92 protein-coding genes, 1 pseudogene and 3 other annotated features (2 of these 96 running past the window's edge) are annotated in these 115,343 nt (G+C 28.7%); of the genes and pseudogenes, 18 read left to right on the top strand and 75 right to left on the bottom strand.

Annotation, left to right across the window (positions count from 1 at the left end; translation table 11 throughout):
• The 5 genes from AB4Y15_RS03340 to AB4Y15_RS03320 form a co-directional block, all read right to left on the bottom strand.
• Positions 1-610 carry the 5' portion of a bifunctional enoyl-CoA hydratase/phosphate acetyltransferase gene (locus AB4Y15_RS03340; protein ID WP_427338450.1) on the bottom strand. Its footprint begins 299 nt before the window's first position, so the window shows 610 of its 909 coding nt (coding positions 1-610); it begins with the start codon at positions 608-610; its stop codon lies beyond the left edge, outside the window.
• A 164-nt stretch (positions 611-774) separates the two neighbouring features.
• The gene (locus AB4Y15_RS03335; RefSeq protein WP_427338449.1) at positions 775-1,914 is read right to left on the bottom strand and encodes a tetratricopeptide repeat protein; all 1,140 of its coding nucleotides are present in this window, start codon (positions 1,912-1,914) and stop codon (positions 775-777) included.
• A 28-nt stretch (positions 1,915-1,942) separates the two neighbouring features.
• Positions 1,943-2,707, bottom strand: coding sequence for a hypothetical protein (locus tag AB4Y15_RS03330; protein WP_427338448.1), 765 nt, complete (start codon positions 2,705-2,707; stop codon positions 1,943-1,945).
• Positions 2,691-4,496 carry a B12-binding domain-containing radical SAM protein gene (locus tag AB4Y15_RS03325; RefSeq protein WP_427338446.1) on the bottom strand — a complete coding sequence of 602 codons (1,806 nt, stop codon included), beginning with the start codon at positions 4,494-4,496 and terminating at the stop codon, positions 2,691-2,693. Before AB4Y15_RS03325 ends, AB4Y15_RS03330 begins: the two co-directional genes overlap by 17 nt.
• Positions 4,497-4,572: 76 nt before the next feature.
• Positions 4,573-5,304, bottom strand: a complete 732-nt coding sequence (locus AB4Y15_RS03320; RefSeq protein WP_427338445.1) for a GNAT family N-acetyltransferase — start codon at positions 5,302-5,304, stop codon at positions 4,573-4,575.
• Between the two features lie 424 nt (positions 5,305-5,728).
• Here AB4Y15_RS03320 and AB4Y15_RS03315 point away from each other — a divergent pair, with 424 nt between their 5' ends.
• Together AB4Y15_RS03315 and AB4Y15_RS03310 are read left to right on the top strand one after the other, a co-directional pair.
• The gene (locus AB4Y15_RS03315) at positions 5,729-5,938 is read left to right on the top strand and encodes a hypothetical protein (protein WP_427338444.1); all 210 of its coding nucleotides are present in this window, start codon (positions 5,729-5,731) and stop codon (positions 5,936-5,938) included.
• A gap of 105 nt (positions 5,939-6,043) precedes the next feature.
• Positions 6,044-6,433, top strand: a pseudogene (locus tag AB4Y15_RS03310) (transposase); the annotation flags it as partial.
• 941 nt (positions 6,434-7,374) lie between these two features.
• Here the strand turns inward: AB4Y15_RS03310 and AB4Y15_RS03305 are convergent.
• Positions 7,375-7,878: a DUF2680 domain-containing protein gene (locus AB4Y15_RS03305; RefSeq protein ID WP_427338443.1), complete on the bottom strand. Its 504-nt coding sequence runs from the start codon at positions 7,876-7,878 to the stop codon at positions 7,375-7,377.
• Between the two features lie 691 nt (positions 7,879-8,569).
• Positions 8,570-9,916, bottom strand: a complete 1,347-nt coding sequence (locus tag AB4Y15_RS03300; RefSeq protein WP_427338441.1) for an MATE family efflux transporter — start codon at positions 9,914-9,916, stop codon at positions 8,570-8,572.
• Positions 9,917-10,030: 114 nt separating this feature from the next.
• Between AB4Y15_RS03300 and AB4Y15_RS03295 the strand changes: the two genes are divergently transcribed.
• Together AB4Y15_RS03295 and AB4Y15_RS03290 are read left to right on the top strand one after the other, a co-directional pair.
• Positions 10,031-10,516, top strand: a complete 486-nt coding sequence (locus AB4Y15_RS03295; RefSeq protein ID WP_427338440.1) for a hypothetical protein — start codon at positions 10,031-10,033, stop codon at positions 10,514-10,516.
• A gap of 109 nt (positions 10,517-10,625) precedes the next feature.
• A complete protein-coding gene (locus AB4Y15_RS03290; RefSeq protein ID WP_035165095.1) occupies positions 10,626-10,820 on the top strand; it encodes a hypothetical protein in 195 nt (64 codons plus the stop codon).
• Positions 10,821-10,835: 15 nt separating this feature from the next.
• Here the strand turns inward: AB4Y15_RS03290 and AB4Y15_RS03285 are convergent, their stop codons facing one another.
• From AB4Y15_RS03285 to AB4Y15_RS03275, 3 genes are all read right to left on the bottom strand, one after another.
• Complete coding sequence (locus AB4Y15_RS03285) at positions 10,836-11,888, bottom strand: hypothetical protein (protein WP_427338439.1); 1,053 nt, start codon at positions 11,886-11,888, stop codon at positions 10,836-10,838.
• A gap of 85 nt (positions 11,889-11,973) precedes the next feature.
• A complete protein-coding gene (locus AB4Y15_RS03280) occupies positions 11,974-12,618 on the bottom strand; it encodes a lytic transglycosylase domain-containing protein (RefSeq protein WP_427338438.1) in 645 nt (214 codons plus the stop codon).
• 219 nt (positions 12,619-12,837) lie between these two features.
• On the bottom strand, positions 12,838-13,215 hold the full coding sequence (locus AB4Y15_RS03275; protein WP_427338437.1) for a hypothetical protein: 378 nt from the start codon (positions 13,213-13,215) through the stop codon (positions 12,838-12,840).
• 996 nt (positions 13,216-14,211) lie between these two features.
• Here AB4Y15_RS03275 and AB4Y15_RS03270 point away from each other — a divergent pair.
• Positions 14,212-14,664 (top strand): hypothetical protein, encoded by a 453-nt coding sequence (locus tag AB4Y15_RS03270; protein WP_427338436.1) that lies wholly within the window; start codon positions 14,212-14,214, stop codon positions 14,662-14,664.
• Positions 14,665-14,754: 90 nt separating this feature from the next.
• Here AB4Y15_RS03270 and AB4Y15_RS03265 read toward each other — a convergent pair whose 3' ends face one another.
• The 24 genes from AB4Y15_RS03265 to pepV form a co-directional block, all read right to left on the bottom strand.
• Entirely contained in the window at positions 14,755-14,937 is a 183-nt protein-coding gene (locus tag AB4Y15_RS03265; protein ID WP_427338434.1) for a group II intron maturase-specific domain-containing protein, read from the bottom strand.
• A gap of 678 nt (positions 14,938-15,615) precedes the next feature.
• The gene (locus AB4Y15_RS03260) at positions 15,616-17,577 is read right to left on the bottom strand and encodes an ABC transporter transmembrane domain-containing protein (RefSeq protein WP_427338433.1); all 1,962 of its coding nucleotides are present in this window, start codon (positions 17,575-17,577) and stop codon (positions 15,616-15,618) included.
• 343 nt (positions 17,578-17,920) lie between these two features.
• Positions 17,921-18,211, bottom strand: coding sequence for a radical SAM protein (locus tag AB4Y15_RS03255; RefSeq protein WP_427338431.1), 291 nt, complete (start codon positions 18,209-18,211; stop codon positions 17,921-17,923).
• Entirely contained in the window at positions 18,190-18,312 is a 123-nt protein-coding gene (locus tag AB4Y15_RS03250) for a hypothetical protein (protein WP_427338429.1), read from the bottom strand. Before AB4Y15_RS03250 ends, AB4Y15_RS03255 begins: the two co-directional genes overlap by 22 nt.
• A 708-nt stretch (positions 18,313-19,020) precedes the next feature.
• Complete coding sequence (argS, locus tag AB4Y15_RS03245) at positions 19,021-20,721, bottom strand: arginine--tRNA ligase (protein WP_427338428.1); 1,701 nt, start codon at positions 20,719-20,721, stop codon at positions 19,021-19,023.
• 62 nt (positions 20,722-20,783) lie between these two features.
• Positions 20,784-20,994, bottom strand: a binding site (T-box leader).
• Positions 20,995-21,043: 49 nt separating this feature from the next.
• Complete coding sequence (locus tag AB4Y15_RS03240; RefSeq protein ID WP_427338427.1) at positions 21,044-22,060, bottom strand: alpha-hydroxy-acid oxidizing protein; 1,017 nt, start codon at positions 22,058-22,060, stop codon at positions 21,044-21,046.
• Between the two features lie 32 nt (positions 22,061-22,092).
• Positions 22,093-22,692 carry a GerMN domain-containing protein gene (locus tag AB4Y15_RS03235; protein ID WP_427338426.1) on the bottom strand — a complete coding sequence of 200 codons (600 nt, stop codon included), beginning with the start codon at positions 22,690-22,692 and terminating at the stop codon, positions 22,093-22,095.
• Between the two features lie 26 nt (positions 22,693-22,718).
• On the bottom strand, positions 22,719-23,162 hold the full coding sequence (locus AB4Y15_RS03230) for a 2-thiouracil desulfurase family protein (RefSeq protein WP_427338424.1): 444 nt from the start codon (positions 23,160-23,162) through the stop codon (positions 22,719-22,721).
• A 9-nt stretch (positions 23,163-23,171) separates the two neighbouring features.
• Positions 23,172-25,550 carry an endonuclease MutS2 gene (locus tag AB4Y15_RS03225; protein ID WP_427338423.1) on the bottom strand — a complete coding sequence of 793 codons (2,379 nt, stop codon included), beginning with the start codon at positions 25,548-25,550 and terminating at the stop codon, positions 23,172-23,174.
• 53 nt (positions 25,551-25,603) lie between these two features.
• Positions 25,604-28,084: a U32 family peptidase gene (locus AB4Y15_RS03220; RefSeq protein ID WP_427338422.1), complete on the bottom strand. Its 2,481-nt coding sequence runs from the start codon at positions 28,082-28,084 to the stop codon at positions 25,604-25,606.
• A 51-nt stretch (positions 28,085-28,135) separates the two neighbouring features.
• Entirely contained in the window at positions 28,136-28,762 is a 627-nt protein-coding gene (locus AB4Y15_RS03215) for a DUF421 domain-containing protein (protein WP_427338421.1), read from the bottom strand.
• A gap of 67 nt (positions 28,763-28,829) precedes the next feature.
• A complete protein-coding gene (locus tag AB4Y15_RS03210) occupies positions 28,830-29,372 on the bottom strand; it encodes a cell division protein ZapA (RefSeq protein ID WP_427338420.1) in 543 nt (180 codons plus the stop codon).
• Between the two features lie 165 nt (positions 29,373-29,537).
• Positions 29,538-31,931, bottom strand: coding sequence for a phenylalanine--tRNA ligase subunit beta (gene pheT, locus AB4Y15_RS03205; protein WP_427338419.1), 2,394 nt, complete (start codon positions 31,929-31,931; stop codon positions 29,538-29,540).
• A gap of 58 nt (positions 31,932-31,989) precedes the next feature.
• Positions 31,990-33,012, bottom strand: coding sequence for a phenylalanine--tRNA ligase subunit alpha (gene pheS / locus AB4Y15_RS03200; protein ID WP_427338418.1), 1,023 nt, complete (start codon positions 33,010-33,012; stop codon positions 31,990-31,992).
• 16 nt (positions 33,013-33,028) lie between these two features.
• Positions 33,029-33,256 (bottom strand): hypothetical protein, encoded by a 228-nt coding sequence (locus AB4Y15_RS03195; protein ID WP_427338417.1) that lies wholly within the window; start codon positions 33,254-33,256, stop codon positions 33,029-33,031.
• A gap of 2 nt (positions 33,257-33,258) precedes the next feature.
• Positions 33,259-33,473: a binding site (T-box leader), on the bottom strand.
• A gap of 124 nt (positions 33,474-33,597) precedes the next feature.
• Positions 33,598-34,404 carry a 23S rRNA (guanosine(2251)-2'-O)-methyltransferase RlmB gene (rlmB, locus tag AB4Y15_RS03190; protein ID WP_427338416.1) on the bottom strand — a complete coding sequence of 269 codons (807 nt, stop codon included), beginning with the start codon at positions 34,402-34,404 and terminating at the stop codon, positions 33,598-33,600.
• Positions 34,405-34,417: 13 nt separating this feature from the next.
• Positions 34,418-35,068: a potassium channel family protein gene (locus tag AB4Y15_RS03185; protein ID WP_427338414.1), complete on the bottom strand. Its 651-nt coding sequence runs from the start codon at positions 35,066-35,068 to the stop codon at positions 34,418-34,420.
• Between the two features lie 13 nt (positions 35,069-35,081).
• The gene (locus tag AB4Y15_RS03180) at positions 35,082-36,440 is read right to left on the bottom strand and encodes a TrkH family potassium uptake protein (RefSeq protein WP_427338413.1); all 1,359 of its coding nucleotides are present in this window, start codon (positions 36,438-36,440) and stop codon (positions 35,082-35,084) included.
• Positions 36,441-36,565: 125 nt separating this feature from the next.
• A complete protein-coding gene (gene rplT, locus AB4Y15_RS03175) occupies positions 36,566-36,922 on the bottom strand; it encodes a 50S ribosomal protein L20 (protein ID WP_427338412.1) in 357 nt (118 codons plus the stop codon).
• 32 nt (positions 36,923-36,954) lie between these two features.
• Positions 36,955-37,149, bottom strand: coding sequence for a 50S ribosomal protein L35 (rpmI, locus tag AB4Y15_RS03170; protein WP_427338411.1), 195 nt, complete (start codon positions 37,147-37,149; stop codon positions 36,955-36,957).
• Between the two features lie 22 nt (positions 37,150-37,171).
• Positions 37,172-37,678 carry a translation initiation factor IF-3 gene (infC, locus tag AB4Y15_RS03165; protein ID WP_427338456.1) on the bottom strand — a complete coding sequence of 169 codons (507 nt, stop codon included), beginning with the start codon at positions 37,676-37,678 and terminating at the stop codon, positions 37,172-37,174.
• 28 nt (positions 37,679-37,706) lie between these two features.
• Positions 37,707-37,838, bottom strand: a sequence feature (ribosomal protein L20 leader region).
• Positions 37,839-38,398: 560 nt separating this feature from the next.
• The gene (locus AB4Y15_RS03160; protein ID WP_427338410.1) at positions 38,399-38,650 is read right to left on the bottom strand and encodes an ankyrin repeat domain-containing protein; all 252 of its coding nucleotides are present in this window, start codon (positions 38,648-38,650) and stop codon (positions 38,399-38,401) included.
• A complete protein-coding gene (locus AB4Y15_RS03155; RefSeq protein WP_427338409.1) occupies positions 38,634-38,900 on the bottom strand; it encodes a hypothetical protein in 267 nt (88 codons plus the stop codon). Before AB4Y15_RS03155 ends, AB4Y15_RS03160 begins: the two co-directional genes overlap by 17 nt.
• A gap of 83 nt (positions 38,901-38,983) precedes the next feature.
• Complete coding sequence (pepV, locus tag AB4Y15_RS03150) at positions 38,984-40,384, bottom strand: dipeptidase PepV (protein ID WP_427338408.1); 1,401 nt, start codon at positions 40,382-40,384, stop codon at positions 38,984-38,986.
• Positions 40,385-40,727: 343 nt separating this feature from the next.
• Here pepV and ftsH point away from each other — a divergent pair, with 343 nt between their 5' ends.
• Positions 40,728-42,287: an ATP-dependent zinc metalloprotease FtsH gene (ftsH, locus tag AB4Y15_RS03145; protein WP_427338407.1), complete on the top strand. Its 1,560-nt coding sequence runs from the start codon at positions 40,728-40,730 to the stop codon at positions 42,285-42,287.
• A gap of 123 nt (positions 42,288-42,410) precedes the next feature.
• The gene (locus tag AB4Y15_RS03140) at positions 42,411-44,075 is read left to right on the top strand and encodes a DNRLRE domain-containing protein (RefSeq protein ID WP_427338406.1); all 1,665 of its coding nucleotides are present in this window, start codon (positions 42,411-42,413) and stop codon (positions 44,073-44,075) included.
• Between the two features lie 33 nt (positions 44,076-44,108).
• Here AB4Y15_RS03140 and AB4Y15_RS03135 read toward each other — a convergent pair whose 3' ends face one another.
• From AB4Y15_RS03135 to AB4Y15_RS03105, 7 genes are all read right to left on the bottom strand, one after another.
• The gene (locus tag AB4Y15_RS03135; protein ID WP_427338405.1) at positions 44,109-45,047 is read right to left on the bottom strand and encodes a dipeptidase; all 939 of its coding nucleotides are present in this window, start codon (positions 45,045-45,047) and stop codon (positions 44,109-44,111) included.
• Between the two features lie 147 nt (positions 45,048-45,194).
• On the bottom strand, positions 45,195-45,557 hold the full coding sequence (locus AB4Y15_RS03130) for an HsmA family protein (protein WP_427338404.1): 363 nt from the start codon (positions 45,555-45,557) through the stop codon (positions 45,195-45,197).
• A gap of 20 nt (positions 45,558-45,577) precedes the next feature.
• Positions 45,578-46,012 carry a MarR family winged helix-turn-helix transcriptional regulator gene (locus tag AB4Y15_RS03125; RefSeq protein WP_427338403.1) on the bottom strand — a complete coding sequence of 145 codons (435 nt, stop codon included), beginning with the start codon at positions 46,010-46,012 and terminating at the stop codon, positions 45,578-45,580.
• Positions 46,013-46,068: 56 nt separating this feature from the next.
• Positions 46,069-46,356: a nitrous oxide-stimulated promoter family protein gene (locus tag AB4Y15_RS03120; RefSeq protein WP_427338401.1), complete on the bottom strand. Its 288-nt coding sequence runs from the start codon at positions 46,354-46,356 to the stop codon at positions 46,069-46,071.
• 105 nt (positions 46,357-46,461) lie between these two features.
• Complete coding sequence (locus AB4Y15_RS03115) at positions 46,462-46,617, bottom strand: YjbQ family protein (RefSeq protein ID WP_427338400.1); 156 nt, start codon at positions 46,615-46,617, stop codon at positions 46,462-46,464.
• A 109-nt stretch (positions 46,618-46,726) separates the two neighbouring features.
• The gene (gene pulA / locus AB4Y15_RS03110) at positions 46,727-55,084 is read right to left on the bottom strand and encodes a type I pullulanase (protein WP_427338399.1); all 8,358 of its coding nucleotides are present in this window, start codon (positions 55,082-55,084) and stop codon (positions 46,727-46,729) included.
• Between the two features lie 409 nt (positions 55,085-55,493).
• Positions 55,494-56,663, bottom strand: coding sequence for an MFS transporter (locus tag AB4Y15_RS03105; protein WP_427338398.1), 1,170 nt, complete (start codon positions 56,661-56,663; stop codon positions 55,494-55,496).
• A gap of 349 nt (positions 56,664-57,012) precedes the next feature.
• Here AB4Y15_RS03105 and AB4Y15_RS03100 point away from each other — a divergent pair, with 349 nt between their 5' ends.
• A complete protein-coding gene (locus AB4Y15_RS03100) occupies positions 57,013-57,273 on the top strand; it encodes a hypothetical protein (RefSeq protein WP_427338397.1) in 261 nt (86 codons plus the stop codon).
• A 35-nt stretch (positions 57,274-57,308) separates the two neighbouring features.
• Here AB4Y15_RS03100 and AB4Y15_RS03095 read toward each other — a convergent pair whose 3' ends face one another.
• Positions 57,309-58,679: an aldehyde dehydrogenase gene (locus AB4Y15_RS03095; protein ID WP_427338396.1), complete on the bottom strand. Its 1,371-nt coding sequence runs from the start codon at positions 58,677-58,679 to the stop codon at positions 57,309-57,311.
• A gap of 186 nt (positions 58,680-58,865) precedes the next feature.
• On the opposite strand from AB4Y15_RS03095, the gene AB4Y15_RS03090 reads away from it, so the two are divergent.
• Positions 58,866-60,836: a methyl-accepting chemotaxis protein gene (locus AB4Y15_RS03090; RefSeq protein ID WP_427338395.1), complete on the top strand. Its 1,971-nt coding sequence runs from the start codon at positions 58,866-58,868 to the stop codon at positions 60,834-60,836.
• A 30-nt stretch (positions 60,837-60,866) separates the two neighbouring features.
• On the opposite strand, the gene AB4Y15_RS03085 is transcribed toward AB4Y15_RS03090, so the two are convergent.
• The 9 genes from AB4Y15_RS03085 to AB4Y15_RS03045 form a co-directional block, all read right to left on the bottom strand.
• Entirely contained in the window at positions 60,867-61,553 is a 687-nt protein-coding gene (locus AB4Y15_RS03085) for an anaerobic ribonucleoside-triphosphate reductase activating protein (RefSeq protein ID WP_427338393.1), read from the bottom strand.
• A 22-nt stretch (positions 61,554-61,575) separates the two neighbouring features.
• Complete coding sequence (locus AB4Y15_RS03080; RefSeq protein WP_427338392.1) at positions 61,576-63,714, bottom strand: ribonucleoside triphosphate reductase; 2,139 nt, start codon at positions 63,712-63,714, stop codon at positions 61,576-61,578.
• 249 nt (positions 63,715-63,963) lie between these two features.
• On the bottom strand, positions 63,964-64,596 hold the full coding sequence (locus AB4Y15_RS03075; protein WP_427338391.1) for a TetR/AcrR family transcriptional regulator: 633 nt from the start codon (positions 64,594-64,596) through the stop codon (positions 63,964-63,966).
• 4 nt (positions 64,597-64,600) lie between these two features.
• Entirely contained in the window at positions 64,601-65,839 is a 1,239-nt protein-coding gene (locus AB4Y15_RS03070) for an efflux RND transporter periplasmic adaptor subunit (RefSeq protein WP_427338390.1), read from the bottom strand.
• A 14-nt stretch (positions 65,840-65,853) separates the two neighbouring features.
• Entirely contained in the window at positions 65,854-68,205 is a 2,352-nt protein-coding gene (locus tag AB4Y15_RS03065; protein WP_427338388.1) for an ABC transporter permease, read from the bottom strand.
• Positions 68,205-68,915 (bottom strand): ABC transporter ATP-binding protein, encoded by a 711-nt coding sequence (locus AB4Y15_RS03060; RefSeq protein ID WP_427338386.1) that lies wholly within the window; start codon positions 68,913-68,915, stop codon positions 68,205-68,207. The genes AB4Y15_RS03065 and AB4Y15_RS03060 overlap by 1 nt, the downstream gene beginning before the upstream one ends.
• Positions 68,916-69,154: 239 nt before the next feature.
• The gene (locus tag AB4Y15_RS03055) at positions 69,155-70,174 is read right to left on the bottom strand and encodes a lysylphosphatidylglycerol synthase transmembrane domain-containing protein (protein WP_427338385.1); all 1,020 of its coding nucleotides are present in this window, start codon (positions 70,172-70,174) and stop codon (positions 69,155-69,157) included.
• Between the two features lie 145 nt (positions 70,175-70,319).
• Entirely contained in the window at positions 70,320-70,451 is a 132-nt protein-coding gene (locus AB4Y15_RS03050) for a hypothetical protein (protein ID WP_427338384.1), read from the bottom strand.
• Positions 70,452-70,496: 45 nt separating this feature from the next.
• On the bottom strand, positions 70,497-71,801 hold the full coding sequence (locus AB4Y15_RS03045) for a tetratricopeptide repeat protein (protein ID WP_427338383.1): 1,305 nt from the start codon (positions 71,799-71,801) through the stop codon (positions 70,497-70,499).
• 490 nt (positions 71,802-72,291) lie between these two features.
• On the opposite strand from AB4Y15_RS03045, the gene AB4Y15_RS03040 reads away from it, so the two are divergent.
• Positions 72,292-74,598: a glycoside hydrolase family 65 protein gene (locus tag AB4Y15_RS03040; protein WP_427338382.1), complete on the top strand. Its 2,307-nt coding sequence runs from the start codon at positions 72,292-72,294 to the stop codon at positions 74,596-74,598.
• Positions 74,599-74,628: 30 nt separating this feature from the next.
• Here the strand turns inward: AB4Y15_RS03040 and AB4Y15_RS03035 are convergent, their stop codons facing one another.
• Positions 74,629-76,398 (bottom strand): methyl-accepting chemotaxis protein, encoded by a 1,770-nt coding sequence (locus AB4Y15_RS03035; RefSeq protein ID WP_427338381.1) that lies wholly within the window; start codon positions 76,396-76,398, stop codon positions 74,629-74,631.
• A 218-nt stretch (positions 76,399-76,616) separates the two neighbouring features.
• On the opposite strand from AB4Y15_RS03035, the gene glgP reads away from it, so the two are divergent.
• The 5 genes from glgP (at position 76,617) to AB4Y15_RS03010 (ending at position 82,416) form a co-directional block, all read left to right on the top strand.
• Positions 76,617-78,236: an alpha-glucan family phosphorylase gene (gene glgP / locus AB4Y15_RS03030; RefSeq protein WP_427338380.1), complete on the top strand. Its 1,620-nt coding sequence runs from the start codon at positions 76,617-76,619 to the stop codon at positions 78,234-78,236.
• 232 nt (positions 78,237-78,468) lie between these two features.
• Positions 78,469-79,854, top strand: coding sequence for a S41 family peptidase (locus AB4Y15_RS03025; protein WP_427338379.1), 1,386 nt, complete (start codon positions 78,469-78,471; stop codon positions 79,852-79,854).
• Between the two features lie 189 nt (positions 79,855-80,043).
• Positions 80,044-80,892 (top strand): diguanylate cyclase domain-containing protein, encoded by an 849-nt coding sequence (locus AB4Y15_RS03020; protein ID WP_427338378.1) that lies wholly within the window; start codon positions 80,044-80,046, stop codon positions 80,890-80,892.
• Between the two features lie 33 nt (positions 80,893-80,925).
• Entirely contained in the window at positions 80,926-81,552 is a 627-nt protein-coding gene (locus AB4Y15_RS03015) for a histidine phosphatase family protein (protein WP_427338377.1), read from the top strand.
• Between the two features lie 444 nt (positions 81,553-81,996).
• Positions 81,997-82,416, top strand: a complete 420-nt coding sequence (locus AB4Y15_RS03010) for a hypothetical protein (protein ID WP_427338375.1) — start codon at positions 81,997-81,999, stop codon at positions 82,414-82,416.
• 80 nt (positions 82,417-82,496) lie between these two features.
• Here the strand turns inward: AB4Y15_RS03010 and AB4Y15_RS03005 are convergent, their stop codons facing one another.
• The gene (locus AB4Y15_RS03005; protein ID WP_427338374.1) at positions 82,497-84,065 is read right to left on the bottom strand and encodes an ATP-binding cassette domain-containing protein; all 1,569 of its coding nucleotides are present in this window, start codon (positions 84,063-84,065) and stop codon (positions 82,497-82,499) included.
• Between the two features lie 443 nt (positions 84,066-84,508).
• On the opposite strand from AB4Y15_RS03005, the gene AB4Y15_RS03000 reads away from it, so the two are divergent.
• Positions 84,509-85,129, top strand: a complete 621-nt coding sequence (locus AB4Y15_RS03000; protein ID WP_427338372.1) for a site-2 protease family protein — start codon at positions 84,509-84,511, stop codon at positions 85,127-85,129.
• An 89-nt stretch (positions 85,130-85,218) separates the two neighbouring features.
• On the opposite strand, the gene AB4Y15_RS02995 is transcribed toward AB4Y15_RS03000, so the two are convergent.
• The 3 genes from AB4Y15_RS02995 to AB4Y15_RS02985 all read right to left on the bottom strand — a co-directional run bounded on the left by AB4Y15_RS02995 (position 85,219) and on the right by AB4Y15_RS02985 (position 89,938).
• Positions 85,219-85,593: a hypothetical protein gene (locus tag AB4Y15_RS02995; protein WP_427338371.1), complete on the bottom strand. Its 375-nt coding sequence runs from the start codon at positions 85,591-85,593 to the stop codon at positions 85,219-85,221.
• 70 nt (positions 85,594-85,663) lie between these two features.
• Positions 85,664-87,937, bottom strand: a complete 2,274-nt coding sequence (locus AB4Y15_RS02990) for a glycoside hydrolase family 31 protein (RefSeq protein WP_427338369.1) — start codon at positions 87,935-87,937, stop codon at positions 85,664-85,666.
• A gap of 48 nt (positions 87,938-87,985) precedes the next feature.
• Complete coding sequence (locus AB4Y15_RS02985; protein ID WP_427338368.1) at positions 87,986-89,938, bottom strand: amylo-alpha-1,6-glucosidase; 1,953 nt, start codon at positions 89,936-89,938, stop codon at positions 87,986-87,988.
• Positions 89,939-90,032: 94 nt separating this feature from the next.
• Between AB4Y15_RS02985 and AB4Y15_RS02980 the strand changes: the two genes are divergently transcribed.
• Positions 90,033-91,538, top strand: a complete 1,506-nt coding sequence (locus AB4Y15_RS02980; RefSeq protein WP_427338367.1) for an alpha-amylase family glycosyl hydrolase — start codon at positions 90,033-90,035, stop codon at positions 91,536-91,538.
• A 61-nt stretch (positions 91,539-91,599) separates the two neighbouring features.
• On the opposite strand, the gene pulA (AB4Y15_RS02975) is transcribed toward AB4Y15_RS02980, so the two are convergent.
• The 19 genes from pulA (AB4Y15_RS02975) to AB4Y15_RS02885 form a co-directional block, all read right to left on the bottom strand.
• Positions 91,600-94,488 (bottom strand): type I pullulanase, encoded by a 2,889-nt coding sequence (gene pulA, locus AB4Y15_RS02975; protein ID WP_427338365.1) that lies wholly within the window; start codon positions 94,486-94,488, stop codon positions 91,600-91,602.
• 158 nt (positions 94,489-94,646) lie between these two features.
• Positions 94,647-95,651 (bottom strand): LacI family DNA-binding transcriptional regulator, encoded by a 1,005-nt coding sequence (locus tag AB4Y15_RS02970; protein WP_427338364.1) that lies wholly within the window; start codon positions 95,649-95,651, stop codon positions 94,647-94,649.
• 122 nt (positions 95,652-95,773) lie between these two features.
• Positions 95,774-96,649 carry a sugar ABC transporter permease gene (locus tag AB4Y15_RS02965; RefSeq protein WP_427338363.1) on the bottom strand — a complete coding sequence of 292 codons (876 nt, stop codon included), beginning with the start codon at positions 96,647-96,649 and terminating at the stop codon, positions 95,774-95,776.
• The gene (locus AB4Y15_RS02960) at positions 96,649-97,938 is read right to left on the bottom strand and encodes a carbohydrate ABC transporter permease (protein WP_427338362.1); all 1,290 of its coding nucleotides are present in this window, start codon (positions 97,936-97,938) and stop codon (positions 96,649-96,651) included. Before AB4Y15_RS02960 ends, AB4Y15_RS02965 begins: the two co-directional genes overlap by 1 nt.
• Positions 97,939-98,032: 94 nt before the next feature.
• Complete coding sequence (locus AB4Y15_RS02955) at positions 98,033-99,325, bottom strand: maltose ABC transporter substrate-binding protein (protein ID WP_427338361.1); 1,293 nt, start codon at positions 99,323-99,325, stop codon at positions 98,033-98,035.
• 106 nt (positions 99,326-99,431) lie between these two features.
• Positions 99,432-101,165, bottom strand: a complete 1,734-nt coding sequence (locus AB4Y15_RS02950; protein ID WP_427338360.1) for a glycoside hydrolase family 13 protein — start codon at positions 101,163-101,165, stop codon at positions 99,432-99,434.
• A gap of 180 nt (positions 101,166-101,345) precedes the next feature.
• Positions 101,346-102,197, bottom strand: a complete 852-nt coding sequence (locus tag AB4Y15_RS02945) for a carbohydrate ABC transporter permease (RefSeq protein ID WP_427338359.1) — start codon at positions 102,195-102,197, stop codon at positions 101,346-101,348.
• Positions 102,197-103,063: a carbohydrate ABC transporter permease gene (locus AB4Y15_RS02940; protein ID WP_427338358.1), complete on the bottom strand. Its 867-nt coding sequence runs from the start codon at positions 103,061-103,063 to the stop codon at positions 102,197-102,199. Before AB4Y15_RS02940 ends, AB4Y15_RS02945 begins: the two co-directional genes overlap by 1 nt.
• 61 nt (positions 103,064-103,124) lie before the next feature.
• Positions 103,125-104,486: an ABC transporter substrate-binding protein gene (locus AB4Y15_RS02935; RefSeq protein WP_427338357.1), complete on the bottom strand. Its 1,362-nt coding sequence runs from the start codon at positions 104,484-104,486 to the stop codon at positions 103,125-103,127.
• Between the two features lie 450 nt (positions 104,487-104,936).
• Positions 104,937-106,106 (bottom strand): ABC transporter permease, encoded by a 1,170-nt coding sequence (locus tag AB4Y15_RS02930; RefSeq protein WP_427338355.1) that lies wholly within the window; start codon positions 106,104-106,106, stop codon positions 104,937-104,939.
• The gene (locus AB4Y15_RS02925) at positions 106,099-107,457 is read right to left on the bottom strand and encodes an ABC transporter permease (protein WP_427338354.1); all 1,359 of its coding nucleotides are present in this window, start codon (positions 107,455-107,457) and stop codon (positions 106,099-106,101) included. The genes AB4Y15_RS02930 and AB4Y15_RS02925 overlap by 8 nt, the downstream gene beginning before the upstream one ends.
• A 10-nt stretch (positions 107,458-107,467) precedes the next feature.
• The gene (locus AB4Y15_RS02920) at positions 107,468-108,403 is read right to left on the bottom strand and encodes an ABC transporter ATP-binding protein (protein ID WP_427338353.1); all 936 of its coding nucleotides are present in this window, start codon (positions 108,401-108,403) and stop codon (positions 107,468-107,470) included.
• Between the two features lie 10 nt (positions 108,404-108,413).
• The gene (locus AB4Y15_RS02915) at positions 108,414-109,412 is read right to left on the bottom strand and encodes a hypothetical protein (protein ID WP_427338351.1); all 999 of its coding nucleotides are present in this window, start codon (positions 109,410-109,412) and stop codon (positions 108,414-108,416) included.
• Positions 109,413-109,528: 116 nt separating this feature from the next.
• Positions 109,529-110,188 carry a response regulator transcription factor gene (locus tag AB4Y15_RS02910; protein WP_427338350.1) on the bottom strand — a complete coding sequence of 220 codons (660 nt, stop codon included), beginning with the start codon at positions 110,186-110,188 and terminating at the stop codon, positions 109,529-109,531.
• Positions 110,189-110,204: 16 nt separating this feature from the next.
• Entirely contained in the window at positions 110,205-111,365 is a 1,161-nt protein-coding gene (locus tag AB4Y15_RS02905) for a sensor histidine kinase (protein ID WP_427338348.1), read from the bottom strand.
• A gap of 203 nt (positions 111,366-111,568) precedes the next feature.
• A complete protein-coding gene (locus AB4Y15_RS02900; RefSeq protein WP_427338346.1) occupies positions 111,569-111,985 on the bottom strand; it encodes a bacteriohemerythrin in 417 nt (138 codons plus the stop codon).
• 86 nt (positions 111,986-112,071) lie between these two features.
• A complete protein-coding gene (locus tag AB4Y15_RS02895) occupies positions 112,072-112,182 on the bottom strand; it encodes an RCKP-type rubredoxin-like domain-containing protein (protein ID WP_427338345.1) in 111 nt (36 codons plus the stop codon).
• Between the two features lie 144 nt (positions 112,183-112,326).
• Positions 112,327-114,066: an ABC transporter ATP-binding protein gene (locus AB4Y15_RS02890; protein WP_427338343.1), complete on the bottom strand. Its 1,740-nt coding sequence runs from the start codon at positions 114,064-114,066 to the stop codon at positions 112,327-112,329.
• A 169-nt stretch (positions 114,067-114,235) separates the two neighbouring features.
• Positions 114,236-114,406 carry a hypothetical protein gene (locus AB4Y15_RS02885; RefSeq protein WP_427338342.1) on the bottom strand — a complete coding sequence of 57 codons (171 nt, stop codon included), beginning with the start codon at positions 114,404-114,406 and terminating at the stop codon, positions 114,236-114,238.
• A 234-nt stretch (positions 114,407-114,640) separates the two neighbouring features.
• On the opposite strand from AB4Y15_RS02885, the gene AB4Y15_RS02880 reads away from it, so the two are divergent.
• A protein-coding gene (locus tag AB4Y15_RS02880; protein ID WP_427338341.1) for an MFS transporter crosses the window boundary here: on the top strand, positions 114,641-115,343 show its 5' portion. Its footprint extends 461 nt past the window's final position; 703 of the gene's 1,164 nt are visible here — the first part of the coding sequence; the start codon lies at positions 114,641-114,643; its stop codon lies off the right edge, out of view.

Genomic DNA, 115,343 nt, shown 5'->3' with positions numbered 1-115,343 from the left:
CGTTGTTTTCTCCTAATTCTTTTAAACTATTAGCATCAACAGTAGCTGGCATTTTAGGTGAAACTTTCTCTTTTGCTGCTAATGCAGCTATTTTTATAGTTTCATATCCTAAAGCTCTACAAGCTTTAATTGCATTTTTTACAATTTTAATCTTTTCTTCTAATCCAGGCGCAATATTCATACCACCATCAGTTAAGAAAAGTAACTTATGATAAGTTGGCACTTCATATACCATTACATGACTTAATAAACTATCTGTTCTTAAACCATATTCCTTATTTAATACTTCTTTTAGAAGGATAGACGTATCAATTAACCCTTTCATTACAAAATCCGCTTTTCCTTGATTCACATATAAAACTGCAGTCTTAGCCGTCTCAGCTAAGTCTTTTATATCAACTTTCTCAAACTTCTCAATATCTAAACCATATTTACTAGCTATATTTGTTGTCTCTTCAATATCTCCAATAAGAATTGGTTCTACAATCCCATCATTAGCCGCATCACATACAGCTTTTAAAACTTCATAATCTTGAGAAGCCGCTACAGCAAGTTTCATCTTCTTTTGCCCTTTAGCAATACTCAATAATTCTTTTAAACTCTTTATCACGGTCTTCACCCCTCATGATATCGTTTTCCTACAATCAAAAACAAAACTCATTTATATTTTATCACAATTTTACTATATTTTTATTTTATTCTTATTATATTAACTATTAAATTATTTTAATATTTAGATTATTTTAAACAATAATCGTACAAAAGAGGGAATGACTATCGAGTCATTCCCTCTATCCTCTCAATTTCCTTCATACATGCTATAGTTATTTCATCTAAAGGATTTTCATCATATGCTTTTTGTATGTCTTCTTTAGCTTTATCTAAAATACCCATTTGAAGATATGTCATACCCCTATTACATAATATTTCATAATCTTTAGGCCTCTTTTTGTAGGCTTCTGTAAACTTTTCAATAGCTTCTTCATATTGTCCTAAATTTGCTAAACAAAGGCCTAATTCATTTAATGCATCCACTTGACCTGGTATTATACTTAGTACATTTTCGAATTCTTCCTTTGCTTTAACAAAATCACCTATCTGTCTATATCCTAAACCTATTATAAATAATAAATTCCACCAATCTGTATATTTTTCTTTCAGAGGTAATAACTTTTCAAGTCCTTTTACAGGGTTTCCAGTAAATATTTCGTTATATCCTTCTTCATAAGTTATATCATCCTGTATTTCTAAAAGATTTAGTTTTATTTCTTCTTTTAGCTCTTCGTTTTCACTTAACGTCAAAAACTTTTCCCAAATAATCTTACATTTAATAAATTGCTTGTTTAATCTATAATGATAACCAAGTTTATAATATGCCAGAGAATAATCAGTATCTATTTCAAGTATATCTTCAAATTGTCTTGTTGACTCATTTATAAATATCTTAGCTCTTTTTTCATCTCTTAATTCTAAATATTTTTTAGCTCTTTCTTCTAAAGCTACTCCATAATTATATAATCCGTCCACATTTTTTTTATTTAATGTTATCAATGCTCTCAGATATATTAAACCATCATCAAGCAAACCTTCTTTAATAAATTTCACACCATTATATAATATAAAATCTTCAATTTTTTCATCAAAACCGTATAAAATATCTTTATATTTATCAATATATGGAAAATTAGGATCAACGCCAATTGTATATATCATACCTCTGATTATTGAAGAAACTTTTATTTCATCTTGAGCTCTTCTTTCCTTTATCTCCGTAATCAACTCATCTACTAAAATAGGCAAAGGTATATTTGAATCTAATTTAAATTTGTTAAATTTAGTTTTTGCACCTGGTTTTAATTCAATAAAAGTTAAATTCTCAGTTTTTTCTTTGAAAAACTTCTCAATTTCCCTCATTATTCATCACCTTTTCACAAGTTATTTATTAATACAAATCTCTCATGAATTTTCTCTTTCTTATTGTACTTGTACTCAATATATCGAATAATACTCCTCTATAAATCATCATATAAGTAAATACCACTTGTCCAATTAAATACATTAAAATACTTCCTAAAGTCAAACTTACTTTTAATTTTATATGTATCATAAATACATTACCTAAAATTTTTCCTGTTAAAAAATAAATCATCAAAATAAATACAGAATTCGATACAAACCATTGGATAAAATTTTCTTTAATAAAATGATAAGAATACTGTATAGAATCCCAAGATGATAAATCTTTTAAATAGATAGTTTCTGGCAGTGGATTTAAAAATATGAAAATCAATAAATTAATGATAAAACTAATAATCATATTAGGAATAAAACTTGATGAAATAGATCTAATAAATAAACTTAAAATATAACTTGCCATCCATCCTATAAAGAATATTCCATATATCTTCCAAACAAAAGCTTTAAATCCATATTTAAAATCGTTTAAAGTAAATTTCCCATATACAACTACATTGTATAAAAGATATAAATAATCAGATATAAAAGAACTTATAGCTAATACCAAAACAAATCCAGCAATTATTGACAAAACCCCTCTAAATAATATTCCTACTAATATAAATAACATAAGATTTAAAACTGAATAAACTATTCCTGTAAAAATTAATGTCCAATTTTTCAATATAAGATTATATGATTTCTTTAATGCAGTTTTATTAATATAAATTAAATCATTTATTATTTCCAATACTTTCACTCCTTATTTTTTTTATTTCTTCAGTTACATTATATACAGCAACTTTATTAAATACTTTTTTGTCTTCATTATATTTAAAAAGCACAATACTTTCTTTATATAATACTTTATCTATTTCAAAATTATTTTTTATGAAATCCAATATATCCAATATAAATACTTCAAAATGAACCTTATTAATTATTTTTTTAGCTGGAATATTTGCAAATTCTTTCAAGTATTTATTAACATACAATTCATTTTGCAAAAATTTATGAGCAGTATTTCTATCATTAATTTTCTTATCTGACTTCATAAACTCAGGTAAATTAGAGGTTTTATTATTAAGTAAAAAATCATATTTTAACAATTCTCTAAATATCTCTATATTTATATTTATCCTATCAAAATAATAATTATAGAATATCTTATATAAACTAGCCTTACTATGAGAAATCGAATCAAGTTTATGCTGTTCCCAATAACTACTAAAATCTTCAAAAAAATCAAAGGGTGTCTCATAATAATTTTTAATAACATATTTTAAACTATTTTCAAAGCTTCTGCTGTTTGAATATTTTTCTAACAAATCCTCAATAGATTTTAATTTTAACATTTCTTCATAACTTATATAGTTATTTTCAAGTACCTCATAAGGGGGCTTATCTAAAAACTTAAATCCGTATTTTTCTCTATCTCTTCTCAATCCTGAACCTTTAAGAAGTTTTAAAAAACCTAATTGAAGCATGTCTGGTTGCAAATTATATACATCATTGAATGATTTTTTGAAACTATTATAATCTTCATATGGCAAACCGGCTATTAAATCCAAATGTTGATGAATATTTTTATAACTTTTTATTTTTTTTACAACCTTACTCAATTTATCAAAATTAGTTTTTCTACTAATAGCTTCTAACGTTTTATCATTAGTTGACTGGACTCCTATTTCAAACTGAAATAGACCTTCTGGCACACATTTAAGAAAATCTAACATCTCATCATCTAAAAGGTGTGCTGTAACTTCAAAATGAAAATTTATATTCTTTACATTTTGTGCCATTATAAATTTCATAATTTCAAGAGCATAGTCCTTTTTTGCATTAAAAGTCCTATCTACAAATTTTACCTGCTTTACTCCTGCCTTAATAAGTTTTAGCAAATCTTCTTTTACTCTATCGAGAGTAAAATATCTTACTCCTTTTATAGTTGATGATAAGCAAAATTGACAATTAAAAGGGCATCCTCTAGAGCTTTCAAAATATACAATTTTATCTTTAAATTCATTTAGATCACCTTCATATGGAGATGGAATCATATCAAGATTAGAAATCAAAGGTCTAGGACTATTTACAATTATTCTTTCATCTTCTCTAAATATTAATCCTTTTATATTATCATAATTCTCTATACCTTCATCTAGGTACTGTAATAATTCCTTAAATGTTTCTTCCCCTTCTCCATATATTACAAAGTCGATAAAATCATATTTTCTTAATAATTCATCTCCATCAAAAGAAACCTCTGGTCCACCTAATATAATCTTAGTTTGTGGTCTTACAATTTTCAATCTTTCACAAATTTCTAGAGTCTTTTCAATATTCCAAATGTAACACGAAAAAGCTAAAACATCAGGTGCATGTTTGAAAATCTCCCCTGTAATATACTCACTATTCTGATTAATTGTAAACTCCATAAGTTTAATATTGTTAAATAAATCCATACAGTAACTCTTTAAATACCTGATTGATAAAGAAGAGTGAATATATTTTGAATTTAGCGTAGATATTACTATATTCATTTATCGTACCTTCCTTCTCATACTCATATAGAAAAGCAGCACAAAGCTGCTTAATAAAAGTTTATCCTTTATCTATTTATTTTACTCCAAACCAGACAATTTCACCATACCTTTTAAAACCAATCGACTCTGCTAATTTTATTGAAGGTGTATTGTTAACTACAATATGAACATAAGGAGTCCAACCAATGTCAAATACTTTCTTTGCAAGGTCAATGCTAACAGATACAGCTAACCCCTTGCCTCTATATTCTTCCTTTGTATACATTATACCCATTGAACCATCTTCTCTAACTACAGCCCAAGAAATAGGAACACCATTTTTATCAAAAATAGCTGATGAAGGTCTATTTTTAATACAATTAGTTATATATTCTAGAGAATTTTCACTTTTATATGTATAATATTCATTTACAACTACTGCATCTTTTAGCTTTAACTCTTTCACTTCATGTCTAATTCTAGTCAAATCCAAATTATTTTTGTCCATATAATACAAATAACATGGTTCTTCCCACTCAATTTCCTCACTATTTTTTACTAAATCATAATATTTCTTTAACACACCTGCAAATCTTTGTCCTTTTAAGTTTATATTCTCTAGCATCTTTCTAGCTACTTCATCTTCTGGAGAATATATTATATTCCATTTGTCCGATTTTAATATAAATCCTCTTGGCTTATTTATATTATCTACAATAATCTCCCAATTCTTTGTAAATCTCATTTTACCTAAAGCATTTATCGTTGCTATTTTATCATAATTTAACAAATGCTTTATTGTTTCTATATTAGATATAGAATACATTATACCCTCTCTCCCTTCATCTGCTGACTATATTATATCACAGGGTGTAAAGGTTTCAATCTTTTTGATACTGTCTACATATATATATTTTTTTGATATAATTAATTAAGGAGTGATTTCATGAAAATATTTAAAAAAGTTTTTTAGGACTAATACTTACTTTATTTATTCTTATTACTATATCTCTTGTTTTAATTCGTCCAAATAGTATAAAGACTTTTAACGAAACTAATCCAAATTTATTTATCATTGATTTGATAAATAATTCTAAAATCAACATATTTGGCGAAAATGAAATTTTATTAGAAGAAGCTGAATTAAATTCGGTCCTAGTGCCTTAAATTACTAAACAAATTAACACACAAGAATTACCTTTTTTGTAGAGTTTAATGGATTTTATTTTGATTTGCAGCCAAATAGCATAATGTTAAAATCATCTTTAAAAATAGGTTTTCTACCAATTGGTGTAAATGTAAATATATCGCCTATCATTAATGATGATGTAATAGGTGCAAAATTAAATGGTTTATACTTAGGAAAATTACCTCTACCACTGTCATTAATCGAAAAAATTTTTAATTCAGAAATTCAAATTTATTATATTATAATAGTAAAGAGTTCCTTAATTATGTAAAAAGAACAAAATCTTCGATTAAAATAATTAAGTAAGATTTTGCCCTAATCCATTACGGAAATTATATTTGAATTTATCCACAATTTAAAGTAGTTTATAATTTCTATGGATTATAAAAAATTTGATTATTATTGTGAAAATAACATATTTTTTATAACAAGACTTAAACGACATTCAGTAATTAATGAAGTTGTAGGTAACCATATTATAGAATTTGAAGAAAGATTATTAGATGAAAGTATAGAGTTTATTTATGATAAAGTGGCATATCTAGGTGATAAAAATACTTATAAAACAAAATTTCCCTATAGAATCATAAAAATACTTGATGAAAATGGTAAAGAAATAATTTTCCTTACTAACCTATTGAATTTATCTACTGAAGAAATTGCTTGGCTTTACAAGAAACGATGGGAAATAGAACTGTTTTTTAAATGGATAAAACAAAACCTTAAAATTAAAAGATTTATAAGATATAGTCTTAATGCAGTAATGATGTAAATCATTTCGGCTATAATATCATTTATACTTATTAAAGTTGATACAAAACGAAGTTCCGTCATATAGATTAATAACTATACAACGAATAATAAAGCATTGTTTGATTAATCGAATTGATGATAAAAAATTTACATGGAAAAAATTTTTAAGTGGTTGATATATAATTTCAATTCCATATTAATCCAAATTTTAGCTTGGTATGGGTTATTTATAATTTCTTTGTTGGTATATTAAGGTATAATTTGATGATTATGGGATGATGTGTTGTTTTAATATAAATTTAATTTGATAATATGAAAATTTTGTTAAACATTGAACACTAGTGAATAGCTGAAGATTTTAAATCTATTGATAAAGCTACAAAAGATGAATTGATTTACATTCTTCTAAAAAATAATATCGATAATAATTTTAACTTTCTATTTGATAGTACGAAATAAGATATAAAAACCATCTCATAAAACTAAGGTGTTTATTAAAGCTTATTATATAAATCACCTCGCTCACAAGTGGTAAGATTTTAATATTTATATATTTCCATGGGCATCTATAGACAACAATATGTCTTTGATATAGCAGTTATACAATCTACCCTACTAATACATCACTCAGGAAATAGTGCTATTACTTTCTAAGTTCTTTAACTATCAACATTGTATTCATATTTTAACTTTAGTTACATCATTTGCAACCTATATTTATTGATTATCATCGTTATACGTATACTGTCAGTCATCAGCTACAGTTATCACGCCAGTTATAAAATTATAAAGTCTTGAACCTTTTTACTACTTCTATCACATACATAATAAGAGACTATGATAAAAACAAATTTGAAGACAAAAAAGCTTTAATAGAAAAAATAGTTAAATTATTGAACAATAAATACGGTAAAAATACTACAGTAAAAAGCGATCAAAACTGATCGCTTTTTACTAGTTATTTGATTGACTAAATCTTCCTGCTTCAAATCCTCTACCAGCACTAAATCCTTGACCTGCATGAGAACCATCTCTAAGCTGCATACCATTTCCTCTACCCATTCCTATGCCGTTTCCATTAAAACCTTTACCAAATCCAACACCATAGTTTTGACCTATTCTGTTTTCTCCTGGAACTGTACAATTGCTGTTTTCTATAGCTGCTAAAATCTCATCCGCTTGTTCTTGTGTGATTATCCCATTCTTAACTCTGTCTTCAAGAATTGCCTTTTTTACTTCTAAGTTTGCATCTCTAAACTCATCAAGTAGCCCAGCATCTTCTGCTAATTGTCCATATGTTTTGCTAGTGCTATTACGAAGTGCATAAGCTTCGTCTGTAGTTTTTCCTGTTAAGTTAGCATAAATTTCTGCTGGACTAGAAAATGTATCAGCAAATGCAAACGCCCCTATTGATAATACAAAAACACCTACTAATACTAATGATAATACTTTTTTCATATTTAATTCCTCCTTAGAATTTTTTATTTTTTTCTTTAATTATATTCTAAGGTTAAAAAGTGACAACTGTATGACAAACAAATTAAACTTCTGTGAAAAATAAATAAAAAAGTCAGCATTTTATACTTTGTAACTTTTTGAATTCTTTTAAAAAACACCTTCAGCTTTTCATAATTATTCTAGCCACTTATAATATTGGGCACCATTGGTTTTGAATGATTTCTTCTAAAAATATTTTTCTTTTTTATGATTTTCTTCTATTTCAATAATTTTAACGCTTTCTCTAAAGTTTGAATCTTTCATTACTTTGATTTTAATTTCTTTTTCTTCAATAAAGCTTTTTATCTTTCTATTGCTTGTTTTTATTATTTTAAGAAAATTATTAATATCGGCTCTACATCTACTCTCTTATTTTATATATATTCTATAGTTGCTCCATTTATAGTAAATTCCTCTTTCTATTCCTGCCATAACAGGATTTTTTAATATATACTTTTTAGTTATGTTTATCATGAATTGTAAAATTATAAAAGCCTGACCCCTTAATACTATATTTAAAACAGTTGGATTTCAATTCCAACTGTTTTAGACTTCTTTATAACACAATAGGAATTTATAAACATTTTAAAATTGTAAATAAAATATAGTTTCCGTTATGTGCTTCAAAAAAGTCACCCTTGAAAATTTTCTATTAAAAAACTTTTCTTGACTTCCATTTTCCCAATTTGAAATAGTATATTATTACTGCCGCTTCAAGTAAAACAGACAGACTAATCGCTACCCAAACACCATTTGCACCCATATTAAATACCTTACTCAATATGTATGCCATTGGTAGTTTAAAACACAAATTCGCTAATAATGATGCGACCATAGGTGGTGCTGTATCTCCAGCTCCAATAAAAGCTCCACCATATACAACTGGATAAATAACAAAAATTACGCCAACATAAACTATTCTTAGATAATTTACACCTATATTAATCACTTCAACATCTTTAGTAAAGATAAACATTAAATATTTAGCCAATACAAAATAAGGAAGTGAAAATATCATCATATTGATTAGTGCTAATTTTATTCCATCTTTTACTATCGATTCAGCTGATTTTATATCTTTTTTCCCAAGATTTTGGCCTACAAGGACAGAAATAGATAGATTTAATCCTGCTAAAAAAATAAATACCAGATTAAACATCCTGCCTCCTATAGTAAAAGCCGCAACTGCTTTTGTGCCAGAATAATTTGCAATCTTATACATCACAAGTCCAGTTATAGGTCTAGAAATAGCTTGCACCGCAGAGTATGAGCCTATTTTCAATATCTTCCCCATCAAACTTATTTTAATATTTAAAACTTGTAGATATTTTTTCAATTCATTATTAAATATTTTTCTTAAAATCGTTTTAAACATCAAAACTGAAGCAAACACATTCGATATAGCTGTTGCTAATGGTGCTCCTATAAACATAAGCTTTGGAAAATAAAATAATCCGTATATTAATATAGGATCAAGAATAATATTTACTAAATTCATAAGTCCGAATATTAACATTGGAGTCTTAGTATCACCTTTTGCCTGTAATATAGCTCTTCCTGTTAAATTGAAGAATATAAAAGGTATACTTAACGAAACAATCTTTAAATAATTAATCGAATTTTTTGCAACTTCTACCTCTACTTCAAATAATTTTATTATAGAAGTAGATAAACAAAAACTTAGTACAGATATTAATATTCCTACTGCAACTGAAAGTATTAAAGCTTGTCCTGTTACTTCTAAAACTCCTTTATCATCATTCTCGCCAGTTTTTCTAGAAATTAAAGCTATCGTTCCTGTAGCAATCAACTGAGTTACAACAATAATAACACCAATAACTGAAGTACCAATACCAGCTGCAGCAGCCTCATTAACTCCTATGTTAGACACAAAATACATATCTATTATCTCTAATAATGTCTGTAAAATCTGACTTATCATAACGGGCCATGCTAAACTCCATATTATCTTTAATCTACTATCATTCTCCAAAATCATATAATCACCTTTTCCAAGTATTAATATCTTTATTTTAACATATTTAAAAAAATTTCTAAATTCTGCCTTTATAATATGATATAATATTATAAATAAATTATGGAGGTTATGTGTATGTCTTATATGACAATTCGGCAAATAAGACATGAAATGTGTCTAAATAAACTGCGAGAATTAGGCTGCCAAGTTGTATCAATTCAAGGTGTTATGTTCTACGTTAAATATACCTTAGATGAATTAAAAATCGAATATATGTATCATATTAACCCCGACAATACATATTATCTAGAAAGAATAAAACCTTATGTAGTTTCAGCAGGTGTAATGGAATCAGAGGATAAAGTTGTTAACGCTATAATAATAGATATTGAACAATTCAAAAATGCAAAACACAGCAAAAATTTCAAAGCCTTCATTGAAGTAGATACCGAACTTTCAAAAGCTGTTAGAGCATTTGAAGATTTATATCTATACTACAATATTTCAAAAGAAGACACAGAACTTATAAAAAAAGAAATTAATAATGTCATGGAATTATTAAAAGAAGTTAAAAATAGAAGTGATAGAGTATTTTTCAAAAAAGACCCAGAAAGTTTCTAAAATACAACTATTTATTGGATTTAAGCTTTTCTAACAATTTTTGAAGGTATCTGTAGATTTTTGTAGAAATATATTAGATAATATACGTTCTAAAGGAAGGAGAGTTAAAATGCAGGAATTTGATAAAATATCAATCGCCGAAATATCAAAAAAAGATATGCTTATGATTATTGAAGCTCTTGAATATACTGGGAAGAATACAAATATCGACTCTTTCTTAAAACTTAGAAACAATATTATAAAAGAACTTAGTGAACTTGCTGACAGTACTGAAGATGAATTTATACAATATTTAAAAAAATAACTTTTTACCCCGTAATCAAACGGGGTTTTTGAATTTAAAGAATCTGTAAATTCCTGCTTTTGTCTTAATATATGTAATAAATAATTTTTCTGTTTCTTCTTTATTAACTACTTTACATTTATTTAAAAGCGAATGATTAAATTCTTCTTGGACATTATATTTAAAAACATCAGGCATATAATAATTTTTTATATAAAGACTTTCTGGGTTTATTCTACTTTTTCTAAGTCTTAGCAAATAACCTGCTAAACTTTGTATAAAATTCTTATCCTTGTATTCTATAAGCTCACTGTTATTTTGAACAATTAAACCTAGAATTCCATATAAAAAGAAATTATAGTGTATTTGACTAAATTCTTTTATATCACCTCTTAAAATATCTAATACTTTCCCTAATATATAGAAATTATTATTTATTGATTTTCCATTAAATAAATTTAGCAATTCAATCCTAGTTTTCTCAAAATCTATTACAAAATTCCCAGGAAAAGTTGCAATATCTGCTCTATAATATTTATTATACTTACTAATTAACTCTTTTTGGGATAATCGTATTATTTCCTCTTTTAAACTGCTTATAATTTTATCATAATCTTTTTGACCATTTAATATCAAATATAGTATCTTAGATAATATTATACATTTCTGTAAAATAAATATATTGCCAGTCGTAAACAAAATATTTTTTATAACCTCTGATAATATAACATCCCATTGAGTGTTTGCAGCTACAATCGGAAATATTCTTGCATAAACACTATCATCAATTTCAATCCAATAAGTTTTGTCATCAAATTTATTTACAGAATTTATTAGTGGTTTATTACTTCCATGTCTATAACTTATCCATAATTTTATTTCTTCTTTAAATCTTGTATATTCTACAATTGTACCTTCAACATTCATCGAAGGTATTAAAGATTTTACTGTAATTATAAATAATTCAACTATATACGACCACTGCCCTTTTATTTTTTTCTGATTTATTGCATTAGACTTACTAACAAAATATCTTAAGCTATCGCCGTATACAGCATTATTTATAAAATATCTAATCTTATCTTCCAATTTGCCAACACTCCTTTGCTCGATATGTATAGTATAACAAAGTTTATGTATAAAAGAAATAGGAACTAGCATTTAGCTAGCTCCTCTATTTCCAATTCTGATATTCTTTTTGAAACATAGCCGCATATTTAAGTACTTTTTCAGAATAAGTACTCTTTGCAGGGTTACTTGTCCAACTTCTAGATGCCATATACCTTTTTAGCCCATATTCTCCTCTATTATACGCTGTAAGTACTTTGTGTATATCACCGTTAAAAATCACTTTTAAATATTTAAGTTGTGTTGTGAATAATTCAATATTATATTTAGGGTCAAACAGTAATTCAGGTTTAAATTCTTTCTTCATATTAAATGCAATCTGACGAGCTGTACTTTCCATAAGCTGTCCTAATCCTCTTTCTCCTAAAGTGCCAACACAGTTAGGATCAAAATTACTTTCTAATTTCATCAACCCCAACACAATAAAAATATTTAACCCTTTTTCATTACATTGTTTTAAAAGAAATGCACTTTCCACTTCTGTTAAATTTGTCTTATTTTTTATATATTCTATAAGAGCATAATCTTTAATATATTTTTTTATTTCTGTATTTTCAATTACCTTATCATTATTTACAACGCTCAAATCTAAAACATTATAATCATCACTATTTAACATTATCGCATATACCGTACTTCCAAATATTAAAGTAACTACAAGTATAGTCGATAACACCAATTTTTCTCTCATTTTTAACCCTCCTTTCTTAATGGCACAAGGGTTATTATATAAATTAAGCTTAAGCCAGTCAAAAATGTTACATTATCTTAAATAATCCTATTATGGTAATTTATACCCCAAATCGAACCTTTTTTAAGTTTTATAATCAAAAATGAAAAAAACCTCCTTTGATTTAATAGTGGTAGGAGGTTTGTTTTAAAAATAAGGAGGCAGATATTATCTGCCTCCTTACCATTTAATTCCTATAAATCTAGGATACGACATTCCTTTAACTTTACCATCTTTTTCGAAAATTATCAATCGGCCTAGTCTTTTTTCAGGATTGTATTTCCAACCTTTTCTATTTTGTTCTTCTATGAATTTATTAAAAAAATATTTGTGATTTACTTCTTCAGGTCCTTCCCATTGTGAAGGTTTTATTTTTGCTATGTAGTGATGGGTAAATGGTATTCTAACAACCTCTTTACTTGAACATAAGGATACAACAAAGAAAGATAAATGAAAACCTAAATACAGCAATAAAGCAGCAATAAATATTGATGTTAAAGTGATTATATATTTCATACTTCCCCCAAATATTGATGTTAGAGTATTTATATATTTCATACTTTCCTCTCCATCTCTGATAATAGATGAAAAATTAAAAGATGTAAACAGTTACAGATATAATAGTGCAAGATCATCATCAACCACGTCTAACATTGTTTCGATTCCTTATAGGTAAGCTATAAACTATGGTTAAAAAAGTTCGTATAATGTGTATTATACGAAGTTTCAATTCCTTATATAGATAAGCTATAAACAAAGAAAGAAAAGTCATATTTGCAACTGCACAACGTTTGTTTCAATTCCTTACAGGTAAGCTATAAACCTTATATGTGGCGTGACGTTAGAAGGGGCCGTTCGCGTTTCAATTCCTTATAGGTAAGCTATAAACCTAATCCGTTGAGGCGATTAAGTTTTATACAAACAGAGTTTCAATTCCTTATAGGTAAGCTATAAACCGGAATTTACTTGCTAGAACAGAAACATTATCCTAGGTTTCAATTCCTTATAGGTAAGCTATAAACCAATCGCTTATATTGATATTACTATATTTAAAAAATTTTGTCAATTATTGATTTTTTTATGTTAATTCCTACTAATATACTAGGGTTTCACCCTTCTATACATTGAAATTTACACGTTTTGTGCAAAAAACAAAAAGTCGTCGATCCCCAGGGGTTTTTGCACTACTGGGGGTCGACGACTTTTTGAAGAAGTGATTGAACTTCTTTATAGCTCATTTTTATTAGCTGTATTTACTGCTCTTTTATGCTCTTTGTGGAATGCTTCTGCCATTTTCCTTCTTAATAATAGCCTCTTTTATATCTCTTTCTGTATCCAATATGTTCCATCCTATTTCTAATAATAATCATGCATTTATTATTTCATATGGTAAATCTGTTAAATTTGTTCTTATCCTTAAGATATCGACATTTTTTATTTTTTAATTACAAATAAAGTTTTTGTATCTAAAATATTGATATAAGTCTAAAATCTGCATAATATATAAATATAAATAAATTTTTTGTAAATCTGCCTTACAAGGAGATGTATTTTATGGGAAAAATCGCAAGTATGATTTTATCGGTTCTATTAATCCTTGGGTTAATCGTATCAATGTTTTCAACAAAAGTAGAAACCATTGATGAGTTGCTCGCACCTTATAAAATGGCTATCGATAGAATAAACGCAGAGCTAATGTCTAGTACTTATATCCTAGATAAAAATAAAGAAAAGGTTTTTAATAATATTAAAGATATGTCTCCAAATGAAATTAAGAAACTACTCCATGAAGAGTACAGAACTCCTACCTTTTTAGGTTCATCACACAAAACTCCATCTGATTCTAATAATCATACAAAAGATAATGCTAATAATACTATAGATACTTCAATTAATGCTAAATACAGATATGGTGATTATATCAGAGAGAATGCTATGGGAAAAGAATCTGAACCAAAATTATTACCTAATTTTAGTGGACCAATCCATGTAATGCTTCTTCAGTAGTTATTCTTTAAATAAGGATTGAGAAGTGCCATATTAAATAAGATGAGAGTTAGAATTTATCAATCTATACATGGAAATCTTCTTATATTCTCATCTATATCCCATTTTTCTGAGTTGCTTGTATGATCCCTTCCACATTTTCCATTTTCTCATTTTCTTTATTCTTAACCTTCTTTTTATCCAAGTCATTAATTCCCAGAACATCCTTTTGCAGTTGGCAATCCTAAAATAGTTTATCCATCTTTTAAAAATAGGATTGAGTTGGTTTACCATTATTTCTATATTCCTGCTGCTGTTTCTTGGGGCTATTCCCTTTATTTATATTTCCCTGCTCTCCATTTAGGTTTAGCAAAGATTAGTATATCATCTGCATATCTTAATGTACACATATTATTTACTCACTAGTGTTCAACAAATGTAAAAATAAACCTTTGACAAAATAGAATATGATAAATATTCAAGAAATTCCATAAAGTTAGGTATAAAAATAGTCAGCAACCTTTGGTTTAATATAATTACACCTAAAAAATATTAACCAAAGAGGTTACTGACTATGGGGAATTATATCAAATTTTTGAAAAATTTATAGATATTATTAAATTCGTTAGCTTAGGTTCTTTATCTAATTATAATAACAAAATTGATTATAAGTTTTTTATTCCAATAATGGATGAACTTGTTAACAAATCTTTAGATTCATTAACTCCAAGTGAGAAAATCAAAAAATAAATAAAGGTATTCCTGAAAAAATTAAAGAAACTAAAATCATTTACGATAAAATTGTCTACTTAGGCAATGAGTATGTTAATAAAACATCGAAAAAATATCGTTAGAACATCTTATAGTTTAAAAGTCAATGGAAATATTTCTTAATTATTGAACACTAGTATTCAGGTTTATATAAATATAATTTTTTAAAATTAGGTTATTCATTCCATCAACTTAATACTATTATGCATTCAGAGCAAATTTCTTTTCTAAAAACTTTTCATATAATTCAGCATATAGCATTGAAGAATTTAATAATTCATCATGAAGCCCCCTAGATTCTATTTCACTATTATTAATTACTATTATTTCATCAGACAATAATTTAATTACATCTAATTTATGCGATACAATTATTCCTTTTGAACCTGATATATACTTATTAAGAACTTGTAAATTTTCTTGTTCAGAAATGAGATCTAGATTTGTAAATGGTTCATCAATAATAATTGGAACATCAATTTCCGGTAATAAAAAGCGGGCTAGAGCAACTTTATTTTTTTCTCCACCAGATAAATACTTTCCTCTTTGTCCAAAGTTTCGCCCACTCAAATAGTCTAATTTTAAATCTGATAATATTAGCCTATATTTTTCTTCTATATAATATTTTCTTGATACATATATTTGTGAAATAAAATCTGCAGTTTCAGCTAAATTATTGAAGTTTAAACTATTTCTTATTTTATTCAATATATTTTTGTTTTTACATTCTTCATCTGTTAAATTATAAATTTCTTTTATTATTTTTTTAACATTTTCATTTTTATCTAAATTTGGATTTTCTTCTGATATAAGCCAAGTTAAGCTTTCTTTTATTAAATTTTTATAAATATCAATTTCTTTATAGTATTCATTTTTTGAAATCCCTTTCTTGCCTAATGTTATATTAAACAACAGATCATCATCGAAAATTTCTACATCCTGACTGTAATATCTAAAACATGAATAAATCATATTCATAGGTATGTTAGAAATATTAGTTTTTCCATAAATTATTTCTCCTTTTGTCGGAGTTAATTCACCAGTTAATAATTTTAATAATGTAGTCTTCCCTTCTCCAGATATGCCAACGATTCCATACACTTTGTCCAGTTTTATATCTATGTTCTTGAGAATTATTGTATTATCATATGAAAAACTTATATCTTTAATTATCAATTCATTTTTATTTGGTAAATGAACCTTAATAGGCACATCAAATATATCGGAACTTCTTGAATAGAGCATTTGAAATTTATTTAAAGCTCCATAAATTTGCTTTATACTTAATATAGGCAAAAAGACTATATTAAAATACGAAGTCATAGTTATAAAAGAGGATACATCTAATTTAGAGTTTAATATTTCTATCATCGATACAATGAAAAAAACTGTTATTGCAATATTTTTTACATTTTCTATAATAGTGTTACCCAAAGTATCATAAACAGACGCTTTTTTAATATAACCATCTCTTTCATCAATAATATCCTCTAATCTTTTTAAATATTGAGATATGCTGCCATAACTCATAATAGATCTTCTATTTTCTATAAATTCTAAAACCTTTGGATTTAATTTAAAAACTAGTTCTCTAGCTAATGCAAAATTTTGTGTAAAAAACTGAGTACATACTTTTATACCAAAAGCCATTACAATATAAGAGACTAGTATGATTAAAAAAAAGCTCCAAGTCCAAGAAAGAGTTATTATTATGGTAACAATAGCTGCAATAAACACACCTATACTAAAAAAATAATTTGTTTCTAAAAGCATACTAAACTGTTCAGAATCACTGAAAACTCTACTCATAAATGCCCCTGAACCTCTCGTCTTAATTATTTTATTTTCCTTTTTTGATATAGATGTTAACATATTCATAGTAATATTTTTTTGAAGTGATATTCTTATGCTGTTTAACAAAAATACTTCTATAAATTTTATGCCTGATAATAAAATACTTAATACTAAAAAGATAAATATAGAACTTTTATACATTTGCTTTTGTAGTATATCATCAATAATATGTTTTTGTATTAAAGGGATTAATACAATTAATATATTTGTTAAAAGTGCAATAAAGATTAAAATAGCTATATTTCTTTTATCTTTACCATCTAATCTTTTTTTCATAAATAAAATTAACTTCTTTAAGTTGCCTAACACATTATACCTCCTTTATACCTTTTTCCTATGACACTGCCAATATTCTTTTCAAATGTTTTTCGCTTAATTCCGGTATCAAAGCTAAACACAACTCTGTCATTTTTTGGAATAAGTACACCAGTATGGATTCTTTTTATTTAGGGAATCAGTTAATATATAATCATTATAAAAACAACCATGTGAACAGGTGTATTGATTCCAGCATTTATTACACTCTTCTGTCGTAAAAGAAAAATCTTTAATCTTTTCTTGATTCATGACATTACCGAGCTTATAGTTATTTTCTGATGAAAAGCAATGACGCGGACGTTGTTCATTTTGAACTTTTTCATTTCCATCAATACTAAAGCCCTATACTAAAATTATTCATAGCGATATAATCTATAATTTTTTCATTTAGCAACGTACCATTTGTAACTAGATGAAATTGGATATTTTTACTATCAATATATCTTTCTTTTATATATTCACAAGTTGAAACTAATTGATTATATGCCATCAAGGGTTCCTTGGTGAGGAAAATAATGTTATCTTGTCTGTTTATTGGTGCTTTATTCATAAAGAAGTCTACTGCTTTTCTAGCAATATCTATACTCATTATTCCTTCATCTTTTAGTTTAAGTATAATGGCCAACTATCTGCAGCGCCACATCCTGCATAATGACAAGATAATGAAATATTACTATGTGCAACTTTCTTCTTCAAGATAGCTGGTATTAATACTTTAATTTCCATTTTAATAAACCTCCTTTCTGTTTAAATGTAATTAATAAATTTTGCATGCATTATAATCTAATAATTTTTGTTCACTAGTATTGAACAAACATAAAAATAAACCCTCAACAGAATAGAATATGATTAATATCCAAAAAATTCCATAAGGTTAGGTATAAAAATAGTCAGCAACCTTTGATTTAATATAAATTACCCCTCAAAAATATTAACCAAGAAGGTTACTGACTATGGGGAATTATATCAAACTTTTTGAAATACAATCACTTCCTTTTGTTTATTTTTCTAATCAACTTCCAAATAAAACCAAGTTTTGTGTTAAAAATTTACAATGTTTTTCTATATCCACTGCCTTTTCTAATCTTTCTAAAAATTTATGTAAAACATCTTAATAGTTAGGCCGATGATAATTGCCAATCTAATGATATATTTCTTAATCCAATTATATATACATACATATGTAATGTCAATCATTTTTTGTTTTTTATGTAATCATTTGTATATTTAGGTTGAATATATCTTAAATAGAATGATATCTCTATTTTTAACAGCAATACCTACCAAAGCTAATACTAACCAATATCGCAGTCAATATTACTGATTATAATAAAAAGAACCTCTTTTGTTTAATTTACTGGTTTACTACTAAATCAAAAGAGGTTCTTTTTTTATACAATTTTCCTAATCACTAACTTGTATTTATCTCTCACTCTACATCTTATCTGGTGCATCAATGCCTAATAATCCTAAACCAGTTTTTAATACAGTTTTTACAGCGAATACAAGTAATAATCTTGCTTTTTGTATATTTTCATCTTCTACAATTATAGGACATTCGTGATAGAACTTATTAAACGCCTGAGCTATATCTACTATATGTCTTGTAATTATAGAAGGTTCATTCTTTTCCATAGCATTTACTATAGCTTCAGGGAATGATTGAAGCAATCTTATAACATCAACTGCTTCCTGATTAGTTAATATTGAATAATCAACATCATTAGTAATATCATATTGTTTTTTGTTTAGTACACTATTTGCTCTTGCATGAGTATATTGAACGTAAGGACCTGTTTCTCCATCAAAGCTCAACATTCTATCCCAATTAAATACAATATCTTTTATCTTATTGTTACTTAAATCGTTAAAAATTACTGCTCCTATACCAACTTGTCTAGCCACTTCATCTTTATTTTCTAAATTTGGATTCTTTTCTTCTATTATTTCTCTTACTTTGTCAATCGCTTTATTTAATAATTCTTCTAATAAAATTACATTACCTTTTCTAGTTTGCATTCTACCTTCTTCTGTGCTTACACGTCCAAAAGGTACATGTTCTAATTTATCCGCCCATTCAAATCCCATTAGTTCAATAACTTTGAACCATTGAGCAAAATGTAAATTCTGTGAATAATCTGTTACATAAAGTGCCTTCTCAAAATCGAATGTTTCTTTTCTATAAATAGCTGCTGCTATATCTCTTGTTGGATATAAAGTAGCACCATCACTCTTTAACACTAAGCAAGGAGGCATATCAAACTCTTCTAAATCAACTACATATGCTCCCTTACTTTCTTTAAGCAGATTTTTTTCCTTTAATAGCTCTATTACTCTATCCATTTTGTCATTGTAAAAACTTTCACCTGTAAAATAATCAAATTTAACTTTTAGTAATTCGTAAATTTTATTAAATTCCTTTAAACTTAAATCTACAAACCAACTCCATAACCTTCTAGCCTCTTCATCTCCGTCTTCAAGTTTTTTGAACCATCTTCTTCCTTCTTCTTCTAATTCAGGATTTAATTCAGCTTCATCATGGAATTTTACATAAAGCTTTAATAAAGTCTTAATAGGCTCTTTTTCTATTTCCTCTTTATTTCCCCACTTTTTATATGCAGTAATTAATTTTCCGAATTGCGTACCCCAATCACCTAAATGATTTATACCAATACAATTATATCCAAGAAACTCATATATTTTATACAGAGAATTCCCTATTACAGTAGAACGCAAATGTCCTACGTGGAACGGTTTTGCAATATTGGGTGATGAAAAATCTATAACAATATTTTTGCCACTACCCATATCTGATGAACCATAGTTTTCTTTTTTTGAAAAAATTTCTTCTAATACAGTTTTAGCCAAAACTTTTTTATCAATAAAGAAGTTTACATATGGTCCAACATTCTCAATCTTCTCAAAATACTCTTTGCCATCTAAAGTTTCTGCTATCTCTTGAGCTATTAGATTTGGAGCTTTTCTAAACGTTTTTGCCAACTTAAAACATGGCATAGCATAATCTCCCATGTCATAATCTGGTGGAATTTCTATTAATGCTTCAACATCTTCTTGGCTTAAAGATTCTACCTGCTCACTAACAATTCGTGCAATCTCTTTTTTGAAATCTATCATTTTAAAACCTCCTTTATATGATTTATGTATTATTTTCCATCAAACAAAAAACTCTCATCTCTTGAAGAGACGAGAGTTAATCCCGTGTTACCACTCTTATTGGCAAGTCTAACTTGCCCACTCTAACCCTTTAACGCAGGGATACGTCTTATCCTACTAAATTTCAGACAGCTTCTCCAGGGTGCGCTTCAGATAAACCTCCATGCCAGGCTTCCACCGTCCCCGGCTCGCTATTACTTCAGTTTATCCTACTCTCCCCTTCAACGAATTTGACTGTTTTTTATCATAATATACCACATTATTTTTTGTAAATCAAGGGGCTTTAAAAAATTATCTTAGTCCTATCTATTGACTTTATATCTTTACATCCTGTTAATATCATTGCCTGCAATAATTCTTTCTTCATCTTGTTTAAAACTGCAGTGACGCCTTCTTCATATCCTCCATATGCTCCAATAATAATAGGCCTACCCAATAATACTGCATCTGCTCCCAGAGCCAACATTTTAAATACATCTACTCCTGAACGTATTCCTCCATCAGCTAAAATAATAATTTTGCCTTTAACAGCATCTACTATCTCTGGAAGTACTTTAGCTACTCCTGGAGTATGGTCTAAAACTCTTCCTCCATGATTAGAAACAACAATAGCTTTTGCACCGACTTGGACAGCTATTTCTGCTTCATCCGGTGTCATAATACCTTTTAATATAAAAGGTAAATCGGTAGATTCAATTAATTCCTTCAATTCAGATTTAGTTTTTGGTCCAACAGGCTGGCCTTTAAGAGCCATAGTTATAAGCCCTGCACCATCTATATCAACACCAATAGCTAGAGGTTTAACTTCTTCTGCTTTTCTTATATTTTCTATAATTTTTTCATTTTCTCTAGGTTTAATTATTGGTATGCCCATTCCATTTACATTTTTTATTCCTTCTAATCCAGTTATATACATAGATAAATCGGCTGTATCCCCTGTCATACCAATCGTTCCAGCTGAAATACTGCCTTTGAGAACTGCTTCAACATACTCTTCTTCTGTTAGTGCTCCACCCATATTAAAACTGTTTCCTGTTACAGGAGCAGATATTATAGGAATATTTAATTTTATCCCAAACAATTCTATAGAAGTATCAGGAGTTTTAGCATCATGAATTGTCCTCATCTTAAGCTGTATCTTTTTTAATTCTTCTACATTATTTTTAAACGATGTACCAGTACCAACTCCACCCATTCCTGGGACTTCACCTGCACAAGCAATGCCATTGCATTCGTTACAAACTCTACAATATCCTTTCATCCTTTTTCTAGCAGTTTCATAAATTTGCTTTATATCCATACTAAACCCCCTAAAATATTTATATAATTATATTACTTATCTGGAAGGAAATCACTACTAAAATAGAACTGCTTACTTAAATCTACTCCATTTATATTTTTAACAACTTGTCCTTCTATTTTAAACATAACGCTCTCATTTCCATCGAAAAATGTTAACGTATTTACTATTGAATCAATAGCAATTTTTGTAGATTGTTCATCCTTTGGCATGTTATCTATAAATTCTTTTGATAAATCAACATATACAACACCATTTTCCTTAGTTAAGCCTAAAAGTTTTGTACCTTCTGGAATTGGTGATATAAAATCTTTAAAACCGTTAAAATTTATTAGATGCTCTAATGCTATCCATTCAATACTTTTATCTTTTAATCTTGGATCATCTGCTTTGATTGTATATTTTTCAGCAAAAATGAACGGAATAGATTTTTGTTTTAAATATAAAACATAGTCTACTTCTTCAACTTTATTCTCCTCAACATTTTCAGATTTAGATTCATTTTTAACTTCCGTAACTGCATTGTCTTTCAAATTTTCTTGATCTTCTTTAATTTTGTCTTTTTTTGAACACCCAACAAATAAAGTTGTTATAAGAGTTACTGTTAATAAAATAGTTATCAGCTTTTTCATATTATCTCCTCCTAATTCAAATTAATTTATTTAGAAATATAATCTAAAAAATCATTTTCTGTGCATACTTTTATACCATTTTTCATAAGCAACTGTGCTGTGATTCCATTGCCTTCCGTTATTTTTCCTGAAAATGTGCCGTCATATATATAACCTACCCCGCATGAAGGACTTTTTGATTTTAATATTGCCAGCCTTGCCCCTACTGCTTTAGCAATTTTTAATGTTTCATATCCTCCTTTTAAAAAATTTTCTGTAACATCAATTCCTTCTTTATTTAATACCCTAATTTCACCATCTTTAATAACTATTTCTGAAGGGACTCTAGGTGTAGGAAGTCCCCCTAACTGTTCAGGGCAGACTAATATTGCTTTTTTACTTTTAAATAATTCATATACTTTTTCATTAAAATTATTTCCTCCATCATATTTACAATTAATTCCAACTAAACATGCACTTATTATAATCATACTCTAACCTCACTTTAGTTCAACTATAGTTACTCCTGTGCCACCTTCACCAAAATTACCTAACCTAAAATTTTTAACATGACGATGCGATTTTAATAGCTGTTTTATTCCCGCTCTTAATACGCCAGTACCCTTTCCATGTATAATAGTAACTTGTTTTAACCCTGCTATATATGCATCATCAAGGTACTTGTCTGTATCAAGTAAAGCTTCTTCTAATGTTTTCCCCCTCAAGTCAAGTTCAGTTTTTATATACTTAGCTTTAGAAGTAATTATCTTTCTTGTTCCAAAATTCTCATCCGTTAGTTCATTATCTTTAGCTCTAGCTAAATTACTAACATGAACATTTATCTTCATAATACCAACTTGCACAACTAAATTTCCATCTTCATCTGGCTCAGACATTACAGTTCCTGTCTGGTTTAAATTAAGTAAAGTTACAGTATCTCCTGGTTTTAAATCTTTCGGTGGTTTTCTGTTCTTTTTGTTCAATAAGTTTTCTGTTAGTTCAGCTTGTAAATTATCAAGCTTATTTTTTAATCTATCATTTGCTTCTTGAATTTTTTTATTCTTCTCTTTATCTATTTCTATAGAAATCTCTCTAAGTTGTTTTATAATATTATCTGCTTCTTCCTTTGCTTCTTTAATAATCTTTTTTGCTTCCTGTTTAGCTTCAAATAATAGTTTTTCTCTCTGTTTATTTAATTTTATTCTCTTTTCATCTAATTCCTTTTTCAATCTGTCTATATCTCTTTTCAGTTTTTCAGATTCCTCTCTATTTTGCTCTATTATTCTTCTGTCTCTCTCAATCTTTGCCAAAACATCTTCAAATTCAATGTTTTCCCTGGAAATAAAATCTTTAGCTCTTTCAATAATAAAATCTTGAAGCCCTAATCTCTTTGATATTTCAAAAGCATTTGATTTTCCAGGTACACCGATTAACAACCTATATGTTGGGCTTAATGTTTCTATATCAAATTCAACTGAAGCATTTTCTACACCTTCAGTTGTCAATGCATAAATTTTCAACTCACTATAGTGAGTAGTCGCAATTGTCTTTGCTCCTATACTATGAAGGTAACTCAATATAGCCATTGCCAAAGCAGCACCTTCTGTAGGATCAGTACCAGCACCTAATTCATCAAACAAAATAAGATTATTAGGTTGTACATTTTTTAAAATTTCTACTATATTTGTCATATGAGAAGAAAACGTACTTAAACTCTGCTCTATACTTTGCTCATCACCAATATCTGCAAAAATCTTATCGAACACAGCAATCTGACTACCAAAATCTGCTGGTACAAAAAGTCCAGACTGCCCCATTAATGAAAGTAATCCAACTGTTTTTAATGTAACAGTTTTACCACCTGTATTAGGTCCTGTAATCACTAAAGTATCAAATTCTTTTCCTATGTGAATATCTATAGGTACAACTTTATCTTTATCTATTAATGGATGTCTACCTTTTTTAATGTTAATATAACCTTCTTTGTTAAGTTCAGGCTTAACCGCTTCCATTTCTAGTGCTAGTTTTGCTTTAGCAAATATAAAATCTAATTTTGCCAATATATCTATATTTGTTTTTATATTGTCTGCTTTTTCAGCTACTAAACTTGTCAATTCGGCTAAAATTCTTTCAATTTCAGCCTTTTCTTTTAGCTTAAGTTCTTTTAACTGATTGTTTAATTCAACTACTGCCATAGGCTCAATAAATAATGTTGCCCCACTAGAAGATTGGTCATGTACTAAACCTGGAAAATTACCTCTGTACTCTTGTTTTACAGGTACCACATATCTATCTTGTCTTATTGTGATAATAGATTCTTGTAAATACTTTCTATAAGTTGATGAATTAATAATTGAATTTAATTTGTTTCTAATTGCTTCATTTTTAGATTCTATTTGCCTTCTTATATTTCTTAACGTTTGACTAGCATTGTCAGATATTTCTTCTTCACTAATAATTGACTCAAAAATTCTTTCTTCTAATTCTCTAAATGTTGACAGTAAATCTACCATATTTTCTATTATTGGATAACTAGAATTTTTATCTTCCTTACTTTTCTTAACAAATGTACTCATTCTCCTAGCTGCTCTTAGAGTATCCGCAATTTTTAACAAACTTCCTGGACTAAGCGAAGCTCCTATCTGTGCTCTTTTTAGTTCAGCATATACATTATGAATGCCAGCTAGAGGAGGTCTTCCTCTTTTGATTATTAGTTTAACAGCTTCATCTGTTTCTTCCAACATCTTCTTTACCTCATAAAAATCATTACTTGGCTTAAGTTTATTTATTAATTCTTTACCTAAAGAGGATTCAGCTTTCTCTAATAACTTGTCTATTATCTTATCATATTCAAGAACCCTTAATGTCTTTTCATTCAATTTATTCACCTACTTTCTCTACATTGTCTAGTATATTTCTATTTTGATTTATTCTAAAGAACTCCTCTATAGTAGTGTCCTTTAGTTAAACCTCTACTCTTTTTAATTTTATTAATAAACTCTATAACATTCTTTTCATTTATATTATTGTTAGCAAACTCATAATACATTGTCTGTATTTCTTTTATATCATCTTCAAATGTAAAATCTAATCTAACCATATCTACTTTACTATCATAAATTTCTTTTAAATTCTCAATAACTACCAGTGGTTGACTGTTATATATTGTAGTAGCTCCACTTTTTCTAATAATCCTAAAAACTTTACCTAACCTGTCTTTTAATCCATAACCATATCTAAACTTACATCTATCACATTCTTTATCTGATAAACACCCTTTAATAATAGAAAATGGACAATATTTGCTTATCATCACGGGCAAATAACCATACCCTATAGTTTCGCAGATTAAATTAGTATTTAGACAAATATTTTTTATCTGATTTAATTTTAGCTCCGGTGATAAAGTAACACTTTTTACACCATATTCTTCAAGAAACTTGAGAGTAAAGCTATTAAATGCATTAATACCTATATCACAATGTATATTAGTATCAAAATTCTCTTTAATATATTTCAGAGTTCCTAAGTTAGAAACACTTATTCCATCAATATTTTCGATACCAATACTTTCAATTTGGCAATTTAAAGTTTCAAAATCTGAACTTGCCAAAATTCTTTCAGTCTGCAAATAAACCTCTTTACCATGTTTTTTTATTTCTTCAATACTTTCATTAATTCCTTCCCAATAACTAATATATACTCTGTCTAACTTATTTAAATCAATTTTTTCAAACTGCTTAAATGACTGTATACTAACACTTATTAACTTATTATTTGTTTTAACGTAAGGTTTACTTTTTCCTATAATATCTTGCATTTTATTTAAAATATCTTTTTCATTTATCTCAATCCTTTCGTTTATTATAGCTCTTTTTTCATTTAATTCTTCTATAGCTTCTCTTCTTAACTTATTCAATACACTAACGGGAATCATAGAATTATTTTCTAATTTTATGTTTATATCTTTAAGAACATAATGAGTTCCACCTAATTTACTTAATTGTTTTATTACTTTTTCTTCTGTAAGATGTATATTTGTTCCTTCTTGCACCTTTTCTTCACTTTCAATTGTAACATAATTACCTCTATCATCCCATAAAAGCATCTTAATAGGATGCCCTATTTTTATCTCAACTTCCATATAAATGTCTATCTTCTTTAATTTATCTCTTTCAGTAAATGATTTTCTTGCCTTTTCTAATAAAAGTACATCAGAAGTCTTATATACCTTACTATTTTTCTTTATATTACCAATTTTCTTTATCTTGGCTACTTCTCCTTTTCTACAAGATTCTACTCGTTTTCCTTTTAAAAAGATAGAATTTACTATAATCCCATTCTTATTACCCTTATTATCAGTTATTTCTATTCCATCTCCTACATTCAAACTATCTTCTAATAAAATGTATATATACTTTTTATCTACATCAATAACTTTCCCAATATATACTCCTCTATTGTCAGGTCTATCTATCGCTACTAAATCTTTACCAAAATCGCCCAGAATATATCCTTTTGTAAACTTTCTATTGAAAATTTGCAATAATTCTTTCTTATCTTCTTTAGAGATTACTTTATCAATTCCGTTATATAAATTATCTAATGCCTTCCTATATTTGCTTACTATAACTGCAACATATTCTGGCCTTTTCATCCTTCCTTCTATTTTCAATGATATAATACCTGCTTTTACTATCTTATTTAAATCTTCTATAGTATTTAAATCTCTAGTACTTAATAAAAATCTTTTATCTAATTCTGAAGATACTATTTGCCCTGTTTCTGAATTAACTAATGTATAAGGCATTCTACACGGTTGTGCACATCTACCTCTGTTACCACTACGACCACCTATTATACTGCTCATTAAGCACTGTCCAGAATAAGAAATACACAATGCTCCATGAATAAATCCTTCTAATTCTATATTAGTTTTATCTTTAATGTACCTAATTTCCTCTAAAGATAACTCCCTACCTAAAACTACTCTAGTAAAACCAAACTCCTCCAAAAATTTTGCTCCGTATTGATTAATAATAGTCATCTGAGTACTTCCATGAATCTCAAAATCAGGTAGTAATTTTCTTACTAAACTAGCTAATCCTAAATCTTGTATTATTATAGCGTCTACATCTATGTTATATAAAAAGGATATATACTCCAATGCCTCTTTAAACTCAGAATCACTTAATAAGATATTGACAGTAACATATACTTTAACATCTTTTATATGTGCATATTCAACAGCTTTTTTTAATTCTTCTCTGTCAAAATTCGATGCATACTGCCTAGCATTAAACATCTTCCCACCTAAATAAACTGCATCTGCTCCATTTTCAACTGCTGCATAAAGTGACTCAATACTTCCAACTGGAGCTAATAGTTCTACTTTTTCTTTCACATGTACCATCTCCTGATAATGTCTTTTAAAGTTAAGTACAAATAAATAAAGAGTAGCTTACTACTCTTTGTTTTTAAGCTTATTAATCTCTATTATAATGTTATCTAAAGACATGTTCAATCTATTTAATTCACTCTTTAATTCCGCAAACTTTTGTTCAAGATATTGAGGGCTGTCTCCATCTTTAAATATCCCTAAATCTTTTCTCCTTAATGGCTCTTCTGCATACTTCTTTATAACACTAAATTTCCCGCAAGCCTCTATTATAGCTTTTTCTACATCACTTTCATCAGCAATTCCTTTTTTTCTTAACTCCTGTCTTAAGTCGTAAATATTAAATTTTTCTTTTTTCATATTTTCCTTTAATAATTTCCCATCTTTAATAAGATAAGTAGGCTTACCATTTATAATATTTGAGATTTTCCTGTTTTTGATTGATATAAAAGATAAAACTATCTCTAATACTGCAATTGTAAATAAAATAAGTACTCCTTCCATAAGTGGCAACTCTTTATCTAATGCTACAGAACTCATTATATGACCAACACCTGTTATAAGTACTATATCAAAAGCACTCAATTCTCCAATAGAACGCTTCCCCATAAAACGAACCATTATAAGTGCTAAAAAATATCCTAAAATAGTCCTCAGTATATATATAAAGTACCCAGAAATACTATTATGCATGAAAATACCTCCACAAATCCTAATTCAAATTATATTTTGTGGAGATAAATACTTTTTATGCAAAAATTTATTTTGTATCAAACGTTCTAATAAATTCTTCTAATTCTTTTTTAGTTTGAACTAGCTCTATTTGTTTTTCATAAAGCTTATTTTGAAGCTCAGTAATAATTCTTTGTGTATTTTGTAATTCTTTTTCCTTCAAATCCAAAGCATGTTCATATTTTTTTATTTTTTTCTGATAGTCACTTAAGTTGTTATTTGCATCATTTAATTTATTACTTAATTCTTCATAACGAGTCTTCATATCTTCAATCTCTGTTTCTTTCATCTTTATAATATTAAGCTTTTCTTCTATCTCATTATCTTTTTCATTTATAATTTTATTTAAATTGTCTACTAAATTCCTGGTTTTATACAACTCATCAGCAATAGTGAACGCTGCAAGAGTTGCAGCCATAGTTTGACTGAGTTTACTGTTTTTTTCTAATATATCTTTAATTTTATTGTCTACATAATTTCCCAATTCCTTAATATATTCTTCAGACTCTTCTCCTATTACTGTATATTCTTGGCCTCTAATTCTAATCGTAACTTTCTTTTTTTCACCCATCAATATCCTCTCCTCTAAGCCATAACTAATATTATATTTCTTTATTAAATATAATATTTCCTGCTATAACTTTATCAAGTTCTATTATATTATCACATAAAATATTAACTTTTTCTATAAAATTAAGCCAGCAATAAAGTATAAAACTTTATTGCTGGCTTTAAATTATCTTAAAGAAGCATCCAATTGCACTTCTAATGCTTTTACTATTCTTTCATGAACCTTTGTTACCTCTTCGTCAGTTAAAGTTTTTTCATAAGACCTGTATGTTATAGAATATGCTACACTCTTTTTACCCTGTGGTATCTGTTTACCCATATATACATCAAACAATTTTACATTTTCAACTATATCGCCACCATTTTCCCAAATTACTTTCTCTATCTCTCTAACCATAATATCTTTATCAACTACTAACGCTATATCACGATTTATAGCAGGATATTTAGGAAGTGGCTTATATTTTTTCTCCAGATTAGTTAAAAACGCTATTATTTCGAAATCTAATTCCGCTATATACAATCTTTCTTTAATGCCATAGTTTTCTAATACTTCTGGATGAATCTCTCCTATCACACCAAGAACATTATTTCCTTTAATTATATTTGCAGTTCTACCTGGATGGAATGTAGCATAGTTTTCTTCTCTAATATATTCACAACCAGTTATACCTAATTTTTTAAGCATTGTATCAACTACACCTTTAATATCAAAGAAATCGACTGAACCATACATTCCTATACAAAGAGTTCTTATTTCATATGGCAGTTCTTCAACAGGTAATTTTTTAGGTATAAAAATGTTTCCTATTTCATAGGCCCAAGCTCTATCTACGCCATAATTATAGTTTCTAGTTAATACTTCTATCATATTAGGAATTAAAGTAGTTCTCATAACACTATAGTCTTCACCTAATGGATTCATAATACGAACGCAATTTCTCTTCATGCTATATTCAGGTAAATTTATCTTATCATAGGCCTTTGGACTTATAAACGAATATGTCGTTATTTCATTTAAACCAAGTCCTTTTAATATATCCTTTGTTATATCTTCAATTTTCCTAATCTTAGATTTATCTCCTCTAGTCAATGTACCAATTAAAGGTTTTGACTGTATCTTGTCAAATCCATAAATTCTGCCTATTTCTTCGATTAAATCTGCTTCAAGTTCAATATCCCTTCTGAATGTTGGGATAGTTACATGAATTTTTTCATTTTCAAATTTAGCTTTAAGCTCTAAACTGTTCAATATTTTTAGCATATCATCTACTTTTATCTCTATCCCAAGTAGATTATTTACCTTTTCTGGCCTTAATGTAATTTCTCTTTCATGAACCTTATCTTCATATATATCAATACTACCTTTTACAACTGTACCAGCACCTATCTCCTCAATTAATTGGCAAACTCTATCGCAAGCCTTACAAGCCAAGTTAGGATCTAAATCCTTCTCAAATCTAGCTGAAGCTTCTGTTCTGAGTCCAACGCCTTTTGAAGTCAATCTTACACTTCGTCCGTCAAAGTTAGCTGATTCTATAAGAATTGTTGTTGTTTCTTCTGAAACTTCACTATTTTCTCCACCCATCACACCTGCAATTGCAATAGGTTTATCCTCATCAGCTATTATGAGCATTGAGTCTTTTAATTCTCTTTCTACTCCATCCAGAGTTACTATCTTCTCTCCTTCTTTCGCCCTTCTTACTATAACTTTTCTTCCATTTATTTTATCAAGGTCAAATGCATGAATAGGCTGACCTAATTCAAGCATAACATAGTTTGTTATATCCACAATATTATTTATCGGTCTAACACCTGCTTCTATAAGTCTTCTTTGAATCCAGGCAGGTGAACTTTCTAGCTTTATATCTTTTACAACTCTAGCATAATATCTTTTACATAAATCCTTATCATGCACTTCAATACCATTTACATAGTCAGCTATATCATCTACTTCTTTGTTTATTTTTATTTCTGGATATTTTAATTCTTTTCCCAAAGTAGCTGCAGTTTCTCTAGCCATTCCCACAATACTTAAACAATCTGGACGGTTAGGTGTTATTTCAAACTCAATTATTTCACCATATAATTCTAATACTTCTTTTATATCTGAACCTAAAGGATATTGTTCAGGTAAAATGTATATACCATCTTTTAATTCTTTTGGTATTAAGTCTTCATCAATTCCAAGCTCTTCAGCAGAACATAACATACCATAAGACTCAATTCCTCTAAGCTTTGATTTTTTTATCTTTAATCCATTGGGAAGTTTAGCTCCTATCAATGCAACCGGTACATAGTCGCCTACTTTGATATTAGTTGCACCAGTTACTATCTGTAACTTCTCTTCTCCCACGTCTATTGTAGTAATAACTAATTTATCTGCATTTGGATGTTTTTCTATATTTAAAATCTTTCCAACTACAACTTTTTCAACGCCTTTATCAACACTTTCAATAGAATCTACGTGTGAACCAGACATAGTCAACTTATCAGCTAATTCTTTTGAGTCAATATCAATATCAACATATTCTTTCAGCCATTTAACTGGTACTAACATAATCTTTCCTCCCTTAAACTATCTTATATTTAAGTAGCACAGTTTCATTAAATACATACTAGAACTGTTCCAAAAATCTCATATCATTTTCAAACAATAATCTAATATTGTTTATTCCATACTTAACCATAGCAATCCTATCGACACCTAAACCAAATGCAAAACCACTATATACTTCAGGGTCAATACCACAATTTTTTAGTACTTTTGGATGAACCATACCGCAACCTAATATCTCCATACTCCATCCAGTGCCATTACAAGCTGGACATCCTTTACCTTTACATTTAAAACATGAAACATCTACTTCTGCACTTGGTTCTGTAAATGGGAAGTAATGAGGTCTAAACCTTACTTTCATATCTTCACCAAATATTTCCCTTACAAACTTATATATTGTATCTTTTAAATTTGCCATAGTTATATTCTTATCTATTACAAGACCTTCAAATTGGTGAAACATTGGTGAATGTGTGTCATCAACATCATCAAATCTAAAAGTTCTACCTGCTGATACTATCCTTAGCGGTGGTTTTACTTGTTTCATAACTCTAATTTGCACAGGGGAAGTATGAGTCCTTAAAAGTATATCATCTGTAATGTAAAATGTATCTGAAGGGTCTCTTGATGGATGATTTTCTGGTGAATTTAGTGCATCAAAGTTGTTATATACTGTTTCAACTTCAGGTCCTTCAACAACGCTAAACCCCATATTCATAAAAACATTTTCCAATTCTTCCATAACACTTATTAGAGGATGTCTGTGGCCTATTATTTTTTCTCTACCTGGCATTGATATATCAATTTTTTCAGCAACTAGTTTTTCTTTTTGCATTTTTTCTTTTAAATCTAGCTTTAGTTTTTCAATTTCTTCTTCTATCATTTCCCTAACTTCATTAGCTATCTTTCCAATAATAGGTCTTTCTTCTTTACTTAAATCTTTCATTCCTCTAAGAACTTGTGTTATTTCTCCTTTTTTCCCTAAAAATTTTATTCTCAATTCTTCTAGTTTTTCTAAATCTGTAACCTTTTTTATTTCATTTAAAGCATTCTCTTTGATTGCATTAAGTCTTTCCTTCATATTTTCTCTCCTTTCATTATTTACTTGAAATAATCTTAATTAATGCTATAGCTAAGAAATATAATCCACTAATTACTAATGAATTTATTAATATTTCTCTTTTAGTTCTTCTATTTTTTCTAAACCTATTTGTTAAATAAGTTATAGTAAAATATGCTATAAAAAACATAAAAGTACTTACTAAATGTACTAACATAACTAATTCCAACTCCCCTTTATACTTTGTAAAAAAATAAACCCCCATCCCAAAGGGACGAAGGTTCTCCGCGGTACCACCCTTATTGCTTGTTAATAACAAGCCTCTCATTTATATAACGGCATAGCCGGCATAAGTCTACTACTATTTCAACTTAGCAGTTCAGGAGTGAACTTCAGTATCCTCTCACCTAGAAATGCTCTCAACCAAAGGCATTTCCTCTCTTAAGGCATCAGATACCTACTCTCTCCATCATTACCATTGACTATATTATATTTTAATACTGAGTTTATCGACAAATTTAATCCAGTACCCAATACCTAATACCTAAACTTTTATCTTATTATAACATGCCATTAATGTATATAACAAGATGACAAATTTCAAGTCTATAGAGCTTTTCTTTGTCTATAAGTTTCATACATTATAACTCCAGATGCTATGGCAGCATTTAAAGATTCTGTTCTTTTCTCTATCGGTATTTTAATTTTATAATCTGACAATTCGATAGCTTCCTTCGAAACCCCCGAACCTTCGTTCCCTATAATCAAAGCAAAATCTTGTCTTAAATCTATATCATAACAAAAATGCTTTGCATCTAATGAAGTAGCTATTATTTTTATGCCAATTTCTTTTAATTTTGTTATGGCTTTTTTTATGCTATCTTCATATGATATAGGCAAATGAAATAATGAGCCCATTGTAGACCTAATAGTTTTAGGATTGAATACATCAACACACCCACTTGTCAACACAATGCCATTTGCCCCAAAAGCATCTGCTGTTCTGATTATTGTACCTAAATTGCCTGGATCTTGTATTTTATCTAAAATTATAATAAAGTTTCCTTCTTTAATAAAAATATCATCTAAATTCACTAAATTAAATTCTATTACAGCTATAATGCCTTGAGGATTCTCTGTATCAGAAATAGTTTTTAATATCTTCTCTGTTATTTTAAACAATCTATATCCTCTTTTATTTATTAAGTTAAACAGTTGTTGCCCTCCAAAAGTATCAAATAGCGATTCTGTATATAAAATTGAATCAATTTTAACATCAGATTTGACAGCCTCTTCTACTGATCTTACACCTTCAACGAAAAATTTTCTCTGTTTCCATCTATCTTTTTTCTTATGAAGTGCCTTAATACTTTTAATCAACGGATTTGACAAACTTGTTATATTAACTTCCATGAAAACACCTCAACTAGCTCTTCTTCTCTAGTTTTCTTAAATCTTCATTATTTCCAATTACTATCAACACATCATCTGCATTTATCACATCATCTGCATAAGGAGAAATATTAATATCTTTACCACGCTTAATTGCCATAACATTTATTCCATATCTTGTTGGTAATTTTAACTCTCTTAAAGTCTTTCCTGCCCATTCCTCCATAGTAGCAATTTCTACTATACTGTAATCTGGAGCTAACTCTATATAATCAAGTATATTAGATGAAACTAGATTATGAGCAACTCTCACACCCATATCCCTTTCTGGGAAAATAACTCTATCAGCACCTATTTTATAAAGTACTTTACCATGTAGTTCACCTTGAGCTTTTGCAATTACTGTTTTAATACCCAGTTCTTTTGCAATAAGCGTTGCCATAATTGATGCTTGTATATCTGAACCAATACTTACAATTGCAACATCAAAGTTTCTTAAACCTAATGTTCTTAGTGCATTTTCATCTATTGCATCGGCTTGGACTGCATGAGTTACAGAATCAGATATTTCTTGAATTCTCTCTTCATTTTTATCGATTGCAAGTACATCATATCCTAGGCTGTAAAGAGTTTTAGCCACACTAGCTCCAAATCTACCACAACCTATAACAACAAACTGTCTCATAATTTTCACCTTCCTAACCTACTAAAATCCTCTCTTCTGGATATCTATAAGTTCCCTTATATTCTCTCTGTTTCTTTGCAAACGCAAATGCCATTGTAAGTGGCCCTACTCTACCTGCAAACATTGTAAGAGTAATAATTAGTCTGCCTAATACAGATAAATTCGGTGTAAGTCCTCTACTTAAACCTACTGTTCCAAAAGCAGATGTCGTTTCAAAGAGTATATCTAAAAATGATGCTTCTTTCTCTGTTAATGATAATATCATAGTTACAAAAATAATTAAAGCTAAACCTATACCCACAACAGCTAATGCTCTATAAACTAAATTATGTGGTATTCTCTTTCTATAAACCTCAACATCATTAGTACCTCTTATTACAGAAATTATCGCTAATACTATAGCACCAACTGTAGTTGTCTTAATTCCTCCAGCAGTAGAACCTGGAGAACCTCCTATAAACATAAGTATTAATGTTAGAAAAGCTGTAGTATTTGTAACTGCTCCTGTATCAATACTATTAAATCCAGCAGTTCTAGGTGTCATAGCCTGAAAAGCTGAAGCCAATATCTTACCTTTAAAACTTAACTTACCTAATGTAGCAGGATTATTATATTCAACTATAAAAATAACTAGAAAACTAAATAATAACAATAAAGCCGAAATAATTAAAACTAACTTAGTATGTAATGAAAACTTCTTAAACTTCTTATTATGTGAAATATCTATATATACTGTATAGCCCAAACCACCAACTATTACTAAAAAGATAATAGTTAGATTTACAATGACATCATCTACAAAAGGTACCATACTTTCTCCAGTTAAATCAAAACCCGCATTACAAAATGCTGATATCGAATGGAATATAGAAAAACTTACCCCTTTAACAAAACCATATATTGGAATAAATCTTATTGATAACAGTAGTGCCCCTAAACCTTCAATCATTATTGTCGATATTATTACATATCTAGTCAATTTTACAAGACCTGAAAGCGTAAACTGATTTAACTCTTCTTGTATTATAAGTCTTTCCTTAAGAGTTATCCTTCTACCTAATAGCAAAGCTACTAAAGTAGCTAAAGTCATAAAACCTAAACCACCAATTTGCAATAATATTAATATAACTACTTTACCAAATATTGTCCAATGAGTAGCAGTATTCACAACTACCAACCCTGTAACACAAACAGCTGAAGCTGATGTGAATAGAGCATTTACAAATCCGATACTCTTACCATCTTGAGATGCAATTGGCAGATTAAGTAACGTTGCACCGATTAATATCAATCCTGCAAATCCTAAAACTAAAACTTGAGCAGGATTGAGTTTAAGTTGATTTAATCGACGTCTTAGCTCTATTGTAATCATCCCCTAGTAAATATTATTGTATACTGTTACAACTTAAATTATTTTTATTATACCATTTTATACCTATTATTAAAAGTTATGTTTGAAAAAATAAAAGTCCCGTAACCGGAACTTTTATTTTTATATTAATTTAAACTACTTTTTGCAACTTCAACAAGTTTTTTAAATCCTTCTGGATCATGTATAGCCATTTCTGATAACATTTTTCTATTTATTTCTATATTAGCTTTTTTAAGTCCATTTATAAATCTGCTGTATGACATTCCATTTAGTCTAGCAGCAGCATTTATTCTGCTTATCCAAAGCTTTCTAAAATCTCTCTTTCTTAATTTTCTACCTATATAAGCAAATCTAAGTGCTCTCATTACGGCTTCATTTGCTGGTCTGAACTGCTTACTTTTTGCTCCATAATAACCTTTTGCAAGTTTTAATATCTTTTTATGCTTTTTTCTAGCATTTAACGCTTTTTTTACCCTTGCCATTCTATGCTACCTCCTTTACGTATATCATTATTTTAATATGGTAGTAACTTACTAACCCTCTTATAGTCAGCTGCACTAACTAATGAAGATTTTCTAAGATTTCTCTTTCTCTTTGCAGTCTTTTTAGTTAATATATGACTCTTATAAGCCTTATATCTTTTAAGTTGTCCTTTGCCTGTTTTCTTAAATCTTTTAGCAGCTCCTCTATGAGTTTTCATTTTTGGCATCTGAATTCCTCCCCTCAGTTAATTAATTTATAGGACTTAAAATCATAATCATATTTCTTCCTTCAAGTTTAGGTTTTTTATCTATATTACCAACTTCTTTTGTTAATTCTGCAAACTTCATCAATACTTCTTCACCTTTATCAGTATAGCCTAATTCTCTACCTCTGAATCTTACTGTTACTTTAACTCTATCACCATTTTCTAAGAATTTAATAGCCTTTCTAGCTTTTACGTTCAAATCATGTTCTTCGATATTAGGTGTTAATCTAATTTCCTTAACATTAATCACCTTTTGATTTTTCTTCGCTTCTTTAGCTTTTTTAGCCTGCTCGTACTTGTATTTGCCATAATCCATTATACGGCATACTGGTGGATTTGCATTAGGAGCAACTTTAACCAAGTCAAGTTTTCTTTCTCTTGCTATTTGTTGTGCTTTTTTTACTGGCATTACTCCAAGCTGGCTACCATCCACGTCTATTAATCTTACTTCCTTATCCCTAATTTGTTCATTAATTTGAAGTTCTTTAATATTAGGACACCTCCTGGTATTTTTTCCTTATAATATATAAAAGCGGATAGTAAAAGAGTATACTATCCGCCTAAAATACATAGGTAAAGTACAACTTTGCCATAATTAACCCTATAAGCCGAGCCATAGGGTGAGAAGCGGATAGCTTCTACTTTATTTTACTCCAGTACATTATATTCTAAAATATCCATTTTGTCAATAACTTATTACTATTTTCATAAATAATTTGCTTTGTCAACAAACTCATAGAGAACATTTAAACTCTCTATTCCACTTTCCTAAGTAACTGTATGTAGTAATCTTTCGATACGACTATACTCTTATCTTTTATAGTAGTTTCAATAACTTCAAGTTTTCTTTCAATTCTATCATTTTGTTCTGACAATTGAGAAAAAACATCAAATTCTCTAACAATTGAAAAGTTTTCTCATCCATTCTAATTCCCTTCACTTTGTATCATTTTATCATAACTCATTTGAAATAACAATCATAACTCATTAGTGTTCAACGAATTTATCTTTTTAAATATCTATAAAAGAACAAAATCTTCGATTTAAATAAATTAAGGTATATTTTGCCTATATCCATTACGGAAATTATATTTAAAATTATCCACAAATTAATGCTGTTTATAACGACTCTAGCATGTAAACATGCCAGACGAAGTTTCAAATAAAATCAACATTAAATCTTTAAAATATAGGATTTTATTATAATTTCCTATGGATTATAAAAGCAAATGCTTGAAAGATTGGATTTTAGACTAAAACAAAAGAGGTGTCTGAGACTATTAGTTTTAGGATCAATATTTACATTCTTACTAATTAAATAATCCACTATATCTACATATCCCCAACTTACTGCTATATATAAAGGTGTAAAGCCATCTTCATTTAATATAAATTTTCCCCGACATTTTTCTACAATTTTTACCTTTAAACAAATTAGTTTAATATTAACTATTTTTTTCATTCATGTAGCTTTCATTAGCTCTAATAATAAGACTCCTAAGCTCTTCTATATCCCGTTTTGCTACAGCTTTTAAATAAGCTTTCAAAATATTTATATCTTTTTCTTTTTTAATAGCTGTTATTATCTTCTCATCATTTACATTTATTTCATCTAATATTTCAACTAATACTTCTGCAACTATTTCACAAGCCTTTCGATTCACTTTTTCTCTATACTTCTTCTTTATAGCAATAATAGCTGCTGATGACATGTTAATACAACACCTCCCATATATTACCTAAATAAAAAGGCTAACAGCCAAAATAATAACTGTTAGCCAATAAATTAGCAAAGTTATCTGGCAAGTTCATATAAAGCTTTTGCATATAATTTTGTTATCTTAATCAAATCATCTATAGCTATATATTCATCTTTCTGATGAGCTAATTCTTCTTGACCAGGGAATAATGGGCCAAATGCCACAGCATTTTTCATAGCTCTTGCATAAGTTCCTCCACCTATTGTAATAGGTTTACTATCGTAATCACCAGTAACTTCCCTATACACACTCATTAATTTTTGAACAAGTGTATCTTCACTTGGAACATATATAGGTGGTAAATGTTCTATATGTACTATTTTTACTCCTGTACCTTTCAATTCTTCCTCCATTCCTTTATAAACATCTTCACTCTTATATTCTATCGGATATCTTATATTTACTGAAACTTTAACCTCATCCTCATTCATATTAATAACACCAACATTAAATACTAATTTACCAGATACACTATCTTCAAATCCACAGCCTATAGATTGCCCATTATACTCCATACCTATCTTTCTATTGTATAATTTAACAAATTCACTTGCATCACAATCACATTCAACTACTTCTCCTAAAAACGCAATCAATTGAGAAATAGCGTTTTTACCTGCCTGTGGAGTACTACCATGTGCAGATATACCATAAGACTTAATTATTACCTGCTTTCCTCTATCATCTAATGAAAGTTTGTATCCTGTTCTTTTGATAAATTTATCAAATTTTTCTTTAACAAACCCTCTCTTTTCATCAGCCACTTCAAGCATTGCCTCACAATAGTCTGGAACCATGTTAGGTCTATTACCGCCTTTAATATAATTTATCTTAACTGCACAATTACATTTCTTTTCAAACTTTTTCTCAATATTAAAAATTAATATACCCATTTCACCATGTATAACTGGAAAATCTGCATCTGGCGTAAAAGCTAAATCTGGAGCTTTTACTTTTTTAAGATAATAATTTATACCGCCCCATCCAGATTCTTCATTAGTTCCAAATATTATTCTTATTTTTTTATTAAGTTTAACTCCAGACTCTTTTATAGCCTTCATGGCATATAAAGAAGCTATTGTAGGACCCTTATCATCAATAGCACCTCTACCGTATATTTTCCCGTCATGTATTTCAGCAGCATATGGTGGATAAGTCCAACCATCACCTTCTGGAACGACATCCAAATGCACCAATACTCCTACAACTTCTTCTCCTTCTCCTAAATCAGCGTGCCCTGCATATCCATCAACATTTAAAGTTTCAAAGCCCATACTTTCAGCTAATTTCAATGCATATTCAAGAGCTTCATTTGGTCCTTCACCAAATGGCATACCTGGTTTTGGCTCACCTTCAACGCTCTTAATTCTTATCAACTCTTGAGTCGATTTAATAATATCATCTTTGTAGCTGTCTATTATTTTTTCAAAATCCATAACAAAACCTCCTCTTTCTATTTTTAATAGAATTTCCAACTATACATGAATTTAAGTATTTAAATTGGTAATAAAATTTTGATAAACCATAAGATGTTGACAATATTTTCCGTTTGTTAAAAATAAAAACTTTGGTTTTAAAAAAACTTTCAGAAAATTAAATAGGAGATATTTATAACTATTCTATATACTGTTTATTTTTCCTTTATAACTTATATATCTATTAAATATTACATATCTATTTGGTTAAACTAATAGTAAAAAACTAATACAGTATTTAAATTTGCACTTTATCATAATATTCAGTTTGACTAAAAAATATCACATAAAGGGTGGTTCTATATTGAAAAAGAAAATAGTATTCATATTAACTATAATCAGTCTAACAGTATCTTCATTTTTACTTCATGCTAAGTATTTAACTTTCCTATCACTTAATAAATTTACATTAGGTGATAGTTTCCTTGTTTGGATCATATCATTATGTTTATTAATATATTATCTAAAACTTGACAGTAAACCTCAGCTAGTTCCTGCAGCTATTACTAATGAAAAGAAAAAAAAAGAAGATGGCTCAAAAGATAATAATAAACCAAGAGTTTCATTTAATGATGTTGCAGGATTAGATGAAATAAAAGAAGAACTTCAAGAAGTTATAGATTTTATCAATAACTCTGAAAAATATAACAAAATGGGAGCTAAAATTCCAAATGGTATACTTTTTTATGGACCTCCTGGTACTGGCAAAACTCTTCTAGCTAAAGCCGTAGCAGGTGAAACTAATTCATCTTTTTTCTATGCCAGTGGTTCAGAATTCGTAGAAAAATATGTAGGTGTCGGAGCCAAAAGAATAAGAACTTTATTTGAAAAAGCAAAAAAAGAAGCTCCTAGTATAATATTTATTGATGAAATAGATGCAATAGGTTCAAAAAGAAATCCAGATAGTAATAACGAAAAAGATCAAACATTAAATCAGTTACTAATTGAAATGGACGGTTTTAATAAAACTCAAACTATCATTGTGATTGGTGCAACAAATAGACTTGATTTATTAGACGAAGCCCTACTTAGACCAGGGAGATTCGACAGGCATATATATGTCGGCAACCCTAATGTAAGAGCTAGAGAAGAAATATTAAAAGTTCACACTAAAAATAAACCTTTAGACTCTAGTGTTAAAATTAAAGAAATAGCGAAAAAAACTCATGGATTTTCAGGAGCTCAATTAGCTAATATAGCTAATGAAGCTGCTATAATAGCTGTAAGGAAAAATAAAACTGTAATAGATATTGAAGATTTTAATTCTGCTATAGAAAGAGTAATTGCCGGGTTAGAATTAAAACATCCGTCCGTTTTATTCAAAGAAAAAAAAATAGTTGCTCACCATGAGGCAGGGCATGCGCTCATAGGTAAACTATTAAAAGTCGATATGATTCAAAAAATTTCTATAGTACCTAGAGGGCAGGCTTTAGGATACGTATTAAAATTTCCTGATGAAGATAGATATCTTCATACAAAAAAAGAGCTCATTTCTAAAATTATGGTTCTTTTAGGAGGAAGAGCTGCTGAAGAAGTAATATTTAGTGAAATAACAACAGGTGCAAAAGATGACTTATCTAAAGCTACTGAAATTGCTCAAGAAATGGTATGCAGCTACGGTATGAGTTCTTTAGGGCATATAGCTATTAAAGAACAATATATAAAATATAATATAGATAAAATAGAAAAAGAAATAAAAATGATAATAGACGATTGCTATAAAAAAACTATGAAATTAATTAAAGAAAACAAAATAATCCTTATAGATATTGCAAATTATCTTCTTGAATACGAAACAATCGAAAATAATGAATTAGAACACATATTTTCTAAATATGAAACTCCTCTAAAATCTGCCACTTAATTCGTGGCACTTTTTTATTTTTTATAATATTTTTTTTAAGCACATTTTTCCTATTCAATAATATTCTATAGTAGAATTATATTTTTATCATTATCCTATTATTTTTTAAAGCAGGTGATAACTGTGCAAAAAACAATATATATTTCTCCAGTTATGGATACTTTTATAGATAGTTATTTAAAAAGTAAAAATTTTTCAAATCAAACTCACTACTTTTTAGGATACTTTAAATCATATATAAAATACCGAATATTACTAAAATTTGATTTAAGTAATCTTCCTAAAAATTGTAATATAATTAATGCAAAATTAACACTTTTTTGCATACGAAATGACTATATGGAACAAGAGAATATTTTTAGTATACATCCTATAACAGAAAATTGGAATGATAAAAATGTAAGCTATTTAAATCAACCTTCATATGATGAGAACAGAAAAGTACAAACCAAAATTAATTACCATCTATGGGAATCTATAAGTTGGGATATAACTGAATATACTAGAGAGTGGTTAAAAAATCCAGAAAAGAACTTCGGTATAATCATAAAAGCTGAGAATGAAAAAGATAATGCATCTTTATTAGGTCTTTGCAGTCAGAAACATAGCAATAAAGATTGGCAACCTAAATTAGAAATTACATTTTCTACAGAAGAAAAAAGAAAAATATATTTAAAACCTATGCCTAAAGTAGCCATCATTACACCTCAATTTTTTGAATGGAATGGTAATAGATGTTTATTCGGTGGTGGGGAGCGATATTTGATTGATTTAGCAAAACTTCTACAAAAACTTGGATATCAAGTAGATGTTTTTCAGCCATCAGGTCATGAAGAATGGGAGAGAACTTATGAAGGTATTAAAATAAAAGGAATTGGAGATCCAGGTTTTGATCAAGATTTCTTTATAGAACTTAATAAAAAATTCTATCAAGTAGCTAAAGATTATGATTATCATATATATTTCAACATGGATGTAATATATCCACATGTTTTCCCTAACTCTATTTGTATAAGCCATGGTATTTGGTGGGATTCATGTGAGCGTCAATGGTGGCGTTCTAAACTCTGGTATAACAGGTTCTTTCAAGGCCTTAGTGCAGTAGACTTACTTGTATCTGTAGATACAAATACAATAAATTGGCTGAATGCAGTTAATCCAAATCTCAAATGTAAAAAGGTATATATACCTAATTATGTAGATTTAAAGATATTTAAACCAAGCAATTCTATTTTAACTAATAAAAGATATATTAAAATACTATATCCTCGTAGATTACATCCAGGTAGAGGATGGACTGTTTGTAAAAAAGTAGCTGTTGAGCTAGTTAATGAATATGACAATGTTATATTTTCATTCGTCGGAAGAGGTACTAAAGAATCTGAAAAACACATGAAAATTTTTGCCTCTAAACATCCTCGTATAGAATATACTTGGTATGAAATGAATGAAATGTATAAGGCTTATAAAGATGCAAATATAGTTCTTATTCCATCTCTATATTCAGAAGGAACTTCACTTTCACTACTTGAAGCTATGGCTTGTGGAAAACCAATAATTGCTGGATTAGTAGGAGGACTTACAGATTTAATAATCCATGGTTACAACGGATATTTAATAGAAATAAACAAAGAAAATTTAAAAAATGCAATCATTACGCTTATAAATAACCCTAAATTAAGAAAAAATATGGGAAAAAATGCTCGTAAAATATCTGAACATTTTTCTAAAAAAATCTGGGAAAAACATTGGAAAGAAATAATACTTCAGCAATTTCCTATTAACTAATAAATGTAAATGAGTCAAGGGAGATCCCTTGACTCACAGAACTTCCTTAATAACTCTTTTAGCATTTTTAAAAAATATCTTTTCTATTTCTTCAGATGAAAAGCCATTTTTTTCTAATGCATGTAACAACTTATTCATTTCACCAATATTGCAAATCTCTAATTCACAATTAATTCCATCATAATCAGAACCAATAGCTATAACATCAATTCCCCCAACTTTTCTAATATGCTTAATATGCATAACTATATCTTCTATTCGACTTATAGAACTATTACCTAAAAAAGATGAACAGAAATTTATTCCCATTACTCCACCTTTTTCAGCAAGTATTTTTATCATTTCATCCGTCAAATTTCTTGGATGATTTCTTATAGATCGGGCATTTGAATGAGATGCTATAAATGGTTTTGTAGATATTGATGCTACATCAAAAAACCCTTGATCAGATAGATGAGAAACGTCTATAATCATTCCAAGCCTATTCATTTCTCTTACGACTTCTCTACCAAAAGGTGTAAGCCCTTTAGTCATATATTCTCTTTTATAATTTGGATAACCTATTTGATTAGGATAATTCCACGTAAGAGTTATTAATCTTACACCTAATCTATAAAAATTTCTTAAATTATATAACTTACCTTTTAATATTCCACCTTCTTCTATTGTAAGAAAAGCTGATATTTTACCATTTTCTTCGTTTTGAATCATTTCTTCATAACTTCTAGCTATTGCAATCTTTTCATTATTTTTTTCAAGTTCTTGATAAAATCTATCTAACATTTCCAAGCAATATTCAAAATAATTGTCTTTCTCTTCAATATCTATATAGAGAGCAAAAAATTGAGCTAAAGAGTCTGCTTTAATTAACTTTTCAAGATCAACATGAAAATTATTTTCTTTTAGTTCTGTTTCATTTTCAGTTACAATAATTTTACTCATTGTATCACAATGTAAATCAATTAATTTCATTTAAAACTCCCCCTATCAACTAAATATTTAGAAATCATTTTATATAACTATAATATCAAATATATTGACTAACAAAAATATGTAAACAAAAATTTATGGAAAAAAAATACACAAAAAGAGTCATGATTTTTCATGACTCTCTCAACATTAAACCATATTTAATATCATTCCAGTAAAATAAGGAATCAACCAAATAAACCAAACTAATAAACTAAACTTGTGAAAATTTTTCATTGATTTTTGATCTTTCTTTAATAAAACTATTGTAGCCCAGACTGCATGAAATAACATAAGCAAAATAGCAATTAGCCCAGTAATCCCATGTACATTAAGTTCAAACCCTCCACTTATTTTTCCCATAAGTGTCGTTCCTAAAGTATCAAAAACAAACCCTATCCAGAAAAATACTAAATGCCACCCTTTAAGTATACCAGCTATTTTTTCACTCCACACTCCAATAGTATAACAAATCAATGCACATGTTATAAAAATAATAGCAAAACTTAACATAAAAATTACCCCCTTTACTTTTATCGTCTATCTAACACTTTTTTTAGTGTCTGAAGTCCATTAAGAATGACTTCTATTTCTTCCTCACTTGCTTTTCCAAAAACATCTTGAAAATAACTATTTATAGTATTATAAAAATATTTACCTATTTCATAACCTTTATCTGCAAGTTCAATATATACTATCCTTTTATCCTCGCTACTTCGTGTCCTTTTCAATATTTCCTGTTTTTCAAGCCTATCAATTATTCCTGAAACTGTACTATTAGCAAGACTCATTTTTTTACTTATCTCACTAACCTTTAATTTTTTATGTTTTACAAGTATTCTAATAAGCATTATTTGAGGAATAGTCAATCCAGTACTTTCAAATTCATGTCTTAGATTACTATTAATTTTTGAATTTATTTCTCTTATCAATAAACCTATTTGCAATCCTTTTTTTTCATCTGACATCTTATCACTTCCTCTTATGTTCTTTTGACAACTTAATATTCACTATATTCTCCATTTTAAAAATGCCTTAACGTCATAATAGGATGTCTAAAAAATATCCTCCATCCTGAAAACTTCATAACTTCTTTAATTCTATCTTTATGTTCTTTATCATAACATTTTATATTACAATTAGCACAACTCTTTTTATTATTCCCAAAAGGGCATTTTGAAAGTCTATAAAAAGCGTATTCCATTAATTCTTCACAATCTGAACATAAATTTTCACCTGTATTATGTTTTTTTCTACAATATAGTTTAATCATTTTCTCTAATAATTTCTTTTCATTTTCTAACTTGTCCATTATATTTCACCTTCATCGATAAATATTTCGCATGCGAACTATTATTAGTATACTATTATTGAATAAGAAATGCAATAGGTAATTACAATATTTCTAGCTCTATTTTTATTCTCCTATAATCTTTACTAAAACTCTCTTTCTCCTTTTCCCATCAAATTCTCCATAAAATATTTGCTCCCATGGACCAAAATCTAATTTTCCATCTGTTATAGCCACAACAACATTGTCTTGGAAAGTTATTTGACTGTTTATTGCTCTCAATATAACATGACATATTCCTGTGCTGCTTTAATTTTTTTTATGATACAACAGAACCGTCTGTTTTTCCACAAAAAAGTTTCCGGCGGGTGTCCCACCGGAAACTTTAGTACTATATTCTGCCAAGTAGGTGAAGAAGTCTGTAAATAATAACTGCAGCTTGTGCTCTTGTTGCGTTGTCTTTTGGTGCAAATGTTGTTTCATCTATTCCATTTACTATTCCTTTGTTATAAGCTATACCAACTAAATCTTTTGCCCAATCAGATATAGAATCTCTATCAACAAAAGTAATATCTTTCTGGCTATAATCCATATTTGGTGCTACATATTTTAAAGCTCTTACTATCATTGCAGCCATTGCTTCTCTTGTTATTTTATCATTCGGATTAAATTCACCTTTATATCCAGTAACTATACCTAAGCTAGCTGCTGTTTCTACAAATTCCTTATACCAAGCTCCGTCTGGTACATCATAAAATGTTACTTTATTCTCATTTGCTTTTAGGTCTAATGCTTCAACTAATAATTTTGCAAATTCTGCTCTAGTTACAGCTTTATTTGGTACAAAGTTTACTCCGTCTAATCCATCTACTATATGTCTTGCAGCAAGAACCTCTATTTCCTCTTTTGCCCATGACGTATCAATATCAGCAAACACCTTATTGTATTCCATTACCATATATTTACTGAAATGCTCTGCCTCAAATACTATCTTGCCTTCATCTTTCACATTTCCACCAATATATTGCAGTAAATCTTCTTTTTCATTGTAATAGTATACTCCAATCTTTCTCTTGTCAGCTACTTTTTCAGTATCAAACTTAATAGTTATTACAATAGGTTTATCAAATTCAAGTTTTCTTTCATTATCTTTAGACTTAGCTATCAAATAAAAGTCTAAAGCCTGTGATATCAGGTTATACCCTTTTTGTTTTACTTTAGTCATTATCTCATCTGTCTCTTTTTCATTGAGCTTCTTAACCATAATATTCACTTGCTCTTTCTTATCCACTTTTACAGATGATGGATCAAATTCCAAAGCTGCTTGTCCTGTGTTAATTAACAGTTTTTTACCAAATTCTGATGCCTTTAAAACTGAATCGGAAGATATAATTACTGAAACTTGATCAAATTCTTCTGTTTCACCTTTTACTACATCTATCTCTACAATTTCACTTTCTTCATTTTCTATTTTTTGTTTCAGTTTATTTTCATCAGCTTTAAATTCAACCCTCTTATTTCCATTTTTATCTTTTGTTATTATTAGAGTCCCTAAATCTTTCTTCTTTTCATCTTTTTCTTCATTATCCTTTTCTTCATTCTTATATTTACTACTTTCATTATCATTATCTTCAACTGGTTCGTTTGAATCTTGTACCTGAGGATATAAAATTACAGTTCCACCATCAGACATGCTTGGTATTGAGAAAGTTACACGATTTTCATCATCAACAGTATAAATATTTCCACTATATTCATCTACTATCTTAGCTCCAGCTTCAAACGGTACTTTTACTGTTATTGTTTTTTCTTCATTTTTAACGTTTAGTGCAATCACAACTGACTCATTACCATATCTTCTTTCAAATACAAGATATCCTTCTTCATCAGAACCAGCAATCTTGTTTCTTATACCTTTTGCCATTACCTTCGAATGAGCTTTTCTTATATTTAAAATTTTCTTGTAATGTTCTAGCACGTCATTTCCTTCTACTTTATCCCAAGGCATGTCATACCTGTTATAGTAATATGGATATTCTGCTTTACCTGACATTCCTAGCTCTTCACCATAATAAATAACAGGTTGACCCTTTGCTGTTATTTGCAATGATGCAGCAACTTTTAACTTACCTAAATCTTTCCCTACTCGTTCTAAGAAACCGTCCTCATCATGACTTCCTAAGAATTGGCCAAATGTAGCTGTATTATTTAGAATACCGTTTCGTTTTTCAAGATATTTTTCTACATCATCAATTTCACCATTTACAAAGTTCTGTGCAGTATATTTGAAGTTGAAATCTAATAGTGAATCCATCTTGCCACTTCCTAAATCTCCCATAGTATTTTCTGGGTCTGCACCGAATGTTTCACCTATCAACTTGAAATCAGGTTTTACCTTAGTCAATTCATTCTTAAATGCCATCCATGTTACATCATCAACATGCTTAACAGTATCTACACGGAAGTAGTCAATAGTATTACCCTTTTCTGTTCTGCCAAGTTCTTTAACCCAAGCTACCTGCCAATTAATAATTTTCTCTCTAACTTTAGGGTCTTCAGTCTTAATGTCAGGCAGCCCTGCTAACTCCTGTGTTATAGGGTCTCCTTCTGAAGGATTCTCACGAATCATTCCCTTGAATCTTTCCCTATCTTCATCTGTTGGGAAATTAGGTATATCCTTTCCAATACCAGGATCATTTTCCTTTAATCCATATCCAATATGATTAAGAACTACATCAACCATAATCTTGATACCGCGTTCATGAGCTTCATCAATTAATCTGTGAAAATCCTCTAAAGTCCCAAAATGAGGATTTAGTTTTTCAAAGTTGCTTGCCCAATATCCATGATATCCGTAATAAGGTGTAATATGTGGATTTTCTGCATGTCTTGTATCAAACTTAATGTTTTCAACAATCGGTGTAATCCAAATTGTATTTATCCCTAATTCTTTCAAGTAATCAAGTTTTTCAATAATACCAGCAAAATCACCACCATGATAAGTACCAGGCATACTTGTATCATAGCCTATGTTATATGGATCATTATTACTCTTGTCTCCGTCATTAAATCTGTCTGTAACTATAAAGTATATCCTTGCTTCATCCCAGTCAAAATCAAGTTCTCCAACAGATAACCTTGGTTTTACTTCAACTGTTACATCTTTATAATGTTCTTTTCCATATTCATCAATTACTTTGATAGGAATTGTTTTAGTTCCTGCTGTTACATTATCTCTTACTGAAATACTGATTTCTTTTAATTCATCACTTATAGGTAATTCTTTACTTCCTCCTAATGCACTTAAATCTGCATAAATTTCTTTAACCTTTACAGGCTCTCCATTAGAAGTAATTTCTAAACTTAATACTGCATTTTGATTGTAGTCAATTTCATGTGGTATAACTGACGCTTTTATATCTAATTTCAAATTCTGATATACAATGTATGACTTTCCATCTTCACTAGTATTTTTAGGGTCTGGTATTTCAATTGTTTCTCCATCTTTAGTAACAACAAAAGAATATTCATGTGTACCTTCTGAAATATCTCTTAAAGTATAAACATACAATTCATCTTCTGGTATATATTCCATATCATACTCTTTACCATCTATTTTAACCTTTACACCGTCAAGTGTATCCATAGCATCATTTCTGTAAAGCTCTTCATCTCTATAGTAGAAAGTAACGCTACCATTTTCCAATACAGGTCCCTTTACTGAAGGAATTATCTTAAATTCCTTTACCATACTTGTTACTATAACCTTTGTTATAACTTGATCAGGATCTACTTTAATGTATCTATCTTCTTGAATATCCTGTTTTGCAGTACTCCAGTCTGTACCTTTTCTTACTATAAACCCTACTTCTTTTGTTTCTGGACTGATTTCAATATTTGCAATTGCTACTCCATCTTCTATCTTTTCAAAATCAATTTGTCCATCCTTTACTCCAGTAAACCAAACCCATAAATTCCAATCAGTATAATCTTTATCTTCCCTTATATACTTAAATCTTATATATCTTTTTACATATTCCTTTACTTCTATTTCATATTCACAAGTTACATCACCAGCTTTTATTATAATAGTTACTTTTCCTGGACTTATACCTGTAACTTCTCCATTTGAATCAACAACAGCTATTTCAGTATTAGAAGATGTCCATTGTACCGATACATTTGTCATTTCTTGGCCATACTGATCTTTTACTGTCGCAGTAAGCTGTATTTTTCTTGTAGCAAAAACTGTATTCTCTCCTGTTACTATAATTTCAGAAGGAACTAATTTGCCAACATGTACGATTATTGTCTCCTCAATATCTCCGACTTTAGCAGTAATAATTGCATCGCCATCTTTAACAGCAGTAATTCTTCCATTATTTACAACTGCAACACTCTCATCAGAAGATAACCATTCAATTTGCTGATATAACATAGGATTTCCGTTTTGATCTTTTACTACTGCCTTTACAGTTCTTACATCTCCAACCTCTAGTCCTATTTCTTTTGCATCAAGCTCAATGCTAGTTGGAACTGGTATATAATCATTAGCTTCATCATAAAGAACCATCATTGAAAGTCCTTCTACAGTAACTGTAGAACCTTTTATAGTTTCTATAACCTCTGTTCCTGCCTTTTTGTCATTTACAACTATATTCCATGTATCAGAATCATTAGGAAGATTTACATCTACCGCATGTTCGTTACCATTATATATAACTACTATATTTCTCCATGTATCATTGTTAGCATAATCTTTTAACTTATATGCAACAACATTTCCATCTTGTCTTAAGATTTCAATATTAGATTCTACATCATTTTTAGTTGTCATTCTGAATGCAGGATGAGCCTTTCTCAACTCAATAAGTCCTTTATAGTAATCAAATACTGGCTTAAATTGTGCTTTATATTCCCATCTAATCTTATTGATTGCATCAGGACTTTTATAGCTGTTGTGGTCTCCAAACTTAGTCCTCAACAGTTCATCTCCTGCATGCATAAATGGAATACCTTGAGAAGTTAATACAATACCATTTGCAAGTAAAGAACGCTTAACAGTCTCGTTTTCTAAAACATTATTCAAATCAACGGCATGATGCACAGTTGCTGCACTTACTGCTTCATCTACGCTATTGTACTTTTCAGCATCCTCTCCAGTTAACTTTCCATCTCTTATATGAATAAAACCTTCCTCTTCTTCTAACCCTTGAGTTTTAATAATTTTATCCCAAAGATTCAAGTTATCATGAGCAGTTACATAATTAATAGTCTCAGTCGGACTATCTGTAAAATCATGTACCGAACCCATTATCCCTTTTACGATATCATACTCTTTTCCTTGCTCTCCTGTTGCAAATCCTTTACTTGCATCATCACTTCCACCTTTGATAGCACCACGTAAATTGTCATTAAATACCGCAAAGCCTTTTCCTTTTTGTTTTCCTTTTGTAGTTTGTAACTCAGCTGATAATGACGAACCTCCGGCCTGCCATGGCTCTCCATAGATTAATATTGTAGGGTCAACTTTTTCATGTAGTTCTTTTGCTATTTCTGTCATTGTCTGTACATCTATAAGCCCCATCAAATCAAATCTGAATCCGTCTACATTATATTCTTCAGCCCAATATCGTACAGAATCTTTAATATATTTTCTAACCATTGGTCTTTCAGTAGCAATCTCATTTCCACATCCAGAACCATTTGTAAACTTTCCTGTATCATCTGTACGGTAGAAATATCCTGGAACAATTTTATTAAATGGTCCATTTTCAACCTCAAATGTATGGTTATACACTACGTCCATAATTACTCTTATACCTTTATCATGAAGTGCTTGAACCATTTCTTTAAATTCTTTTATTCGTGCTATAGGGTTTTGTGGGTCTGTAGAATATGAACCCTCTGGCACATTATAGTTTTGTGGGTCATATCCCCAGTTAAATTTTGGATCTGTTGAATCAGGATCATCTACTGTCAATTCATTTACTGTCTTAAAATCAAAAGAAGGCAATAAGTGAACATGAGTTACTCCTAATTCCTCAAGACTATCAATTCCAGTTTTTACACCGTTATATGTTGTGCCAGTTTCTGTAAATGCTTTGAATTTACCCTTATTAACTATTCCAGAATTTTCGTCTATAGAGAAATCCCTTACATGTAGCTCATATATAATTGCATCTGTCGGATTAATCATAGGTGGCTTATATTCTGGATTCCAACCTTCAAAATTTGTTTCTTCTAAATCAACTATAGCTGTTCTTTGACCATTTGCAGAAACTGCTCTTGCATATGGGTCTACTGCATAATTTACTGTACCATCAGCAAATTCTACTCTATACATATAATATTTTCCTTTTAAATCTTCATTGACAGTTAAGGTCCATACTCCATTCTCCTCACGACTCATTTCTATTTCTCTTCCACCACTATGGTCTTCAACAATTCCAAGCGAATTATATTCTCCAGCATCATCATACAATGCAACACTCACTTTTTTAGCCGTAGGTGCCCATACCTTAAATGTACTCTTTTCCTTTGTATAAGTTAATCCTAAGTCATTACCATCATAGTAAAATTTAGGGTCGTCTAATATTTTTCTCATTGTTACTATACAACCTTTAAACCTGTCGCTCTCTACCTTGTATATATTTCTAACGTCTATCAAATCTGAATCTTGTACTGTAAGTTTAACTTTATTTGCTCCTATCAAACTTGCATTTACTTGTATATTCTTATTTCCATTTGTCACATCAATTAATCTGAAAGTCTCCAAATCACTATCTTCCACAGCATGGGTAGTAGTAACATATATTTCATTTAAAGAGTCCATCATTGCTGCCTGAACCCTTGCAGAGATATCAGCATCTTCTCTTTTATAGTAAACTTCACTTACTCCTTGAATAATCCAAACCTCTACTGAATCTCCTTCTTTAATCTCAATAACTCTATCCATTTCCTGTTCTGACCAATTACCAGGTCTTGTTATTATATTTATTTTTTTAGATGGAAATTTGTATGTGGCAGTTGCAAATCCATCTTCATCAATTCCAGTAAATGGATAAGCATTACCTTCTTTTCCGTCCTCCCAAATCCACATATCCCAATCTTTTTGTTTTCCATCATATCTATAATAGTTAATTGTGTATGTGTACATGTTTTCTAAAATAGTAATCTCTTTTTTTGCTGAATAACCATTTATAGTTGCCTCTATTGTAAACTTATCACCAACTTGTGCATCCTGTGAGATTATAAGTTTATTTCCATCTAATGTTACTCCTGTTACTGTCTTATCTAATTTCCAAGTTGGAGTAACTATTTCTTCGCTTTCATCTTCATTTAAAAACTTTGCTGTTAGAGAAACAGTATCACCTTTTTCAACTTCTCCTGGAATATCTATTATAAGCCCTGGAACAATTAATTTACTGTCATCCCCATATCCTCCTGCTATCTTCTTATCATTTAGAGGATCTAAAATCCAATTTCCATCAACTATAAACTTATAACCATATATACCTGTTGGAATATCGAGTGTTTTTGTCCAGATATTATTTTCTCCTTTAGTCAATATAATAGCATTCTCCCCATCTGTAGCCCAGTTATTAAATGCTCCTGCTACTTTTACATCTTTAGTATTATTATCGCCTTTATAAATGAAAGTAACTTCATTTTTATCTACCACAGGACTTTTTAAAGCTGTTTCTGTAGTAAAAGAAAAACTTATTTGCTTGTTTGTAGTTTCGGTATTTAACCCTTTAACTGCTCCCTCTGGTATATTAACAGTATAAGTAGTATCATATTTTAAAGGTTCTTCTAAATTAAGTATCAATTTTGAACCTTCACTATATACAGCACTATATACTTCACCACTTACAGTAATGTCTTCAGCTGATAATAAATTTATATCTTCAGAAAAATCTATTTCTATTTTATCTAAATCTACACTTACATTATTTTCTCCGTCGTAAGGTTTAGTAGATACAACTTCTAATGTTTTAGGCTCTTCAATTCCTGTTATTACATATGTGCTACTATATATTGATTGGATATTTGGATTTGAACTTTCATTCCAACTCTTTGCAATTGTATTTCCTTCAGCAGATGGAATAACATCAAAAGCTCCATGCTCTCCATTGTTTCCACTTAAAACTACAATAGCCTTCAACTTATCCCCATTTTTAAGTCCCATTTCTTTTAAAGGTATCTTTCCTTCAAATCCTTTATTTCTATCTAAAGCAAACTCTGCACCTTTTAAATTAGTCCAAGTTGCTAATATAGGATTTGTAAAATCTGATGAAGAATATAAAGCAGCTCCATTAACCTCATTATCATTTTTTACTCTCATCATAATATGATAATTTGGTTTTGCACTTGTACCATCAAAATTAAACTGGGCTCCCCACGGATTAGAAGATATCCCCGAATCCTCATCATTTACATTAAGTGCAATATCAATAAACATCCCATTTTCTCCCCAATTGGGAACGTTTACAGCGTCTATCCAGAAAAATAAATATTCAGAATCATTGTATAAACGTAGATTATCAATATTAGAATCTACCCATCCACTACTTGGTGAATTGCCTATTATAGGTATACTATTCCATGCATCATCAAAGCTGCCGTCAATAATAATATTATTAGAACTTGCTTCTACAGATGTATTTGGTATGATTCCTAAAAACATCCCAAATATCATAATAGTTACTAGCAATAGAGAAATAATTTTTCTGCTTCTGTTAAACATTTAAAACTCTCCTTTCTTAAATAGTATTTGAGTAAACATTGTAAAAAACTCTTTTATAAATACCTCCTCATCTTTCTGAAAGTCATGCAAACGATTGCATGAATGTAAAAAAATTAAAAACAAAACATGTGCAAACGGTTGCAAAATTACAAAAATAAAAAACATGCAAAATTTTCTATATTTATATATAATTTTAGAATACAAAACTTAACTTGTCAACTAAATATTCATGTTCAATCGTATGTGCAAAGAATTTCATAATCTTCTTCTAAAAAATCCTTTATAAAAGAAACTATATCTTCTTCATCATCAACAATTAAAATCTTTTCCTTTATTAAATATTTCTCCTAAAATTTTTATATTTTAGATTTTATATATAAAAGAATATCATGAGTATTTAGAATAATACTCATGATATTAAATCTTCGTTACTTGAAAATATAACATTATAGTTTGAAAAAAATACTATCAACGTTATAAGCCCCAGAAATACAATAATACTAGAAGTTCTAAAAGCAAATTCAATAGAAACGTCTGTTGCCTTACCAACAATTATGTTTATAAGAGCTGCTACAACATTATTCATCATAGCATATATTGACAAAATAGTTGCTCTATCGTTTGTAACTATTGATTGATTTTCTATGTTTACAGCTATAGGATGAATTAAAGCAAAGCTACCAGTAACAGTTGCGATAAGTAAAACACTTAAAATAGGATTATTAATATACGATAATATAAAACTACATATACCAATAATTAAAAATAACGTTTTTAAACTTTTTTCTCTTCCGAGTTTTTGAGTAAGTCTATATGCTTTTACAGAAACCATACTTATCGTCTGCATAATAGCCATTAGTATTCCAAAATATTTTAAATTAATGCCGCTTTTTAAATATTGAGGCTGATTTAAAAATACAGTTATCATATGCTGTACTTCTTGAACAAAGGCTATAGCTATAACAAATACTAACATCCATTTTTTGTTTAACACGTTCTTAAAACTTTTTTTCAACGTTAATTTTTCCTGTGAATAGTCATTTACATCCTTAATAAATAGAGTCAAAAATGCTGCCAATCCATATGGTATTATTGTCAATAATGCTGCATAATCTATAGATTTTGCAATAATTATAGTTGAAAGAAAAGAAGCAATAAAAAATCCAGCAGTACCAGCAGCATTATACCTTCCGATTATTTTTTCTCCATCTTCTTTATTAATAGAAGAATATATCAATGCTATATCACATCCCGAAATACCTGAAATTGATATTGCCATTAATAAAGTTTCTATCAAAAAAAATAAAAAAGAATCAGCAAAGTAAAATATTATTTTCGATAAAAAAAACATAAAATTTGATAATATCAAAGTACGTTTATATCCATATCTATCTGCAAACCAACCCCATGGTATTTCAAAAACAATCATGAGTATTAAAGATATAGAGCTAAGTATAAATATTTCATAAAGAGAAAGTCCCCTTGCTCGTCTATATATAGTAGCAATAGGCCCATAAAATACAAATCCTTGTAAAAATATAATTAAATACATTAAATAAATATTCTTTTTTTCTCTCATATATATCCCCCTATGATGCTATGAATAAATATACAATAATCATATTTTCTATCATTAATTAAAAAAAATTAATCAACTCATTCTAAAAAGCCCCCTTCCCCTTTTTTATTTTAAAACATTTAGAACAATATATCAATATGGGAATTTTCTGGATAAACTTACTGTTATTAAAATTATAAAAAGCTAAATGAACAGAAAATATTTAAAATAAAAATAATTACCCACAAAAATTATCCTTTTTAATTCCCATAAATTTCTAATATATTTTTTCATATATATACAAAAAATAAATATGAATAAAGGTCAGGGATAGTCCTGACCTTATTAATTAAAAGTAGAGGTGCAAAATATGAAAAAAGCAAAAAATAATAACTTACAATCTCCTGAACCTGTTGAATTAAAAAGTATAGCTGAAATAAAAGAACAAATGGGAACACTATATACTGATATAACGCCAGAAGGATATACTAACAATGCTAGTGGAAAAAATACAATGCCTTATACTCATACTTCTTCAACTATAAATGGTAATTTTTATATGAATTATCCAGAGCTATTTAACTTTAACTATGAAATTCCTACTGTTCATCTATTTAAATATAAAAGATAAATAATATGGCTTAGCGCTCATGCTAAGCCTCTAAATTACTTTAATATTTTTCTCAATAACTTAATCTTGCCTCTATATGGTGGATACCTAAGAGAAATATCTATCAAATTAGATTTTTTTAGCACACTTTTTTTATGCGAAAAAGTATCAAAGCTCGCTTTCCCATGATAACTACCCATGCCACTATTCCCAACACCACCAAAAGGAAGATATGGTGTAGCAAGATGCACTATAGTATCATTTATACATCCTCCACCAAAAGAAATCTCTTTTATTACACGTTCCTGCTTTTCTTTATCATTTGAAAAATAATATAAAGCTAAGGGCTTAGGATGGGTATTAACAGTTTTTATTACTTCGTCTAATTCTTCAAATACCAATAAAGGTAAAATAGGACCAAATATTTCTTCCTGCATTATAGAATCTTCCCAAGTTATATTATCTATTATTGTTGGTGCAATATATAGCTTTTCTTCGTCAAAATCTCCACCATATAATATGTCTCCGTCTTTCAATAGATTTTTTAATCTATTGAAATGCTTTATATTAATGATTCTTGGATAATCCTCACTTTTCAAAGGATTTTCCCCAAAGAACTCTTTTATAAACTTAATAGCATTCTTTATAAAATAGTCTTTTATATTCTTATGAAGATATAAATAATCAGGAGCTACACAAGTCTGTCCAGCATTTAAAAATTTTCCCCATACAATTCTCTTTGCAGCTAATTCAATATCTGCATCTTCGTCTACTATACATGGGCTTTTTCCTCCTAATTCAAGTGTAACAGGTGTTAAATGCTTTGAAGCAGCTTCCATTACAATTTTGCCTACATTAACGCTACCTGTAAAGAAAATATAATCAAACTTTTCTTTAAGAAGAGCCTTATTTACTTCAATTCCACCTTCAACTACAGCTATAAATTCTTCTTCAAAGTTATCTGAAATAATTTTAGAAATTATTTTAGAAGTATTAGGTGCATACTCAGAAGGCTTTATAATAGAACAGTTCCCAGCAGAAATAGAACCTATAAGTGGAGCCATAACTAGTTGAAACGGATAATTCCAAGGAGCAATAATCAAAGTTACGCCATAAGGTTCTGAATAGATGTAACTATTTGATATAAATTGAGTTATTGGAGTTTTTACCTTTTTAGGCTTAGTCCAAGATCTTAAATTTTTTATAATATATCTTATTTCATCTAATACAATTCCTATTTCTGTTTCATACCCCTCAAAATCAGATTTATTTAAATCTTCTTTTAAAGCCTTTAAAATCAGTCTTTCATTTTCTATTATTGCTCTTCTCAATACTTTTAACATATTAATTCTAAAATCTATATCTAAAGTAATACCTTTCCCAAAATATTCTCTCTGTTTATTAATTAATTTTTTTATTTCATCCATACTAACCCCCCTCATAAATATAAAGAAATTTTTTAAATCGAAGATTTTGTTCTATTATTATATATATTAGCCATAAAAAAGTAAATTAATCTTTTTTAAACTTTTTGAAGGATTTACTTATATTCTGTCGAATTTTTCTAGTTATGTGTTATTTTATATTAGATTAATATGTTAGGAGGATTAACATTGAAAAACATAAAGCTAAAAACAAAACTTATTCTTATAATTATCGCACTAGTATTTTTATCATCAACAACATCTGGACTAATTTCATATTTTAATCAAAAAGAAGCTATTTTAAATGAATTAGAAGATACCAGTAATCATCTAGCTAAAATTTTGTCAAATCAAATTGAAACATTTCTATACGAAAAAATCAAATTATTAGAATCAATTTCCAACCTTGAAGGTATTACTTCTTTAGACAAAGACTCGCAAACTAAAATATTGGAATCTATAAAAGCTAAACAACCAGACTTTTCCTTACTATTTGTAACCAATTTAAAAGGTTATCAGATAGCAAGATCTGATGGTAGAACTTTTTACTCAGATTTATCTAAACGTCAGTACATAAAAGATGTAAAAGAAAAAAAGAAAACAGTAATAAGTGATATCTTGATTTCAAAAACTACTGCCAGACCATCTTTAGCAATCGCAACTCCTATTTTTGATAACAACAATAAAATGATTGCTATATTAGGTGCTTTTGTAGATTTAAGTTCTATTGAAAAGTTTAGAAAAGAAATAACTATTGGTAAAACAGGTTTCGGTTTTGTTGTAGATTCTGAAGGTAAAGTACTTGCTCATCCAAATAAAAGTATAATTGAAGAAAGAATATCATATTCTGATATAGCTCCTGTGAAAGAAGTTCTTAAAAAGAAAACCGGAACTACAATATACGAAATTGATGGAATAAAATACTATGGTTCATATAGACCTGTACCTATTCTTAACGGTGGCGTAATAGTTCAGCAACCTTATGAAGAAGCTTTTGCTCCACTTAACAAAGCCAGACTATTTACATTTATAATAACAATTATAATCATTTTAGCCGCATCAGCAATTGGATACATATTTTCTTTGAGTATAACAAAACCAATAGCAAGATTAGTTTTTTTCGCTAATAGATTGTCTGAAGGAGATTTAACTCAAAATGTAGATATAAAAAGCAAAGATGAAATAGGAGAATTAGCTTTTGCTTTTAAAAAGATGAATAATAACCTCAAAAGCTTATTAAATAATATCAATATAGCTTCTGAAAAAGTTAATAAAGCAGCGTTAAATCTTTCAGAATCTTCATCTCAGGTAAGCGAAATATCAGAGCAAATAGCTGTAGCAATCGACGAACTTGCTTCTGGTAGCAGTGCACAAGCTACTAGCATTGAAAATACTTCTAATTCAGTTAATGAAATAGTAAAATCTATTGAAACTATTTCTAATAAATCAATAGAATCTGCTAAAATATCAAATGAATCAAAATTATTAGCTGATCATGGAATTGAAATAATTAATAATCAAAATAACAAACTTAAACAAAGTGCTGAAGCAATTAAAAATGTTTCTAATTCAATAGAAAACCTAAATAAAAAATCTGAAGAGATTAGTCAAATAACAAATCTTATAAGCTCTATTGCAGAACAGACGAATTTACTAGCTTTAAATGCTTCTATAGAAGCAGCCAGAGCGGGTGAAGCTGGACGTGGATTTAGTGTTGTTGCCGATGAAATAAGAAAACTTGCAGAACAATCTCAAGAGTCTGTTGAACAAATAAACAATATACTAACAGATATGATTAACGACATTAAAAATGTTGTAGCAGTTACAAGAGATACATTAAAAATCTTTAAAGAACAAGAAAGTCTTAGCCAAAATACAACTGATGCATTCTATAAAATCTCTGATTCTATAAATAAAGTATTAAATCAAGTTAATGATATAGCTGAAGCTATTGGAAAAGTTAAAGGTGAAACTAATAATATGGTAGATGAAATTCAAAGTATATCAGCCGTTTCAGAAGAATCAGCTGCAAGTGCTGAAGAAGTAGCTGCTTCAACTCAAGAACAATCAACTTCAATTCAACAAATATCCATTGCGGCACAAGAATTAGCTAAACTTTCCATTAATCTTGAAGAAGAAGTAAAAAAATTTAAGTTCTAAAAAAAAGAATGGCGATAAGCCATTCTTTTTTTAAAATCTTATTTTTATTTCATCAAATAAACCTTGTATCTTTTTTTCAATTTCTAATAACTCTTGCCTTGAATAAGGTGTAAATTTCCCCTGTCCGGCTAATACTGTTTCTCTATCTCTAAAATTCTGTATAATATATCTTTTAGCTCCGCTAATATTTTTCGAAATCTCTAAAATATCATCCTGATCTAATAATTCTTTACATACAGTAGTCCTAAACTCATAATCTATATTACTATTTTTAATCAATCTAATACTTTCTCGTATTGAATTAATATCTACAATCACATCAGCCACACTATTATATTTAGACAAAGGAGCTTTAATATCCATTGCTATATAATCTATTAATCTTAAATCTAAAAGCTTTTTAATCACATCAGGATTAGTTCCATTTGTATCTAGTTTCACAAGATATCCTATATCCTTTACTTTTTTTATGAAACTTACTAACCCTTTCTGTAAAGTAGGTTCTCCACCAGATATACATACAGCTTCTACCATTTCTTTTCTACTTTTTAAAAATTCTAATACATCTTTTTCTAAAATAAATTCTCCTTCATTTTTAACAAGTGAAGAGTTATGACAAAATGGACATCTGAAATTACAACCTCCTGTAAATAATACAGTACATATTTTGTCTGGGTAATCAATAAAAGAAGATTTTTGTAATCCTTTAAAATTCATAATAACACCCTCAGTTAAAAATTTATACTTCACCAACTGCAATTAAAGTTTCTTCTCTTTTTGAAACATTATTCAATATACTATACTTTGCATCAAATTCTAACCTATCTTTAAACTCCTCTTTTTTACCTTTATTCCATGACTGAACTGGACGGTGAAAACCAACAACCCTAGTCCATACCTCAGATTCTTTTCCACATTTTGGACAATTAAAATGTTCTCCACTTATATAACCATGTTCAGGACAAATACTATATGTCGGTGTTATTGTAAAATAAGGTATTTTACTATTTTCAAACACTTTCTTTATTAAAGTCTTAACTACCTCAACACTCTCAATTTCTTCTCCTATAAAACCATGAAAAACTGTTCCACCTGTATATAGACTCTGCAATTTATCTTGTAGTCTAACAGCTTCAAAAATATCTTTTGTATGTCCTACAGGAAGTTGAGTTGAATTTGTATAATATGGCTCTTTGTCTCCTTGAGTAAATATCTTTGGATAAAGCTTTTTATCCATTCTTGCAAATCTATATGATGCACTTTCAGCAGGTGAAGCCTCTAAATTCCATAAACTTCCTGTTTCTTCTTGGAAAATTTGAATTACTTTATTCATAAATTCCATTATTTCAATTGCAAATTCATTTCCCTCTTCAGTTGTTATATCTTTACCCAATAAGTTTACACATGCTTCATTCATTCCATTAAGCCCTATTGTACTAAAATGATTTTTAAAATACTCTCCTTCTGCATCTTTAATACTCTGTAAATAGAATTTAGAATATGGATATAACCCAGCTTCCATGTAACCTTCTAATACTTTTCTCTTTGTTTCACATATCTCTTTGGCTAGTTCCATAAGCTCTCTAACTCTTCTTTTGAATTCTTCTTTATTTTTTGATAGATAACCTATTCTAGCCATATTTAATGTTACTACATTTATAGAACCTGTCAAAGGATTAGCTCCAAACAACCCTCCGCCTCTTCTTCTTAATTCACGGTTATCTAAACGCAGTCTACAACACATACTTCTAACATCTTCAGGTGACATATCACTATTTATAAAATTAGCAAAATAAGGAGTTCCAAATTTTCTAGTCATCTCCATAATTAAGTTCGCAACCTCGGAATCCCACGGAAAATCCTTCGTTATATTTATTGTAGGTATTGGGAAACTGAAACTCCTTCCAGCCCCGTCTCCTTCCATCATAACTTCACAAAGCGCCTTATTGAACATGTCCATTTCTTTTTGGAATTCTCCATAAGTTTTTTCCATGCGTTTACCGCCAATTATAACAGGCATATTTTTAAGCATAGGATGAGGTGTAATGTCTAAAGTTATATTAGTAAATGGCGTCTGAAACCCTACTCTAGTTGGTATATTTAAATTAAAAACAAAACTCTGTACTATTTTTTTTACCTGATCATAAGTTAATCCATCATAGTAGATAAACGGTGCAGCATAAGTATCAAGCGAACTTATAGCTTGTGCTCCAGCAGCTTCCCCTTGTAAAGTATACAGCCAGTTCACAATCTGTCCTAAAAATGATTGAAAATGCTTAGCAGGCTTAGATTCAATCTTTCCAGATGCACCTTTAAACCCATGAATCAATAGTGCCTCAAGATCCCAACCACAGCAATATGGAGCTAATAATCCTAAATCGTGTATATGTAAATCTCCGTTAATATGAGCATCTCTTAATTCTTTTCTATAAATTTTATTGAGCCAATATTTTTTAGTTATAGATTCAACAATATGATTATTTAGCCCCTGTAAACTGAATCCCATATTTGCATTTTCATTAATTCTCCAGTCTTCTAAAGATACATATTCTTCAATCATCTTTTCTGCATCCATAAAAAGATTTTTAACATCTCTTAGTTCCTCATGCTTTTTCCTGTATAATATATAAGCCTTAGCTGTTTTAGCATGTCCTTCTTCTATAAGTACTTTTTCGACAATATCTTGTATGTCTTCAACCGTAGGAATACCAGCACCGAAAGCTTCTTCTAATATATTAGCTGTTATCTCAGCTAATCTTCTTGCCTCTTTCCTATCATCTCCCCCTACAGCTTTTGCAGCAGCAAAAATTGCATTCTCAATTTTTTGAATGTCAAAATCAACAATGTTTCCGTTCCGTTTCTGAACTCGAGCTACCAAGCAATCAACCCCTTTATATTGTGGTATATATTAAAATAATACATATATATAGTATATATACAATTTTAAAATAATAAATATTTTTTTTCAATTAAATTTTAAACTTAGATTTTATAAATAAATAAAGTTAGTAAGATAGAACTATGCATTTCTTTATTTTTTATTACCTTTCCTTATATAATCATTTCGTCAAAAAATATACAAATCCCTAAGTAAAATTATTCTTAGGGATTATCAAATTATAATTTTCTATGGATTATAAAAACCAGATTTCAAAATATTTATATATTCTTCAAATTCAATTATTATATCATTTATATCTTTTATAACTTCATCCTCTCTCCCCTTATACATTACAGTAAATCTTTTTATAATACCTTCCAAGGTAAAGAGTAAAATTTCGACAGCTTTATTTATATCAATATTATTTCTAAATTTTCGAGTATCAATATCATCCATAAGAATTTTCAAGTACTTATTATATTTTTGATAGTATCTTACTTTAATTTCTTCTTCTAATTCTTCAGGAGGCGAAATAAAAACCTTTACTAAAAAATTATATACTACTGGATATTCGCTAGCGAACTTAATCTCCATCAAACTCCATTTTAATACCCTGTCAAAAACATCTCTTGAATCTTCTTCCTTAATATACTCATCAAACTTTTTTTCTACATCATTTAGAACATAATCAAATACATAAAGAAATAATTTTTTCTTACTTCCAAAATAGTGAAATAAAATACCTTTTGATATACCAGCTCTTTCAACTATTTTATTTGTTGATGCCTTTTCATATCCATTTTTCGCAAACTCCTCAATGCAAATATTAATTATTTTTTCTTTCTTCTCTTTAGGCAACCTTTCAAATTTACTTGACAAGTTACTACTCCTTCCTAATTTGCTTTATCCTCGTCCCCTCTTTAATATCCTTATCTGGTGATAATATCACTAAGTCACCTTCTTTTAAACCAGAAATAACTTCTACAATATCATCATTTTTAAGGCCTAAATTAACCTTCCTTAGTTTTGCCGTATCCTCTTCAACTACATAAACATAATCTTCTCCCTCAAAGTCAAAAACTGCACTTTCTGGAACAACTATTACATTTTGCCTTTTATCTACAACAAATTTTACATCTACTTCATATCCAATTTTCAAAGTTGGTATTTTTTCCAATAAATCTATATCAACCTTTACTCTTTTTTGTTCTATACCTAAATCAGACATTTTGCTAAATGCCTTTGGATATATCTTTTTTACTTTCCCAGCTCCATTTATGTTAAGCTCATCACTATAAACAATAACCTGAGTATCTTTATTTATTTTATCTATTTCATCTACTAATACATCAGCCTGCAGATAAATATCCTCATTATCTCCTATTTCCAGTACAGGAGTCCCTATTTGCAAATAATCCCCTTCTTTAATATTCAAATCTAATATCATTCCATCAACTGGCGATTTAATAAAATAATCATCTCTTGTTCTGTATAATTTATCTATTTGATATTCCAACTCTCTAATTTGAGCTAAATATTGTTCTTTAACATTTGAAGATACTCCTTTTTTTACTTGCTCCAGTTCATTTTCAGCTATTTGTAATGATTCTTTCTGTAAGTTCAATTTATCAAGAGCAGTTTTATATTGGTTAAAACTTATAGCATCACTTTCATATAACTTTTTGCTAGTCTCATAATTTCTCATAGCCTCATCTAGTAAAATTTTTTCCAAGCGCACTCTAGCTTCAGCTTGGTTTATTAGCTCCTTGTTTGGTTCTTTTACTGCTTCTTTATATGCTGCTTTTAAAGCTTTAAGTCTAGCTTCTAAACTTTTAATTTCAAGCTCTTTTATTTCTGTATTAATAATTACTAATGTATCGCCTTTTTTAACTCTATCTCCTACTTCAACCTTAATTTCATCAACATCACCCATTATTTTTGAATATATCATTCTATCACTTTCAGACTTAACTTGTGCTGTTTCATCAATATATTCAATAATATCACCTTTACTTACCTTGTATACTTCTACTTCTATAGTCTTTCCTATTGAGTTAGCAATAACAAAAGCAGAAATGGCTAATGCAATTATTACACCTATTATTAAACCCTTTTTCTTCATTTCAGTACCCCCCTCTATGAAATTCTATTTTTCAGCGCTTCAATAAAATCTAATCTATTAATTTTCCTTAGGGTAAATAATTGAGCTAACGTAACAAATAGCATTGTTAATAAAATAGCTCCTATATATGTCAATAATGAAGTTTGAACATCCATAGTATACATTTCTGTACTATACACTTCTTCTAACAGCCTTATCATATATTGACCAATTGGCAATCCGATTATTATTCCCAAAACCGTCATAATCATATTTTCTCGTGAAAGCATATTATAAATATCTCTTTTAGAAAATCCCATTACTCTAAGTGATGAAAACTCTAATCTTCTTTCATTAATGCTCATTACCGTTGAATTGTATACTATAGCAAAACCTAAAACTCCACCAAAAAGTGTCATTAAACTAACTGAATACATAGTTAAATCTAAAAATTGCATGAAAATATCTTTCATATCTTGTAAAGATTGAATAGATGTAATATTACTCATATTTTCAAGCTTACTCTTTACATTATCATCTGAATTTAAATATACACCTGTTATCATATTTTTATCTACCAATTTTTCTTCCATTTCATCTATATTCATGTATCCATTTATACCAAGTGATTGTTTTATTATGCCTGAAACGCGTAAATATACATCTTCTTTATCTGGAATAAAATTTTTTATTTTCACCTTATCTCCATCTTCTACTCCTAAATACTTAGCTAACCCTTCAGTCAAGAAAATGCCTCTATCTTTTAAAGAAATAACATCACCATCAATGTTAGTAAATTTATAAAATCTAGTATCTCTTTGAAGGCCAATTATGTTTACTACCTTACTTTTGTGCCCATATTCAATTTCAAACGGATATTCTATTTTAGGCTCAATATGGTCTACCTTTATAATGTTTTTTATATCTTTTATGACCTTTTTATTTAATGGCTTGCTAAAACTTATATTATACTCCATTCTCTGGAATTCACTATAATGCGTACTAAACATTGATATAAAAGCATCTCTAGCACTCAAAGGTAAAAATATTACACTATATGTTAGAGCTATCCCTAAAGTTATAAAAATAAATCTTTTCTTATTTCTGAATATATTTCTTAATACCATCTTCCATGTAAATGTCAATCTATTCCATAGTACAGTTATTCTATCAATAAAAATTCTACCTCCAGATTTTGGTGGTTCTGGTCTCATAGATTCTGCTGGAAGAATTTTTAAAACTTTTTTTCCTCCCCACAATCCTGCTATAATACAAAAAATCATCGAAAGAACAACAGCTAATACCATATATTTGTAATAAAAATTCATCTTAAGCATTGGTATATTAAAAAACTTAATATACATCTTTGCCATATATCCTGAAAGTACAGTTCCTAAAATAACACCAAATACAGCACCGATAAAACCTACTAATAATGAATATTTTGTATAGTGCAATATTAACTGAATATTAGTATATCCAAGAGCCTTCAGAACTCCTATTGATGTTCTTTCTGCTCTTACCATTCTTGACAGCATTACAGCCATAATTATTGCAGCTACACCTAAAAAAATTAAAGGAATTGTACTTGAGGATTGCCTTAAGCCCTTAATTTCTTCAGAAACAGCCCAATTACTTAGTTGTTCATCTTTTGTTATGATTCTTTTCACCCCATATTTATCTAGTTCATTCTCTATTTTTTTCTTTAAATTGTTTAAATTTACTCCATTTTTTGCTTTTATTATTATTTCATTATAATTCCCTCTAAAACCAAAGCTATCTTGTGCAAATTCTTTAGTTACATACACCACTCCAAATTTTTTTGGTGAAGGTAAAAAACTCTGTTCATTTTCCATTAAATAAATGTATTCCGGACTGCTTACTACACCCTTTACAGATAGATTGTAAGTTTTGCCTGATATTTGTAGCTTTAAGATATCTCCTAATTTCACTTTTCTGGCATCTGCAAATTGTTTTATCACTAAGCAATCTTTATATTTGTTATCAATATTTTCTCCTTTCATCATATAAAGTAAATTGATTCCGTTAAGATCACTCGGCTTAGAAATTATCCTTACCTTTACTTTTTCATCTTTTTCCTTTACTTTTATAGGTACATCAAAAACTATTCTTCCTTCGACAAATTCAATGTCATTCATCTTCTTAAGATTATCAATAGCTTTTTCTGGTGCTTTAACTACCTGTACATATAGATCTGCAAAATTAGTTATGTCATAATAATAATTTATGGTACTTTCTAAATTTACTGCTGCCATACTTAGAGCTGTATATACTGTAAGCCCAACAATAATAACTAAAGTTACAGCAATAAACTGCCCTTTTGAATTTTTAATACTTCTTAAAAGCTTTAAGTTAAGTTTTTTCATTACCATTCAATCCTTTCAGGCTCAACTGGATTAGGATTAACTCTATTTTCTAAAATTCTTCCACTTCTCATCCTTATTACTCTATCAGCCATGTTGGCAATCGGTGAATTGTGTGTTATAACTACAACTGTCTTTTTATAAATTTTATTAACTTTGTTTAATAGTGAAAGAATTGATATTCCTGTTTTAAAATCTAATGCTCCTGTTGGTTCATCACATAATAAAATTAATGGATTTTTAGCAACTGCTCTTGCAATTGCAACTCTTTGCTGTTCTCCTCCACTCATTTGAGATGGAAAATGATTTTTCCTATCTCCAAGGCCTACATCATCTAATATCTGATCAACATCTAAAGGTCTACTGCAGATTTCTGTAGCTAGTTCAACATTTTCTTTAGCGGTTAAATTAGACATTAAATTATAAAATTGAAATACAAAGCCTATTTTTTCTCTTCTATATTCAGTTAACTGTTTTTCATTGTAACTAGTAATCTCTACTTCTCTTAAGAAAACTTTACCTTCTGTCGGCTTATCCATTCCGCCTAGTATGTTTAATAGAGTACTCTTACCTGAACCACTCGGACCTAAAATTACTACAAATTCTCCTTCATAAATATCAAAAGATACATCATGTAAGGCTTTTACTTGGACTTCGCCCATTTGATAAAACTTACTTAAATTTCTTACTTTCATAATTATTTCTCTATGCATTCTCTCACCCCTATCACTCCTTTGACCACCCGGTCAATATATAATTATTTTACTATTTATTGACTAGATAGTCAAATACTTTGATTTAGACGAATAAAAGCTGAAAGGTAACCCTTTCAGCTTTTATCAAAAGAAGCTCTATTATAATTCATAGGAAATTATATACCTTATTGAATTGTAAATAATTTAAAATATAATTTCTGTTTATGGGTATAGGCAAAATCCTCCTTATAATTTATTTAAATTGAAGGTTTTGTTCTTTTTTTTAAATAATCCACTAAAGTAATTATTCCACTTATTACCACATTCAAGTAATATGTTATCATTCTCCATAAGAATATAGCATAAGGCAACATAGTTGCACTGAAAAATCCTTTAAAAAACAAATAAAATCCACCTTCAGAAGTTCCTACTCTACCAGGAGTAGGCATATATGAAACTGTAACATCTAATAACGATTGTATTGAAATAATATCTAAAAGTGAGGCTTTATTAAAGCCCATAGACAGATATATAAAATAAGTTATACTAAAATATACAGTTATTTGAACAAGTGTAAGAAACGATATCTTTAGTGAAATCTTTTTATTTTCCTTAATCTTATCAATACCTATCATATATTCATCTAAATGTTTTTCAAAACTAAGTACAACCTTTTCTAAATTCTTTATGATTCTAACTTTATGTAGTAAATATAAAATAATATTTATTAATTTTTTAGTAATATTTTGATTGAAAAATAAAGTTATCAAAGCTATTGTCCCAAAAAGCCTTATAACAATACCTATTGCAAAAAAAGGTAGTACCATTTTTAAATTTTTATAAATAAAACCTAACTTAATAATAAACATAAATACAGAAAATAATGTTACAACAATTTGAAATATAATAAATTTAGCTAATAAAATAGAGGTTGATATTCCAATAGGTATAGATTCATTAGCCATTACATAAATCTGTGCAGGCTGTCCACCACTTGAAAATGGTGTAATATTATTATAGTACTGTCCAATCATAGTAAACTTTATTGATTTTAACAAACTTGACTTTGAATTAATCATTTTAGTTAAATAATATATTATCGACCCATCAATTATCCAATATAAAACCATACATAACATACCTATTAAAAGATATGTTTTATTTATTTTCAACAGTAATAAAGGTATCTCCGTTATTCTATTTTCTCCTAATATTAAAGACAATGTAATTACTATTAAAATCACTACAAAAAGATAGTTTAAGATTTGTCTTTTCATAGACTTCTCCTAACTTTTTAGTTTTTCATTTTATTGTCAATTCCATTTTAAACCGTTTATATATATTTTATTACTTTCTGAGAATATATACAACTTTTTTTACAATCATTTTAAATAATTGGCTAAATTGTTAAACTCTCCAGAATTAATTCTGGAGAGTTCCTGGTTCTACATACCATGGTTCAGGATCATCTAACCCATCACAATATCCTATACTAACTCCACTTCCGACCGTCAATATTAAAATTATTATAAGTATAATGAGTAATCTCTTCAATTTCATACCTCCTTTCTTTTTCCAATATTTCCTGCCGATGACATATCATGAAATTATTCTTTTTATTTTGTAAATGTCTTTATCTACAAAATACTCACATAACCTTACAATTAGTTTCTCTAAACCGTCCACTCCCTTATTTACCTTTATAAATTCAATTATCTCGTCTATTATATTTTTATCCTCTGTGGTTTCTGAACTCATGATAAAAATCTCTACTATCTTACAATATGTTTCTATTAATAAAGACATATCACCTTTATTCTTTGCAATATCTGATAATTCAAGTAAATACATTTTTGCTTTACTATACTTACCACCCTCAGATAATTTATCAATAAATGATTTAATAGTAGAAATTAAATATGTGCTATTATTTATTTCTTTTCTTATCCTTAAACTTTTATCTAAAAACTCAATTGATTTCTCGATATCATTCAACTTATAATATACTTCACCTATGTTATTATAAGCTGAAGCCATTTTCTCTAAATTACCATTTTCCCTAGATAAATCTAATAGCTGTTCAAACATTTTAAGTGCTTCTTCAAATCTTCCAATTTCAGTATAAATGTTCCCTTTCAGCAATAGAATATCCATATATTGGTTATTTTTTAAGATTTCAAATTCTGATATAAGTTCATCCAAACACTTCAAACTCTCTTCATAAGATTTTATTTTATATAAAGCCAGTGAATTGTTAAATAAAATACGTTTTTTAAAACTCTTATCTAATACTTTAAAATCTTCCATAATAGATAAAACATATTCATTTAAAATAATAACCCCTTCATAATCTCCTTTTTTTATTAAACATCTTCCTATCTTCGTGAAAACGTTAACCAAATTTCTATAATCATTTAATCTAAAATAATTTCCTAGAGCTTTCATATAATAGAATTTACTTTTATGATAATTTAATTTAGTAAAAAAATAATCTCCAGCTAAATCATAAATAACTGCTTTTTTCGAAGGAATATCCCATTTTCTTAATAACTTTTCAGCTGTATAAAGTTCTGTTAAAAACTCACTTGATGAATTTTTTATTTTAGTTTTTAAAATCTCTATAATAGTATCTAACCTATAAGAAGCCTGCTTCTTTTCATCAGCTAAAAGATAATCTGCATCAACTTGATAATCTAAGTTTTTTCTTTGTAATATCTTTCTTAGATTGTTAGCTAAAACTTTAGCAGTTTCATTACTTAGTTTAACCTTTCCATTCTCTATATAGCTAATTAAACTCCTATCAATACCATCTCCTGCCAACTCTTTTTGATTAATCTTCAAGAATTTTCTTATTGCTTTAATTTTTTCATGGGTAGGTAAAATGGTATCTTCCAAAATATACACTCTATCAGTCCCCTCATAACCAATAATTAAAACTTTTATTTTAAAAATTACCCTAATTTGTAATTAACTAATTTTTTGTTAGTTTATCATTTATATTTATAATTGTAAATAGTATTTTAATATTATAATCAGCCTACTTTTTATATTAATAGAAATTTTCTGACGATTTGCAGAAAATTATATACCTTATTAAACTGTGAATAGTTTTAAATATAATTTCCGTTTATGAATACAAGCAAAATCTACCTTATAACTTATTTAATATTGAAGATTCTGTTCTAAAATAAATTGTTAAAAATTTTTAACATACATAAATATATATTATATTTAACTATATTTCAGAATACATTAATCAAATTAAATTATTTTTTTTTATAATTAAATCTTAAAATTTTTCATCATATCTGATATAATTTAAATTGAATGGTCTTTATTTTTTTGTTTATTGTGCAACCGTTTGCATCTATATTTATAAAAGGTAGGTGAAATAATGAAACAATACTTTAAAATTGATGAATGGAACATTATAGAAGAAGGACTACATCCAGAAGAAAACAGAATATATGAAAGTGTAATGAGTCTTGGAAACGGTCATATGGGTATTAGAGGAAATTTCGAAGAAGATTATTCAGGTGATACTCTGCAAGGCACATACATAGCAGGGGTATATTATCCAGATAAAACTAAGGTAGGCTGGTGGAAAAACGGATATCCAGAATACTTTGCTAAAGTACTAAATGCTACAAATTTTATAGGTATAAAAGTATTAATAAATGGAGTAAACATTGATTTAGCTAAAGTCAAAGTCAAAGACTTCAGTCGTATACTTAATATGAAAAATGGTTACCTTTTAAGAAGCTTTACTATAATAGATTCTGAAAACAGAGAAACTAAAATCGAAGTAAAAAGATTTTTAAGTATGTCAGAATTAGAAATAGCAGCTATATCTTACAGTATTACTCCATTAAATCATGATGCTGAAATTACTTTAATCCCGTATCTTGATGGCGACGTTTCAAATGAAGATTCTAATTATAATGAAAAATTCTGGTTAGAAGTTAATAAATCTGTTGATGTTGGACAAGGTTTATTAACCATGAAAACAAAAAAACTAGATTTTCATGTAGCTTGTGCAATGAAATATGATATAAAAGAAGATGGTAATGATATTACCAAAGAAATTGAACTTATAGACAAAGAAAAATATGTTGGAAATAAAGTATCTTTTACAGCTTCTAAAGGAAAAACTTATACATTGTATAAGTACATCTCAGTTACAACAAACCGAGATTATGATACTGAAAATATTGAATCAGAAGCAATTAAAAAAGTTAATAATGCATATTCAAAAGGATTTGATGCTCTATTAAATGAACATATCTTAGCTTGGGACCGTATTTGGAAAGAAAGTGATGTAGTAATCGAAGGTGATGTCAAAGCACAACAAGGTATTAGATTTAATATTTTCCAACTAAATCAGACTTATACTGGTCATGATCCAAGACTTAATATCGGACCAAAAGGTTTTACTGGTGAAAAGTATGGCGGTAGCACTTATTGGGACACAGAAGCTTTCTGTTTTCCATTCTATCTAAGTACTCGTGACCAAAGTATAGCTAGAAATTTACTTATATACAGATACAATCATTTAGAAAAAGCAAAAGAAAATGCTAGAAAGTTAGGACTAAAAGGTGCTCTTTATCCTATGGTTACTATGAATGGAGAAGAATGTCATAATGAATGGGAAATAACTTTTGAAGAAATTCATAGAAATGCAGCCATATCATATGCAATATTTAATTATGTAAGATATACCGACGACAAACAATATCTTGTAGATTATGGATTTGAAGTATTAGTTGAAACAAGCAGATTCTGGGCTGATAGAGTTAATTATAACCCTAGAAAAGATAAATATATGATTTTAGGCGTTACAGGCCCTAACGAATACGAAAACAATGTAAATAATAACTGGTATACAAATACAATGGCTGCGTGGAATTTGGAATATACTCTAGAAGTTATGGAATATATAAAAAATGAACATCCTGATAGGTTTGAAGAATTAAAAAATAAACTTAAGTTACAAGATGAAGAAATAGAAAAGTGGCAAGATATAATAGATAAAATGTACTATCCATATGTAGAATCATTAGGAATATTTGAGCAACAAGACGGCTACATGGACAAAGAACTTCTTAGTGTTGAGGATATTCCAGAAGAAGAATTACCAATAAATAAACATTGGTCATGGGATAGAATACTACGTTCTTGTTTTATTAAACAAGCAGACGTAATACAAGGGTTATATTTCCTAAATGACAGGTTTGATTTAGAAACTAAGAAAAGAAATTTTGATTTCTATGAACCAAAAACTGTGCATGAATCATCATTATCACCATGTATATACTCAATTATAGCTAGTGAAATTGGATATGAAGAAAAAGCATATGAACTATATTTAAGAACAGCAAGATTAGACTTAGATAACTACAATAAAGATACTGAAGATGGACTTCATATAACAAGTATGTCTGGAAGTTGGTTAGCAATAGTCCATGGATTTGCTGGAATGAGAATTAAAGATGGTATGCTAAACTTCTCACCTTTTATTCCAAAAGCGTGGAATAAATATTCTTTCAAGATAATCTTTAGAGGACATCTACTTAAAATAACTGTAGATAAAGAAAGAATAACAATTGAGCAAGAAGAAGGCGATACACTTACTTTAAGAATATATGACAAAGAATATACTATAGAAGCTAATGATAAAATAACTTTAAAGACAAACAGATAAAAATAGGGCTTACAATTTATATTGTAAGCCCTATTTTTCTTGAAGTTTAAATTTATTAATCTGCTCATTTAACTTCATTATCATTTGATTTAATATCTGTGATGTCGAAGCTAACTCTTTTGCTGCTATATTAACCTCTTCAGATGAAGCTGATATTTGCTGTGATGAAGCCGAATTTTCCTCAGCTATTTGTAAAACTTCTTCTACATTAGTTATGATGTTATCCTTCTCTTGTTTTATATATAATACTGAATTACTTATATTTTCAATAATAGGCAATATAATTGTTATAACTTTTATTATCTCTTTAAAAGAATCTATAGTAGTTTCAATAGAATTAACCTGTACTGTCAAATCATTATTTACATTATCAGTAGCCTCTGTAACGACGTTAGCATCTATTAATATGTCTTCAATTAATCTATTTATATCCCTAGATGCTTCTTTAGTTTCCTCTGCTAATTTCCTAATCTCTTCTGCTACAACTGTAAAACCTTTTCCAGATTCACCTACTCTTGCGGCTTCAATAGCTGCATTTAAAGCCAGTAAATTTGTTTGCTCCGCAACATCATTTATCATTTTTGTTATTTCATTTATTTTATCAATCCTTTCACTTAATAAAGCTATTTTTTTACTAACATCACTAAAAGAATGACTTATACCATATATAGAATCAATCAATAATCCTAACTTTTTATCACTTTCTTTAGCCATATTCGCAGTCTTTTTTGTATTTTTACTTATATCTTGTATATTTTTAATCATAACTTCTAATTCTTCTCCAAATTTATTCAATGCTCTGCTTATTTTATCTAAATCATTAGCTTGTGAAACTGAACCTTGAGATATTTCCTGTATAGCACGTAAAACCTCACCATATGACGTACTCACTTTTTCAGATATTTTAGATAGATTATTCGAATAAGCAGATATTTGCTGAGAACTTAATTTTACTAATTGTATCATTTCTGATATATCCCTTATAGTCTTACTTAATGCCTTATTCATTATTCCAAACTCATTCTTTTTATCAGTATCTATATTTTCAGTAAAATCTCCTTGTGAAATCTTCGTTAAAATATGTATCATATCCTTTAACGATTTATTTATAACTCTTATTATAATCAACATAAATGATAACAGTAAAACTACAGCTACGATTACAATAATCAAATATAATCTTAAATTTTTAATATAAATTTTATAACTATCCTTCTTTAATTTTTCAGCTACTAATTTATTATATTTTATCAACCCGTCAAGATAATTTTCAATATTATTTTCTAAACCATGTAATTTAGTTTTCTGGTCACTTTTAATACTCTCTTGATTGGATAGAGTCTTTTTTATATCTTCCCATACATCAATATATTTCTTATAGTCTTCTTTAAATTTATTTATGTATACAACTTCATTTTCATCTATTTTTGAATTTTCATATTCCTTTAATAAATTATCTATTGTTTTAGTAATTTTTTCTACTTCTTTATCATACTCATAATAAAATTTACTATCCATTCCTTTTGAAATATTATATTTAAGCATATATATATTATTTTTCAACTCACCTATTTTTATTATTGGAAGAAGCCTATTATTATAAATTATGTCTGTATTATAATAAATTTGTTTGAAAGCATAATACCCCACACCACCTATTATTCCTAAGAAAAGTATTTTAAAAATTAATATAAATACTATACTATGTACAATTTTAAGATTTTTAAATTTATCCATAATGTTCCATTTTGTTGAAAATTTTTTAATTGAAATTTTTTTACGAAAAAAACGTTTTTTCAATTTATTTCCCCCTTTCATATTTTAAAACGAAATCTTTAATTTAAAATAATTTTAATAAATCTACATAAGCAGGTTCGGTTCTATATTTTTTAAATATTTTGATAACACTATTATTATATAATATAAAATTATAATATGCAAACGGTTGCATTAATATTGTATTTAATATATAATTATAAATGGCATTTTTATAAAAAGAAAACAAAGGAGGATTGATTATGTTAGATACAAAAAAATTACCTAAAGTAGCGTATTTCTGTATGGAATACGGTTTAGATACTTCTTTAAGAACTTATGCAGGAGGACTAGGTATACTAGCAGGAGATTATCTAAAAGGTGCTAAAGACCATGGATTTCCTATTGTTGGTATAGGTATCAAATGGAAACAAGGATATACTGATCAAATGATTGGAGAAGATGGTCGTCCATATGATACATATCATAACTACGAATATGACTTTATGGAAGATACAGGAGTAAAAGTAACTGTTAAAATTCGTCAAAGAGATGTTGTGTGCAAGGTTTGGAAAGTAGAAAACTTCGGAAATGCACCTCTTTACTTACTAGATACTGACCTTCCTGAAAATGAAGATGCTTGGATAACAGGTCAGCTTTATGGATGGTTTGGTGAAGAAAGAATAGCTCAAGAAATGGTATTAGGAATTGGTGGAGTTAGAGCTTTAAGAGCATTAGGTATTGATGTTGATGTTTATCATTTTAACGAAGGACATGCAGTTTTTGCAGGACTTGAACTTATAAGAGAAAAGATGGAAAAAGGTATGTCTTTTGAAGATGCATTAAAAGCTTCAAGAGAAGAAATAGTATTCACTACACACACTCCAGTAATTCAAGGAAACGAATCTCATTATTTAGACAGATTAATGTATATGGGTGCTAACAATGGTTTAACTTTAGAACAAATGGTTAGAATTGGTGGAGCTCCTTTTAATATGACTGTAGCTGCTTTAAGACTTTCACGTATTTCAAATGCAGTAGCACAGCTTCACTGTCAAACTGCAAACAAAATGTGGGCTCATATAGATGACAGATCAGAAATTATAGGTATAACAAATGCAATACATCTTCCAACTTGGGTAGATGAAAGAATGATTGATGCAGCAGAAAATGGTGGAGATCTTTGGGAAATCCATATGGACAACAAAAGAAAATTAATTGAATTCATAGAAGAAAGAAATGGAGTTAAACTTGATGCAGATAAATTACTTATAGGTTTCTCAAGACGTGCAGCTCCTTATAAGCGTAGTAACTTTATATTTACTGATGAAAATGTAATTTCTCCACTTTTAGAAGAAGGAAAAATACAGATAGTTTTCTCAGGAAAAGCACATCCACTAGATGATACAGGAAAGAAAATAGTAGAGAACATTGTTAAAATGACAAAGAAATATCCTAACTCAGTTGTATTCTTAGAGAATTATGATATGACTATAGGTAAAATGTTAACTAGAGGTTCTGACGTTTGGTTAAACAATCCAAGAAGACCAAAAGAAGCTAGTGGTACTTCTGGTATGAAAGCAGCAATGAACGGTGTATTAAACTTAAGTATTTTAGATGGATGGTGGCCTGAAGCTTGTGAACACGGCGTAAACGGATGGCAGTTCGGCGATGGCTTTGAAAGTGAAAATGTAGCTGAACAAGATGCTCATGACTTAAAAGCTCTATATAAAGTTCTATTAGAAGAAGTTATTCCTACTTACTATAACAATCGTGAAAAATGGATAGAAATGATGAAAAACAGTATCCTTAGCACAAAAGATAAATTTGCAGTTAAGAGAATGCTTGAAGAATATTATGAAAAAATGTATATTAAAAAATAAAAATGCCTTTACTCCCCACGATATAAATATATCGTGGGGATATTTTTATCTAAACAAACTTCTACCATTTCTATTATTCTAAATAAGTCATATTCTTTACAAAATACAAAAGATACAATTGTTTGTAAATAGAATAATATGGTATAATAGGATAAAAAATTAAATACGATATAATAAATGAAAATCAGCCTTAATATAACTTAACAAAATTTTTAAACTTAAGGAGGTCATTATGAAAAAAATATCAAAATATTTTATTCTTTTTATAACTTTATTTATATTAATATCGTCAACAGTCTATTTTCTCTTCATTAAAAAAGATAATCCAACAAATAAATTTAATTCCATAAAACAAGTTTCCGTTAATGAATTGATAACAACAAAAGAGATGAAAGCTGATTTGGACTATCTAGTAAATACTCTAAAAGATGTTCATCCAAAAACTTATAATGGTTTTAGTAGAAAGCAGAATTTAATAATAAAAAAAGCATATAAAAAGATAAAAAAAACAATGGAAGTTGATGACTTTTATTTTGTTCTTAATGAAGTGATATGTTCCCTCAAAGATGCTCATACCGCAATGTGGCTTGAAACTGCCAAAGAATATATAGATTTACCAATCGTATGGCTTGATGATGGAATGTATATAATTGAAAGTAGAAATAGCTTTAAAAAAGGTGATAAAATTCTATCTATCGGTGGAAAAACAGAAAAAGATTTGCTAATAGAATTAGAAAAAATAATACCTGCTGAAAATCGGCAGTGGGTTAAGGTAATAGGAAAAATGAATCTTATCAAAAAACCTTTTTTAGATTACTTAAATTTAATAGAAGACAACCATGTTAATGTAAAAATACAAAGAGACGGTAAAGAATTAAATATAGAACTTCCATTAGTAAAACACATAAAAAACACAAAAAACAAAACTGAAAAATGGGTAAGTTATACTATAGACAAAGAAAATTCACTTGGAATTTTTAAACTTGATAAATGTATCTATAATGAAAAATATAAGACAACATTAGAAAATTTTTTTAAAGAAGTTTCAAAATATCATATAAAAAATATAGCAGTTGACATAAGAAAAAATCCTGGCGGTAATTCTAATGTTGTAGACGAATTTATGAGATATATTGATATAGATAATTATGTGTCTTATACAGCAGATATTAGATTTTCAGAACAAGCCAGTAAACAAAGAGGATATTCAAGAAAAAGTGGATATAAATCATACTCTGAAAATATTATAACTAATAATAAAATTTCAAATAAAGATTTAATCTTTAATGGAAATATATATATTTTAACTTCACCATATACATTTAGTTCTGGAAACTGGTTTGCTGTAATTATGAAGGACAACAATATAGGAAAAATAATCGGAGAGCCTACAGGTAACCAGCCTTCTAGTTATGGAGATATTCTGAATTTTAGAACTCCAAATTCAAATTTTATGTTTTCTGTATCTCATAAAAAATTTGTAAGACCAAATATTGATAATGACCCTGAAAATTGCTTGCATCCTGACATTGAAGTTTATACTACTATAGAAGACATCATAAATGGAAAAGACCCTCAAATAGAAAAACTAATAGAAATTATAAAAAATAACAAATAAGATACAAGAAAACGGTTCTTCTGTTTCCTTTTGGATACATTAGAACCGTCTTATTTTTTCTGTTAATATCACATCTTATCCTATATAACTTAATCGATTGGCAATTAAATTTAAATCTAGAAAAAATGTCATACATCAAAATAAACTTAATTATATAATAATATTAAAGTATTCTAGAGGAGGTGTAAAATGATCGAAAAGCAACTAATTGACAGAATTCAAAATACAATCGATTATATAGAAGAACATTTATATGAAAAAATCAAAATAGAAGACATCGCTAAAATAGCCTATATGTCTCAATCTTCATTTTATATTATTTTCTCAAATATTCTTGGCACTACAGTCAAAGATTATATAAGAAAACGCCGCCTATCTCTATCTGCATATGATTTAGTAAAATCAAATATGAGTATTTTAGATATAGCTTTAAAATATCAATATTGTACTTATGAATCCTATTCTAGAGCATTCAAAAAGTTATTTGGTGTTTCCCCGAAAAAATATAGAAACAAAAATCTATACATTAATGTTTTTCCTAGAGTTAATTTAACGTATCAAAATTTGAATGGAGGTATTAATATGATTAATAAAGAAATGAATAGAGATATTATAATTAATAAGATTAATTCAATCAATAGCGGTTTTATATTAGACATTGATATTGATCATTTTCAACAGATTAATGAAAAGTATGGTCATAATATAGGAGATAAGGTTCTTATAGAAGTCCCTGAAAGAATTAAAAATGTTTTAAATAAGTATAAATTAAATGTTGATGTAACCCGTATAAATGCTGATGAATTTGTAGTAATTATAAAAGATAAACCCAAAGAATTTATAGAGAAAATATCTTCTGAAATAATAAATATTATGACTAAAGAATTTGTATTTGATGAAATAACACTAAATGTTACAGTAAGTATAGGCATTTCAAGTTTTACTGTTGGTTGTAATGATGAAGAAGTCATTAAAAGTGTTAAAGAAGCTATGATACTTGCTAAAAAAAGTGGAAGAAATCAGTACAAGCTAATATAGTTTGTGCTGATAAGAATTCAAGGGGGAAATAAAGTGAAAATATACATAACAAGACATGGTGAAACAGAATGGAATAAATTGGGTAAAATGCAAGGATGGAAAGATTCTAATCTTACTATAAAAGGTATTGAAGATGCTAAAAAATTAGGAAAAAGTTTAGCTCATATTGAATTTGATAAGATTTATTGTAGCCCTTTACGCAGAGCCATTGATACTGCAAATTATATTAAAGGCGATAAAAATACGGAAATAATAATAACTGAATCATTAAAAGAAATGGGTTTCGGTTCATGGGAAGGGATGGAATATTCAAAAATAAGCGAATCATACCCTACTCAACATTTTAATTTTTGGAATAAACCACATTTGTATAAACCTATTGACGGCGAAAGCTTTGATGTATTATTTGATAGAGTACAAAAAGTATTAAATGACATAATTAATTGTAATAATTATGGTGATAATATTTTGATCGTAACTCATGCTGTAGTTATTAAAGCTATCTACGCAATAATTAAAAATTATTCTTTAGAAAACTTTTGGAATCCTCCCTTTATTCATGGGACATGCTTAACCATACTTGAAATAAAAGATAATGAAATACAAATTGTTTTAGAAGCCGATATTTCTCATTTAGAAAAACTTGATACAATGAGATAGATACAAAAAAACGGTTCTTTTGTTTCCATCGTAAGGATACATTAGAACCGTCCCTTTGTATTCTTAGCATTTTTAGGAATAATTTATTTTTTGTAGTAAAAACGGTAAAAAACATTTTGCATTCCATATATATGTATAATATAATTTATACATAAAAGACATTTAATGTTTTTAAAAAACTAATATTCTTTCTACAACTAATGGAATTTTAAAAATATAGGAAAACTAAAATATCTTAAACTTTATAAATCATTAAATTTTAATATTTGGGTGTCAAATTTGCTCTATACAAAAAGGAGGGCAATGATGAAAACATCATATAGCAAGATAATCAAATGGACTGTTCGCATTTTCTTTATTGTACTTGTTCTGATATGTATTATCCCCTTTCCAATTAATAGAAAACTTGATGCCGTGGAAATAAAGCTAAATGCCCCCTCCTATTTGGAAAAACGTACAATTTATATTTCTGGAACTTATTATTTCAATCTATTAACTGACAGTACTTTTAAAGGACAAATTTTTGTCCCCGAATATAAATTAACCTCTAAAAAAATGAATAGGATAATATTCGATAGAGATACAGACAATGAAGATTCTCTAACATATGAATATGCAATTGGTACTGATACTAATGGCCGCCCTCTAAAGAAGGATTACTTTTTTGGACTGATTCGTTCCAAGCCATTTTTTCATGATATGGTAATACTGGTGTATGAACAGTATGAAGGTAAAGACGGTGGATATGGTGGACATTTCAGCGGCAAAAGTGGTCGTTGCATTGTGCCATCTGCAAGCAACCGTGAAGAAGCCTTAAAGATATTAGAAAAACATAATATTTTCTCGTCTGAACATTATAAGTAATAGATATAAATAGACGGTTCTTCTGTTTCCTTTTGGATACATTAAAACCGTCTCACTATTCCCAAGAATATAATCCTCTATTAAAAACTCAATGATTTATACTTTCCTAATGTAATAAATTCATCTACAATATCTTCAATTTCTTCGTTGTGAGTAATCATTAATATTATCTTGTCCTTTTTTTCCTCTTTTAATATCGACTTAAGTTTAAGTATACTATTATAATCCAAAGCAGATATCGGCTCATCTAATATCATAAATTTTGGCTTTTTTATTACCCCTCTTACTAAAGCTATTTTCTGTTTTTCTCCGCCAGATAAATTCAAATTTTCATTATGACTATCTATTCGCTTTTCAATATAAAATTCAGAACACAACCTTTTTAAATAATCTCTATCATAAGATTTAATACCAAAAGTTAAATTTTCTTTTAAAGAGATATTGATAAGATCTGGCTCTTGCTCTACAATCGATATTAGATGCCTTCTTAAGTAATTAGCATCTAGCTCTTTTATAGAAATATTATTATAGAGAACATCTCCTTTATAATCATATCTAAGTCCTGTTATAATATCTATTAAAGTACTTTTTCCTGAACCATTTTCTCCTTTTAGACAATATATCTTACCTTTTTTAAGAGAAAAATTGAGCCCAAAATAGAGTTCCCTCTTATTATTATAACTAAAATATAAATCCTTTAATTCGATTGAATCTATATCACCTATTATTTTAGTTCCGTTATGTTCAGGCTTTAAGGTTAAAATTTCGTTCATTCTCTCATAACAAACTTTAGCATGTTGATAATTTTGTCCTAATGATAAGAAATACTCAACATTTGAAATACAAATATTCGCATAATTATATATCAATATAAACTGTCCCATACTAAGATTACCATTTATAATTTTATATCCACCAAATATGATTAAAAGAACTATAGATATATATTTAGAAAATAACCCCACATTTTGAAGCTTGGCAGATACTTTTGTAAAATCAATATTTCTGTCTAAAAGTAAATCATAAAAATATTCTACTCTAATCTTTATAACATCAAACCAACTATTGCTTTTTGTTTGCTTTATCATTTTGAGTCTGTCATTATTAGCTGCATAAAAATCATTATTAGCATCCCTATATCTATAACCTTTTTTAAATAATTCTTTATTAAAAAATATAATGCCTATTGAGTTTATCACAATCACTAATACCAATACTATAAATAATTTAACGTCTATAGATAATATCATAGCACCTAAAACTATTGTACTTAAAATCTTCATAATCGAATTACATAAATTATTAAATACAAACAAGATTATATTCAGTATATCGTCATTTAGCCTTTGATTTAGATAAGCAGGATTAAATCTACTAATATCATTTAATGATAATTTTTCTATATGACTCTCAGCTTCATCTAACATACTATATCTAACTTTAGCTGTACATTTAGCGAATATTATCTCTTTATAAAAAAATATCACTAAGTAAATTACGGAAAGTATAGCTATCCATTTGGCATATCCCCATATAATATTACTAGATTTGTAAAGAGTTATTTCATCTATGAATTTACTAAAAGCATAAGGTAATATTAATTCAATCGTGTAAAGTATTAGAGTCATAAATATAAATAATAAAAACATCCATTTATATTTTTTAATATGAGATTTAAAATATTTTAAAATGATTTTATAACCTCCTTTCCCATATGCCCAAATTTTAACAACATTAAGCTGCTAAATATTCTAAAATAAATAATTTTAACATATAACATATCTTAATTATATTACTATTTATTGCTTTAATTTTTATTTATGGTAAATATGAGTAATTTAACCTTATTATAACATGATGCTTTAGAAAAGTAAAGAAAAAACAAAAATAAACATCTGTAATAAATATTTTCAATTTTTCATTCAATTATTCTAATTTTTAAGCTATAATGATTATAGTTTTGAATTCCTAAAACTTTTTTTCACTGTTTTACTATTAATTATCAGATGTTATTCATTACTCCTGTTAATTATTAAATTAAAAAACTATGTTTTAGAATGTCAGCAATAATAAACTAGAAAGGATGATTTCCTTGGATTTAATTGAAACTCTATACATAATTCCAGGTGTTCTGCTAGGATTTTCACTTCATGAATTTGCACATGCTCAAACAGCAGTATGGCTCGGTGATGATACTCCAAAACTTCAAGGAAGGCTTTCAATCAGTCCATTAGTACATATTGATATCATTGGATTTTTAATGATTATACTTGCTGGATTCGGATGGGCAAAACCAGTTGAAATTAATCCATACAATTTTAAAAAACCAAAAAGAGACGATATATTAGTATCTATAGCAGGGCCGCTTGCAAATTTATTTATAGCGATATTCTTTCTTTTACTAATGAAAATATTATATCACGCTCCTAACTTTCTACCTTATAGTTTATATGAAACAATAATGAATGTTTTTAATTTTACTGTATGGATAAATATAGTTCTATTTGTATTTAATCTTATTCCTATACCACCTTTAGATGGAGCACATATTTTATTTGATATATTAAATCTTAAAGATAAACCATTTTATTATGAATTTTATGATAAAGGTAGAATATTACTTTTTATTTTAATAATTACAAATCTTATTGATAAAATAATAGTACCACCTATCCATATGATATATCTTTCTTTAGAAAATTTATTCTTTTAATTTAAAAAAAAGTTTTTACCTATTTAATACAAGTGGACGGTTCTTCTGTTTCCTTTTGGATACACTAGAACCGTCCACTTGTTTCCTTTTTAGTATCCGTATCTTGAGCCTGGATACCCATAGTAAGGATGCCTTCTACCTCTTAATAATTCATTTAATAATATAATAAATATTAAATCTTTAAATAATCTTCTCCTACCATAATGTCTTCTACTAACTGAAGACCTCCCATTTTCTAATGGATCTTTGTCTATTTCTGGATATATTTTTATCATCTCTTCGTATACTTCATCAACCATTATTCTTACTTCATCTTCATCTGGATAAGGATATGGATTTGGGTATGGATAGGGATATACTCCATAACTATATGGATAATGTCTGTATATACACTCTCTAACCTTCGGCAATACTTCATGATATATTTCTGGATATTCGTACATATATGAATAGTTATAATACAAAATAAAACCCCCTCTCTATCTAATCTAGCTTTGATACTATCATATGTTAGAGAGGGGTTTTTTGTTTATGTTACTTAACAATCTTTACATCTATATTTAATTTATCAATATCTATTGTGCTTTCATTATCTAATCTCAATACTTCTCCATTCATAATAACTTTACTATTTGAATCTAAACCTAAAATTCTAAGCTTCATTTTAGGGATTTTATATCCATTTTTTATAACTTCTGATGTTATTGAAACTTCTTTTTCACTATTTTTCATTATAAACTTTATCTCTGTATAATTACCTTTTTCATAATCAAAGCTAATTCCATCATCTAAATATAATGTATATTCACCATCTTGTCCTAAATAACAGTTTATAGTTATTTCTTGCTCTTTTTCTCCTATATATTGCATTACATTATCTGTAGGGATAATAGCTCCAGCCTTAATAAATATCGGCATTGAATCTATTGGAGCTTCTTTAATAATATATCTACCACCTTCGAACTTTTCTAAAGTCCAATAATCGTACCAGATGCCTCTAGGAAGATAAACCATTCTAACTCTTGTATACGGTCTTATTATTGGACAAATTAATATATTCTCTCCAAATAAAAATTGATCATTTATGTTATATGTTTCTTCATCATCTTGATAATGATAGAATAATGGTCTAATAGCTGGATGTCCATTAATTGAACTTTCTCTCATCAAATTATACAAATAAGTTATAAATTTATAACGCATATTGATAAACTTTCTTGTGTTTTCTAAAACTTCTTCTCCGAAACACCAAGGTTCTTGATTAATAGAACCTTTAACACTGTGGTTTCTAAATAATGGCGTAAATGCTCCTAATTGTGTCCAACGAGTTAAAAGTTCACCATTACTATCTCCAATAAAACCACCCACATCTGCACCTATAAATGAATATCCACTCAAACCTAGATTCATGAACATAGGCATACTTGCTTCTAAATGCTCCCAAATACTTGTATTATCTCCTGTCCAAAGAGCTGCATATCTTTGAGTTCCCGCAAAAGCAGCTCTAGTCAATATAAACGGTCTTACATTAGGTTTAATACTTTTCACTCCTTCATAAGTAGCTATAGCTTCAAGCATACCATATAAATTATGAATTTCTGCATGACTTTTTTCTTCACCTTGATCATTAAAATGTACCGTATCCTCTGGAACAACTTTAGATTCTGTAGTAAAGTCAGCAGGTTCATTCATGTCATTCCAAAAACCTTCTACACCATCTTCTATTAACCCAGAATGAAGTTCTCCCCACCATTTTCTAACTTTTTCTCTTAGAAAATCAGGAAATACAGCTTTACCAGGCCATACTTCACCTATATAAACTTCACCATTCTTATCTTTTATATAAAAATCATTTTCCTTACCCTGTTCGTATACCCAATATCCATCTTCTACTTTTACACCTGGGTCTATTATAACAACAAGTTTAAAGCCCATATCTTTAAGCTTTGATACCATATCTTTGAATTCATAGAACTTATCAGAATCTACTGTAAAAACTTTATAATCTTTCATATAATCAATATCTAAATAAAGCACATCACATGGTACATTTTCTTCTCTCATTCTTTTAGCTATTTCCATTAACTCTTCTCTATTTTCATAACTCCATCTACATTGCTGATATCCTAAAAAGTCTTTTCTTGGTAAAGGCATTCTTCCTGTTAAATAAGTATACGCTTTAACAACTTCTGATACTTTCTCATCGTATATAAAATAGTAATCTAAGTATCCTCCATCTGCACCAAACTTTAACACATTATCTTTAGTTTTACCTAAATCAAAATAAGTTTTATAACTATTGTCAAAATAAATACCGTAGCATAACTTCTTACTTAACCCAATATAAAAAGGTATAGACGTATGATATTCCTTAATAGTTGCATTATGAACTGGAAATACACCCATAACATCAGTATTCCAATTTGAAGTTTCAGTTCCTTTTTTATTTAACCAACCATATTTCTCTCCTAGTCCATAAAACCCTTTTTCCCAAAGAATTTCCTTTTCAATTTCGATTCCTTCTAAATCTACATTCATATCCCTATTTAGTAATTCTCCATTTTTATTGAATATGCTAATTTGTAAATTTTCTTTATTAATTTCTATTATAAGACTTTTAGTCTTAATTATATTACCTTCTTGGTTATGTTCAATATCTTTAGGTTTAACTACAACAGCAGGAGTAGATACTGGTATCTCTCCATCATTACTATATGCAAAGCGTACAATATTATCATCGTAAAAAATAATATTTAAAAAACCTTTTTTCCCCTCAATTTTATATCCGAATTCTGTTTTTTTAATCATAATCTACCTCCTTAGTTTTTTATAATATTCTTCGTTTGTTTAAAATTTTTAATCTAAAATTACTTCTACATATGTTCTTAAAACCTCACCAACTGACCATGCTTGAGCCACACAACCCCTTGGATAGTGAGGTTCATCTCCATCAAATATTTCTGATATATTGCCAATACATGCATCTTTCATATGATAATAAAACTCTTCAAGCATATATTTTGCATTAAGTTTACTTTCTTTAGAATAGTCATTTACTTTTACATATGCTTCAACAAAAGGCCCTATTAACCAAGCCCAAACTGTACCTTGATGATATGCACCATCTCTCTTTAGAACATCTCCACCATATTTCCCTATATATTCTTTATGTTTTTTCGATAAACTTCTTAACCCAAATGGAGTATATAGTTCTTCATATACTTTCTCTACTATTAACTTCTCCTTCTCTCTATCAAGAATTGAAAATGGCAGACTCACAGCTAATATCTGATTAGGTCTAAACATATCCACAGGTTTCCCATTCCGTATCACATCATATAGGTATTTGCCCTTATCGTTCCAAAATTTCTCTACAAAACTCTTCTTAGTCTTTTCTGCTACTTCTCCATATTTGCTGCCATCATACCCTAATCTGTTCGATATTTCTTCCATAATTTTTAGAGCATTATACCAAAGGGCATTGATTTCAACTGCCTTTCCATGTCTTGGAGTAACCACCCAATCTCCAACTTTAACATCCATCCAAGTTAACTGTGTACCTTCATCTCCAGCAGATAAAAGTCCATCATCATCCATATAAATATTGTTTATTGTACCTTTAATATGATGTCTTATTATACTTTCAAGATGTGGATATATCTCTTCTTTAATAGTTTTTAAATCATTAGTATATTCAAGATATTTATATACTGCATAGAAAAACCATAGTGTTCCATCTGCTGTGTTATATAAAGGTGAAGTATTCTCATCCGGAAACATATTCGGTATTATTCCATCCCTAATATACCTTGTAAAAGTTAATAAGATATCTTTAGCATCATCAAATCTTTTAGTAGTCAAAGTAAGTCCAGTAAAGGCTATCATTGTATCTCTTCCCCAGTCTGTAAACCACGGATATCCGGCAATTATAGTCTTAGTTCCCGTAGACGCTCTTTTAACTATAAAATTATCACTTGCCAATACTAAATTCTTCAAAAAAGGATGTGAATATCCTGCTTTATTTATTAGTTCTGTACGTCTTTTCTTTTCGTTTTCTATTATTTCTTCAGATGTATATTCAACACTATCCTCTATAGTAGCTAAAAAAGTTATAGTATACTTTTTATGAGGTTCCATTTCATAAGAAAAAACTCCTGGTATAAAATGAAAATCAATACTTTCAAGTCCTCTATCTCTTTCATTTTTATAGAACATAGGCAAAGACCAATCTTCATTTGCCTCGTATTTACAATTTGAAATTATTTTTAAGTTTAAACCTGTACTCTCTTCAATTAATTTTAATGTTCCTTTTTCATAACTTTGATTATATCTAAAACTACCTATTTTACTAGTATCATGATGATCTCTAAAGTTTACATACGGAGTAAATGTCATTTTTACCTTTTTACTACCAGTATTTATTTTATATACAACAGCCACAGTATTTTTCTCATACTCCATTGCCAATTCTTTGCTAATAACAATATCTTTAACTCCATAAATAAACTTTGGTATAGGATAATTACTAAATCTTCTTAATTGTAAATATCCATCATCTATCTTTCCAATAAATTGATTAGCAAATAATTTATATTTTTCTCCATCTATTTCTAATGTTTCATCTATTTTTGACAGTAATAAATATCTCTTTATTGGAGGCACTAATGAAGCATTAAGCAAACCATGATATTTTCTAATATTTGCTCCAATTATAGTAGATGAACAAAAGCTTCCAAGACCATTTGTAACCAAATATTCTTTCTGTATTCCTTCATCAAAAGTCCTCCAGTTTGGATATCCTAATTCCAACTCTTCACCCCCTAAAAAATATTATAACATAATTTATGCAAACGGTTGCATCCATTTTATAAATATAATAAAATATTGTCAAGGGGGTTTTTATATGTCTAAAAAATTAGTAATATTTCTTGTAATATTTACTCTAGTTTTCTCTGTAGGCTGTCAAAATCAAAATAATATAAATGATACAAGTCAGCAAATAGAAAATGTAAAAAAAGATACAAAATCTGATAGTTCAAATGAAATTAAATACAAAGTTCAAAATAACGGTGGTGCCTTTTCTTCAAAGGATATAATATATTTTATAATGACTGACCGTTTTTATGACGGAGATAAAGAAAATAATAATTTCCCTGATGTAAATAAAAATGATCCTAAGGCATATCACGGTGGTGATTTGAAAGGTATTGTAGAAAAATTAGATTACATAAAATCACTAGGTGTAACTGCTATTTGGATAACTCCTGTTTTTAAAAATGAATATGGTGGATATCACGGATACTGGATTACTGATTTTTATAAAGTCGATCCACATTTAGGTACATTAAGCGATTTAAAAGAACTCGTACAAGAAGCACATAAAAGAGATATTAAGGTAATACTTGATTATGTAGTAAATCATACAGGATATAAATCTCCATGGTTAAATGATGAAAAATATAAAGATTGGTTTCATCCAAAAAAGAATATTTCTAATTGGAACGACCAAAAACAACTTGAAGAAGGCTGGATATTCGGTTTGCCTGACCTAAACCAAGATAATCCTGAAGTTAAAAAATATTTTATAGATAATGCTATATGGTGGATTGAACAAACAGGAATAGATGGAATGAGACTCGACACAGTTAAACACGTACCAAAGGATTTTTGGAATGAGTTTGCTTATAATATTAAATCGAAATATCCGAATTTTTTCCTACTCGGAGAAGTTTGGAATGACAACCCTAGATATTTAGAACAGTATCATAAAGTAGGAATAGATTCTTTAACAAATTATCCACTTTATAATGGACTTCGTAAAACTTTTACTAGATTTGGTAAAGCAAACACTTTAGTTAATGCTATAAAAAAGCAATCAGCATTTACTAATCCTGAATTAAATGGAATTTTTGTTGATAATCATGACAATAAAAGATTAGTTACTGAAGCAAAAGAATACGGAGAAGCTTATTTAAAACAAGCTTTAACTTTTATAATGACATATCCGGGAATACCTATTATATACTATGGTACAGAAATAGCTATGGAAGGTGGAGATGACCCAGACAATAGAAGGGATATGGAATGGGATAAAATTAGTAATTCAGAAATGTTAAATTACTTTAAAATGTTGACTGATATTAGAAATTCAAATGAAGCTCTTTATAATGGAGAATTCGAATTGTTAAACTATGATAGTTATTTTCTTTCTTATATGAGGAAAAAAGGCGATAGTAAGTTTATTGTGATTTACAATCTGCAAAATAAAGAAAAGAATATAACTATTAATTTAAAAGACGATAGTTCTAAATATACTGATGTGTTAAGTAGTAAAGCTTACAATATTGAAAATGGTAATTTAAATATTACTTTAAAACCTTTAGAAGTGATTATCTTGACTTCTAATTAAAACTAATCCCCTTCCAAAATATATACAAGCTAAAAAGCAGCCAATATTGGCTGCTTTTTAGCTAATTTTTATATAAGATATAAGTTGATAACGGTGCTACTTTTACATTTTCAACAGCTTTGTTTACTCCATTAACTCCCTCTACATTTACCTCTTTTTCATTAGCTATAATATTCCATTCTCCTTCTAGTGGAAGTTTGATTTCTATTTCTTCTCTATTTGCATTATGGATAATTAAAATATTTTTAAAGTCCCCTTCATATGGAGAAGTTAATAAATATGCAACTGAGTTTTTCGGAGCTTCAATAAACTTTAGATACTTTTTCACTTCCTCTGCTTTATCTAGTGTCATCACTTTTTGACTTTTTCTTAATGCAATTAAACCTTTAATATACTCATAAGTTTCCTTATACTTATTTTTATTACTCCAATCTATTTTATTAATCTCATCACCTGCTTTGTAGCTGTTGTGGTTACCATGCTTTGTTCTTAATATTTCAGTCCCACCTTGTATAAAAGGTATTCCCTGTGATGTTAAAACTATCGATAATGCTAACCTATTCATTCTTTCTCTTTCTTCAGGAGTAGCATTTGGGTTGCTCTTTTCAAACTTGTCAAACAAACATAAATTATCGTGAGAACTTACATAATTTATAGTTTCACTAGGCTCTTTTGTAAATCCTTTTATTTTACTACTGTAATCAATCATTCCAACTATTCCTTTTTTTATTTCGTTTTCTAGTCCTAATCCACCATTTACAAAACCTACTCCTTCTCCATCATTGTCCCCTTTTATAGCATTTCTAAAATCGTCATTAAATACTGCTATGCCCATTCCCTTCTGCTTACCTTTTCTCAACTGTTTAGTTGGAGATAATGCTGATGGACCACCAGTCCAAGGTTCTCCATAAATTAATATATTCGGATTAATCTTTCTTAGCTCTTTTTCTACTTCTCTCATAGTATCAATATCATGTAAAGCCATTAAGTCAAATCTAAATCCATCTATTTTATATTCAGTAGCCCAGAATTTAACCGAATCTATTATAAATTTTCTCATCATAGGCTTTTCAGATGCTGTTTCATTTCCACATCCTGAACCATTTGTATATTTACCAGATGAATCTGTTCTATAGTAATATTTAGGCACAAGTATATCAAATGGAGAATTTCCAGTTGTATAGGTATGGTTAAATACAACATCCATTATTACTCTTATGCCATTTTCATGTAATGCTTTAACCATTTCTTTGAATTCCTTTATCCTTACAGTTCCATCATAAGGATTTGTAGAGTAAGAACCTTCAGGTACATTATATAAATAAGGGTCATATCCCCAATTATACTCTCCTTCTTTAGTTTCATCTACACTAGCAAAATCATATACTGGAAGTAAATGTATATGAGTAATGCCTAACTCTTTTAAATGATCAAGTCCTGTAACCTCTCCATTCGGTCCTCTAGTTCCTTTTTCAGTAAAAGCTAAATATTTTCCTTTATGCTTTATCCCAGAATCCTTATCTACAGAAAAATCTCTAACATGCATTTCATATATAACTGCTTCAGTTGGTTTTATAGGGTCTGGAATTTTGTGTTCATCCCAACCTTCAGGATTTATAGAATCAAAATCTACTATCATACCCATTTTCCCATTTACAGTCGCTCCCTTAGCATAAGGGTCTGGAGTTTCCTTCTCTACTCCATTAATAGTAACTCTATAATTGTAATATTTATTTTTATAATCCCCTTCAAGTTTAAGCTCCCAAACACCTTTTTCACCTTTTGACATTGGATATACTTTACCTACATTGTCTTTATAATCATCATAAATAACTACCTTCATACTCTCTGCAACAGGTGACCATACTTTAAAAACTGTATACTCTTTAGTATATGTAGCACCTAAGTCATCTCCATCATATATAAACTCTTCACTTTCTAGTACTTTTCTCATTTCTACATCCCTTTCCTTGAAGTCTTTATGATATACAGTAATATTTTTTGAAAGGTCTACATCATCTTTTAAGAGTATTTTAAATACCTTTGCTGATTTTCCTATATATTTATCTAAAACAAACTTATCTTTATATTTAAATGTAATATCTTTTTTTGATGCTACAGCAAAAGTGAAATTCTGCCTGTACTTAATACCAGTTTCTTCCCCGATATCAGCTATCAATTCATAAATATTAAAAGTATCATTAAATTTCATTTCAAATTTTTCATCTATACTGTAGCCATTAAAATCCCCTATAACATATACCTTTTCATCTTTTTTAGGTGTATAACCTATTATATCTGGTGAATAAATAAATCTAACTTTAGTATCATTCATAATAGTTTCAAAACCATATTTTCTTGAATTTTCTCTTTTAACTTTTACTGCTTTAACTTCTTTAATATCTAACTCTTTGTCTGCACTCTTTACAGTAAATCCTTCATTATTTTCCCCTGTCAATTTCATAAAATTAGTAAGTTCAACTAATATTTCATTTTTACTATCCAAAAATGCACTTAATATTTTAGGGCTTGTACTAGCCTCTTCTCTGTTATAATAAATCTTTTCTACTCCCTCTAACATCCAAACTTCTGTTACATCTCCTCGCAAATCAATAAATCTATCCATATCAATATCTTTCTTTTCCCAATTACCCAATCTCGGAATTACTCCGACTCTTTCAATTTTTTCATTAAACTGTACTTCTACAATCTTTCCGAATTCATCCTCACCAGTAAAATAATATGCCTTTCCTTCTCTTCCATAAGGCCATATCCAAAAACTCCAGTTATCATAATCACCATTATATCTGTGATAATGAATTATTAATTTTGAACCTTCTTTTTCTTCACTTTTTACATCTTTACTTATATCTTTCGAAGTCTGATTAACACACCCTACAAATACCTGCATTAACATAATTATTATCAAAAATAAACTTAACTTTCTCATCACATCCCCCCAAAATATAAAAAATAAATTCTAAAAGGCAGGGGCATAGGCCGTATACAAACAAATCAATAATAGTCATAAATTAGGAAAATAAAGATATCTTGATTAAATACGTTGAGACTTTTCGAAATTATAAATGTTTTTTCTTTAATGTACAGTTATAAAGTCGATTCTCTCTCTATTAACTCTGTATCAATTATATAATGATTTGTTTCAATATTTTCATTTTCAAGTTTTCCAATCAAAAGTTTTGCTGCATAATAACCAAGCTTTTCAGCTTTAATATCTACTGAAGTAAGCTTTGGTTGCTGATATTCAGCTAAAGGCGTATTATTAAACCCAACAACTGCTATTTTACTTGTTGCTTTTTCTTTTATAGCTTTTAAGACACCAAAAGCAATCAAGTCATCTGTTGTAACAACAGCAGAAGGTTTCTTATAATCTAAAATCTCCATCATAGTTTCATAACCTTTTACTTCTGTAAAATCAACTTCCTCATAAATAAGTTTTTCATCAATAGAAATTCCATGTACCTTTAACGCTCTTAAATATCCATCTAATCTGTCTTTAGTAACGTTAAGAATATGAGGTCCACCAATAAAGGCTATGTCTCTATGCCCTTTATTAATTAAATAATTAACAACATCATACATGGCTTTAAAGTTATTATTATCTACCCATAATATCCCATCTGATTTTTCTGGTCTACCAACTACAACAAACGGATATTTCTCATTTTCCTTTAAATATTCAATACATCTATCGTTTTGTCTTGCAGTCAAAAGAATTATACCATCAACCCACTTGCTATAAATATAGTTTTTAATGAAGTCTATTTCTTCATTTTCATTATTACTGTAAGTATACATTATATAGTAGCCTTTCTTTTGGGCATAAACACTTATACCCCTCATTACTTGAATAAAGAATGGATTTATAAATAAGTCTTCTTCAGCATTTGGTAATATTAATCCTAAAGTCCTTGTTGATTTATTTGCTAAACTCCTTGCAATGGCATTAGGATAATAATTCAATTTTTTCATTGCTTCAAATACTTTTTTCTTCGTTTCATCACTTATCTTAGGATGATCAGCAATTACCCTAGAAACTGTCGATGGAGATACATTTGCCAATCTGGCAACATCTTTTATTGTAACAGGCATAATATTCACTTCCTACTTTTATTTTATTGCCTAATTTTTAATACATTGTTAAAGTAGACATTCTATACTCATTATATACTATAAATTATATTAAATCGCACTATACTTTTTCAAATTTCAAATTAACTTTTTGTAGCTCCAGCTGATAAACCTTCCACTATATGCTTCTGTAAGTAAATAAACAATAAAGTTATTGGTATAGCAACTAAAATAGAACCTGCTGCAAACATAGTAAATTTTGTATTTTGCTGCCCAGTTACCATTTCATATAAAGCCATAGCCAAAGTCTTTTTATCAGCACTTCTTAATATTAATCTTGGTAAAATATAGTCCATCCAAGGAGCAGTAAATTGAGTTAATGCAATAAAAGTAATTATTGGTCTTGCTACTGGTAAAATAATCTTTCTAAATATAGTTAAATTTGAAGCTCCATCTATTCTAGCAGCTTCATCTAAACTTTTTGGTATACCATCAAAGTATCCTTTAACTAACCATGCATTATATGGTATTTGTCCACCGGCATATACAAGTATTAATCCTAAATGAGTATTTAAAAGCCCCATTTGCATTAATAAAACATATATAGCAGTCATAGATAAGAAACTAGGAAACATTTGTAAAACAAGCATACTTACTAGCCCTACTTTTTTCCCTTTAAATTTAAACCTTGAAAATACATAAGCTGTTATAGTAGTAAATATAACTGATAATATCATGTTTATTGTTGCAATTTTTAGTGTATTAAAATACCATCTTACAAAATTCGTTTTCGTAAATAATTCTTTATAATGTATCAAAGTTGGATTTTTAGGTATCAAAGTAGACCCATACAAACTATTCCCTGGATTTAATGATGAACCTATTATCCATATAACTGGTGCAAGTACAACAAACGTTAAAAATAACAAGATAGCATACAATACAACTTTTGTTAAATACTTTGATACTTTATTACTATTATTATTTGCCGTGTTCTTTTCTACTGGTAAAATTATCATTATATCATATCCTCCTCTTTAAAGGATTTTGTTTTAACGAAACTGTAAGATGAAATACTAGCTACTATGAAGAATATTATTATTGATATTACTGCAGCCATATGGAATTGATTTTGGTCTAAAGTCAATTTATAGATCCAAGAAACTAAAATATCAGTATGACCTGCGTATTTATATGCAGGATTTACAGGTCCTCCATCTGTTAATAAGTATATATTATTGAAATTGTTAAAGTTGTAAGCAAAAGATAATATTAAATAAGGTGCTGTTTGATAAAATATCATTGGTAAAGTAATTTTATAAAATTTTTGTCTGTTTGTAGCACCATCTATATCTGCGGCTTCATACAAATCCTTAGGAATATTAGTTAAAATACCAGACATTAATACCATAAAATACGGTGAACCTAACCACATATTTACAAGTAATATAACAACTTTAGCTAAAGTAGGGTCTGTAAGCCAAGGAATACGAGCTATATCAAACTTAACTAATAAATTGTTTATAGGGCCAGGACCACTAAACATTAAACGCATTACCAATAAAGATAAAAATCCTGGTATAGCATACGGTAATATAAATATACTTCTCCAAACTTTTTTAAACTTAATACCCTTTGCATTAGTCAATAACGCTAAGAATAATCCTCCAAAATATGTTGTAATAGTCGCTAAAACTGCCCAAACAACTGTCCATTTAGCAACACCAAAAAATGTTGAACTCCAAATTTTTAGCTTCACCAAGTTTCGAAAGTTCTTTAATCCTACCCAGTCAACTAAGCTTCTTGGTGGCAAATGATATGGGCTTGAATAGTTAGTAAATGCAATACAAAAAGTAAAGATTATAGGTAACAATGTTACAAAAGTAACTGCTAAAATAGTTGGTGTAAGCATAAACATTGGAAAATATTTATCCCAAACATACTTCAAAAACTCTTTAAATGTTCTTCTTTCTTCTCCTCTTTCAATAAGTTCAGCTGTATTTTTAGCATCTTTTATATTTATTAAATAAATTACTATAAGCAATCCTATTACTAGCAAGGAAATAATACCCTGTATTAACAAAATAATCGAATGATCACCTTGTGCTATACCATTTACAAAGTGTAAAGGCTTCTCTCCTAAAGTGATCAGTCCCCAAATAGAATGTTTAAAATACGGAATAGTAAAAATAAGTATTACAAGTTCAAATGCAGAAAAAATTATACCTTTTATAATTTCTCTATTATAAAATTGTCCTAGACCCATGAATACTGTAGATAATAGTGCAGCTTTAGTAGATTTTTTCATCTTCTCCCTCCTACCACAAATCTTCTTTAAAAAAATCTAGTCATTTACGATACCGTAAATGACTAGATTTTATATTATTTTATTCTAGTCTAATCTACTCTTGTGACGCTATTGCTTCTTTAATAGTCTGAACTGCATTATCTAATGCCTCTTTTGGATCTACTCCATCATTCCACATTGATGCAAATGCTGCACCATATGGTTCCCATACAACTCCCATTTGTGGAATTGAAGGCATTGGAACTGCATATTGAGCTTGAGCTAAGAATGGTGCAACAATTTCATCATTCTTAATAATATCTTCATCCATAAGAGCTTTAACAGGTGGTATCTGCTTAGTCATTTCAAATCTCTTTAAAAGCATTTCGTCTGAAGTTGCAAACTTAGCAAATAATTTAGCAGCATTTGGATACTTAGTATATGAACTTACAAACATTGATCTAATTCCTGAAAAACTTGCTGGATGTTTTCCTCCTGGTAACTTTGGTAGTGGAGCTATACCGAAGTTAATTCCTGCCTCTTGATAACCTTTAACTGCCCAAGGTCCATTTATTATCATAGCTGCTTTACCTTCTGAGAATAAACCATCCATGATTTGATAGTTAGTGTCAGCTGAATTTAATGGTAATATTTCTTTTAATGATACCATAAACTTAGCACCTTCAATAGCACCCTCATTATTTAAACCTATATCATTTTTGTCTGTTCCACCATTACCAAATACATAACCACCACTACCAGCTATAAAACTGTGTGAGAAGTAAGCATTTGCAACATCCCACATGAAAGCATATTTATTTTCATCTGGATTATTATATTTCTTTGCAAACTCTATAACTTCTTCATAAGTCTCAGGTGCTTTTGAAACTAAATCTTTATTGTAGAACAAAGCATATGTTTCTATAGCTAATGGATAACCATATACTTGTCCTTCAAAAGAAACACCATCTGCAGCTGCTTTCATGAAATCGTTTTTTATTCTATCAGCAGTTACATCATTAGGATGTACTAAACCTGAAGCTACTAATTCTCCAGTATGATCGTGTGGAGCAACAAATACATCAGCACCTACGCCTGCAGGTCCATCAGTAGCTAGTTTATTTTTTGCATCAACATTAGAAACTGCTTCATAAGTAACTTCTACACCATATTTTTCTTTAAATTTTTCAGCTACATATTTTATCCATTCTGATTCTGGACCTTCACTCTCCCAAACAACTAGTTTTGCACCTGGTTCAGGAGTTAATTCTTTTGAAGCATTCTCTTGGCTTGTATTTTCTTGATTATTCTCTTGATTATTATTTTGTGCTGGCTCTTCTTTAGCGCCACATCCTACTAGCGAAAACACTAGCACAGCAATAAGTAAGAAACTAAGAAATTTTTTCATATAAATCCCCCTTCTCTAGAATTTATGTTAGTTTTACAGTTGCTAATTTCTGCAACCGTTTGCATAATTTATTATAAATCTTTTCTAAAAATATGTCAAACTTTTTTTACTTTTCACAACAAATAAGGATTCTAGCTGAATGCATAGGCACATCAACATATAAATCTTCATCTGATTTAAAAATATCACCTGTCAAACCGTCAATATACACACCCTTAGTTTTCAATGTTACTTTTTTATCAAAATTATGATTATTAATTAAAACAAATATTTTTTCATCTTCATACTCTCTAATAAATCCTATTATGTCTTCTATATCATCAATCCATTTAAATTTTCCTCTTCTTAATGCTTTATACTGTTTTCTAAGTCCAATTAGTTTTTTATAGTAATTAAATAATTCTAAGTTCCAATTTTCTTTATTCCAGTCCATTGTTCTTCTACAATCAGGATCGTGTCCACCTTCCATACCAATTTCAGTTCCATAATATATACAAGGTGTTCCAACATAAGTTAATAAAAATGTAGCTGCCATCATCAATTTATTTGTATCTTTATTGCACTCTGTTAAAAATCTTGAAGTATCGTGGCTCTCCATTAAATTAAGCATAACCTCATTAACTTGTTCAGTATTTCGCATTCTAACCTTATTAATTAATTCCTTAAACTGACTATCCGAAATATTTTCATAGGCAAAATACTGTAATAACGCTCTCATAACAGGATAATTCATTACTGCATCAAACTGGTCGCCTTCTAACCACGGATAAGCATCAAGCCAAAGCTCTCCTACAATGTAAGCGTCTTCTTTAGTCTCTTTTACGACTTTTCTGAATTCTCTCCAAAAAGTATGGCTAACTTCATCTGAAACATCTAGCCTCCAACCGTCAATATCTGCCTCTTCTATCCAATACCTAGCAACTTTTAACAAATACTCCCTTACTTCTGGATTATCTGTATTTAATTTCGGCATATGATACACAAATGCAAATGTATCATAACTTGGAGGATTAGTTTCTATTGGCCATTTGTGTATATAAAACCAATCATAATAAGGTGATTCTTTACCTCTTTTAATAACATCTTGAAACGGCTCAAAAAAGTAACCGCAATGATTAAACACTGCATCTAAAATAACTCTTATGCCTCTTTCATGGCATTTAGAAACTAATTCCTTCAAAGTTTGCAAATCTCCAAAATGAGGGTCTATTTTAAAATAATCTTTGGTATCATATTTGTGATTAGTCGGTGATTCAAATATTGGAGTAAGATAGATACCATTAATACCTAATTCCTCTAAATAATCAAGCTTTTCAATAATTCCTCTTAAATCTCCACCATAAAAACTATTTGAAGCAGGTAACTCTCCCCACTCTGTCAATTTATCTGGGTCATTTGATGTATCTCCATTAAAAAATCTTTCAGGAAATATTTGATAAAATACTGTGTCTTTAACCCATTCTGGTACTTTATGAATATCTTCTTTATTCATATATGGATATTGAAAGAAATGTAAATACACTTCTTTTTCATCAATATCTTTTATAAGTCCCCATTCAGTAAAATAAAATTCTCCTTCATCCCCTTCAACCTTAAAATAATATGCTAGCCTTTTATTTTTAGGACTAACCTCTACTGTAAAATAATCATAAAGATCATCAGAACATGTTAATTTCATGACTAACTCTTGTCTTTCATCCCAATTATACTTATCTCCATATATCAAAACAGCCTTCTTTATATCTCCTTTTGCAGCTCTTAACCTTATATGGATAACATTTTCATCATATGCATAACAAAAATTGCTTTTCGGCTTGTGGTAAATTGCTTGTAAATTCATATTTCACCTCTTAACAAAAATTTTTCCTAGACTAAAAAAAAATCAAAATTGTGCAACCGTTTGCGCTGATATTATATCATTTTGGTATTTTAGTGTCAATATAACTCTTTAAAGCGTAAAAATTATGTTTTTACTACTACAATCAAAAGATAAAAAAAGCAGGCTGACAACTGGCAGCCATCATTTAATCGAACCTTCAGTAACACCTTTAACAATAAATTTCTGTGCAAAGAAATAAAATATTATAATCGGAATCATTGCAATTACAAGACCTGCTAATGCTAAATTCCACTTTTTAGAGTATTGTCCGAAAAAGTAGAACATCTTAAGCGGAATTGTATGCCATTCAGGCTTATTAATTACAAGTTGAGGTAATAGGAAATCATTCCATATCCACATTGCATTTAATATACTTACTGTAACTGTTATAGGTTTTAATAGAGGGAAAATAATATGCCAAAATATTTGAAACTTATTACAACCATCAATAGTAGCTGCTTCTTCTAATTCTACTGGTATATTTTTAATAAAACCATGGTATAAAATTATAGAAAGGCTTGAGCCAAAACCTAAATACATGAATATAAGACCAAATGGACTTAAAAATAAATTTGGATTACCTAATGCTCTGCCTAACATTCCCATCAATCTTATTAAAGGTAACATTACTGACTGAAAGGGAATAAGCATTGCACCAGCAAATAAAAAGAATAAAAATGTACTCAATTTACTCTTTGTTCTAACTAACATCCATGCAGCCATCGAAGCGAATACTATTATAATAACTGTACTAACAACTGTAATAAATAAAGAATTTAATAAAGAATGGATAAAATCTAATTGAATAAATGCCTCTACATAATTGCTAGGACTGAAATACTTTCCGAATGGCAAACTTACAACATTTAAAAATATTCCTTTTTGAGTTTTAAATGAATTTGTAAATACTATATATAGAGGAGATAAAAATAATATTGCTAGTAAACTACTCAAAATAGGCAATCCTAGCTTCTTTATCCCACTACTTGACATTACATTTCTACCTCCCTTTTCTTGCTATAATATATTTGTGTTAAAGTAATTGCTGCTACCGTGATTAAAAATATAACTGCCTTAGCCTGTGCTAATCCAAATTTATTAAATACAAATGCTGTTTCATATATATTTAAAGCTAACATTTGAGTAGAATTGTATGGACCACCATTTGTTAAAGACAAGTTCTGATCGAAAAGCTTAAATGAGTTAGATAATGTTAAAAATAAACCTACTGTAAATGCTGGTGCAACTAAAGGAATAGTTATATGAACAAGCCTCTGCCAAGCATTTGCTCCATCTATTTTTGCAGCTTCTTTAAGAGATTCTGGAATACTTTGTAGTGCTGCAATATATATAACCATCATATAACCTGAAATCTGCCATGACATTAAAATAACAAGCCCCCAAAACCCAGTAGATGTAGTTGACAACCAACCTTCTAAAAAACTCAATCCAAGTTTACTTCCAATAGAATCGAAAGCCTTTGTAAAAATAAACTGCCAAACAAAACCAAGAATTAGACCACCAATCAAATTTGGCATAAAAAATATACTTCTTAATATATTATTTAATCTCGAATTTCTTGTAACAAGTAGTGCCAATCCAAATCCAATAACATTAATTGTTATAACTGATGTTATAGCGAATTTAGCTGTAAATTTAAAAGAATCTAAAAACGATTTATCATTTTTTAATATTTCAATATAATTTTTAAAGCCCACCCAATTTGGATTATTATTTATCCCATTCCAATCAGTAAAAGAATAGTATATACCCATAAACATAGGAATAATTACTACAATCAAAAATGCAATCAATATTGGAAATACAAAAATACCAAACCACAATTTCGAGCTTTTCATAGCTAATCCTCCTATATTATTTTTGAGGGGAAGTATTCCTTCCCCTCAATGTCTAACAATCCTATCTCAATTCTTTCCATTTAGCTTTAGAATTTGAAATTACTTCTTCCCAAGTAATATCTCCAGCTAGATATTTTTGAATTTCTGTTCCAAGCACTTCCATACCCCAACCAGTTGGATATCCCATGAATACCCATGGCATTGTTCTTCCTTCTTGAGCATATCTCTTAACAGCTTTTCCTAGTGGGTCTTTTGGTTCTAATCCTTCATATCCTTTTAATGGAGGAATAAAATAAAATTTATTTACAATAAAATCTTTTCCTGTATCAGAAGTATATAGCCAATTCAAGAAATCTTTTGCAGCTTTCTTCTCTGCTTCACTACTATTCTTATTTACTGCCCAATGCATTGGAACTCCAACAGGAATTGAATCTTCCTTAGCTCCTTTAACAGGAATTGGAAGAATATCTAAGTTCTTAGCAACCTCTTCATCTATATTCTTAACTCCACCATATATCCAGTTACCCTGTTGAATGATCGCAACTCTTTCTATTGCAATACCTTCATCAACCTGTGTAGCATAATCAACTGCATTTAGTTTTCCTTTTGATTTTGAACTTGGAGAATAATTAGCTTGTAAGTCGATCAATGCTTTTAATGCATCTCCATATTTAAATTCAACTTGTTTAGCCTCAAAAGCATCAATTGAACTATCAAACTCTTGTGAAAGTGCAGCATTTGAAGTATGTAATCCAGTTACCCAAGTTTCTTTTGCTGGATACTCAAATACTGCCTCTAAAAGAGGATATTTTTCTTTTAATTCACCAGATTTTATTTTTGCATCCAAAGTTTTAACTGCTTCCTCTAAACTAGCAAAATCAACTATTTTAGTAGGATCTATACCTGCATCTTTAAAAATAGCTTTATTATAAACAAATCCATAACCTTCAATATTAAATGGCAATCCATAAATTTTACCGTCAACAGTTACACCAGAAAGAATTCCATCTAAAGCTAGCTTAACCCAAGGTTGATCTGATAAATCCTCTAGTTTGTCCATCCAGTCTTTTACATCCTGTGGACCTCCTATATTAAAAATATCAGGTTCATTACCAGATTGAAACTTAGCTCTTAAAGCTGCACCATAATCATCGCCACCACCAACAGTTTGTATGTTGATTTTAACATTTGGATGAGTTTTTTCGTATGCCTTAGCAGCTTCTTCTAATTCTTTAGCTATTTCTACTTTAAACTGAAAAATGTCTACTTCTACAGTTTCATTTTTAGTTTGTGCTGAATCTTTAGACTCCTCTACATTTTTATTCTCTTCTGATGTGTTTTGAGAAGTACAACCTGTAAGAGCACTTACAAGTACTAGTACAAACAAAATACCTAAGGCTAAAAGTCTTTTTGCTTTTTTCATTATAATCCCCCTTATAAAGTTTTTTGTTCTTTTAAATATCAGAATGAAAGTATATATCTGTACTCCGTAATAATGTTAATAAATCCCCCCTCCCTAAAACCATTTTAATTGATAGAAACTTTTTCGCAATCGTTTGCATGATTAAATTATATCTCTTTCTTTTTTATAATTCGTTGAATATTTCGATTTTTCTGAATGAGTAAATACTCTAACCAAATACTCATTATAATTATTGATCACCTTTTAGCCATAAATAAGCATTACCCCTTGGAATAAAAGTAAATGCTCTTCTTTTTTCGATAATATGAATAACGTTTTCATCGTATGTACAATAAAAATTATCGTATTTTGTGCAATCGTTTGCATAATCATTATATCACTTTGATACTTCAGTGTCAATATAACCTTATCTCAATATTAAAACCCGCCATAAATAGCGGGTTAATTTTATTATTCATATCGAACCATTTTAACTCCTAATCCAAAAAACACCAATCCCATTGCAAGTAGAACAATAGAAGGCTGAATAGCTGAATCGAAACCATACCCATACATAGCTATTTTTTCCATTCCTTCGACTGCCCATTTTTGAGGCATAAAATTTGCGAGAAATAATAAAAATCTATTGTTCACGATTTCCAAAGGCCACATGCAACCACCTAACATCGCTGTACCGGTAAGTATTATAGGTGTAATAGCCGAAAGTTGAGCATATGTTTTAACAATACCTGATAAAAATAATCCTAAACACGTAATTGCAAATACATATAATAAGGCTATTAAGATTATTCCCGAAATCAATCCCCATTCTATATTAAATAAATACTTTCCTGCAAAAATTAATATGAAAAGCTGCAAAAGCCCAATAACATAAGCTGATATCATACTTCCTCCCAATATGGCCGATTTTGATATCGGTGATACTAACATTCTCTGCCAAATATTATGCTCTTTATCATACAAAATAGTTCCTATACTAAATACAGCAGTATATGTAGTAAAATATATTGAAAAACCAATAATAGAATGCATAAGACTATCATAACTACTAAAATTTTTTGTATCAATCATTTCAGTATTGATATTTATCGGTTTTCTATATCTCCAATATTCTTTAATATTCTCATAAGTCCTTTTTACAATTTCATCTCTAAATACATCATTTTTAGATTTTACCAAGTAATCAGCAGTAATCTCTGCGATTTTTATATTTCCTATCATCCTATTCAATATACTAAACAACTGATATTCAAGTGTATAAATATATCTATCATCCTTAAACTTTATTAATTCTATAGTAGCCTCTCTTCCATTATCTATCGAATCACTAAAACCCTTATTTATAACAACTGCTGATAAAGCCTTTCCTTTGTCTACAAGTTCAATTGCTTCTTCATATCCACTAAACTCATACTGAAAAATTGGATAACTTTCAAGCTCATCTACAAACATCTTTGAATACTTACTTTGGTCTTTATCTACTATCAGAACTCTAGGTTTATAACTTGCACCTATCATTCCAAATACTGCTGTAAAGCCTAATGCCATAACCGTCATAATTACAATTATCAAATATTCATCTCGAAGCCGTAAAAATCTAAGTTTCATTATACTAAACATCTACACATCCCTCTTCTTTCTTTAAAACTAAAATAAAAATAGCAAATATTAAGAAAATTATTCCTGAAATCATTAAACTAAATAAATGACCTTTTATCTCATCTATTGGATATCCCATCATCACTTTCAAGTATGATTTTAATGCCATTCCGTTTATAGATAGAAAATCTAATTTTTGTACAAATTCAGGTAACAAATCATATGGAACAAAACTCCCACCAACTAACGCCATAAATTGAATTATTATTTTTTGAAAAACATTTGCTATTTTATAATTTCCCGCTTTTAAAGTCATTACAGCTATCATAGTTCCTAATGACGCTACTGAAAAAATCGCACACAAGCTAATTATAACCACCAACAGCAGACTTCCCCACTCAACTTTTAATATAATACTAGAATAACTAATCATTATTAGCATCTGCAGAAGTGCTAAAAAGAAAATAGTAAAGAAATTCCCAACTACTATTTTAAATTTAGATACGCCAGCAATTATCATTCTTTGATATGTAATATTATTTTTTTCTTTTAATAAGGCTCTACTACCATACCCTGAAGCAAACAGTATAAACATAACAGCCATACCTACTGCATAATACTGAAAGCTGCTAATAGGTTCCTTCCCTTCTACTCTTAAATAATTGACATTGGCTCTAATTTCCCCTATATCTTCAATCATGCCCTCCATAAATTTGTCAATATCTTCAAAAATTTTTGCTCCAACATCTTCTTCCATAGCTGTTTGAATAAAAACATTCTTTCCTATTATTATTGTAGAAAGCATATCAGCAAACCCATTCATAACTTCTGATATTATCTGTGTACTAAAAGCATATTTAGAATTTCCTAATACTTTTATATTAACTTCATTTCTAAACAAAGTATAAAGACTAATATTTAAATCATAAATAAAGTTTTCAGGTAATATTACTACTGCTGTAACTTTTTCGTCTTTCAATAATTTAAATGCCGTATTCTCATCTTCAATTCTATATTTAATAAATTTTTTCAGTTCTTTGCTGCCTAAAAATTGTTTAAAAAAAATCTCTTCAATATCTAATTTTTGAACCTGTGCAAGTATCTTATTTTTCTGCTCTGCACTAAGTTTTTCTCCAATAATCCCATCAGTAATAATTTCTCTAAATCTCTTCAAATCTTCATTTGCATCATACTTTTTAACTATTACGATATTATATCTACTTTTATTACCACTACTACTAATGAAAGAGCTGCTAAACGCTAATCCTAATATAGTCGTTAGAATTATAGGCATAATAATTAGTGTTGCTAATGCTTTCTTATCGTTTAAAATAATCTTCAAATCTTTTCGAACTATATCTGATATTCTCATGGCATACCTCCTAATCTCGAAGAGCCTTACCGGTTAAATGTAAAAATACAGATTCAAGATTTGGTTTTTTTACATCTATAGAAAGAATATTGCTACCAGTCTCGCTTACTTTATCAATTATATCTTTAAAAATCATATTTTCATTAACTGTTGTTAAAATCATCTCATCATCTAAAACTTCTATTTGGTTAATATAATTTATATCTTTTATTTTCCTAATAAGTTCTTCTGAAATTTTGTCAAATTTTAGATTTATTACCTTCTGTCCATTAACGATATCTATAAGCTCATCTTTAGTACCGGTAGCTATTATTTTCCCTCTGTCCATAATACTAATTCTATTACAGAGATATTCAACTTCTTCCATATAATGGCTAGTATATATGACTGTCATCCCCTCTTTGTTCAAGCTTAACACTGTATCTAATATATGTTTTCTCGATTGAGGGTCAATCCCTACAGTAGGTTCATCCATTATAAGAAGTTCTGGTTTATGCAATAATGCAACCCCTATATTAATTCTTCTCTTCATACCACCTGAATATTTTTCTACTTTATCTTTCAATCTGTCCTTTATTCCAATAATTTCAGATACTTCCTCTATTCTAATCTTTAGCTTCTTTCCTCTCAATCCATATACGTTCCCCCAAAATCTCAAATTCTCATATCCAGATAATGTTGGATATAAAGCTATCTCCTGAGGTACAATTCCAAGATTTTTTCGAATTTCTCTAGGATTTTCAAATATACTTTTACCTTTAAAAAATATATCTCCACTTGTTGGTTTAAAAAGTGTTGATATCATAGATATAGTTGTAGATTTACCTGCTCCATTTGGACCTAAAAGCCCAAAAATTTCACCTTTTTTAACCTCAAAACTTATTCCGTCAACAGCCTTTATCTTCTTAAAGTATTTTTTTAGATTATCCACTCTTAATAAAGTCATCATGATCCCCCTATTCATTTTTGAAAATATCTTCAATCATAAACGGTATTCCTTTATCTATTTCATTAAATTTCAAAATATCTTTCTCTTTTATCTCTGGAAATTCAAACTTCTGCTTTTTTTCAATACTCCATCGCTTATTTTGTAAATTGAACTTTATACTATTTATCCCTTTTCCCTTAGATTTTTTTAAGTCTAACTCCATTTCAATGTTTTCTTTGATAATATATCCATCAATATCTATAAATGCATCATAATTAAATTCCTTTATGTCACTATCATCCAACATCTTTTTAAAATTAAAATATATTTCATCAAAATCCATTTTTACCTTTTCATTGCTAACTTGCTTTAAATACGCTTCAAAATTTTCCTTAAATTTCTTATCTTTATAAATTACTTCCATAAAATAATTAAGAAATTCTTTTATTCTCTTTTCATTTAATCTAATTGTATAATTAGTTACTTTTACTTCTCCATCTGGCGTAGACATAATACTTTTCTTACCTGTAAACACATCATCTTGTTTGATTATTTCTATCCATTTATTTTTTATTGCCCCAAAAGTTTCCGTTGACATGAATTCGTATTGACTTTGCTTAGGTTTACCAGAACCATTCTCATCTGTTACATCATTAAGCTTAATATATTTACCGAGTATTGGCACTTTAATAAAACTTCTTCCCTCATTCATATAAAATTCCGAATCAAATCCTAATCCACTAAAATTATAATAAGACCTAGCTATTATCTTCTTGCTTTCATAATCAAAAGTAATGTAGAACTTTGATTCAACTTTTTTAAAATAATTTAATGCTTTTATCTCCTCATCACTTAATCCTTCTGTATCAAAATCAAATTCTAATATTGTAACTATTTCTTTTTGACCTATTTTTATTGCATCAGTTTTCTTTGTAGCTTCGATAAAGCTTTCAAAATCATTTTGTCTGCAAGCAGTCAAAGAAATTATCAACACAATAGAAAGTAATAATATAATAATTTTTCTCATATTTATTCCTCCAACAGTTCTCGATTTATTTCTGATTATATTTTATTAAAAAAATTTTGATTAATCTTATATCTATAATCACTTATTAACTAAACTTCATATGACTTTTTGCACAATTAATCAATAGAATATAAATCGTTTTTTATAGCAAATATTGCTAATTGTGTTCTATCTCTTAATTCTAGCTTGTTCAATATTTTGGTGATATGATTTTTTACTGTTCCTTCACTAAGATATAACTCTTTAGATATTTCTCTGTTATTTTTTCCTTCTCCTACCAATCTGCAGATTTCTTTCTCTCTACTTGTCAATAGTTCTACTCTGCTATCTATATTTCTAGCCTTTTTACCTTTAGCCATTTCGGAAAACTTATTTAAAACTTTTACTGCTACTTCTGGTTGAATCAATGCTCCACCGTTATAAACTGTTCTTACGGCATTTGCTATTTCATCAGGAGTAGCATCCTTTAAAATATATCCAGATGCCCCATTTTTAAGAGCTTCATAAATATATTCATCATCATTAAAAGTGGTTAGTATAATCACTTTTATCTCTGGAAAATCTCTCTTTATCAGTTTAGTTGCTTCTGCACCATTCATTTTTGGCATTTTAATATCCATAAGAACTATATCAGGTTTACTCAATTTACATAGCTCATATGCTTCTTTTCCACCATTTGCAACTCCACAAATATTTATATCCTTTTCTCTTCCTAAAATCATTTTCAACCCTTCAGTTAATATTTTTTGATCGTCAACTAAAAGTACTTTTATCACAATTCCACCTCCAAAATTAGCTTATTGGTAAATAACCTTTGACTTCAAATCCGCCTCTCGATTCAAATTTTACTTTACCATTAAAATGTTCAACTCTTTCTCTAATCCCTTTTAATCCATAACCTTCTTTGATATTATCTGCTCCGATCCCATTATCTTTAATGCAGAAATTTACACTTTTTCCTTTAAATATAATTTCTATATCTACCTTTGATGCTTTTCCGTGCCTTACTGCATTAGTAAGAGATTCTTGTACTATTCTATAAAGAACTGTATTAACATTCGAAGGTATTTTAATCTGATTACCTTTTATCTTTAATTCAACATCGGTCCCAGTTTTTTTAGAAAATTCATCGGTCATTTGTTTTATAAAATCAATCCCTTGTGGGATATTATCATTAATTCTCAATGTTTCTACTACTTCTCTTATGCTTAATAATCCTTCTCTTGCTTGCTTTTTAGCATCTTCAATTAATTGTTTAGCCTTTTCAATATTTTCATCAATCATATAACTTGACATTTCTAATTGCATTATTAATACAGTCATTTTATGGCCTAATGTATCATGAATATCTCTAGCTATTCGATTACGTTCTTCAATTATTGTAAGTCTTTCTACTCTATCCGAATACTCTTTTAACTTTTTATGTGCTTTTAAAAGTTCCTTATAAAGTAGCTCCTTTTTTTCTTTTTCCTCTTTATTGTATTGAGCAAAATTTGTTACTATAAGCGTTAAAATATTTATAAGAGCAAAAAAAGCCATTTCTGAAATGTTTGCTAAATTACTTTTATAATAAATAAGCATTATACTTTTTATTAGCGAAACAAGAACTGCAACAATACTGATAATCAAACTTTTATCTCTTTTTAATGTTAGAGAAGCTTCCAAAATTATAACTATATAGAACGAATGGAGAAAATAATTTATCAAGAATCTCGAATTATGCTCTAAAAGAAATATAAGTAGTATATCTATAAAAAAAGACATAAATAACGTAAAATATTTATTACACAACTTTCTTCTAATTACACCTAAAATTATGTAAGCTATAAATATTAATATAAGAGTATAAAATCTTTTACCAAATGTATTTTCAAAATAAACAGCAGTATAAAATATTGGTAGCAAAACTAATATCTTTACTAACATAAAAACTTTAAAGCTCTTATCGCTCATTTTAATCACCTTTAACAGCTTATTTCTTCCTTTGTATAATTCTAGTTGAATAATCAAATTCCTTCCTTTTTAAACAACAAAAAAATAGCTCATATGAGCTATTTACAAACTATTAACAAACTTAATTTTGAAAGATATATGAAAATAAAAACGAATGCTTGAAAGAATTTAGTTAAAAAACTAGGTGAAAATTTTTGAGAAAATTAGATATCTTTATCGGCAAAAAACTCAGCATATTTCATATCTGTCTTTAATATGTGATTTGAAATCCAGTCAATTAAGAATGTAACTAAATGCATAGATACTTCTCTTTGTTCTTTATCAATATCTTTAGTCATAACATTTTCTACTTCCATGAAAAAAGCTTTATGTTCTGATATATGCCTAAAAAACTCTTTTGGTGGATAGCCGTATTTTTGCATAAGTTCTTCTTCATGTTTAAAATGATATTTCGCATACTCAACCATTTCAGATATAACTTCCATAATTTCATCATATCTATCTATTTCATCATCTAACTTAATCAGATCATATAATTTGTTGCCTATTTCAAAAAGTTTCTTATGTTCTTCATCGAAAATATTCACTTTAGTTGAAAATTCTTCTTTCCATTTGAACATCTAAGCCGGCACCCTCTTTTCAATAAAATTATCTACATTCCTCTATTAACTTATTATATAAAGCGGCAAATGCCGCTTTATATTATTTACTTCTCTTTTTCAAACTTTTCTTTAGGTGCACCACATTTTGGACAAGTCTTAGGTCTACATCTACCTTCTTTAGTTTCCCCACAAACTGTGCATTTCCAAACTGCCATTTTTATCCTCCTTTCTGTTAAACTTTATACTCTAATCAGCACCCCTAATAACCTGCTTATTAATATTCTGGATTAAACTATTTAGATTATTACTAAATTCTTTAATTATATACCCAAGTTTTTTCCTTTTAAACGTTAAACATTCTAATTGACCTCATCTGGTATAAACCCTTTAAATTGCGCCTTATAAAGGCTAGCATACAAACCGTCTTTTTCGATTAACTCTTCATGCTTTCCTCTTTCCTGAATTCCTTTATCAGTTAATACCACAATCTCATCTGCATTTTTTACTGTAGACAATCTATGGGCAATAACAAGAGTCGTTCTGCCTTTTGATAATCTTTCTAAAGCTTTTTGAATAATAATCTCTGTTTCATTATCTAGTGCAGACGTAGCTTCATCAAGAATTAGTATAGGTGGATTTTTCAAAAACACTCTAGCTATTGATATTCTCTGTTTTTGCCCTCCTGAAAGTTTAATACCTTTTTCACCTATATATGTATCGTATCCATCTGGTAAACTCATAATAAAATCATGTATATTAGCATTTTTAGCAGCCTCAACTACTTCTTCAAAACTAGCATCTGGTCTACCATATAAAATATTTTCCTTTATAGTACCTGTAAATAAAAATACATTCTGTTGAACTAATCCTATATTTTTTCTTAAAGACTTAATTGAAATATCTTTAATATTAATTCCATCTAATAAAATTTCTCCTGAATCTACTTCATAAAATCTAGGTATTAAATGACATAAAGTAGTCTTACCTGCCCCTGAAGGCCCAACTAATGCTAGTGTCTTACCCGCTTCAATAGTTAGATTTATATTCGATAAAACTTTATTATTTTTACCATTGTAACTAAATGAAACATTTTTAAATTCGATTTTACCTTTAACATTATCTAGCTCAATAGCTCCTTCTTTATCAACAATTCTAGGCTTTATACTCAAAATTTCCATGAACCTCTCAAAACCAGTCATACCCGATTGGTATTGCTGAGTAAATTGAGTAAGTCTTCTAATGGGCTGCATAAAAAAATTTACATAAAGAAGGTATGCAAATAGATCTCCGGTATTAATTATATTCTTGTATAAAAATACACCGCCAACACTTACAACTACAACATTTAACATATCCGATAGAAAACGAATACCTGTAAAGAACTCGGCCATAGATTTAAAAGCAAATTCTCGCGATTCTTTGAATTCTCTATTCCCTATACTAAACTTTTCCATTTCATATTCTTCATTTGTAAAAGATTTTGCAACCCTTATCCCTGAAATACTGTTTTCTAGCTGAGCGTTTACATTAGCTATCTTTTTCCTTACATTTCTAAATGATTCTGTCATTTTCTTTCTCTTTGTGATAGCAAACCATATCATTGCAATAACAAAGGCAAATATTATTAATGTTAGTTTCCAATTTATAGTCATAAGCATAGCAAAAGAACCTATAAGCATTATTATCGATAAAAATAAATCTTCTGGTCCATGATGAGCCAATTCTGATATCTCATTTAAATCATTTACAATTCTTGACATTATGTACCCTGTCTTTGTATTATCGAAATAACTTATGTCTAATGTCTGAAGATGAGCAAATAAATCTCTTCTCATATCATGTTCTATTCTAGTACCAACTACATGCCCCCAATAATCAACTATATAATTAAATATAGCTCTAAAAACGTATAGAACTACTAATATTATTGTAAAAACATATAGCATCCTTATATTTCCGCTTGGTATTATGTTATTAACTATTTCTCTTGTCATCATAGGAAATACCAAATCTAATATTGCAATAAAAAAAGCACATACCATATCTATAATAAATAATTTCATATGAGGCCTATAGTAAGAGACAAATTTTTTTATCATCCTCTCACTCCTTTTAGAATATATTTTGTATGCTAAATTTTAATACTTTCGGATATTATAAAATATTATTAATAGTCTGTCAATTAAATCTAATTATAAAATATATCTTTAATAAAAAATTTTTTAAAATAACAAAAAAATAAGCCTAATAAAATTATAGCTATCAGGCTTATTTTTCGTTCATTTTTTTAAATACATAATAACACAACAATATTGTTGTAGTAACTTGTGAAAAACCGGATAGAGACATTTTTTTTACTATAAATAATATAAGAAATGGTAAAGCTATCAGCAGTACTATTATAGTGTCTCTTACTTTTAACCATGTTTCCTTTTTCATATTTGTAACAGCACCTTCTTTTTAAAAACTATATTATATATGTAATATATTCTATAACATGCTATAAATATCCTTTTTATGCCAAAATTATTCAGCAATCTATAAAAAGGTTTTTATAAAAAACCAAATTGCACAACAAAGAATACTAAAATTTCTGAATATTATTTTAAGTCTTTACTTTTAAATGAGTTTAAATGATAATAATCTTAATGAATGTTTTAGGGGGTGGTTTTTTTGACCCTATATTTAACACTACTTGTAGTATTTTTTATACAATTTGTAATATCTCTTGAAGCAAGTTTTATTAGCCCTATTATACCTTATCTTGCAGATTACTTTAGCATTAGAGAAAGTAGCGTAATATATCTTAACTTAGGTTTTTCAACGATAGGTCTGTTTTCACCACTATTCGGTATGGCAGCAGATAAGTATGGTAAAAAAAATGCAATTATATTTGCGATTTTAGCATTTTTATCAGGTACAGTTATAACTGGATGGGCACCATCCCCTGTAATATTTGGTTTAGGTAGAATGTTAATAGGGATAGGAAATATAACTTTGACTACAACTTTACTTTCTTACATAAGCGATTTTATTCCTTACGAAAATAGAGGAAAAGGTGCTGGTATTTTAAGAATTGCATTTGCTATTGCTATTCTTTTAAGTCCAATATACAGCACTAATATGGTCAAATATTTTAACATACATTATCTATATTGGTCTGTTTCTATATTATCTATTATAATACTGTTTTTAGCTATAAAACTGCCTAAAGACCATAACGAACATATTTCATGTTCTTCTGAACTTAATTTCAAAGAAGTTATTGCTATTACTAAAAAACCTATAACTATTAAATTTTTAATAATTCAATTTTTACTAATTCTTGCACCAATACTTATGTTTAATTATCTATCTATTTGGTTAAAGCATAATT

Source organism: Caloranaerobacter longqiensis (assembly GCF_050286925.1).
Taxonomy (GTDB): domain Bacteria; phylum Bacillota; class Clostridia; order Tissierellales; family Thermohalobacteraceae; genus Caloranaerobacter.
This window is presented reverse-complemented; position numbering and strand designations above follow the sequence as displayed.

Coding starts and splice junctions, on each gene's coding strand:
- AB4Y15_RS03335 (WP_427338449.1), bottom strand. CDS start 1,914: ATGAGGGAAATTGAGAAGTTTTTCAAAGAAAAAACTGAGAATTTAACT.
- AB4Y15_RS03325 (WP_427338446.1), bottom strand. CDS start 4,496: ATGAATATAGTAATATCTACGCTAAATTCAAAATATATTCACTCTTCT.
- AB4Y15_RS03320 (WP_427338445.1), bottom strand. CDS start 5,304: ATGTATTCTATATCTAATATAGAAACAATAAAGCATTTGTTAAATTAT.
- AB4Y15_RS03315 (WP_427338444.1), top strand. CDS start 5,729: ATGTTAAAATCATCTTTAAAAATAGGTTTTCTACCAATTGGTGTAAAT.
- AB4Y15_RS03305 (WP_427338443.1), bottom strand. CDS start 7,878: ATGAAAAAAGTATTATCATTAGTATTAGTAGGTGTTTTTGTATTATCA.
- AB4Y15_RS03300 (WP_427338441.1), bottom strand. CDS start 9,916: ATGATTTTGGAGAATGATAGTAGATTAAAGATAATATGGAGTTTAGCA.
- AB4Y15_RS03295 (WP_427338440.1), top strand. CDS start 10,031: ATGTCTTATATGACAATTCGGCAAATAAGACATGAAATGTGTCTAAAT.
- AB4Y15_RS03290 (WP_035165095.1), top strand. CDS start 10,626: ATGCAGGAATTTGATAAAATATCAATCGCCGAAATATCAAAAAAAGAT.
- AB4Y15_RS03280 (WP_427338438.1), bottom strand. CDS start 12,618: ATGAGAGAAAAATTGGTGTTATCGACTATACTTGTAGTTACTTTAATA.
- AB4Y15_RS03275 (WP_427338437.1), bottom strand. CDS start 13,215: ATGAAATATATAAATACTCTAACATCAATATTTGGGGGAAGTATGAAA.
- AB4Y15_RS03270 (WP_427338436.1), top strand. CDS start 14,212: ATGGGAAAAATCGCAAGTATGATTTTATCGGTTCTATTAATCCTTGGG.
- AB4Y15_RS03265 (WP_427338434.1), bottom strand. CDS start 14,937: ATGGTAAACCAACTCAATCCTATTTTTAAAAGATGGATAAACTATTTT.
- AB4Y15_RS03250 (WP_427338429.1), bottom strand. CDS start 18,312: ATGGAAATTAAAGTATTAATACCAGCTATCTTGAAGAAGAAAGTTGCA.
- argS (WP_427338428.1), bottom strand. CDS start 20,721: ATGATAGATTTCAAAAAAGAGATTGCACGAATTGTTAGTGAGCAGGTA.
- AB4Y15_RS03240 (WP_427338427.1), bottom strand. CDS start 22,060: ATGGATATAAAGCAAATTTATGAAACTGCTAGAAAAAGGATGAAAGGA.
- AB4Y15_RS03235 (WP_427338426.1), bottom strand. CDS start 22,692: ATGAAAAAGCTGATAACTATTTTATTAACAGTAACTCTTATAACAACT.
- AB4Y15_RS03230 (WP_427338424.1), bottom strand. CDS start 23,162: ATGATTATAATAAGTGCATGTTTAGTTGGAATTAATTGTAAATATGAT.
- AB4Y15_RS03220 (WP_427338422.1), bottom strand. CDS start 28,084: ATGGTACATGTGAAAGAAAAAGTAGAACTATTAGCTCCAGTTGGAAGT.
- AB4Y15_RS03215 (WP_427338421.1), bottom strand. CDS start 28,762: ATGCATAATAGTATTTCTGGGTACTTTATATATATACTGAGGACTATT.
- AB4Y15_RS03210 (WP_427338420.1), bottom strand. CDS start 29,372: ATGGGTGAAAAAAAGAAAGTTACGATTAGAATTAGAGGCCAAGAATAT.
- pheT (WP_427338419.1), bottom strand. CDS start 31,931: ATGTTAGTACCAGTTAAATGGCTGAAAGAATATGTTGATATTGATATT.
- pheS (WP_427338418.1), bottom strand. CDS start 33,012: ATGAAGGAAAGACTTAATGCAATCAAAGAGAATGCTTTAAATGAAATA.
- AB4Y15_RS03195 (WP_427338417.1), bottom strand. CDS start 33,256: ATGGGGGTTTATTTTTTTACAAAGTATAAAGGGGAGTTGGAATTAGTT.
- rlmB (WP_427338416.1), bottom strand. CDS start 34,404: ATGGAAGTTAATATAACAAGTTTGTCAAATCCGTTGATTAAAAGTATT.
- AB4Y15_RS03185 (WP_427338414.1), bottom strand. CDS start 35,068: ATGAGACAGTTTGTTGTTATAGGTTGTGGTAGATTTGGAGCTAGTGTG.
- AB4Y15_RS03180 (WP_427338413.1), bottom strand. CDS start 36,440: ATGATTACAATAGAGCTAAGACGTCGATTAAATCAACTTAAACTCAAT.
- rplT (WP_427338412.1), bottom strand. CDS start 36,922: ATGGCAAGGGTAAAAAAAGCGTTAAATGCTAGAAAAAAGCATAAAAAG.
- rpmI (WP_427338411.1), bottom strand. CDS start 37,149: ATGCCAAAAATGAAAACTCATAGAGGAGCTGCTAAAAGATTTAAGAAA.
- AB4Y15_RS03160 (WP_427338410.1), bottom strand. CDS start 38,650: ATGAAAAAAATAGTTAATATTAAACTAATTTGTTTAAAGGTAAAAATT.
- AB4Y15_RS03155 (WP_427338409.1), bottom strand. CDS start 38,900: ATGTCATCAGCAGCTATTATTGCTATAAAGAAGAAGTATAGAGAAAAA.
- pepV (WP_427338408.1), bottom strand. CDS start 40,384: ATGGATTTTGAAAAAATAATAGACAGCTACAAAGATGATATTATTAAA.
- AB4Y15_RS03135 (WP_427338405.1), bottom strand. CDS start 45,047: ATGAAATTAATTGATTTACATTGTGATACAATGAGTAAAATTATTGTA.
- AB4Y15_RS03130 (WP_427338404.1), bottom strand. CDS start 45,557: ATGTTAAGTTTTGCTATTATTTTTATAACATGTGCATTGATTTGTTAT.
- AB4Y15_RS03125 (WP_427338403.1), bottom strand. CDS start 46,012: ATGTCAGATGAAAAAAAAGGATTGCAAATAGGTTTATTGATAAGAGAA.
- AB4Y15_RS03120 (WP_427338401.1), bottom strand. CDS start 46,356: ATGGACAAGTTAGAAAATGAAAAGAAATTATTAGAGAAAATGATTAAA.
- pulA (WP_427338399.1), bottom strand. CDS start 55,084: ATGTTTAACAGAAGCAGAAAAATTATTTCTCTATTGCTAGTAACTATT.
- AB4Y15_RS03105 (WP_427338398.1), bottom strand. CDS start 56,663: ATGAGAGAAAAAAAGAATATTTATTTAATGTATTTAATTATATTTTTA.
- AB4Y15_RS03100 (WP_427338397.1), top strand. CDS start 57,013: ATGAAAAAAGCAAAAAATAATAACTTACAATCTCCTGAACCTGTTGAA.
- AB4Y15_RS03095 (WP_427338396.1), bottom strand. CDS start 58,679: ATGGATGAAATAAAAAAATTAATTAATAAACAGAGAGAATATTTTGGG.
- AB4Y15_RS03085 (WP_427338393.1), bottom strand. CDS start 61,553: ATGAATTTTAAAGGATTACAAAAATCTTCTTTTATTGATTACCCAGAC.
- AB4Y15_RS03070 (WP_427338390.1), bottom strand. CDS start 65,839: ATGAAGAAAAAGGGTTTAATAATAGGTGTAATAATTGCATTAGCCATT.
- AB4Y15_RS03065 (WP_427338388.1), bottom strand. CDS start 68,205: ATGAAAAAACTTAACTTAAAGCTTTTAAGAAGTATTAAAAATTCAAAA.
- AB4Y15_RS03060 (WP_427338386.1), bottom strand. CDS start 68,915: ATGCATAGAGAAATAATTATGAAAGTAAGAAATTTAAGTAAGTTTTAT.
- AB4Y15_RS03055 (WP_427338385.1), bottom strand. CDS start 70,174: ATGAAAAGACAAATCTTAAACTATCTTTTTGTAGTGATTTTAATAGTA.
- AB4Y15_RS03040 (WP_427338382.1), top strand. CDS start 72,292: ATGAAACAATACTTTAAAATTGATGAATGGAACATTATAGAAGAAGGA.
- glgP (WP_427338380.1), top strand. CDS start 76,617: ATGTTAGATACAAAAAAATTACCTAAAGTAGCGTATTTCTGTATGGAA.
- AB4Y15_RS03025 (WP_427338379.1), top strand. CDS start 78,469: ATGAAAAAAATATCAAAATATTTTATTCTTTTTATAACTTTATTTATA.
- AB4Y15_RS03020 (WP_427338378.1), top strand. CDS start 80,044: ATGATCGAAAAGCAACTAATTGACAGAATTCAAAATACAATCGATTAT.
- AB4Y15_RS03005 (WP_427338374.1), bottom strand. CDS start 84,065: ATGTTTTTATTATTTATATTTATGACTCTAATACTTTACACGATTGAA.
- AB4Y15_RS02990 (WP_427338369.1), bottom strand. CDS start 87,937: ATGATTAAAAAAACAGAATTCGGATATAAAATTGAGGGGAAAAAAGGT.
- AB4Y15_RS02980 (WP_427338367.1), top strand. CDS start 90,033: ATGTCTAAAAAATTAGTAATATTTCTTGTAATATTTACTCTAGTTTTC.
- pulA (WP_427338365.1), bottom strand. CDS start 94,488: ATGAGAAAGTTAAGTTTATTTTTGATAATAATTATGTTAATGCAGGTA.
- AB4Y15_RS02970 (WP_427338364.1), bottom strand. CDS start 95,651: ATGCCTGTTACAATAAAAGATGTTGCCAGATTGGCAAATGTATCTCCA.
- AB4Y15_RS02965 (WP_427338363.1), bottom strand. CDS start 96,649: ATGATAATTTTACCAGTAGAAAAGAACACGGCAAATAATAATAGTAAT.
- AB4Y15_RS02960 (WP_427338362.1), bottom strand. CDS start 97,938: ATGAAAAAATCTACTAAAGCTGCACTATTATCTACAGTATTCATGGGT.
- AB4Y15_RS02955 (WP_427338361.1), bottom strand. CDS start 99,325: ATGAAAAAATTTCTTAGTTTCTTACTTATTGCTGTGCTAGTGTTTTCG.
- AB4Y15_RS02950 (WP_427338360.1), bottom strand. CDS start 101,165: ATGAATTTACAAGCAATTTACCACAAGCCGAAAAGCAATTTTTGTTAT.
- AB4Y15_RS02945 (WP_427338359.1), bottom strand. CDS start 102,197: ATGTCAAGTAGTGGGATAAAGAAGCTAGGATTGCCTATTTTGAGTAGT.
- AB4Y15_RS02940 (WP_427338358.1), bottom strand. CDS start 103,063: ATGAAAAGCTCGAAATTGTGGTTTGGTATTTTTGTATTTCCAATATTG.
- AB4Y15_RS02935 (WP_427338357.1), bottom strand. CDS start 104,486: ATGAAAAAAGCAAAAAGACTTTTAGCCTTAGGTATTTTGTTTGTACTA.
- AB4Y15_RS02930 (WP_427338355.1), bottom strand. CDS start 106,106: ATGTTTAGTATAATGAAACTTAGATTTTTACGGCTTCGAGATGAATAT.
- AB4Y15_RS02925 (WP_427338354.1), bottom strand. CDS start 107,457: ATGAGAATATCAGATATAGTTCGAAAAGATTTGAAGATTATTTTAAAC.
- AB4Y15_RS02920 (WP_427338353.1), bottom strand. CDS start 108,403: ATGACTTTATTAAGAGTGGATAATCTAAAAAAATACTTTAAGAAGATA.
- AB4Y15_RS02915 (WP_427338351.1), bottom strand. CDS start 109,412: ATGAGAAAAATTATTATATTATTACTTTCTATTGTGTTGATAATTTCT.
- AB4Y15_RS02905 (WP_427338348.1), bottom strand. CDS start 111,365: ATGAGCGATAAGAGCTTTAAAGTTTTTATGTTAGTAAAGATATTAGTT.
- AB4Y15_RS02900 (WP_427338346.1), bottom strand. CDS start 111,985: ATGTTCAAATGGAAAGAAGAATTTTCAACTAAAGTGAATATTTTCGAT.
- AB4Y15_RS02895 (WP_427338345.1), bottom strand. CDS start 112,182: ATGGCAGTTTGGAAATGCACAGTTTGTGGGGAAACTAAAGAAGGTAGA.
- AB4Y15_RS02890 (WP_427338343.1), bottom strand. CDS start 114,066: ATGATAAAAAAATTTGTCTCTTACTATAGGCCTCATATGAAATTATTT.
- AB4Y15_RS02885 (WP_427338342.1), bottom strand. CDS start 114,406: ATGAAAAAGGAAACATGGTTAAAAGTAAGAGACACTATAATAGTACTG.